Raw genomic sequence first — 115,343 nt, forward strand, 5'->3', positions numbered from 1 at the left:
CTGCTGCCTGATCACCTGCTCCTGCTATTACCTTTGTGGATGTTGAAAGCCCTGTTTCAGATGATGCTTTTTCAGATACACTTCCTACAACTTCATAGGATTCATATACATAAGGCAATATATCACTTCTTATCTTAAGCATATCTATAATTTCTTGAGACCATTTCCTGTTTTTTACATCAAACATTATAGTGCCTGATGCATCGGAAGTATCAGATGCAAACTTTCCCGTGAGCTTAAAACTTATATAATCTTTTGGAAGCATTATGTGCGCTATTTTTGAGTACACTTCAGGTTCATTTTCCTTAACCCACAACAGCTTTGGCAGTGTAAAACCCGTCAGAGCCATATTGCCTGTATAGCTTGAAAGCCTTTCCTGACCATATTTCTTGTTTAAATAGTCACATTGACTCTGAGTTCTCTGATCACACCACAATATAGCTGGTATTAAAACCTTTTCGTCTTTGTCGAGTACAACAAGTCCATGCATTTGTCCGCTGAAACTTATTCCTCCTATACTTTCGGGAGTTATATTACAGGTATCTATTATTTCACTTATTCCAGATTTTGTACTGTTCCACCAGTCCTCAGGATTTTGTTCCGCCCATCCAGGGTTTGGATAGCTTATATCATAACTTTTTGATGTAGTTGCTTTAATTTCACCAGTTTCATCCATTATTATAAGTTTTACTGCAGAAGTTCCAAGATCTATTCCTAAAAAATTCATTAATATGCCCCCTTATCATAATTTTTATCTTATCGTTTTCATATTTACAATGATAGTATACCACGCAGTTCAAACTTTGTAAACACATTTTATAAAGTCATTTTAATATGTGAATTTTTAACTGATTTATGTAAAAAGAAGGATGATTTTTATATTCAATCATCCTTCCTTTTGTTGCATATTATGCTATTTTGAACTATTGCTTGATTTAATACTTTCTATTTTTTGATTGCTCGATTTTATTCTAAATTTCTCCAGTAATGAATTGTTTTTAAATATTTGCCTGAAAACAAAATAACCTATAATCATAACTATAAGTTCACCGACCGCCTGAGTAAAAAATGTATAGAAAAAAGGCACTTTATACAGCACATGAAGTTCTTCTGCAATAAATGCACTTCCAAGTACAGGCCATATAATAGACACAATCATGCTTTTGGTCTTCCACATGGCATAAGTTGCAACAAGTGTTGCAAAACTTCCTACAAATACATCGACTATGCTGAAACTGTAAAAATTAGCCACAGCACATCCTACGGTCAACGATATGATATAAAAAGGATCTATAAATGTTAAAAAATTAAGTACCTCACTTATTCTAAGTCCTATAGGACCCCAGTATGACAACTGCCCAAGTGCTATCGTAGCTACAATGTATATTGCAGCCACAATTGATACTTTCACAAGTTTGTTAGTTTTACTCATAAGCTACCTCCAACTCCATCCAAGTCAGCTCCACATCTTGTGTCTATATCATCCAGTACTTCAACTCTTTTATAATACTTGTCTTGAATCATATTAAAAAATTCACTGTTGTAAAATTCCTCTACAAGTTTATTGTCCCTCTTTATTTCCTTGCTGTTTTCACAAAAAACATTTATGGTGACTCTTTCAAAATATTTCACAGCCAAACTGAAATCACAAAGAAGCATATCCATATTTTGTCCTTTTATACCAAATAGAAGGTTTACCCAGTCAAATTTTTTAAATTCCCATGCTTTTCTTTTTCCTATTCCTTTTTTCAAAATTTCTTCCCTATATTGTATATCAAAGCTTTCAGCCCCAACTATAAACTTTAGTTCAACTGGCCTGAACTGCTCCCTGAAAAGATCTATGTCATTTTCATATTTTACATGGCTTTCAAGAATAAGCTGTTTTATTTTTTTCTCTCTGCAGAGTTTTAAAAGTTCAAACACAGTAGCTGTATCAAGTTCACTTGCACTTCCTGAATTCATAACTTGAAGCACTCCATATTTTCCTGTAACTTTTTCAAGCACCTCATGATTAAGTTTATGATTTTTAAAGGCATCTCTTTCCTGGTCAAGATGATAATCACAAAATGAACAATTTCCCCAGGTACATCCACTTCCCCTTAAAAGTACTACCTCCCTAGGCAGCCTTTTAGTAACTTGTCCATATCTTTTCAAATGTTGCAAATACATTTTATCCTCCCCGTATATACAGCCTATTTAAGAATAAGTTTGCATGAAAATTTAAAAAGGTGGAGAAGTCTCCACCTTTGATTACAAAATAAACTATAAAAATAGCTAAATCCCTAGTTTTATTTATAGACAGGATGGTTACGAACTGTCTTATGTAATTTTACAAATATTATTATATGCTATAGAGTCTGTAAAATCAAGGGAATCAAATAAAAAAACAGCAAAAAATATCAAGTTCAGGACACAAAATAGATTTATACTGTTTTCGAAAGGAAGGTTGTCATAAATGGAAGAAACAAAAGTACATTTAAAAAATTTAATAGGAACAAACTATGAAATAGGAGTACAAATAGGAAAATGGATTTTGTCCACGCCTGATTTATTGCAGAAAGTACTACTGTCTAAAAATGCCTACCCTCATGAAAAGTTTATTGAAATTTTTAACTTACTAGATTGTTATTGTCAGGGTGTCAATGAGGAAATCAGAGGTTTTTCAGATACAATTGGAGTTTCAAAAGAGCAAGTAGTTTTTTATGCAATGACATACTTGGAACGAGGATGCAGCTTAATGGCGGCACTGCCTGAAAAAACCGAAAGCGTTCATACTGTTATGGCAAGGAATTATGACTTTAATGATAAAATGGAAGAAATGTGTTTTGCATTCACCGACATCAATGGTAAATACCGGCATATTGGATCTACCTTGAATTTATTTGGCAGATGTGATGGAATGAATGAACATGGTCTTGCAGTATGCAAAGCATCAAACGGTTTACCTGTAGGAAATTTCGAAGGCGGCCAAAAAGCAGGAGCAACAGGATTCAGCTTCTGGATAGTTGTTCGAAGCATACTTGAAAACTGCAAAAATGTGGATGAGGCAATTAAATGGACAATGGATGCCCCAATCGGTTATAATATTAACTTGATGCTGGCCGACAACCATAACAAAATAGCACTGCTCCAATGTGTTGATGGTCATAAGGCCTTCAAAATTCTAGATGAAAACAGTGATGAAACCTACCTCAGTTCCACAAATCATACACTTTTAGATGACATAAAACCTTATGAAAAAATGGTAATTGAGAATTCTGTAATACGCAATAAAAAGATCGTTTCCCTGTTTGAAACAAATAAACGGATTTCTAAAAACAACATGAAAAAACTTCTTTCAACATCATATCCGGATGGTCTTTGCTGTCACTATTATAGCGAGTTTTTTGGAACTCTACGCTCTATCATATTTGATACAACCGACAAAACAATAGAAATAGCCTTTGGATCTCCTCAAGCTAATAAATGGCACACTTTTTCCGTTGAGACATTAGACATAGAAGAAATCAAAGTGTTATTACCACAAGAAAAAGCAGATCCGGATTTTTACAAAATTAGATAGTATAAATATTTTATCACAGAGGAGGAACTGTCTTTGGATAAAAAACAAGTAATTGGCAAATCCATTGTATTTATAGAGAATAATTTATATTCTCCGATTACTGCACCTGATGTTGCCGAAGCAGTTTCCTATTCCTACTATCACTTTCACCGTTATTTTGAAGCTGTCATGGGAGAAACAATAGGAAGCTATATACGAAGCCGGCGTTTAACACAAGCAGCTTGGAATTTGATACACAGCAACAAAAAAGTGCTGGATATTGGACTTTCTCTTTATTTTGAAACAGCCGAAAGTTTCACAAGAGCCTTTAAGCAAAGATATTCCATGACACCATCGCAATACAGAAAAAATGGAATAGATGTTTTAATCGGAAGCAGAAAGTCTGCACAAAAATCTGATAAAACCATCATTACACACACCGACTTAACTCCAAAAATCCTTACAATATCTGAAACATGTATCATGGGAATTTCTTTTAAAACAACTGTTTGCGGAAACGAAACCTTTGCCATGTGGCAAAAATTCAATAGTAAAATTCCCCCTGAACTTCTTTCCAATAAACGATATGGAATTTTTGAGACCTGTAAAACCTGCTTTCCTTATATGTTCAACCAAAATAGCCAAAGTATGGCTTTTGTGGGAGTTGAAGTTTCAGAGAACTATCCTATTTTAAATGGTATGCAAATACAAAAACTACACAGTGGAAAATATGCACAGTTTATCCATAAAGGCACAATAGATACTTTAATACAAACATATCATTACATTTGGGGAGTTTGGTTTCCAAAGAGCGGTTTTGAACTTGCCAGCCGCAATGATTTTGAATGTTATACAGACCGATTTACCCAAGCAAATGACATGAATTCTGAAATTGATATTTATTTTCCCATTAACTAAAAAAATCATCTGGTTATGTTCATAAGTTTCCACCCCAACATAATGATATGTTATACAAATATTTATTTAGATAATAAAAAACTATCGACAACCTGAGTCAATAGTTTTTTTTATAAATGGCTATAATTATTTAGCTCTTATATAAGTTTATAATATTTCAACATTCTGTGGATTTTAATGGTTGTCTCATAATTTGGTTCCATTGTAGGAAATCGTGGAGGTCCTACAGGAATCCCCGATAGCTCAATTGACTTCTTAAGTATAGATGGAACTGTTCCCAATTTAAGAACTGAGCGAAGTACGTCTATTTCTTTTTGTAATTTTTCCGCCATCTCCATATTTCCCTCTAAAAAATTTTTATAAATTCCAACATCAATTTTTGCAATCAGATTTGATGTTGCGGCGATTGCTCCGGCAGCTCCTAATTTCAAAGCTTGAAGTATCAATGAGTCCGAACCCGACAGAACTGAAAAGTCACTGTTTTTTGTAAATTCAATATATTGTTTTATATTTTCTATATTTCCGCTGCTGTCTTTTATACCTACAATATTCTTTACTTCTGCAAGTATTTTTACAGTATCGGGTTCCAGATTTACTCCTGTATTCTTTGGAATATTGTATAATATTACTGGAATATCAACTGAACCGGCAACTGATTTATAATATTTTACGAGTTCCTCTTGAGTCGGTACTAGAAAAAATGGAGTAATTACAGAGATAGCATCTGCACCAAGACTCTCCACCTGTTTTGACAATTCCATAACTTCCCTTGTGCTGTTTCCACCTGTCCCAACATATACAGGCACTCGCTTGTCCACTTCGTCTATTACCAATTTTGCAAATTTAAGCTTTTCCTTCTGTGTCAATAAATGAAACTCTCCATTGGTACCCAAAATAAATATACCGTTGACACCCGAATCTATTAACTTGTTTATCAATTGTACCGCAGCTGAATCGTTAATTTCCTGATTTTCATCAAATGGTGTAACCATTGCCGTTATAATTCCCTTTAACTTCATAGTGCATTCCTCCTTTTTAATTAATTGATTTAAATTCTTCTTTTATAGATTTTCCCAAGCTTCCGCCTGGATGCCATTTCACATAGTCTTTCAAAGTCAACCTTCTTGTATTTTGAAGTAATATACTCAGGCTCTGGAGAAGTATTATTTCTGCAATTATAGAAGAACGTGGTGCTTTGTTTAAAATTCCACCTTCCTGTTTCACTCCTGCAAACAGGAAAACATCCCCCTTTGCTGCAAGCCATGAATCGGGATTTCCCGATACAGCTATAATCTTTGCACCATTTCTCTTCAGAGTTGTTACAGTTGATTTCAACTCATCTGTTTCTCCACTATTGGAAATTGCTATTACTACATCTCCCGGAAGTACCTGCCCTGATGATCCATGAACCGCCTCCGTGCCATGCAGTATATATGCAGGTGTTCCTGTAGAAGACAACAGTGATGCTATATAACCAGATACATAGCCGGGTTTCCCAATTCCAGTTACGTGAACTCTATTTTTATTGTTTTCTGCATTTAAAATTAAATTTTTAGCTTCATCAAGAGCCGTATACTCCATCCTTTTAATATATTTTTTTATTTGCTCTGATACAATTTCAAGGTATTCATCTAACGCTTTTTCTTGATTCATACCATATTCCATAATATTTATACTCCTTTACTCTTTTATTATAGAGACATTTACAAAACAATAGGATTTGTCATATATTTAAATTACTGATGTTATAAGGTGTCCTAAATAATATAAAATTGACCCTACAATGTTGTAGTCAACATTAGGGAAAGTTGTCCCTGATAATCCCATGCCGGAAAATACTGGGTACAAAGCCATTGGCAATACCGTCAATAATATTCCAGCTACAGCCGCACCGACTACGCAACCTTTCCACCCTCCTGTTGCATTTCCAAATATTCCAGCAGTACCACCAGAAAAGAAACATATATGTGCCGCCGGAATAATGACAATTGGGCTTCTAAATAAAATCATAAATGCCATACACACCAAACCTGAAATATAAGAGCTCAAAAATCCAAGTATTAATGCCGTTGGCGCAAATGGAAACACAGTAGGACAATCCAATGCAGGCCTTGAATTTGGTATAAACTTTTCCGATATAGATACAAATGCCGCCGTAATTTCAGACATAAATAAACGCACTCCCGTTATTAATGTATACATTCCTGCCGTAAACTGAAATGCCTGAAGCAATGGGAACACCAGCCAATGTGTTGTACCAGCCATTTTTTGGACTACAGAAGGTCCTGCTGCCACAGAGGATACATATAACAAAATTATCATGATAATAGACATGCCCATGAGATAATCCTTAAACACACTTAGCCATTTTGGAAACTTAAAATTTTCAGTTCCATGTTCAGGATTTCCTATTTTTGATCCTATAAATCCAGATAATGCATATGCAAACATATTATAATGTCCAATTGCAATATCATCGTTCCCTGTAATTTTTCTCATATACCTCTGACAAACATATGGAAGTCCAGCTGCACAAAATCCTAGAAGAATTCCTCCTCCAATTATCGTATATACATCAGTTGCACCTAATGATTTTAAAATCAATGCAATTACACATGCAAAATATAAACTATGCTGACCTGTCAAAAATATATTTTTTAATGGTGTGAATTTTGCAACAATAATATTTGCTATAAATCCTACAATCATAACCAGTGCAACCACTGTTCCATATTTTGTTTGCGCCAGAGCCGTAGCTGCTTCCGGTACCGGTAATACTCCCTGAATGTTAAAACCTTTTTGGAACAATACTCCAAAATTTTGAAGCACTCCCGTCATAGCAGTAGCTCCAACGCCAAATACCATAAACCCTATAATAGTTTTTAATGTTCCAGTAATAACATCATCAAAGGATTTTTTTTGAGCCAGTAAGCCTACAAAAGCTATTAATCCAACCAAAATACCGGCATTGCTAAACAAACTTATTAATAATTTCACTTGTTTTTCCCCCTTATATTAATCATTAAGATTCGTAAGCCTTTATAAATTTCATAACCTGCCTCGGATTCTCTGCCTTATCCAAAACATCAAAAAAATCCGCTTTGTCCAGCAGTTCCACCAGTTCCGCCATGGCTTTAACATGGCTTTCGGAATCAGTTGCACTCAAACAGAATATGTATTTGACAGGATCATTGTCTTTGTTGCCAAATTCCACAGGATATTTCAATGTTGCTATCCCAATTGCTATTTCCCTTGCTCCTGTTTCCGGTCTTGCATGTGGTAGAGCAACATTTTTTGTTATAACAATATAGGGACCTGCCTCTTTCGTCATTTTTATCATAGCATCAATATATGAATTTGATATTTTGTTGCTATGGAGCAATGGAGCCGCCGACTTTCTTATTGCATCCTCCCAATCACTTGCTTCCAATTTCAAACTTATAAGACTTTCATCTACAAAATCACTCAACATGATCTTCACCTCTCTTTCCAATCCTAAATATTTTTTACAATTGCAATTGTAGTTTATATTCTTACCGTTTTCAATCTCAATTAAGTGCATATTTTGTTATGGACTTTAACAAAACATGCACTTAATTTTTAGAATCTTTAAAGTTTATACTTTGTTGTTCTGTCATACAAAAGTTGGACTGAATTCTTATTGAAAACGATGTATCCATGGTCTAAAATTATGTGTATGAAATGGAGGTTAATCACTTATGGATAATAAGCTTGTATCAATTTTAGAGTTATTAATAAAGCGAACTTTAATAACCACTGGAGAGTTACAGGACAGGACAGGTTTATCTCAAAGACAAATTACTTACAGAATTAATAAGATAAACGATTTATTAAAATCAAAGAAAGTAGCTTCTATTTCTTTTTCACATGGTAAGGATATAATTTTGAAAGCTGAAACGCGAGATGCAATTTTCGATATAATATATCAATACAACTCAGAAAAAAAGTATTATCTTACTAAAGAAGAAAGACTTGCATATATGTATCTAATGCTTTTTATAAACTTGGACTACTTGTCCCTTAATCACTTTACCGATTCAATGAAAGTCAGTAGGTCAAGCGTTCTTTCAAATTTCAAACAATTAAGTCAAATTCTTAAAAAGAATGATGTGTTTCTCGATTATAATCGTACTAGAGGATATCATATCACCGGTTCTGAGATTAAAATAAGAAGAATAATGATAAAAATTGTAATTAATTCATTCTCGGATGACCATGACTGCAACATACTGGATATTTTTATAGACGAATATAAACTGGAAAGTTTTCAAAGATCTAAAGAGATAATTTCAAAACTCGCTTTAAAACACAATATTGTATTTGTAGAAGACAGATTATCTGAATTTATATACATATATATTTTCCTTAGGACTAGAATACTTTCCAATATAAAAAGCAACTTTAAAATGCCTGAAACTCCAGATATTTCAATAATAAAATCAGTCAAAGAATATAAGTTTACCAATGATTTATTAAACTGTGAAAATCACTTTACAGCAAACACCTTTGACTTAAACTACATAAGCGCATGGATTTTAGGTATATCAGTTGGGAATGTAAAAGATAAAACCGATGATATATCCATAATTTCCGACATTGTAATCAAGATAATGAAAAGATTTGAATTTTTAAGCGGTTTTCACTATATAAACCGTCAGGAAATATTTAAACAGCTCTATTCGCATCTTAGACCTGCTTACTATCGAATACTCTTTAAATTGCCAATTAATAATCCTCTCTCTGATAAAGTAAAGGATCAATATAAAGGACTGTACAAATTGGTCAGTGAAACCGTAAAACCTTTCAGCGATATATTTGGGCAAGAAATGTCAGAGGATGAATTGGCGTATTTGACAATTCATTTTGGAGCTATACTGCTTAATAAAAAAGACTACATATGCCCTCCCAAAAAAACTGCACTAATAATTTGTTCAAATGGAATAGGCAGTTCTGCAATTTTATATACAGAACTTAGGAATCTATTTCCCGAACTTAATTTTTTAACTCCAATAGCATTGTCAAATTTGGATAATATTCATGAGCCAGTAGATATCATATTCACATCAAGTTATAATGCTGAAATTTTAGAATTGGATGTACCACTTATAAAAGTCAGTCCTGTTATGAATTTGAAAGAAAGATGCCAAATCAAGAGGGAAGTATATATGCAATTAGGCAATACCCTTCTAAGACAACCAAATGTCGATGAAGTAATACATATAATAAAAAAACACGCTCAAGTTTCATCTGAATGTATATTGCATGATGAATTATTGTCATACTTCTCACGCATTGAAAGTGTAAATATTAAAGGAGGTGAAAGCCCAAGATTAATCGATGTAATAAACAAAAATCTTATACAAATCAATGTAAATGCCAATAACTGGGAAGATGCTATTAGAAAATCAGCTTCTGCTTTGCTCGAAAATAATAAAATTACAGCTCATTATGTCGACTCAATGATTAATGCTACTAAACAAGTTGGGCCATATATCGTTATATCAAAACACATAGCCCTTCCCCATGCTAGACCTGAAGAAGGTGCAAAAGAAATTTCAATTGGAATAACAACTTTAAAAAAGCCTATAAAATTTGGGAATATAAAAAATGATCCAGTTAAATATGTATTTTGCTTAAGCGCAATAGACAGTAAAAGCCATCTTCGTGCAATAGCAGAATTATTGGATTTACTTGAAAACAATAATTTTCTCAATATATTAAACAAAGCAGAAGCTTCAGACGAAATCATGAGTTTTTTAGAAACTTACAATTCAAAAATTAACGAAGAGGAATGGTGAAAAATCATGAAACAGGCATTAGTTGCATGCAGATCCGGCATGGGATCAAGCATGATGTTAAAAATCAAAGTAAATCAGGTTATAAAAGAAAATAATTATCCTATTAGTGTTGAACACAGTAATCTTGATGCACTTATGAGCTTTAAAGGTGACCTTGTAATTACAATGGCTGATATAGCTACTGAAATAAAAGATAAGGCACCTTATGTAATTGGTATACAGAACCTTATGGACAAAAATGAAATTAAAGAAAAGCTTGAAAAATTTATGGAAGATACAAAATAATGGAGGAAATTATGTTTAAAACAGATATAGTTAATAGAATATCATTAACAGGAGCCATGGCAATTGTAAGAGCCAAAACAGTTGAACGAAGTATAGAAATAGCAGAAGGCTGCTTGAAAGGTGGAATAGACGTCCTTGAAATAAGCTATACACTTCCAAATGCAGGCCATGTAATTAGTGCTCTTAATAATAAATTTGGAAATAAATTATTATTAGGCGCTGGAACTGTTTTGGATACTGAAACGGCAAGACTTGCTATACTATCCGGTGCCAAGTTTATAATTGCCCCAAACTTTAGCAGGGAGGTAGCAAAAACAAGCAATAGATATCAAATTCCCTATGCACCCGGCTGCACCACAGTCACCGAAATGATACAAGCTCTTGAAGCAGGTGCATCATTTATAAAAGCTTTTCCAATATCAAACTTTTACGGTCCTTCTCTGACCTTGGTACTTAAAACGCCAATTCCAAATATGCCCATATTGGCATCAGGCGGTGTTAACTTTGACAATTTGGAAGAATGGATAAAAAACGGAACTGATTGTATTGCCTTCGGTAGCCTTTTAACCAAAGGAAGCAAAGATGATATTGCAGCAAATGCACGAAAAATACGAGAGGCTATAGTAAATCACCGTAAAAATTGAATAAAGTTTTTACAAAGTATACAACTGAAAGCTTTAGTTTTCAGTTGTATATCTATCCTTAATTCTGAGTTTGAGATCTTCCTGTCACGTTCTTAACTTTACAAAACAAATATCATCTCTTTAAAATTTCCAACCATATTCTTGTACAAAATCATCATAAACGCTCTAATCTCAATATTTTATAGTTACTTTCTATATCTGTTGTAAAAATAAAACTTTCTTAAAAAATTTTTAAAAACCTCTTTATGGCGTTTTAGAGCAGTTCTATTAGGTTTCTGACTTCTAAAATTTTTCCAACCTCCGTAAAATTTTAAGGTGCTATGAGTCTATATATTTCAATGGTTTGTGGTGAATTTTTGCGTTATTCTATCAAAAATAAAAAACGGTTGGAAAAGTTTCAACTAAATCCTTTATTTATGCGCTCTACAGGTATATAATAAAAATAAAGAATGGCTATTTTACACAGGTTGAACCTTAACATGAGATGTATTTAAATCCTGAAGAGGTAGGCAAAGAAAATATTGAAGATAATGGTTGAACCTTAACATGAGATGTATTTAAATTTGGCATCTACTAATTCAAGTTGATTTTTAATCCGTTGAACCTTAACATGAGATGTATTTAAATAATATTCCACTTAATTTTCCAGTAGGAAGTGAAGGTTGAACCTTAACATGAGATGTATTTAAATGCAATTTTATTCCATACAACTATAGGTATAAAATGTTGAACCTTAACATGAGATGTATTTAAATTAAGCTGCATAGCCTCAGCTATACTATTCCAGTCCAAGTTGAACCTTAACATGAGATGTATTTAAATATCTGGAAGTGTTGGTGGGGCTATGCCACGATATTTGTTGAACCTTAACATGAGATGTATTTAAATATAGGCAAGGGTATGTAAAATGCCCCTTCCATAATGTTGAACCTTAACATGAGATGTATTTAAATTTTATAAACTTCTGTATAAAATTACAGCGCACCTTGTTGAACCTTAACATGAGATGTATTTAAATAGGCAATGCTTATATATTGAAGGATGTACAGACTTAGTTGAACCTTAACATGAGATGTATTTAAATATGCATTTCAAATTAACAAGGCAACAGGATGTGAAGGTTGAACCTTAACATGAGATGTATTTAAATATATTTAGACTAACTATTATTAAATTTATATTGCTTGTTGAACCTTAACATGAGATGTATTTAAATAAAACGAAGAATACAAAGATATATGGATAGAAGTAAAGTTGAACCTTAACATGAGATGTATTTAAATGAATTTGAGTTACAGCAAAACAAAGGTGGAATATACAGTTGAACCTTAACATGAGATGTATTTAAATTAAGTAAAAATAAAAAAAAGTATAAAGTCCAAAAAATGTTGAACCTTAACATGAGATGTATTTAAATGTCTTATCTGACTAATAGCGGCGGAGCTGTAAATTAGTTGAACCTTAACATGAGATGTATTTAAATTAAGTACTTGTTTTTATTCCACTAGGTAGAATTAGTTGAACCTTAACATGAGATGTATTTAAATTAAATATGAGGTGTGATATAGTAAAAAATAAATAATGTTGAACCTTAACATGAGATGTATTTAAATGTCAATTGGAGTATTTCATCTCCTTGGACTACTCGTTGAACCTTAACATGAGATGTATTTAAATATGAGTATAAGCAATATTTAAGGCTTAAAGAAAAGTAGTTGAACCTTAACATGAGATGTATTTAAATGAAAAAAGAAATGATGCTGCAAGGTGTATTACTTCCGTTGAACCTTAACATGAGATGTATTTAAATTATAGTATCCTTGCTTTATCTCTGCCGTTGTAAAGTTGAACCTTAACATGAGATGTATTTAAATTCAATAGCTTTTTTTCTTTTTAAAACATTTAACACTTGTTGAACCTTAACATGAGATGTATTTAAATTATTCCTTATTTTCTATCATAACCTTGTGTACATCGTTGAACCTTAACATGAGATGTATTTAAATGCCATTGGCACTAAAGCTTACAGATGCACAATTCCTGTTGAACCTTAACATGAGATGTATTTAAATGTTCATCTACCAGCGCATTGAAATTTTTTTCATTATGTTGAACCTTAACATGAGATGTATTTAAATAGTACGTTTGGAGCTATAATAGTGGATTGTCAAGGGTTGAACCTTAACATGAGATGTATTTAAATAATGTAATTGGAAATGTGATGGTAGGTTGCCAAGGAGTTGAACCTTAACATGAGATGTATTTAAATATGGATAAAGATAACCACGGATATGTTTGATGATGAGTTGAACCTTAACATGAGATGTATTTAAATTATCAGTTAGTGGTATAAGGTTATCTATCTCTAGTCGTTGAACCTTAACATGAGATGTATTTAAATTCGAAATCACTTGATTTAAAATATATCCTTTCATCTGTTGAACCTTAACATGAGATGTATTTAAATTACCGAAACAGGAGAAAAATTATTAATAGTGAAATTGTTGAACCTTAACATGAGATGTATTTAAATAGTAAACTTCTTATTTTGTCTAAATCACCCCGGACAGTTGAACCTTAACATGAGATGTATTTAAATTAACTTCTATGAGTTATGATAATATGATAGTCGAGTTGAACCTTAACATGAGATGTATTTAAATTTGCGTAGCACCACATGGGCGTCTGTTCTTGCGCATGTTGAACCTTAACATGAGATGTATTTAAATGAAATATAGAACCAACTATTAATTTATGTAAAAAAGTTGAACCTTAACATGAGATGTATTTAAATTATCTCTCTTACGTTTTAGTGCTACAGATATAGAGTTGAACCTTAACATGAGATGTACACCTTAATTCTGGGTTTGGGCTTTGCCCATTAAGTTCTTAACCTCGCAAAACAATCCTTAATGATTTAATATTTTTACAAAAGAGCACTGAACATGACTTACAACGTCCATGTCCAGTGCTCTTTGATTCATATAAACTTTCATTTATTCTGCTCACAGGAAGGATGGTATATCTTGAACACTAACCTGTTATCCTCAATACACGCTTTTACAAATCCTCCATGAATACGAGCTATATTTTTAACAATAGCTAATCCCAAACCACTACCATCTTTCTGTCGTGACGAATCCTTTTTATATAATCTTTCAAAAAAATTTTTCAAATCGTCTCGTTCTATATATTCATCTGTAATATTTGAAACCCAAAATACTGCATAAATTTTATTTTTGAAAGTTTCTTCGAAAACACCGAATCGAACGATGGTATTCTTCCTAGAATACTTGATTGCATTGCTTAAAATATTTCCTATTTCCCGTAAAAGCAGCTGTGGATCTGCATGAATATAAATAGACATCTCTGACAACTTAACCTCAAGCTTTAATTTATTTTGTATAAATTCGTTTTCCTCTTCCGAAGCTTCCTGACGAATGAATTCATTTGCCTCGAGTTTTTGTTTTTCAACAGATACATCACCAGAATACAGCTTTGAATAATCGAAAAAATCATCCAACATGTTTCTCAGATAATTCCCCTTTTTATCTATAATACTTATGTAACTTCCAAGCTGTTCTTTGGAATCATACCTGTTATTTTTAATCATGTTTATATACCCAATGATAGTAGTCAATGGTGTCCTCAAGTCATGTGATATATTTGTTAGAAATTGATTTCTGTTTTTTTCCTCATTTTCAATCTTGGATGCCATATAATTTACATCTCCCGCAAGCTCACCTAATTCATTTTTATACTTTAAGCGAATACGGCTTTTTAAATCCCCTTCTGCAATATTCCTAATTGATGACCTTATCTCTGATATATATGCTATTCGCTTCCATATAAGCATGAAGAAAACAATTGAAAAAATTATCACCATCATTATTCCTAAAATATTTCCATCATCCAATTTTCCATAACCTATATATATATAATACAAATAATAACTATTCTTTAAATACGCACACCTGGTGATTTTAAACAGGCTGTCTCTGCCTGTATTTAGAAATTTAAAACTTTTTTTGCCATCTGAAATTTCACGAGCATCCACTTTTTTAATTTCTTCATTGTTTGCAGCTATCACACTGCCATCTTTTTTTACTACGAAAATATAACACAGCATATTAAATTGTTTATCCATATACTTTTTCAGTTTATTCGAATCGTCAATATTCATATTTTTCAAGTCATTCTCAACTCTAGAAACTATATCTTTATGTACATACATTTCAGCATTTTTGTAACTGTTTAAAACTGAACCAAGAATATATTCCTTTAAAAAAACTACAATTACGAATGATATAAGCACAGAAATAATGGCAAAAAAGAGCAGTTCACTTCTAAGCTTGAATATTTTTTTTGACTTTGTCACTAGAATAATAGAAAATATCATTATTCCGACAAATCCAAATTCAAATATCACTTTCAACTTTATATCCAACTCCCCAAATAGTTTTTATATATCTGCTTCTTTTTACGGTATCACCAATCTTTTCTCTTAAATTTTTAACATGCATGGTTACAGTATTATCATTCTCCATAAATGTATCTTTCCACAGCATTTCATAAAGCATTTTAGTCGAGTATACCCTTCCTTTATTCGATGCTAGAGTATATAAAATTTCATATTCCTTTGGAGTCGGCATTATTTCCGTATTTTGTTTTTTTACTGTATGCTCCAAGGTATTGATTTCCACATCCTTGACTCTTAGTATACAGTATTGATCAAGTCTTCCTTCCTTACTTCTCCTCAGCACAGCCCTGATTCTCAGAGAAAGTTCCGTAAAATCAAAGGGCTTTACCATGTAATCATCGCACCCACTTATAAATCCCTTTATCTTGTCCATTTGCTGACCCTTTGCAGTAAGAAGTATTACAGGTATTTTCGAAAACTTTCTAAGCCTCTCAAGCATAGTATATCCATCCATTTCTGGCATCATTACATCCAAAAGCACCAGTGAAACAGGGCTTGACCTTGCAATATCAAGCCCATTTTCTCCATTGCATGCAGATTGAACAACGTAACCATCCCTGCTAAAATAGCTTACAAGCATTTCCCTTATATCACTGTCGTCATCTATTATCAATATGTTTTCTTTCATAAATCATCACCCATTTTTAATTATATCATTAATCAAAATCTCTCTTCTCAAAAGTACGAACACTAAAATAGGCCATTGCCAGTATCCATCCAATACATACGCTCAATACAAAGAGCACGTTTATACTGCTTTGAAGTTGATTTGATATATCTCCAGTCAAAGTTCCAACACTATCAATCATATATGGCACAGGTAAAAATTTTACGAACATTCCATACTTTGCTGATACAAGGTATCTTCCCATGAACCCCATTATATACCACACTGTTGTTCCCACAATTAAAATAAAACTGGAAATGGACGAAATAAGTAAATTTTTGCAAATGGTTGATATAAACAATAATATAGATACAATTGCAGCTGAAACAACTATTGCAATCAACACGAGATAGATAGTTGCCGTCCATAAAGGAAGTATTGTCCTGCTTCCACTTACGTATCTCATTTGCGACGTTATTGAAGTTAATGGAAGCGACTTATCCATTATATATTTTGCACCTACGTCAAAAGGCAGCCTGTAATCTGAAAATCCCAAATGCACTCCAGCTTCTAATAAAAAAATTGCTGCACCTGTTATTATGATACTTGTGCTTAAAATTATTGAAGCGATAAATTTATATATTATAATTTTTTTTCTTGAAATTGGTTTTACAATTAAAGCTTTAATTGTATTAGGTGAATATTCTCCCGACACCACATCAGATAATAACATAATAGCTAAAACAATAAAAAATGGTATAAAACTAACGAAAATTTCCAAAGCTACATACATTCCTTTTGGTGTCAGTTCCTTTTTTTGTATTCCATATTTTTTCTCATACTTTAGTTGAAGTAGTCTATACTCATTTTTTAAATTTTTTTCTTTTTCCAGTTTTTTAATCTCATCATCTAATTTTGATCTGTCATAACTATTTATTTGATTTAGCTGTTCTTGCTTATCTTTTATTTCTTTCTCTGTCTCCATTATATCTCTTGAAAAATCTGCTCTTCTTATCTTGCTGTCAGCTTTATCCCTTCCAAGTTTTTGATTGTTAAGAAGGCCCTTATCGTTTTTAATTTGTACATATAGGGGTTTTGTCTTTGAAATAATTCTTAATCCAAACACCGCCATGATAATAATAAATACAGCAAGCAAGATTTTCTTTTTAATTATAATCCTTTTAATCTCCTGATAAAGATATCTACTCATTTTTATTATCCCCCATCATTTCCACAAACCTGTGTTCTAGGTCCGGTTTTATTTCAAAGAAACCTTCTACACTTATCTTAGCTTCATGCAGAATTTTCAGCAAATTAAAAATATCATCTGACTTATCAGTCATAGAAATCAAAATACCGTCTTTTTTGATCTTAATTATTTTTGCACAATTTAAATCTCTGACAATCTTTGATGACTTTTTGGGTGAATTAGTTTTTATAAACATGTTTTTTATATTATTATTGAATTTATCATCTATCTTTTGAATATTGATAATTTTTCCACTATCTATAAAAACAACCATCGTACATATATTTTCAATTTCGCTTAAAATATGGGATGATATAAAAACACTCACATTTTTTTCTTTAACTAAAGTATTTATGGTATTATTAAGATCTATAACACCTATTGGATCCAATCCATTTGTAGGTTCATCCAATATAAGAAGAGATATATTTCCCATAAGTGCCTGTGCTAGGCCAAGTCTTTGTTTCATACCCAAAGAATATTTCTTTACTTTTTCATCAATCTTATCACCAAGCTTAGAACATTGTATTGCTTTTTCTATTTCATCCTCTGTTATATTGTCTAATAGACTAGCCGTATAATTCAAATTCTGCCTTCCCGTCATGTATTCATACATTATCGGCGTTTCTACTACCGATCCAATGTTTCTCAATGCTTCCTCTCTTTCTGTCCTTAAGTCTTTACCACAAACAATAATTTTTCCCTCATCCGGAGACAACATGCTTGTTATAACTTTAATCAAAGTTGTCTTTCCTGCACCATTTTTACCTACGAGACCAAAGATCTCACCTCTTAATATCGAAAAACTGACATTATCCAAAACTTGCTTAGTTCCACGCCTTTTTGAAATATTCTTTATTTCTAAAATCTTGTCATCCATTCAAACACCCTCTTCATATCCGTTTAATACTCATTATAGAATTTAAAAATATAATAAATATCAAACAGATATAAAGATTTTATAAAGATTTTTATTTACATAAATAACATACTAACCTTTACTTAAAACTCAGGTTGGCTCTAACTAATTTTTTTCGAATCTTAGGACCTATAAATGCAGCTACCGCCATTTTTAAAATATCTTCTGCTACAAAAGGAACCACCCCTACATAAATTGCAGATTTTATGGATATGTGCGCTTCATAGGATAGCCATAAGCTGCCTAACATATAACATGCTGCAGTTCCTACGATCATTCCAAATAGACAAAGATACCACTTTTCCGTATATTTATCTATAAAAAATCCAGCAATAAGCGCCATGAATATAAATCCAACAATATATCCGCCAGTAGGCCCAACTAACTTTGACAGTCCTCCTGTAAAACTGGAAAATACAGGTAATCCAACGGCACCTATGATTATGTATACTATACAGCTTATAGCTCCTCTTTTTGAACCAAGAACATAAAGTGCAAAATATATCACAAGATTTGTACAGGAAATTGGGACAGGCCCTATTGGAATTGCCAAAGGCCCAATAACACATATTATTGCAGTCATAACTCCAATAGATGCCATATTATACACATTTAATTTTTTTTTCATATTATAACCCCTCCATATCGAATAGATTATATCCCAGTCTATTGTTATTGTCAACTGTAATCAATTAATTAGTTGACAATAATAATTATAAAAAATATAGAGCTCCTTTATCGAACCTCCATATAACTTAAATCTTATCTGAATTAGCCTTTAGAATCTATAATATATTTGAAAAGCGCTTTATTTTGCCGGATTTTATCCCTTGAACCTTCAACAAAATATATGTTCTGTTTTAAAATTTTATCTAAAACAATGCCATAATTTCTTATATCCTCTGGCGTTGTTGAAAGTGCTTCTTTTTGATATTTCAAAAGATCATTTGAAGAAGAATTAGTAAAATAAAGTGTATCGCAAAGAGAACTCTCCACAAGAGGCCCTGATGTTTTCAAATTTACAAAACTCCTTACGGTTCCTATAATATAGTCATTCATCTCGCTGCTTTCAGCATTAAAATTTTTGAGATACTCAGAAATACCCTTGAAGGCTTGAAGAGTTTCTTTTATATTTGGATCGCTTATAGACTGAAATACAACCATTCCGTTAGGTGAAAATGATGACGCTGTACCGTATGCACCTCCATCGGTTCTAACTTTGCCCCAAAGATATCCCATATTGATAATATTTTCGAGCACCATCATTTTCCCACTGTAATTGTACCCATATTTTCTAAAGTCTCCTCCTTGCATTACAGTTTGAACCTTCACTGGAGAAGAAAAAGCTATATTTTTATCAGTATTTTTAAAGTTGTAGCTGCATTTATTTTGTTTACCATAAGGAATTTTTGAAATTTTGCTAAAAACTTCTTTTTTTAAAATATCTTGAGAATGCACATCTCCACTGCAACTTAACAGAAGATTATTTTTTGTAAATACAAGTTCTGATACGTCCCTTAAATTTCTCTGTATTTCTTCCCATCTTGAATCAAAGTTGTCCTCCAAAGTTCTTAAAAATTCATAATACGGAATGCCAGATATATCTTCCATATACTTACCACTCTGGCCCATATATGAATTCAATCCAATAAATGCAGCCACTCCAGAACCTGATGAAAGCATATACTCAAGTTGTTCTTTATCTTTTGCTATTATTTTCTTTATTCTACTCTTCTCATTAAACGTACTCTTATTAATAATGCTCAGTACTAAATCCATACTTTTTGATATATTCTCATCCGGCACAAGCAATGAACCCATAATTTTAGGCGAATAGCTGTTCAGATTGTCTTTATCCGGTATTACACAGGACGTAAACAAAATTTTTCCACCAGTATACCGGTTCATATTCTCTGAAAGAGTCTTAAAATCATATTTATCCGTTCTAACACTGCCAAGAATTGATGAAAGAAGTGTCAAGTATTTAATTTTATCCTGTGGAACTGACGATGTATCAAAATAGAACTTTACATGTGATAACCGATTCATATCAGTTTTGTGAAACAACATTTTTATTCCTGAAATATTTTCAATATTCCACTTCAAATTCGGAAGTTCCGCCTTCACATCTTCAAGTGATAATCTTGGAAGTTTATCAAGTTCTTCCTTTGAATCCTTTTTGTTCTGCCACGCCTTAAAATACTGTGTATCTTTAACAAGTTTATTCAAATCATCCTCATCTATCTTTTCTTTATAAATTTTAAGTTGTCTTTTAGTATCTTGAATATCTTTTTCCTCCAATCCACATTTGGGCATCATTATAACCATGGAATGATATTCATTTGATGCAAGACATTTATTCAGAATACTTTTTAAATACATGTTTTTCGATTCCACACCCATGTTTTGCATTTTGCTTCCCAACTCAAAGTACATCGTAGGATCCTTTCCATATATCCATGTTGAAAGGGCAGCCTGTGACATTACAAGTCCTCTGCCTCCAATAGCTGGAAGTGAAAGTGCAGATGTCCTGTTTTTTATGTCATATGACTTCAAGGTCGTTTCGAGAAAGTTCTTCTCAAATCCTTTTTCGGATAAATGTTTTAATGTATCAAATGTAATTTTTTTAAAAGACTCCTTTGAATTAATTGAAGAATTGTTCAAGATTATCGAAAACACCGGCTGAATTCCCTCAAATTTAAAACTGTATCCCACATCTCCCACAATTTTCTTATCCTTTAATTCTTTTTTTAAAGGTGAATTCTCAGAACCCATAAGAAGATATCCAATAAGTTCAAGTGCTTCATTTTCATCTTTGTCCCATGCATTTCCTGTAACGAAATTCAGTGAAAAACACACGCCATCTTTTCCTGAATCTTTAGCTGAAGGATAATAAACTTTCTTATCAGGTATGTTCTTCATATCTTTCTCTATCAGAACAGGTTCAGAATTGTGTGTTTTTTTTAATTTTCCAAGATAGTTTGTATCAATAAATTCAAGGTATTTTCCAATATTCAATTTACCATATATATATATATAACTGTTTGAAGGATTGTAATTTTTCCGGTATACTTCAACAAGTCTTTCCTGTGTGAGCTTAGGTATTTGATCCGGATTGCCCCCTGAATCCCATTTATACGGCGTATTTGGAAAAAGCGACTGGCTTACAGCCCTGCTTAGAATCCATCCAGGGTTAGAATAGTTTCCTTTCATTTCATTGTAAACAACGCCATTTATTGAAAGATCTTCCTCTTTGGAAGGTAACTCATATCTCCATCCTTCCTGTTTGAATATATTCGGATTTTCAATCACTTTTGGGTTGAAAACTGCATCAAGATACACTTTTACCAAATTTTTAAGATCTGCTTCATTTGTACTTGCCACCGGAAATGTTGTGTAGTCATTTCCAGTCATTGCATTTATAAAAGTTCCGAGAGATCTCTTCACCATTTCCTTAAAAGGTGATCTCATGGGATATTTTTTTGAACCGTCAAGCAGAGAATGTTCAATTATATGATTAACCCCAGTATCATCTTCTGCCAATGTTTTAAAACTTATATCAAACACTCTTTGTGTATCGTTGTTTTTTACATACATAAGTTTTGCACCTGTTTTAAGATGTTCAAACTGCATTACTGTTGATTTAATACCCTGCATATTTTTTTTAGATACAAGCTTGAATCCGTGATGAACGCTTCCTGCAGTATAAACTTCAGGTAAATTCACAGATGCCGCATAAACAGTTTTGTAATCAATTCCAACAGTCTGTGAAGATAAAAGTATTAAAACAGATAATATTATACCAACAGCTCTTTTAAAAATATTCTTCATTTAACATCTCCCCCCTTCATACTGGATTTTTTAATTTTTATAATATTTCTATAGTAGTTTTTCTCCGCAAAGCTTTTTTATACTTTATTATTCAAGACCTTTACCTGGTAATATTTCACACAAATAAACAGGCAGTTGTTTCATATATAAGATTAGAAACAACTGCCTATTGTAATGAGAAAAATTACTATTGTCTATATTGTGGCTCCTGATCCTGAATATATTTGAGCCTTCCATTTAGTACATTTAAAGCATCCTCAAAAGTTTTGGATAATTTCTGAAAATCCTGTTTTGCAGTTTGATCCTCTGTCTCAAGTGCAAAAGTTTTCATGGTAGCTGCTGCTGTTTGAACGCCAGCTATAGCCTGCTGCATCTGGGTTCCAACTGTCATATTATCACCTCCCTTCAATTTAATAAATATGCTTCCAACTTATTCATAACCCTTTTTATCGTATTTGCATTGTTTGAATACATTTTCTTTGCATCTATATTTTCTGTTTCCAGAGAATACGAAAAAAGATCTGCATATGCTTTTGATATATTTGCATATAAAAGTTCTTTGACTTTTGGCTCCTTGACTTCCACAGAATCATCAAAAGTGTCAATAAACAAATCACCTGAAGAATCAACTTGAGCTATAAATACATTTTGCATGGAAACACCTGATTTTGAAAGTTCGGCATTCAACCACTGCCGGTTAAGTCCTCTCCGCGCGAGAGCTCCATCCAATATATTCCCATCCATTATTACAGTTTCAGGTTCACATATAGGTGCTTTATCTATTTTAAGATCTCTTGGAGTAACTGACTTTTTATCAGATTTTAAAAGTAAATTTACATCACCATTGGATTCCATAACTGCAAATTGAACATCTGAAAGATTAAATACCCCCTTGGATCGCAATACCTCCAAGAAATCTTCTCCTGTATAAAAAACCTTTCCTAGATTTTTTTCCATAACTTTTCCGTCTTTTATAAGTACAGTCTGTTTTCCCGTTAAAAAATCATGTATCCACTTGACTTTAAGTGAAAAATAGTTAAGAGATACAAACATCGCCATCCATATTAAAATTACTGCTGCAGCAAAAACTACATTTTGTATAATTCCAAATAAAAATAAAACCATTACAGTGGAAATCAATATATAACTTACTATCTTAAAAGGTATAATTCTAGACATTCTGCCTTTTTCAATAATTTTTGCTGCAAATAAAGATATAAAGAATAAAATAACAGTCTTTAAAATCAGTACGCCTAAATCAACCATACAATCTCTCCTATTTTTGTTTGTATTGAGGTTCTTCAAGTTCTATTTTTTTCAATCTTTTCTCTATATTCTTTGATACTTTTTCTACAGTTTCAAAAGCTTCCTTGAACACTCTTGATTCTTCCTTGCTGCTGCTTTTTAAAGAGTAAACATTAAGTGTATTTTCAATACCTTTCAAATCCGCCAATGTTTGCTTAACCCTTGAACCTACTGTCATAAATAATCACCTCTTAAATATCACCTAAAATATTATTTGCAAAAAACATTAAATTATTATTAGTAAATTCAACTTTATATGAAAATATAGAACTATTTTTCCATAACTTTCTGAAAATTTTTTAAAATGTTTTTACTCAGTTCATGCTTTTGAGATACTTTGTTCATATATCTCTTTTATACTTTAAAATAAGTTTTTCAATCTTAATAATTGGAAAACAAAAATTCAAGTATCTTAGGGGGATCAATTAATGAACAAAAAACTGAAAACTATATCAACTGCACTGATTACCGCAGTTGCACTAACCGCAGTTACTCCTACCTTTGCAAGTGCAGCCGAACTAAACTGCAGTAAAAACGGGACTACTGATTCAAAGAAGATTATAATAAATTACTCAAATACCTGTGAAAACACAGCACAGTACACTAAAAACAGCAATGGACAAGCTCCTGAAAACAAAACACCAACGACGACAAAAACTACAGACAACAAGAAAACAAATGATACCAACAATACTTCAAACAACACAAATTCAGAAGCATCCCAGGTTATAAAACTTGTAAATGATGAAAGAAGTAAAAATGGACTTTCTCCATTAAAAGAAAATAAAGAACTTTCAAAAGTTGCCAATATAAAAGCGCAGGATATGATTGACAAAAACTATTTTGATCATGTTTCACCTACATATGGTACTCCATTTGATATGATGAAAAAATTTGGTATAAATTATACTTTTGCAGGGGAAAACATAGCTTATGGTCAAAAAACTCCTTCGGAAGTAATGAATTCTTGGATGAATTCAGAAGGTCATAGAGCAAATATACTAAATTCAAATTATACAGAGATTGGAATAGGTATCGCACGAAATAACGATGGTACTCCATACTGGGTTCAGATGTTTATAAATCCAGGTAAATAACTTCAATTAAGAGGCTAGAGAGGCTAGGATATTTTTTACCCTAGCCTCTTTCTTTATACATCTTTTCAAATTGGAATTTACAATTGACAATATTGTCACCTGTTTGACACATTAATGCTGTATATTTGACACTATTGAAATTAATTACACATTAATATATCAAATACTTGGTTTTATATAAAAAGGGGTGCTTTTTAATTTGTCTTTCAATTCAGTGCAATTTTTATTTTTCTTTCCTATCGTGACTATTTTTTATTTTATAGTACCACATAGATACAGATGGATATGGCTTCTTGCATCAAGCTATTTCTTTTACATGAGCTACAACCCCAAATATGCAGTTTTGCTTATTACATGTACCTTGATTACTTACACAGGTGGAATTCTGATATCAAAATCCAGAAAGACACAAACTAAAAAATTATTCGTATTTTTGAGCATATCAATAAATATCGGAATTCTATTCATGTTCAAATATTATAACTTTTTCGACCAAATTTTCAAAAAAATTTTTTTAATCTTTGGAATAAGCTTAAATATACCTTCTTTCGATTTTCTGCTACCTGTAGGAATCTCCTTCTATACTTTTCAATCCATAAGTTACATAGTGGATGTGTATAGAGCTGATGTTGAAGTCCAAAAAAATTTTGGAAAATACGCCCTTTTCATATCGTTTTTTCCTCAGATTTTATCCGGCCCCATTCAAAAATCAAAGAATTTCATGCACCAGTTTGATGAAAAACACTATTTTGACTACAATAGAGTGAAAAACGGCCTTCTCCTCATGCTTTGGGGATATTTTCAAAAAATGATGGCCGCAGACAGATTAGGCGATTTTGTGAATACAGTGTACAACCATCCTTCCAATTATAAAGGGTTCGAAATTGTGATAGCAACAATTATGTTTGCCTTCCAATTGTATTTTGATTTTTCATCCTACTCAGATATAGCATTAGGTGCAAGTGAGGTTATGGGATTCAAACTATCTAAAAACTTTGAAAGGCCTTACTTTGCAAAATCAATAAGCGAATTCTGGCGAAGATGGCATATGTCTTTAACAAGCTGGCTTACTGATTATGTATATTTTCCTCTTGGAGGAAGTCGATACGGCAAAATTAAATCTTATAGAAATATACTGATTGTATTCCTTGTAAGCGGGATATGGCATGGCGTTGGTACAACTTTTATAATATGGGGACTTCTCCATGGCATCTACAGCATTTTTGAAAAAGCTCTAAAACCTAAGTTGGCGGAAATCACAGAAAAACTTCGTATTAATACAAATTCCTTTAACTACAGGCTTGTACAAATTGTTGTAAATTTTGTCCTTGTTGATTTTGCATGGCTTTTTTTCAGGGCAAACTGTCTCAAGGATTCAGCAATACTTATAAAAAATTCATTTTATTTCAATCCCGAAATTTTTACAAACGGCTCCATATATAATCTGGGACTTGATCAGATAAATTTTTTCATTGCCCTGGCTTCTTCTATTTTTATTTTATGTGTAAATTTTATTCAACGTAAATACAATATAAGAGATAAACTTTCAAAACAAAATATAAATATGAGATGGTCCCTTTATGTAGCTTCGGTGATAATCATACTTGTATTTGGCATATACGGTGATGAATACAATGTTCAGAAGTTCATTTATTCTCAATTTTAGGAGGAATACTCGTGATAAAAAAGGCATTTTTTAAATTTCTATTTTTTTCAATTATTTTAGTTGTACTAATAAATATTATAACTCCAATACTAATACTAAAAACAAATCACCGTGGTAAATTAATAGAAGGTTTATACAATCACACAGGAAACTCCTACGACGTAGTATTAATGGGTGGAAGTCATATGAACAGCGGTATTGACCCAAACATTCTCTGGAAATCATACGGTATAACAAGTTTCAACTATGCAACTGGAGGGCAATCCATAGATGTAACCTATTATATGCTTAAAGAAGTTCTAAAAAACCATAAAGTTAAAATTGCAGTAGTCGATGCCTATTATCTTGCAAGAAGTGCAAAATACGGGACTAAACAATACATAAGCAATGCTCTTGACAACATGAAATTTTCATTAAACAAGCTTGACGCGATTAACAACTGTGTTCCTTTGAAAGACAGGTTTAGTTATTTATTTCCAATTTTAAAATATCACTATAGATGGAATGAAATTACAAAGAGGGATTTCACTTATAAAAGCAATGAAGAATACTATCAAAAGGATTTGATGCTGGTACCAAAGTCTACGGAAAAAGCGACTCAACATTAAATCAAACATCCTCTACTGTTTCAAGAAGCACAAAGCTTCCTGAAAAATCATATATCTATTTAAAAAAAATCATAGATCTTTGTAATAAAAACGGTGTCAAATTGATTTTATTCAATACACCATTTGATTATAATTCAGATTCTGCTTCAGACGAATGGGTTCATGACCAGGCCCCACTTTTCAATACTGTTTCAAAAATTGCGCATAACAATAATATACCTTTTATAAACTACAACGACAAAATAAAGCAAATAGGGTTCGATTTTAAAAACGAAATGTATAATTCCGGTCATTTAAATATCAAAGGTTCAATAAAAGTAAGTACCGACTTCTCAAAATACCTGAATCAAAATTATAATCTTAAAGATCATAGAGGTGATCCTTCCTATAAGAACTGGTACTCCGAATACAAACGCTCTCAAACAGCAAAATATCTTTCTTCAAATTGACTTGTTTTGATACATAGATTAAAACAGACACTCTATTTTAATTTTAGAAAATAGGGTGTCTGTTTTAAATTTAATATTTTCATTCACATCTTAAAGATTCAACAGGATCAAGCTTTGCTGCCTTTCGAGCAGGTAAAAATGCTGATATTACAGATACGGCAATTGTGAACAATACTGCGAATACAACAACTGAAACTCTTATATCTATTATTTTCATACCAGATTCTATTTCAGCTATATTGTACATTACAACTACCTTGTTTATTATAAGCTCCAAAATTATAGAAATTACAGCTCCAAAAATTCCACCTATAAATCCAATACTACCGGACTCAACGGTAAAAATTCTCCTTATGTCTTTCTTGGATGCCCCTTCAGCTTTCATTATGCCTATTGATTTTTTCTTTTCATAAACAGACATTGTCATAGTATTTATAACTCCTATTGATGCTACAAGAAGAACTATAACCCCTGCTGCCATAAAAATTGCCTTCAATATTTCAAGCATATTATCCATTTGTTTTGCATATTGAATTTGTGAGTCTTGGGAATACCCCATTTTCTTTATTGAATTTGACACATTTTCAATAGAAGAAATTGAATCAGCTTCTACTTCCACACCGTCATAACCCTTTTTTGAAATATATCCACTGTCATTCATATAATACTCCTGTATCTTGGCAGCCGTGGCATCGGATACAATTATATCATTTTTCCCATTTCTATAAACCTTGTTTACAATTCCACTTATCTTTACATTTATAGCAAGAGGTTGTTTTTGCTCAATTCCAGCTACATTTGGAAGTGAAATTATTATCTTCATGTTTTTGCCTATGATACCTGCATAGTCTTTTATTTTCATCTTTTCAAGAAGTCTTTCATTTACAAGAACTGAAGCACTTTCATCCCTGTAAATTGTATTTCCTTCGATTATAGGTTTGTACCCATATTTTTTTGACTTTTTCTTGTCTGACTTTACATCGCTTTGTTCTGCATCTGTAAAAATAGAGTAATCAAGATTGTTACCCTGCACATTTACTTCCTCTGCAGATTTATCTCCTATTTCAACTTTTCCTGCTGAAGTATTTATGAATGCAGTAATCATTGATACATCCTTTGCTTTACTCAGTGTGTCTAGTGTTGATGAATCTATTTTTTTAAATTTTTGATTTTTGGAATTAGTTTTAGGACTGACTTTTATTATTTTCATGCTGTCAAATTGTCTCATTTTGTCATAACTTATCTTTTGAATTCCCTGCCCAAATCCCGCCATAAATATTATTAGCATTGTGCCAATCGATATTCCAAGTGCTGTAAGTATTGTACGCAATCTTCTTTTTTTCAAGTCACTGAAAGACATATGCAAACAGTCTGAAATTTTCATTTTAATATCTCCTCCTACGAATTCAATGCTTTTATCGGATCCATCTTCGAAGCTTTTCGTGATGGATATATACCAGCAATTATGGAAATTCCAATTGAAAATGCAAGTGTTCCGATTGCAAGTGAAAATGGCATGTTAAAAACTATTGTCTCATCTATCTTTTGATTTTCCATATACATTTTAAGTCCAAATTGAATTATTTTTAAATTGGCCATACTGAAAATTATTCCCATTATTCCACCCATAAAGCCTATGAGAGCTGATTGAACTATAAATATGCTATGTATATCCCTTCTATTAGCACCTACAGATTTCATAATTCCTATGGATTTTGTTCTTTCATATATCACCATGACCATCGTATTTACAATTCCAAAGCTTGCAACTATAAGAACAATAATTCCAAGTATGGAAAGTGCAACTTCCACTATCTTGAAGGAACTTTTTATCTTTTCAACTATTTGCTGATAACTTGAATAATAATAATCCATTTTCTTTATACTTTTGTTTATAGATTCTACGTAGTTTATATCCTTGGCCTGAATTTCCACATAATCATATCCATGGGCTTTCAAATAATTATTTTGAAGATAATAATAATCGTCTACTTTTGACACAATATCAATAGATGCCCACATTGAATTCCCATATCCAAGCTTTTCATTAATTATTCCTACTACCTTTGCATTTATCTTAATAGGTTTAAGATTTATATTCTTATTTTGGGTCTGGTTCTGGGTAATAGTAATATTTTTACCGACAATACTTTTACAATCTTTTATTCCAAGAGACTTCAAATACTTTTCTCCCAGGACAACTGAATTTTTGTCAGAAGCATTTAAATTTCTTCCCGAAATCAAAGTTTTTACACCTTTTTTTTCATTATATACTACTTTGTTGTCCTTTGAAGCCGTTAATAAAATTGAGTCTTTTTTTGTCTTTCCATTCACAATTACATTGTCTACACTTTGTCCAGAAAATGCAGTAGCCTTCTCAACACCATATATGCCGCTTAATTTTTTCACTGTATTATCATCAATCTTTTTTATCATGTCATTGTCTATATCGTCTGAATCCGTACTTTCGTCATCAAAATACTTATAGTTGTAAACTTCAGTTGTTTTAAGCTGTGAAATTTCAACCTCACTTAAAATAAGTTTCTCACCCGATATTCCTATACTTACCATGGTTACAACAAGCATTGTTCCTATTGCAACTGCAAGTGCAGTAAGAAAAGTCCTTCCTTTCCTTCTTTTGAGACCTTGACATGCTAATTTGAATCCATCTCCAAATCTCATTTTCTACACCTCCACAGAGCCATCTTTTATTTTAATAATCCTTTTAGCTTTTTTTGCTTCTTCCATATTGTGGGTAACCATAATTATAGTATATCCCTTATTATTCAAATCAATTAGGAGATTCATTATCATATCTCCATTTTTCGAATCCAGGTTTCCTGTAGGCTCATCTGCAAAAATTATCTTTGGTTGGTTTACAAGTGCCCTTGCAATACTTACTCTCTGTCTTTGTCCACCTGACATTTCATTTGGTTTATGCTTTAACTTGTCACCAAGTCCAACCATTTCAAGTGCTGTTGATGCCTTTATCCTTCTTTCCCGTTTTGAAATTCCTCCAAATATAAGAGGCATCATTACATTTTCAAGTGCAGTCTGGGTATTTTCAAGGTTAAAAGACTGAAATACAAATCCTATAGTCTGGTTTCTGTATTTGGACATATCCTTGTCTTTCAGTTTACTTATATCACCGCCATCTACAAATATACTTCCCGATGTCGGAGTATCAAGTCCTCCTACAAGATGCATGAGTGTAGACTTTCCCGATCCTGAAGGGCCTACTATGGCTACAAACTCACTATCTTCTATTTTTAAATTCACATCCCTGAGTGCCACCACATTTTCCTTGCCCATTGTATAAACTTTTGACACATTTTTAACTTCTATCATCTTAGTACCTCCATATACTTCTAGTGTGTTATGTATATAGTACACTAGAAGTATATGCTTGTCAATCGTTAAAATAAAATTATTTATCCATTAATGATATAATTATATATAACAAAATTGAATTGGAGGGGTGGTTATGACCTTTAATAAAATAAACATAGATACCTGGCCCAGGAGAGAACATTTCAAATATTATATGGAAAACATAAAATGCAAATACAACATGAATGCCGAAATAGACATTACACGTTTGTTGGAAATCTATAAAAAACATGGTCTCAAATTTTACCCGTGCTTCATATACGTGGTATCTATAGCAATAAGTAAAAACATTGAATTTAAAATGTCCTATAATGAAAAAGGTGAGCTTGGATACTTTGAGAATTTAAATCCAGTTTACACTATATTCCATGAAGATGATAAAACCTTTTCGGACATATGGACAGAATTTTCACCTGACTTCTCAAAATTTTATTCTTCAGTTATACATGATATGGACCACTATAAAAACACAAAGGGAATAAAAGCAAAACCGAATCAGCCTAAAAATTTTTACCCAATTTCTGCAGTACCCTGGATTAGCTTTACAGGATACAGCAATATATCTTTTGATGATTCAAAAACACTGTTTCCCATAGTAACCTTCGGCAAATACTTTAAAAGGCATAAAAAAACTCTCATTCCCTTTTCAATTCTTGTAAATCATGCAGCTGCAGATGGCTACCATACATCAAAACTCATAAATGATATACAGTACTATGCAGCACATCCTGAAAAATGGATTTCAACTTGATAAAATAAAAAATCTGCTCCAGCACGTCTTTTTATTCAAATGACTGCTGGAGCATTTATATTTCTTATTTTACACAGGCATTTTTCCAATGTTCATTTTACAGGTAGCCTGCTTTATATCATCCATATTCTTTCCAAGACTGCTGTAAACAGCTGCAGTTATGGCACCTTCTACAAAAGCACAATCCAGTATCTCCACTTTCTGAGAATCTTTTTTCATAAATTCTACCGCAATCTGTGCATTCATGTATGCACTTCCAAGGTCAAACAAAATTAACACACCATCATCAGAATATACCTTGTTTATTCCTTCAAGTATTTTATTTACATCCGTTCCAAGCCTTCCATCTTCCGTTCCTCCCGCCGCAGTTATTTTAGCACCTTCTGCCATTTGAAGCGAAAGTTCCTTCAATCCTTCCGCCACTTTTTCGCTATGAGATACAAGAACTATTCCTACCACGATCACACTCTCTCCCTATTTAATTATTTTAGAAATTCATATATTGTATTCAATATAACTGCTGTAGATGCCGCTCCCGGATCTCTGTGTCCTATGCTTCTGTCTCCAAGATAACTTGCTCTTCCTTTTGTTGCAGCTATTTTTTCTGTATGGGCTGCTCCTTCTTCGGCTGCATCTGCCGCAGCCCTCAATACTTCTACTGCCTCTACTCCCTTTTCTCCTGCCGATTTTGCAGCTTCATAAGCCGGTATCAGCGAGTCAAGCATTGTTTTTTCTCCAAGTTCTGCCTTTCCCCTCATTTTTATGCCATCTACGCAGGCCTTGAGTATGTTTATAAAATCATCTATATTCAAATTCTCTTTTCCAGATACAACGCCTGATGATTTCATAAACGCAGTACCATATAGTGCCCCCGAGGCACCTCCAACATGGGATACAAGAGCAATTCCTGTTTTTTTAAGTACATCCGCTGCATTTTTATTTTTTCCATTTTGTAGGGCTTTCTTGACATATTTAAAGCCCTTGCTCATATTTATTCCATGATCTCCATCTCCTATTTTAGCATCTAAATCTGTAAGATACTTCTTGTTTTCTTCTATTTTATCTGCAATAGATTCTATTATATTCTCTGTCTTTTCAGTAGTTATCATATAAATTCCCCCTCAAATTACTTTTAATGCCGGAGTATCAGCCCTGTAATCCAAAAGTCCTTCAAGTTCATCATCGAGTTTCAATACAGTAATTGAAAATCCGGCCATCTCCAGTGAAGTCATATACTCTCCAACAAAAGTCCTGTGAATTTGTATGCCGTTTTCATGCAATATCCTGTTTACCCTTCCATTTGCAATATAAAGTTCCATAAGCGGCGTGGAACCAAGTCCGTTTATCATTACTGAAACCTTGTCCTCTGCCTTTATATCAATATCATCAAGTACTTTTTCAAGAAGCACGTCTACAATTTCATCTGCACTCTTAATCTTTTCCCTGTGAGTTCCAGGTTCACCGTGTATTCCTATACCAACCTCAATTTCATCTTCTGCAAGTGTAAAATTGGGGTTTCCAACTGCAGGTACAACGCATGGACTAAGAGCCATTCCCATACTTCTGACATTTTTAACTACCTTCACGGCTATTCTCTTAACTTCTGTAAGTTCAAGCCCCTTCTCCGCTGCTGCACCTGCAATTTTATGCACAAAAACAGTACCTGCAATTCCTCTTCTGCCTGTTGTAAATGTACTGTTTTCAACTGCAACATCATCATTTGCAATTACATAATCTACCTTTATACCATCCATTTCCGCCATATCTTTAGCCATTTCAAAATTCATTACATCACCACTGTAGTTTTTTATTACAAGAAGAACTCCTCTTCCCCTGTCAACAGCTTTTATAGCCTCGTATATTTGATCCGGTGCAGGCGATGTAAAAACATCCCCTGGGACTGCAGCATCAAGCATTCCATACCCAACATATCCTCCATGTGCAGGTTCATGACCGCTTCCGCCACCACTTACAATAGCAACTTTTCTCTTGCTTAAATCTTTTCTTACAAGTACATTAAAATTATCAAGCTTTTTCAGATATTCCGGGTGAGCACAGCAAATTCCTTTAAGCATTTCTTCTACTACATTTTCCGGATTATTTATTATTTTTTTCATTTCCACTCCTCCTTGAATTTAAAATTTTTTCACTTGCCTTTATATAGAAAATATATTCTTAATATTATTAAGATATGTCTTTAATAATATTAACTTTATTCAATCGCAAAATGAATTTTTTTAATTTAGATATTGATTTTTTTAATAAAAGGTAGTATATTAATCTCATAAGGGAGGAGGATTTTATTTTGTCATATAAAACAGTAAGCAAATGTCCTGTTTGTTCTTCAAGACTTTTTATATCAAAACTTAAATGTAAAAAGTGCGGCACAATAATTGAGAATGACTTTGAAATGTCAAAGTTTGAATATCTGTCTCAAAACCAACTTAAGTTTATAGAAGTCTTCTTGAAAAACAGGGGCAATATAAAAGATGTTGAAAAGGAACTTGGTATATCATATCCAACAGTAAGATCAAAACTTGATGAAGTAATAAACGCTCTCGGGTACACTTCCGAGGAGCCAGCTAAAGACAAAGAAAAAATAATTTCAATGCTTGAAAATGGTAAAATATCTGCCGACCAGGCAATTGAAATGCTCAAAAAATAATAACATAAAAAGGAGATTTGTAAGATGGATAATGAAATTATGAAAATATTAAAAATGGTTGAAGAAGGTAAAATATCTTCAGATAAGGCGGAAGAACTTATATCGGCACTAAAAAACAACTCGTTGGAAGTCTATAATTCTAAAAACGAAGATTTGGATTACATAAACAAAATGTTGAAAATAAAGGTCATCTCTAAAGATGGAGATAATGTAAATGTAAAACTTCCTATAAAATTTATAAAAGCCGTACTTAAAACTGCAGGCAAAATTCCAATTCCAAACAATGTAAAAGGTATGGAAAATATAGATCTTAATGTAATTTCAGATGCAATCGGCAGTGAACTAACAGGAAATATAATTGATGTAACAAGTAAAGACGGCGATATAGTAAATATTTGTATTGAATAGGTGATATAAATGAGAATACATATTAAGACTGGTAAAATGAGGTTTATCGTACCACTTCCAAACTTCCTTTTAAAGTTTGGAATATCAATTATGAATACTCAAATTGTACAGAGACAAATTCCACCGGAAAGCAGGAAATATATAACTCCAGAAATTCTTATGAGTTTGTCAAACTGTATAGAACTTTTAAAAAAATATAAAGGTCTTGAAATTATAAACGTAAGTTCAAAAGATGGGACTTTTGTAAGAATAATTTTATAGGAGATAAAAGCATGAAACTTGGAAAAAATCTATCATTATATATGTTTGGAAGATTCATATCATATATAGGCACCGGCATACAGCAAATAGCAATGCCTCTGTATATACTGGACGTTACAAACTCTTCCATGGCAATGGGGATATTCTCTGCTATAAACATTGTGCCCAACATTATAACATTGCCTTTTGCAGGCATTCTCGGTGACAAAAAAAACAGAAAGAACATCATAATTGCATCCGACTTTTTAAGAGCGCTATTTATATTGTTTCTGTCATATCTTGCTATCTGCAGTACTTTAACTATTTACACCCTATTTTTAGTACAAGCCTTGGTGTCTGTAATGGACAGCATCTTCCTTGCATCATCTACAGCAATACTTCCAGAACTTATACCACCGGATAGTATTGAAGGTGCAACTTCCCTTAGAGCTTCTAGTGATGCAGTATCCATGATTATAGGTCCATGCATAGGCGGAATTTTATATGGAATATTCGGAATAAAGGCAATTTTCCTTTTAAACGGACTTTCCTTTATGATATCAGGTATATCATCATTTTTTATAAATTATAAAAACAACAGTATACTCGATTCCAAAATAACCATAAAATCTTTCTTTAAAGAATCAAATGAATCGATAAAATTCATTCGACAAAATTCCGCCCTGTCAAACTTATTCATATTTTTCATGATTACAAATTTAATTGTTGCACCCTTTATAGATGTGGTATTTCCATATATACTCAAAGGCTTTCTGGAATTTGATTTCACTTTTCACTGTAGGCATACTTTTCGGAAATATAGCCTTGAGTATATTTTTCAAAAAATTCAGTAATAAGTATCTCATACAGGGCTCTCTAATCCTCGAAACTGCTGCACTAATTATAACTGCAGTTTTTGTAAGTCCTTCTATGTCCTCATATACAAATGGCGCAAGCTTGAAATTGTTTTTGTTTCTCGGAATCTCAATACTTCTATGTGGATTATTTACCTCAGGAATAAATACACCTATAACTGTAAATTTTCAAAAGATGGTTCCCAATCAAATGCGCTCAAGATTTTTCGCAGTACTAGGAATTGCATGTCAGATATCCATCCCAGTAGGCTCGCTTTTCTATGGTTTTGTACTTGCACGTTTTTTCTACGAGTATGTACTTGCCTTTGCCCTTGCAATTTTTCTTGTGTCTGTAATAGTTTTTATTTTAAAAGCACCACCTGACGCATATGATTCAAGCATCTAATATTGCTTACTAAAAAAATACTGCCGGAAATCCTCCGGCAGTATTTTTTTAGTTATTCCAAACGCTCTCTGCTATATCTTTTACAAGTTTTATCTTGTCCCATTGCTGCTTTTCGCTTAAAGAATTTCCTTCTTCCGTAGATGCAAATCCACACTGCGGACTTAATCTAAGTCTTTCGATTGGTATATATTTTGATGCTTCAAGTATTCTCTTCTTTATAAACCCTTCATCCTCAAGCTCAGGTTTTTTTGTAGTTACAAGACCGAGAACAACCTTTTTGTCCCCTGATACATGCTTTAATGGTTCAAAATCTCCTGAACGTTCATCATCAAATTCAAGATAGTAACCATCTACATTTTCTTTGTCAAAAAGTATTTTTGCAACCGGAGCATATCCCCCTTCCGAAGCCCATGTTGAATGATAATTTCCCCTGCACACATGTGTTGTAAGAACCAAATCTTCAGGCTTTCCTGAAATAGCCTTGTTATTCACCATAAGATAAAGATTCATAAGTTCATCAATATCTACGGATTTTCCCTGTCTTGCCTCCCAGTATTTCCTGTCACAAAACATTCCCCAAGTACAATCATCAAACTGTATATTTCTGCATCCTGCAGAATAAAGATCTTTTATAACAGTCCTGTATGCAGCTGCAATATCATCCACAAGTTCTTCCTGGCTTTTATAATAAAAGCTTACCGGCTTCTCTCCGGTATTCCTCTGGATTTCAGCAAGAAGCTGTGCTGGCGCTGGAATAGTCTGTCTTGCTGTAACTCCCTCTGTTTCAAGAGATTTTACAAACTTAAAATGCTGTACAAAAGGATGATTCTCTCCGCTTATCTTTCCTGTAACTGCAGCGGATTCGGCTCTTGTTTGCTCACCATTGAAAGAGTAGCCTTGCTTTGGACTTACCTTTTCTATTCCATTCAATCCCCACATAAAATCGAGATGCCACCAGCTTCTTCTAAATTCTCCATCTGTAATTGTTACAAGACCTGCTTTTTTCTGTTTTTCCACAAGTTCTCTTATGCATTTATCTTCCACTAACTTCAGTTCTTCACTGCCTATAACATTTTTCTCATACTTTTTTCTTGCTTCTTTTAATTCTTCAGGTCTTAAAAAACTTCCTACTATATCATATTTATATGGTATCTTACTCATTTTATATTCCTCCTCATAATTGCACTTAACTAAAATCCTGTTTAAATTATACAATAATTCCGAGGTATAGTGAAATACATAAAACAAATAGTTTGATATAGCTTAAAACTATACCAAACTATTTAAAATGATTTTACATGAAGATTAGATTTAATCTCCTCTGTATACAATACACTTTTCGCTACATATACTATAAATCCAGATTCGTATTCTCCTATTACTTCAACATCCAGTAACGCATTTATCTTGACTACACTGTGAGTTCCCATGACCATAACTATAAACGGACATGCCCCTTGCCTCCCTTAGAGAATCAATAACTGCTTTTGTTATTTGGGCTAATCGGAAACTCCTCTGATTCCGATCCCAACAGCTATTTTTTTTCCTTTTAAATCCATACTATATATAACATTTTTTACTTTACTCGATACTTCATATGTCACATTTTCAATTTTAGTATCATCAAAATACTGTAAGTACCATCTCTTTTCCACATAAAAATTTACTTAGCTAAAATATTTTCCTTGACTTCTATACGTTCAACCTTTCCAAGCAAAAATGCATAATTGAGAATAGCAAGTATTATCAAAAATGCAGAAAACAAAAGTGCAGGTACAAATGATCCTGTTGCACCAACTATAAACCCTGTAACTATAGGTCCTACAACTCCCCCCATATTCGAAACAGTGTTTTGCATTCCTGCTACAACAGATGTCATATTCTTAGGTGCAACATCACCCGGAAGGCTCCATACTTGAGACGCCGCAATAGTAGTTCCCGACTTGGCCACGCATAGTAAGATTATTGCTAAAGTAACTGACTTTGTAAATGCTGCAATTCCTATGAACGATGCCATGACAAGTCCTGAAATCATAAAAACTTTTCTAGTTGCAGTCAATGACAATATCTTCTTATTGTAAATCTTGTCGGACAACCATCCTGCTGCAACCTCCGCGAGCATGGCACATAAAAGTGGAAGAGATGCAGCGAATCCCATCTTTAGCAAACTCATACCTCTCTCTTTGACCAAGTACGTAGGAAGCCAGGTTATAAAAAAATATGAATTGTAGTTTATCATGAAAAACCCTATGCACATAGCCCATATATTTCTATATTTCAACAATTCATACCATTTCATCGGCTGATTTTTATCAGAATTTTTATTTTCTTCAGACTTATCTTGATAAATGTACTCCAGTTCCTGTTTATTTACACCTTTATGCTGCTCTGGACTATCCTTGTAATAAATCATCCATATTATAGTCCACATTATTCCTAAAACCCCTATTATAGTAAAAGTCCATTTCCAGTCCACAACAACAATAAGCCATGCTATTAAAGGCATTGCAACTGCCCCTCCAAACTTTGATCCACTGTCAAACAATCCAGAAACTGTGGCACGCTCTCTCTTTGGAAACCACTTTGACGTTATCCCTGCATTACTAGGATATGCGCCTGCTTCTCCCAGCCCAAGTCCTATTCGGAATCCCAAAAGTGACTTGAATCCTGTAGCCAAACCCGTGATTGATGTAATTAAAGACCACCATCCAACAGCAAAGCCAAGCGTCTTTTTTTGTCCTATTCTATCGGCTACCCATCCAGCAGGAATCTGCAGTAATGCGTATGACCAAAAAAACGCAGACATCAAGATTCCCATTTCTCCAGAAGTGAGTTTAAATTCACTTGAAATGTGAGGTGCAGCTGTTGAAAGCACAGTGCGATCAATATAGTTGATTGCTATTGCAGCCCACATCATAGCTGCAATAACCCATCTAACTTTTGTCATTTTATTGTCATTCAAAGAATATACCCCCCTAATTATACTTTTTCAAATCATTTACAACAAACTTAGGCATATTTCCACTTATTAACACCTCCACGATATTCTCAGCACATGTCATTCCGAGTATGTTTGTAGCGCCTGCAGTATATCCTGCAATATGCGGCGTAGTTATAACATTTGACAATTCAAACAAGCCACTTGACTTTAACGGTTCAGATTCAAACACATCCAAGGCAGCACCTGAAATCACTTTTTCTTTTAAAGCTTTATGAAGGTCTTCTTCAATCACAATCCCTCCTCTTGAAGCATTAATTAAATATGAACTTTTTTTCATAAGCTTTATCTTGCTGTAGTCGATTAAGTTTTTTGTTTTTTCTGAAAGTGGTATATGAATTGACACAAAATCACTTTTCTTTAAAAGTTCATCAATTGACACCAATTTAATTTGATTTTTCTGTACAAACTCCTTGTCCGGGAAAGGATCATATGCAAGTATATTCATATTAAATCCACTTGACCTAACAGATAGCTCTTTCCCAATATTGCCGAGTCCTATGATTCCTAGAGTTTTTCCATAAACATCATTCCCAAAAATTCTAGGCCACTCACCTTTTTTCGTAAGAAAATCTGCTCTTGGAATCTGTCTTGACAAAGAAAGCAGCAATCCAAATGTAAAATCTGCTACTGCATGTTTATTTGCATTTGGAACATTTGTAACATATACATTTCTTCTTCGGGCTGCATTTAGATCAATATTATCAACCCCTACACCGTGCTTACATACGATTTTCAACTTTGGAGCATTCTTTAATACGTTTTCATTGATATCCGTAAATGCAACTATAAGTGCATCTACGTCATCTATTTTTTTTATAAATTCAGCTTCACAAATATCAGCAGGAAGATATTCAACCTCTATTCCATTCTTATTCAAATACTCAACCGGCTCCTTAGAATATTTTGCAAATGACGGAGACGTAGATATAACTTTCATACTTTCACATCCTTTTTATTTTTTATCAAGCCAGTAAAACATAATTTTTCCTGAAACACTGACTTGATTTATTTACGATAATTTATTTTTTGGAAGTAATTCAACTGCAGCATTAATTGCAGACAGAATGCTCTTTTCACTTGCCACGTTTTTCCCTGCTATATCAAAAGCAGTTCCATGATCAACAGAGGTCCGTATGACTCCCCCATTTAATCCTACTGTTACGTTTATTCCGTCTTCCATTCCAAGTACCTTTATTGGAATATGCCCCTGATCATGGTAGCACGCCACAACAATGTCGAACTCTCCGTTCAAAGCCCTCAAAAATACTGTATCCGGCGGATATGGTCCTGTTGCATTTATGCCCTCTTTTTGTGCTTTTCTTATCCCCGGCAAAAGTTTTTCCTCTTCCTCGCCATTTCCAAACAATCCATTTTCACCTGCATGCGGATTTATTCCAGCAACAGCTATTCTCGGATTTTCATATCCTGCCCTGCTTAAAACCTCGTGTGCAAGTTTAATTACCTTATACGTTCTATCTGGATTTATCATCTCAACCGCCTTTACAAGGCCAACATGTGTTGTAAGGTGAATAACCTTCAATTTAGGCGAAGAAAGCATCATCGAATAATCTTTCGTATTTGTCAAATGGGCGAGAATCTCCGTATGTCCTGCAAATGCATGACCTCCTTTTTGCAGTGCTTCTTTATTTAAGGGAGCCGTACATATGGCCTGTATTTTTTTATTCTTGGCAAGTTCAACCGCCTTTTTTACAAATTGAAATGCTGCATTTCCTGCATCCGGTGACATTTTCCCAAGTTGTAACTTTTCCGGTAGAATATCAATATCAATGCAGTCTATAACGCCATGCAAATACTTGGCAGACTTTATATTATCAATTGCATTTATCTTTACATTCAAGCCGGAAGTTTCAACAGCCTTCTTTAGAAATTTTGCATCTCCTATAACAACAGGTGAACAAATATCATATACATTTTTATGATCAAGTGCCTTTACAATTATCTCAGGGCCTACACCTGCTGCATCTCCCATTGTAATTCCAATTACAGGTTTTGATTTCATATTTAGTGCATTCCTTTCTTCTTGTTTTCTTCAAGTACTTTCTTTAACGCATTTATACCCTGTTCCGGAAGTTTATTAAATGGTGCCCTGCATTTTCCTACATTGTATCCGAGCAGTGAAACTGCAGTTTTTACGACTGTATTCGGATTTCCATATTTAAAGCAGGCTCGGAAGCTTGCTATGCTGTCCTGATATTTCCTTGCCTCTTCCCACTCGCCTTCAACATAACAATTATATATCTCTGCCATTGTATGAGGATAGACATTTGCACAGCCTGCAATTCCGCCTACTCCGCCTGCCTTGAGAGTCCATAAAATCAACTGGTCATTTCCGCAAAGCAGATCAAAATTTGGGTTCTGTGATGAAGACTGCAAATATCCAAGTATATTTGTAAAACTTCCGGAAGAATCTTTTATTCCTATAATGTTGGGTATTTTACCAAGCTTTCCAACGATTTCAGCTGACAAAGCATTTCCTGTACGTGCAGGAATGTTATATAAAACTATTGGTATGTCTACCGCTTTTGCAACAGAAGCATAATGATCATAAAGTTCATCCTGGCTTGCTGCAGCAAAGCTTGGGGTAATAACGCTTAAAACATCAGCACCAGCATCCATTGCCATTTTAGACTGGGAAATTGTCTCTTTTGTAGAAACGCATCCTGTTCCTGCATAAACAGGTACACGGCCATTCACCTCATCAATTACAGTTTCAAGAACAAGTTGTTTTTCTTTCCCATCTAAAATATAACCTTCGCCATTTGTTCCAAAACAGAATATTGCATGGACACCATTTTTTATCTGGCGGTTTACCTGTTCTCTGAGAACAGAAACGTTTATAGACTCATCATCATTCATAGGGGTAATTATCGGAGGAATTATTCCTTTCAATTCAACTTTTTTCATCTTAAAAACTTCCCTTCTATAAAATATATTAGTTACATTATTTGTCTGTAAATTTTTCTGGCATCTTCATGGGTGACTTTTTTCATATTGTTGTCAAGCAGGCGTGTAACCTGCATTCCCGAATCTACCAAAGACTCAAGATCACTCGATGGTACTCCAAAACTTGAAAGTGATTTAGGAATGTCCAAGTGTTCTACAATTCTATCAAGCTCGCTTATCATAAAATCACTTTTTTCATCAACTGTACTGCAATTTTTACTTGGATGAACACATCTATCGTATGCTGCGGCAAGCCTATCTGTACATAGATCTTTATTGAAATTCATTACCGGTACAAGTAAAATTGCATTAGAAACTCCATGTGGAATATGATATTTGCCTCCCAATGGATAACTAAGTGCATGTACCGCAGTTGTACCTGAGGTTGTAATGGCAATTCCTGCATAAAAGCTTGCAATCTGCATCTTGTTTTTTGCATCCATGGCGCATTGATCATCGCAAGCCCTTACTATATTGTTCAAAATCATATCCAATGCTTCAAGTGCAAATATGTCACTAAAATGATTGGCCTTGTTTCCTGTAAAACACTCAATGGCATGAGCCAGTGCATCAATTCCAGTAGCAGATGCAATTTTCCTTGGAAGATTTTTTATCATAACAGCATCCAATATTACATAATCCGAAATCATACTATCATTTACAATCCCAACCTTTAGTTCCTTTTCAGGTACTGCCACTATTGCATTAGGCGTAGCTTCAGCTCCAGTTCCTGCTGTTGTTGGTATCATCAATGTTTTTACACACTTTTTTGCCATCTTTGGATTTTCAAGCAACTCATACACGCCATACTCTTCTGTAACAAGAACACTTGAAAGCTTGGCTGTATCCATTACGCTTCCACCACCTACAGCCATAATAAAATCCGCGCTGCTTTCCTTAAACTTATCTACAAGCTTTTGAACCTGTCCATATGTAGGCTCAGCAGGCAAATCATCAAGTATCAATGTCTCAACACCGATTTCATTCACAAACTTCATCGGATAATCTAAAAGTCCGGCTTTTTCTATACCTTTATCTGTAAAAACAGCAAGCTTCTTTACCTTGTTCTCATTAAGAATTGATTTTATATTTTCAAGTGAATTCTCACCACTATACACTGCATTGGGCAATTTTAAATTGTATTGTTTAATCATCTGAAATATTCTTCCTCTCATTTAATTTAGACAACATGCCTGGTAAATCATTAAATAATGTTTTCTTACCGAATCCGCCGGATTTTGAAATAACATTCAGCATTCTGTCTTTATATTTGAACCTTGAAAGTACAACACCTCGTTCTATCTCACATACAGGAAACACCTCTTTGATTTCAAAATAATATACAAAGCTTACAAGTGAATCACCCCCCATAATAAAAACTGTTTCGTTGAATCCAATGTCAATCAACTTCTTAAGTACCGCCGACATGACAGTGCTTATAGTTGTTCTCATCCTACCTTGAGACATTCCAATCCTTGCTGCATGCTTTACAGTACTTTCGAAATCTTCTCTATCACTTGTATCAAGAATTACCATATTGCTTTTTTTGCACAGATCATATAGTTTTTCTACAAAACTATCCATCTCATTACTTTTAATCCAGTTCAAGTCCAATTTTTGATCGGACGTAAATCCAATACGCACTATACCTTCTTTTTCTGCATAATCACACTGGGCAATAGAAACTGGATTTACACTACCGCAAGCTATAAGCATTTTTCCACCTATCACTGGAATTTTGCTTTTATTCCCTGCCCACTTCATCTTTTTAGCCAGTACCCCTGCAAATCCTGCACATCCTGCTAAAATACCAAGCTCATTGTTTTCCACAAGCGACTTCACTATGTTATCTATATCTTCTGTTGATTTGGAATCATATACTAAAATTCCACTTAAATCACAGTTGTTGTTTATTACTTTGTTTCCAAGTGTATTTACATGAATGTCAGTTTGTAAATTTATAATATTCTTTATATTCGAGCATTGAACAGGTTCAAAAGGATCATGTCCAAAAACACTTTCAGAAACAGGAATACCATCTATGTAATGTATGCCATTAACAGTTGTACGTCCCATTTCCGGATACGCAGGTATGAAGTGAAGTCTTTCCTGTTTGCTTGCCTTAAGCGCTGCCTCAAGCTCAGCTCCCACATTACCCCGCAGTGCAGAATCAGTCTTTATATACACACCTGGTATTCCCTTAGCTTTTGCATTTTTTACAATCGAAAACACTATTTTACCGGCTTCATTTCCACTGAGATGACGTACTTCTGCATCCACTACAAGTACCTCTACACCAGGAGCAATTTCATCATAATCAATTGTAGTTCCAATCATCATATGTGTCTTGGCCCCACAATTTGTAAATTGCACTCCTGTATCCAATGCCCCTGTAAAGTCATCTGCTATTATCAATAATTTAATCATAAGTGCCCCCTAAAATCAGCAAATTAATTTCTCATATCTGTTAAATTTATTATACTAAAGGGATTTTTTCTGTGAAATGAAAACATTTAATTTTTTCGTTTAAATATGAAACGTTTTTGTATTTATTGCATTTTATTTCTTTATAATTATAATTATTATATATAGTGTTTCATTTTTAAACCAAATTTGTCAGGAGGATATTTAAAATGCCATCCAAAGTAAGGATTTTAGCCATTGCACCATATAAAAGCATGAAATCTTCACTCTTAAAAGTCTCTGAAGGTTATAAAAATATAGAATTAACGATTACAATAGGTGATTTGAGAAGGGGCCTTGAAGTTGCTCAAAGCAATTTTCACGGCAACTATGACGTTATAATTTCAAGAGGCGGTACTGCCAGACTAATACAAAAATTCGTATCGCTTCCTGTAATAGAGATAACGACTTCTGCATACGACATTTTAAGGGCTCTCAAACTTGCCTGTGCAGATACCAAAAAAGTTGCTGTCGTAGGTTTTTCAAATATTATAGAAAATTTACTGTCTTTAAGAAAACTTCTTCCATATAAAGTGGATGTATTTTCAATAAGTTCAAAAAATGAAACTTCATCAGTACTCAAAAAACTAAACTCCGAAATGTATGATTCAGTTCTCTGTGACATGATAACTTACACTACTGCCAGAGAGTTTGACATGAATGCATTTTTAATAACATCTGGAATTGAAAGTCTTAAAACTGCAATCGATACATCAATATCATACTGCACAAACTACAATCACTTACGATCAGAAAATCATTTTTTGAGACAGCTTATTCATGGAAAGGATTCAAATACCATAGTATTTGCAGCAAACGGGAAATTATTATATTCTACACTTTCTGATAATACTACGGCGGTCCTGGATATTCTAAGAGAAAAAATAAACAAGATACCTTCAAATGGTAAAAGATACTTTGTACATCGTAAAGGAAAAACACTTTATTCGATTCACTCAAAAAAATTTCTGTCTGAGAAAACACAATACACTGTATTTTACATAAGAACAAGCACTTCTCCAAATACTGGTAACAGGTGCGGAGTGAGCTACAGCAACTTTGAAGATGTCAGGAAGAATTATTTCGACAGCACGTACAGCGTAATAGGTTCCTTTCCCGGACTTACCGATACAATTTCAAAAATAAATCAAAACCTTTATCCTGTAATCATATCAGGCGAAAGCGGAACCGGCAAAAAACAAATCGCCAAAATCATATATCTCAAAAGCTCCATAAAGGATCATCCTTTTGTGGAAATAAACTGTTCTCTGGTTGATTTCAAAATATGGAAATACCTTTTAAATCATCACAACTCCCCTCTTTGTGACTCAGGCAATACTATCTTTTTCAAGGATATAGATATTTTATCCGAAGACTATAAGAGACAGCTCTTAAATGCCTTGGTTGACATGGAAATTTCAAAAAGAAACAGAATAATACTGTCATGCACAAACTCCTCTGAAAAACCACTTGATTCAAATATAATGGAATTTGTAAATGAACTCCGCTGCTTCATACTTAATTTACCTACACTCAGATCCAATAAATCCCGAATAGACTCAATAGTAAATTTATATCTAAACAAAATAAACATAGACATGTCAAAACAATTCCTTGGCGTTTCCGAAGAAGCCATGAAGATGCTCCGTGAATTCGATTGGCCATACAATTACACTCAATTTAGCAGAGTTGTGCAAGACTTGGCCATAATGAGCAGCAACACATATATATCTTCCGAAGAAGTAACAGAGGTCTTGGAAAAAGAAAAAAATATATCGCCAACTTCCTTTTATCCAAAATCCCATGGAAAGCCCATAGACATATCACTTCCACTTTCAAAAATAAACAAAAATATTGCACTTGAAGTTTTGAATATATTCAGCGGCAACCAGACAAAAGCCGCTAAAAGTCTTGGAATAAGCAGAACTACACTGTGGCGCATGATAAAATCGAAATAAACCTCAGATGCAACAATTTACATATATTAATTAGTCAGATATTATACAAAATGCTATAATTATTTGTGACTTTTAAAATCTGTAGGTGGAGGACTTTATGAAGGATATAAATATAATAAAAAATGCATTAAAGAAAGGTTTTGTACAAATATTCAGTGCAACTTTCATAAACAAGATTATACAATTTGGGATATTAATTTTTTTAACAAGGATACTTGGCAAACAATTATATGGAAAATTCTCCTATGCACAGAACATATTGAACATGTTTCTGTTTCTGGAAGGCCTTGGAATGGTACCTGGAGCGCTACAATACTGCAGTATGGAAAAATCGGAGGATAGAAAACTCTCATTTTTCAAGTACGCACTTAAAATAGGGAGTCTTTTCAATCTTTTGATTGCAGCATGCATCTTGATATACACAAGCTTTTTTACACTTCCTGTAGAAGGAAGCACTGAAATACTATTTTACTTTTCCCTGATACCACTACTTACTATATTTTTTAACGAAATTCAAACACTCCTGAGAGTAGATTTTAAAAATACTGAGTATTCATCAGTATCTGTCATAAACACAGTTTTGTACTTTTTAGGCAACATGGTTCTCGGGAAATATTTCAGTGTAAAAGGTATAATAGCAGGACGATATATATCTTATATAATATCCATTGCAATCGGAATATATCTTGTACGCGGGCAGATAAAAAAATTAAGATATATAGAATATCCTGAAATAGGAGAACGCAGGGAGTTTTTCAAATATTCGTTTGTATGCTGCTTTACAAATGCCATGTCACAGTTTCTTCTTGTCATGGATACATTTTTTGTAGGCCTTATATTGAAGGACAGTTCAATTGTGGCATCATATACTGCAGCTTCACTTATTCCACTAAATCTAACTTTTATTCCTGCATCCATAATAACTTTCGTGTATCCTTATTTCGCAAGACACTGGAATGATAGAAGATGGATAAAAGACAAATACAGCATATTTATAAAATATCTGTTTATATTCAACGCCTGCATAACTGCGGTTCTTGTAATCTTCGCACCATTAATTGTAAATATAGTATTTACAAAACAGTATTCGGATTCTGTTACTAACTTTAGAATACTGTCTATCGGATATCTTATAGCAGGCACATTTAGAATACCCGCCGGCAACATACTCGCCAGCATGAAAAAAGTAAAGGTGAATTTTATAAATTCTCTTGTAACAGGACTCGCAACTATACCACTTGACATACTACTTATAAGCAAACTAGGTTCGACCGGTGCATCATTTGCGACAGTTTTAGCATATATTTTGTCATCTTTGATATCAAATATATATATTGCCAAATACTTAAAAGACTGCTAGAGGCTTTGACTGTCTACGAGTCAATTGATTTATAAATTGTATTTTAATTTTAACTATGCTATTATTTTTTTGTGTAATATACTTATACATATTGGGGGGGACAATCTATTTATGGAAGAAAAATTAACTTTTAAGAAGAATCTATTGATAGGTTCTTTATTGTTTGGGCTATTTTTTGGTGCAGGAAACTTGATATTTCCTGTTCAAATGGGTCAGGAATCTGGAAGCAACACATTAGCATCAACAATTGGATTTTTAATTACAGGTGTGGGACTGCCTATTTTAGGGATAGTAGCTTCAGTACTTTCAAAAAGCGAAAGTCTGATTGACATGGCAAATCCAGTAGGTAAAAATTATTCAAAAATTTTCACCTGCCTATTGTATCTTACCATAGGACCGTTATTTGCTATTCCACGTACCGCTACAGTTGCATTTGAAATAGGTATTCATCCTTTTATATCCAACAACTATTTAAAAATTGGATTATTTATTTTCTCTCTTATTTTTTTCATTTTTACAATTTACTTTTCTCTAAAACCGGGACGGATTCTTGATTGGATTGGCAAATATCTTACTCCTATTTTTCTGGTGCTTTTATCAATACTTTTAATTGTAACCTTTATAAAACCAATGGGACAAGTTAGTCAATATGCTGCCCGTGGTCAATATGCCACCCAGCCATTTTTTACTGGGGTTTTAGATGGTTATAACACCATGGACGCTCTGGCATCTTTGGCTTTTGCCATTATAATTATTTCCAATATAAGAAAACTTGGTATAAAAAATTCTAAATCAATTGCTTTGGAAACATGTAAGTCCAGCCTTGTAAGTGTTATAGCCATGACATTTATCTATGCATCCCTGGCTTATATGGGTGCCACTAGTTTAGGAAGTATATCCCGTGCTGACAATGGCGGAAGTATTTTATCCATGGTAAGCAGTCATTATTTTGGAGTTACAGGCCAAATATTACTGGCTGCAATAGTAACAGTCGCCTGTGTAAAAACAGCCATAGGGCTTATAACTTCCTGTGCTCAGATGTTTAAGGAAATGTTCAAGGAAACTATCTCGTATAAAAAATACGCAGTTCTGTTTACAATATGCTCATTTATACTCGCCAACTTCGGACTAAATACAATTATAAAGCTTTCACTGCCAATTCTAATGTTTCTGTATCCACTGGCAATCACTTTGATTTTATTATCCATTTTGACTCCAGTAATACACAGGCAGAGCACTATCTATAAATGGACAACTGTTTTAACAGTCATAGCTGCATTTTTCGATTTATGCAAAGCACTTCCTGATCCTTTGTCAAAAAACGCGGTGATATTAGATCTTATTAATTTTGCACATTTATATTTACCTGGCTTTGATTATGGTTTCGGGTGGATATTGCCTGCATTCTTCGGATTATTAATAGGCTTTTTAATTACAATTTTCAACAAAAGTTAAACTAATTCTCTATACGGTTTTGACCGCCTTAAGTAAATTTAAAGCGGTCAAAATTTTTTGTATTAAAAATTTAAAATTTGTCTGGCTCACTGTATTCTTCTCCAAATGTATCCACAGTAACACTTTCCATTATATGGTCCTCGATCGGCCTATCATTGTAATCTCTTTTACCAGAAGCTATTTTAAGAACTTCTTCAATTCCAAAAATCACCTTTCCAAATGCCGCATACTGACCGTCAAGATGTGGTGCTTCCTCTGTCATTATAAAGAACTGAGAACCCGCCGAATCAGGATCCATGGTCCTTGCCATTGAAATCACTCCTTTTTCGTGCTTTAAATCATTCTTAAAATTGTTGTATGAAAACTCTCCCTTAATTGAATACCCAGGGCCTCCCATACCAGTACCTTCCGGATCTCCTCCCTGAATCATGAATCCAGGTATTACCCTGTGAAAAATAGTTCCATCATAGAAACCTTTCTTTGCAAGTGATATAAAATTATTTACTGTATTCGGTGCAACTTCAGGATACAATTCTATTTTTATTTTTCCACCATTTTTCATCTCGATTGTTACTACAGGATTTTTCATAAAGCACCCTTCTTTCTATAATATAATATTACATCCTATTATTTTAAAACATACTGGATATAAAGTCTACCTTATAGATATAATAAAAAGGAGACCGTGGAAATTTACACAGTCCTCCTTTTATTTTTTCATAACCCCATCGATTGAAAACCAATCTATAATTTTGCCTTTCCAGCAGAACCAAAGAGCTTCATTTTACTTTCTACAACCATTTTCATTGCTTCAAGCGGCTTTGCATAAGCACTTGACGGCCATATGGCCATATGTTCTTCTGAATTTAAAAGTTCCTTCAGTGAAGTAAAAAATCCAGTTAGCATCTCTGAAAAAATATTTATTTTACATATTCCAAGCTGTATTGATTTTTTTAATGCATCATCCGGTGTTCCTGAACCACCATGCATTACCATAGGAACCTTTGATTTCTTATTCAATACATCAAGCCTGTCGAAATGAAGTTTTGGTTCATGAACATATACCCCATGTGCAGTACCTATTGCAACTGCAAGAGCATCGACTCCAGTATTTTCTATAAAATGTTCCATTTCATTTGGATCTGTCAAAAAATCATCAGGATTATCATACTCTCCTTTTTTCTTTTTTTGACCTGTTTCTGAATTTCCAACAATTCCGTCCCCAACATGTCCAAGCTCTGCCTCTACAGAAACATTAAACTTATGAGCATAATCTGTAACTTGTTTGGTAAATTTCATATTTTCTTCAATTGGAAGTACAGATCCATCAAACATTACAGATGTAAAGCCACTATCAACACACTTTTTTATAAATTCCACATCTGTTGCATGATCGAGGTGGAGGCATACTGGAACACTTGCTTTCTCAGCCATATCTCTCAAGCAGTCAGTCCAATACTTAAGCTTGTTTCCTTGAAGATCCACAGCAAGGCCCATAAGAATTACAGGTGACTTCAATTCCTCAGCAGCCTCTATAACCGTCATCGCCATATCATTATTGCTTACGTCAAACGCACCAACTGCATATTTTCCCTTTCGTGCATCATCCAATATACTTTTCAAATTTACAAGTGACATTTTTATTCCTCCCTAAATATTTAATAAAAAAATTCAGCCAAAAGCCACTATCATGACCTCCAGCTGAATTCAATTTCCTATTCAACTCATACTATTTTGTTTTAATGTCCCAGAGACTCATACAACTCGTAGTTATTCCTGCAAAACCTCTTTCCCTGGCCTTCAAAGCCATATTGATTTCATCTATAAATCCACCAAGAAAAATTGGAACATTCCTTGCTTTTTTTATTTCATCGCTGAACTTAAGTCCGTATAAATATGGTCTGATCTCTATTGCATCACACTTTGAAGTTGAAATAAGTTTCAATGAAGTATCAAGTGATTTCGAATCCATCAGTGTAACCCTCTGAATTGTGAAAAGTCCAATATCCTTCATCATGTTTGCTTTTGGAGTATTTGCACTTATAACACCGTCCACCTTATACATCTTCTTCAACATATTTATGCCTGTCTTATCAAGATTCAGCCCGCCTATAAGCTCCGCATTCACTATAACTTTTTTACCGTTTTTATGACATTTTGATACCATAGGTCCCAAATTTCCTATATGAGCTTCACTTAAAAGTACATATTCATTATCAAGAGAAAGCGCATAAGCTATGTTTTTATTGATTCTAACAGACGGAATTACATAAAATTTATTTTCTCCAATTTCCACCAAACATTCTCCAATCTTTTGATTTTCAATCATAATACAACTACATGCTAACCATATACGCGGGTTTTGTCAATATGTCAATTTCGAACGTTGTTCATAGGAAGCCCCTGAAGATAATTTTTAATATCATCAAATCCTATTTCAACTGAATTTTTCATGGTATCGCAAGAAGTACCTGCAAGATGTGATGTAAGTGTAATATTGTCAAGTTCAAGAAAAGGACTATCTGATGGAAGTGGTTCCTGGTCAAATACATCTATTGCGGCTCCACCTATCCTTTTATTCTTCAGGGCATCGACAAGTGCATCTGTATCTACCAGTCCTGAACGTGCCGTATTTATAAGATATGCTGTAGATTTCATCTTTTCAAGTTCCTTCTTTCCAATAAACTTTTCAGTTTTCTCAGAAAGTCTAAGATGAACTGTTACAAAATCCGATTGTTTCAAAAGTTGATCAAGACTTACAGGAATGCAGCCGTGATTTTTTATTATTTCAGGATCGATAAAAGGATCATATACTACAACTTTTGATCCAAAACCTTTCAGCCTTTCAACAACTCTTTGTCCTATATATCCAAATCCAATTATACCGACTGTGCACTCACGCATGTCATGAATATATTTTTGATTTACAAATTTTTTGCACCATTTTCCTTCAAAAATCATCTTGTGACTTCTGGCGATATTCTTGTTTTCTGCAATCATCATACCAACGGTAAAATCAGCTACGGCATTTGCACTTCTCCATGGTGCATTTATAAGCTTTATGCCTTTTTTAGTAAGCTCATTTACATCCGCATTTTCATATCCGCCTCTCAGAACTGCAACTAATTTCAATTTCTCACATGCATTTATTATTTCCTTGTTTATTGATGCGACATGAACCACTATTATATCCTTGTCCCTACAATTTTCAAGAAGTGCTTCACACGTTGGAGCTGCATTGACACCACCTTTTTCAATTTGAAGCATACGATCTGTAATAGGTCCCATTGCATACATATCCTTGTCTTCTACCATGGTAACATCGGCACCATATTTCTCAAGTTCAAACATCTTCTTCATTAATTCAGGAGTAACCCCTCCATCAGCTACAAGCAACACTTTTGTTTTTTTCATAATAATTCATTCCTTTCTTAATATATTAAAAAATTCGACTTAAAACCGCATTTTTAAATACAACGGTTTTAAGCCGAATTCACTTTCACTATTCAACTAAAATCTATTTTGTTTTAAATCAATCACATTTCTCGATTATTTCCATAAATTCAACTGATGTTTTTGCCTTCATCAGCTGTTTAACTTTGTCACGCTGTTTTAATATTTTAAAAAGTTCCGTAACTGTATTTATATCGCTGTCACTTATTGCAAGCATACATATCAAATTTGCCATTCTTCCATCATTATCCCATTTTACAGGGCTTTTTAGTCTCATAAATACTATACATGATTTATTGACATATGCCGATAATCCGTGTGGAATTGCTATATCGCCCTTAAAATACGTAGTATTTACCTTCTCTCTTTCTAAAACAGAATTAATATATTCTTTTTTTACATAACCATTGTTGAACAGGACTTCACACATTGTTTCAAGTATTTGATGCTTGGTATTCATATCATAATCAAGCATTATAAATTTTTCATCAACTATTCCACTCAAGCCAATTCTACAATTCTGTTTTAAAATGTAATCCAAAAATACCTTCTCATTTCTTTCGAAATCCTGTTCAAAAGGTACAAATTTTATTCCTTCTATTCCAGGATTTATGGTTCCAACTATGGCAACAATATTGTAATCAACTTTAAGCTGTTCTATCCTGTCTTTCAAATTTTCATCAATAAGACTGAGAGTAAATATCTTTACATATTTATAATTTCTCTCCAAAGTGTTCTTTATATTTTGTGCTATTCCCCTACCGGTGAGACACATCGCTATAACAGCAGGAGGTTTCCTTGAATGATTTGCATAAATCATTTGAAACTTGTATTTTGAATTTATCAATTCATAGTATATATCATCAAGTCCCTTTTCTTCTTCAACATATACCTTTCTCACAGCCTCAAGCACAGTAAGAAGGTCTATCCTGTCTATGGTTCTCGTTTTTATCCCCGTCTTCTTATTTATTTCCTCGCCTATATTTACAAGCGAACCCATATCAACAAGAAAAAGTATGCCTTTATCATTGTTAAGTATTTTTGATATTTCTATTGTTTTCTCAAATATTTTGCTTGGATTTACTTCAAGCGGCATATCTATTGCAATAGGTGAATTTATATTCATGAGCTTATTGACAACAGCAACCATTTCAGTTGCTATTTTACCATGACATATCACAATTATTCCTATTTTTTTTCTTTTAATTTTTGTTTCAATTATTTTTTTTACGTATATTGCAATAAAACCTATTTCATCTTCTGGTATTCCTATTTTTTCACATTTTTCAATTTCCAGCGCAAGCTTTGCTGCAAGCTGGTACTCCTCTTTCATGTTTTCTTTGATATATGATATATTTGGATTTATTATTTCAAATTTATAACGTATTCTCTTTACTGCCTCATTTATATGAATTGCAAGGTATATTATAAAATTTTTATTTATACTCCGATTATTGTACTTGACTTTTAATTCTTGGATAAATTTTTTTAAGATGTTTAATATATTATCCTTTATAATGTACTTCAAACTGTCAAAATGAATTATGCCTTTTTTCTCTCCTTCAAAATCTATATTGTTGAAATTTTTTATAATAAAAGACCACATTATCTTTTCCATTTCTTTCTGAGACAAATCCATTCGCTTCAGTTGATTATATTTATTTTCTATTTTCTCATATATATCCCTCGGCAGAGAATACTTAGTTTCATCTGCAACATCAGTACCTCCAACACCCACAATACTCTTTGGAACAAAAAGTTTATCATTTATAATCATATTAAGCTCAGATATATCATAATTGTTTATTATAGCATCTTCACTGAAAAAATTGTTATAGAGCATCTCATTAAGACCTATATCTATTTCATCTTTTCCTGAATTTATCTTGTCTATATAGGCATTGGCACAAGTTACCTGAATTTCACTTTTTATCTGACCTATATTGCCCTGGTAACTTTTGAGTGCAAAAGACTTTATTATTTTGTCACTTACAAATATATTAGAATTTGTCCTGTCTGCTTCCATCTGAAAAAATGTATATATAAGTCTGACTTTTTCTCTTATAGATCTATCTTTTAGAGACGGTATTGAAATAAGCATTGGAATTCTTCTTCTAAAACTTGTAAGAAGCACTGATTCAATATCTTCTGTAGTCGCGCCTATAAAAAATACATTTGCCTTTCTGTCATTATATGTTTCACCAAGCCTTTTGAATGTTCCCTTGTCAAGAAGCGAAAATAATATTTCCTGGCCTTTTGGCGGGAGTCTGTGTATTTCATCTAAGAAAAGCATACCGTTGTTTGCCTTCTCAACAAGCCCTTCCTCGTCTTCATCTGCCCCTGTAAAAGAACCTTTTTTATAACCATATAATATTGAAAGAAGAAGTTGTGGATTGTCGCCATAATCAGCACAATTCAATGCTATAAAAGGTGCATTTTTGTCAATCACGCCTTTGGATACCGCATACTTATGCATATACTCTACAAAAAGAGTTTTTCCAGTACCACTTTCGCCGATTATAAGTGTTGAAAGACCGAATGGTGGATACAATACAGATGCTTTTGCTTGTTTTATACACTTTCTCAAGCTTCCATCATACCCTACAAGACTGCTGAAAATATCAATTTCTTTTTTTTGTTCCATATCCTTTTTTTCTATCAGCTTGAGATTTTCACTGTATTCATTCAATATCTTGTTTATATAGCTGGAAGATACATCAAATCCACTCTTCACAAGTTTAATCGTAATTTGCTTTGAATCTAACTTTGAATTTTTCTCCTTCTCCAATTTTATAAACTTTATTATAGCAATCTTTTTTCTCTGTCTTGAATTCGGAAATTTTAATTCATGCCTTAAGTTTGTAACAGTTTCCCTTAGTACTGAAAGCCTTTTTGATATTTCATCATCACTTAATGGATTTCTAACATCTTCATTTTCTATTATGTTTTTTACTTTTTTTAAATTATTCTCATTCATATACTTGCTAACCTCCAAATATGCTATTTGAAGTATGATCAATGCTATTTGTCCTGCAAATCCTAATTCACAAAACAAATAGCTCTTACATTATACTTTTTCAACTATCTAATTTTAATATAAATTTAGATTTTATGCACCTACAAGTTAATGTATATATGTCAAAACTACCCAATTCTTAGTATATCAGACATAAATATGTTGAAGGCTTCATCGTGTGTATTTGAATAATACAATTTTTTTATATTTTGTTGATTTTTGCAGTAATTGACTATATTTTTTAAATAATTCAAATGACTATCCTCACCTTTTAATGCAAGTAAAAAAACTATTCCAGCCTCCATGCTTGAACTACTGTCTTCCATTTTCATAAATTCAACTGGATTATCAAGTATACCCATTATAACAGCCGGTTTTATTACATTCTCCCGTTCTGAATGCGGAACAGCTATACCTATAGGCTTGGTTGGAAGTCCTGTTGGATATATATGTTCTCTATTTATGGTTGCATCAACATACTTGTCATTTACACATCCTCTATCCTTCAGGTAATCTGAAAGATATGTTATTACACCTTCTTTTGTATCTACAGAATTTATTCTAAGCACATCATAATATACTCCTTGAATTGTCTTGTCCATAAAGTTCCTCCTTCTAAACATTCAAACTAGAATCCAAATATAAGACTAAATATTTTATAAACTGCCGCAACAAGCGGTGTTCCTGTTGCATCCCATGCTGATATCGCCCCTTTTGCAACATCGTACTTCATGGTTCCTGCAAGTGCCGTCATAGGTTGAGACATATAACTTGCACCCCAGCAGAACAAACATATTATAATTGATTCTATAATTATATTATGGAATATATTTCCTTCAGTTATTGAATTTACAGCGGCACTTTCCCATAAAACTATTATCAAGCTCACAGATGCAATCATGGTATTTCCAGGTAATACAAGAGAAATAAACAATGCTATAGGATACATAATAAGTGTAGTCGGTGTAACTGCCGGATGCCCTATTACTGTTGAGCAGTCAAGTGCTATACGAACATCATTTCTATGCAATTTTGAAGTTAAAAGTTTCCTCGCAGCCTTAATAATCGGAAACCAACCTTCTACAAGAATTGATGCCATCCTCGGAAGAAGCAAGAATGCAGCCGACATCTCAACTCCCAAAAGCAGCGATGGCATAATACCAATCTGGCTTATAAGACCTATAAATATGCCAACAAGTGCCCCCATTACAGTGCTATCTCCTAGTACTCCAAATTTCTCCTCTATAGTTTCAGCTTTAATATTGATGTCTTTTACTACAGGTACCCTCTTCAAAACCCATTCTATTGGTATGGCAATACATGCCTGAAAGGAAAAGTGACTTCCATGCGGCCAGGAACCTCCCGGTGGGAAATTATTTACTTTCTCTATATGAGGTGCTGCAATATCTGCAGCCTTTGTGTCAATTAAAAGAAATACGATAACTGCCAAAGTAGCCATCCAGAAATTATTTGAAGCCACTCCCACAAGTCCGCCGAGAAGCATTGCCCTCCAAGTATTAAATATATCCACATACACGGTTTGCAAAAATCTTATATAAACAAGAAATACATTTAATATAAGAAATAGCAGTACTCCAAAATAACCGTATGTATTTCCAAAAGCATAAGTAAGACATCCCCATCCTATATCTACAACGCTTTTATTAAAGCCGTATATTTTCACTATATTGCTCACAGGCTGTGCCATTGCCTGCTGTATAAGATTTACTATAAGCATTATACCCTGAAGTCCTATAGAAACCTTTAGAGCTCCAAGTATACCCTTTTTAAGAGGTACCCTCACAAATAAAACAATTATTATGAAAAGTCCTACTATAGTCACATTAGAGCTAAAGCCGAAGAAAACATGCATTGCATTTGTTATCTTTTCTATTATTCCCATATTAATCCTCCATTCCATTCAATTTAAACTTCTAACACACCCACCTTATAATTTTAATAGCGCTATTAATTTGAAACTAAAGTGATTTTACAATTGATACAATTTCATCAAGTGCCTTTTGTGCTGCATCATCATCCAGCATTATTCCAAGTGCCCTTACCATAGGTACATCATAAGAATTTTTCATTTCTACTGTTGTAGCAATAAGGTCTGCATTTCCCACTTGTTCTTCAAGATCAGTGACCCTGCATATCTTAACTTTTACGTTTTTTATTTTTTCAGCTTTCATTCTGTCTTCTATTTCTTCTTTCAAATAGTTTGATGTAGCTATTCCTGCCCCACAGCAACATAATATGTTAATATTGTCTTTCATCATATTCACCTCCTTTACAGCATATTATACTAGCAAAATGCATACCAATTACAATCCTCATCTCCAAATTCCTCTAAAATACGGCATTCACATCCATCATAAAATTTCAAAATTACAAAACTTATTATATATACTTATATTATTACAATATAACCGAATGTTTGTAATCGTGTACAATTTTTTTAAATAAAATAAGGCTTAAATGATATAAAAATCACTCAAGCCTTTCAAACATAATCTAATCTCTAATACATTTTTTTCTCATCATCCAATTCATCGTCCGTTATTACACAAAAATTGGATTCCTTCTTTTCATATTCTTCTGTTCCAGCCACATGTATTTCCCTCACTGCACCAGGTTTAGCCGCCCCTGGTACTCTAAATGTGTTTTTATCCAGTTTTAGGATAGGCTTTTCATCAGGTTTCTCAAGCTGTGGAATATACTCATACGGTATTCTATATGACCTATACACCATATTCATCTTAGAAGTTCCATCTCCCTCATATGGGCTTATATATTCCCAAACTATCTCATGATCTTTCGTAACTTCTATAATACGTCCGTCAGATCCTTCGGTTATAATCGTATTGCCGTTTGGCAGACGCTGTGCATTGCTTATAAACGGACTGTAAAATCTTGCTGCATCAAGCGGGACTATAAAACCTGCCTCCTTAGGTGAATACTGCCATACAATTTTGAAGGCAACCGGATCAAATTCAATTACTCTTGAATAATCCCTCAAGGCATTTCTATTTCCAGTAGGTGATCCCGGATTAGGAGCTCCGTATCCTGCCCAGCCTCCATTATCAAAAACAAGTATATTTCCTTCGCCTGGAAGTCCTCTAGGTATCATATGCACATTGTGCTGCCCTATAATCCATCCAATTTCGCCGAGTCTGCTGTCTGTGTCATACCTCGGTCCCATTTTCCACACAATTTTTCCTGTTTTTTTGCTTATTATGCCAAGTATATTTGCCTCCCTGCTGTCAAATATGATATTATCCGGATTAAATCTCTCATCTCCATTGTCAAACCATCTGTTCGGTCCTAGTAGAGAAATGGAGTTTATATGAAGCCAGTCGCCTACTCCGCCACCTGCAGTTCTCATATTTGGATTTCGGTATAAAACATTTTTTGCCTCTTCATCAAATCCAAACTCATCAAAATGATTTGTGGCATTCCAGGTCCATACAATATTTCCTTTCCAGTCAACTTCAATAATTTTATCATCCAGCAGTACTTTATCTGATATTCTGCCATTTTTCACATTATCATGGCACAATATAATAGTATTTCCCCCATCTGTTTTAGGTTCCATACCAGGTACATAGTATCCTACAGGATTTCCCTCCCTCTGGTAGTCGTGATGCTGCCTAAGCATCCATCTCGGTTTTTCTCCAGGATCTTCTATATATTCATGTTTGTCAAACTTCCAAACCACATTTCCCTCCCAGTCAACTTGAATAAGATCGGTCATATCCTGAAATCCATATTTTGAATTTCTCTCTCCACTGCTTCCAACAACATATCCTCCCGGCAATATCTTGTTTGGAAAACCATGAACATTTTTCCATAACTGCACCTCTCTACCGCTCATATCAATGAGTAATGCTCCCAATTCCTTGGCCTGAAAAACTGTATACCCGCTCCATGCCTTTTCTGGATTGTAAATCGTAACTCCTGTCGGATAAATACTTGGATATCCCATAATCTATTACCTCCAATTTATTTTTTTAATGATTGCTTGTTTGCCTTTTCATAATATGAATTGTCCAGCCACTTTTCGGAATCAAATTTTTGTGTTATGAATTTCTGATCCAGCAAAAATTTCTGCGTTTGATCAAGTTTCTTTATTGAATCCTTGCTTGTCTCTACTGTAAAAATATCAAAGTTTGGTGCATTGCTGCTGTATTCCTGCTTTATTGCATTCAAACTCAAACCTGATTTTGTAAGCAGTTTGTAGCTTTCATCAGGATTTGTCTTAAAATACTCTTTTGCATCCATCAAAGCCCTAAAAATTGCTGTAGTTGCCTCGGGATTATTCTTTATATAACTATTTGAACCTACAAATATATTCTGTGCACTGAGCTCTGGATATTCTCTTGAGCTTATTACATTCCTTGCAACTTTTTCAGTTTCGGTAAGCAAGAGTGCCGAAGAATCAGTCAAAACAACTGCATCAAGATTTCCAGACAAAAGTGACGATTCAGCATCTGTAGTAACATTTACAAGTTGTACATCCTTCTCTGAAATATTATTTTTCTTCAGTATTTCAAATAGAAATTTTTGTGCATAGGTCCCTTTTGCAAAACCTACCTTTTTGCCTTTAAGATCTTTTACAGACTTTATACTGTTATTATCTTTCTTAACAACTATAGTCGAATGTATCTTATCCTCGGTTGTTCCAAGAAGACTTATATCAGCACCTTTTGACTTCAATATAATTCCTGGAAAATCAGCATACATTGCAAAATCAATTTTTTTACTTAATAAAGCTTCATTTACTGCAGGCCCCTGTGCCGAAAATGGAACATATTCTATAGTATAACCCACTTTTTTGAGCTCACTTTCAAAAAACTTTTTTTGCTGGGCTATACCTGTTATCCCGGTCATAGAATACTGAGTTCCAGGATATCCAAGTCTAACCACTTTTGTTTTTCCATCATTTTTTGAACTGTCCGCTCCATTGGAACAAGCAGTAATTCCGAAAACTAAAATTGCCATTAATATTACTGAAATAAATTTCTTTTTCATAATTATTCCGCCCCCCTATAATCAATTAAATACTATAATTGCTTCCAAAAAACTCTGTATATATTTTTTTTCTTATTTCAGAAAATTCATTGCTGTTTCTGTCTCTAGGCCTTTCAAGTTCTATATCAAGCTCTATCTTCACCTCTGAAGGTCTCGACGACATTATTAAAATTTTATCGCTTAAATATATTGCTTCATCTATATCATGGGTAACAAGCAGCATGGTAGTTTTTTCTTTTTGCCAGATTTTCAAAATTTCCTTTTGCATCTGAAGCCTTGTAAGAGCATCCAGTGCCCCGAAAGGTTCATCCAAAAGCAAAACCTTTGGTCTGTGAACCAATGCTCTTGCAATAGCCGCTCTCTGAGCCATACCTCCTGACAATTGTTTTGGATATGCGTTTTCAAATCCCTTTAGTCCAACAAGTTCAATATGATCCATCACAAGTTTTTCTTCTTCCTCCTTCGAAATTCCATATAAGCCAAATTTAATATTTTCCTTGACAGTAAGCCACGGCAATAACCTATGATCCTGAAATACCATTCCCACATCCGTACCATTTTGAACTACTTCTTTTATCTCCGATCCATTTAGAACAACGGAGCCTACATTGTATCCTACCAATCCTGCTATTATTTTGAGTAATGTACTCTTGCCGCATCCGCTGTGACCTATGATGCTGACAAACTCACCCTTCTTTGCAGAAAAATTTACATTATCCAATATCCTCATTTGTTTATTGTCAACAATATAACTTTTATCCAAATTACTCACTTTTAATTCTCCATTTTGGAAACTCACATCTACTCCTCCTTAAACTGTCTGCCACTTTGTTACTGCTTTAGATAACTTTCTAAGTCCTACATCCATTAGAAGTCCTATTATACCTATTACAAACATACCAACTATGACAACATCCGGCTGCATAAGGCTTCTTGCATCATTTATCCTGTAGCCAATTCCGGAACTTGAAGCTATCATTTCTGCTGCAACTACTGACATCCATGATGAACCAGCACCAAGTCTCAATCCAACAAATATACTAGGTACAGCTGAAGGCAGATAAACCTTTCTAAACAAGTCCAACTTTTTTATCTTGTACAATTTTGCAACTTCAATATACTCTTTAGGAACACTTACTATACCATTTATAGTATTTAACAAAACTGCAAAGAATGCTCCCATGGCAATCATGATAACCTTCGAAGTTTCTCCTATACCAAACCACAATATAAAAAGTGGTATCCATGCAAGTGGTGGTATTTGCCTTACGCTGTTAAATATTATTGTAAAAAAATTATTCGTTCTTCTTGATATTCCCATCGCAATTCCAAAAACTATTCCAAAAACAGCCCCACCTAAATACCCTTTTATTACTCTTGATAAACTCGAAATTAAATCATTTAACAGTTGTCCACTCTGTATTTGAGATACAAAGGACTTGACCACACTTGAAATTGGCGGCAGCAATATGGACGGTACTAGTCCAAATTTACTAACAAATTCCCATATTAAAATAATCAATATTGGCAGTATGATGTAATTTATTTTTTTTCCTACTGATCCACTCTTGCTAACATTAGATTTCATATTTATTTCCCCTTTATATAAAAATTACTTTTAACCAACATAGTCATAAGTTTTTCTATAAAATTATTGAATACTATGTATCCAATTCAATAAATTTGTATTTTTTATAATAAAAAAACTTCATCTCCATAATTTACAGAGACGAAGTTTCATTTTCGCTATTCCACTCTAATCGGATTGTTAAAATCCTATTTTTTGCTTTTAGACACAATCAATGTCCTTTCACTATAACGTGTGAATACGATGCAGTCTACTATTATTTCGAAACATAACTCAAGAGGGCACTTCATTTAAATAGAAATTTAGAAATTTTTCACCATTCATTTCTTCTCTTTAAATCCAACATTAAATTACTTTCCTCTTTCAATGTATTTTACATATTAAATTACTTATAAGCTACATTATACATACTTTAAAAGTTTTGTCAATGCCATTTAATTTTACCAAAATAAAAAAAAGTATATAATTCTTTACCTAAGACCTGTTTTTCAATATAAATTTATTTTTTATAAATTGGAAAATATAACTCTTTGGTATCCTTTGTAATTACTTTGAATTCGTAATTGTGATTTTTATAATATTTTATAATTTGCGGAAGTGCCTCGCAAGTATTTTTATTTGTATAATCACAGTGCATCAAAAGTATTATTCTACTTGGCTTTTCTTTTTTGCCAGTGGCTTGCCTGATAAGTTTCCCGACTGGTGTTCTTGGATTTATTCCATCAGAGGTTACCATATTCCAATCGTATATTCTATAATTGGCTTTATGAAGTTTTAAAAGATTTTCATGATTTAGGCGTTTCCAGCTTCCTCCAGGAAATCTCATTATATTCGGCCTTATTCCAACGACTCTTTGAATTTCATTTGCAGTCTCCTCCATTTCTTTTACAAAAGCCTGATAACTGGAATATATACACGATGTTTTATGAGTATATGTATGGAGGCCTATTCCATGTCCTTGAGTATATATTTTCCTCACTACATCTTCATTTGGTTTTATCTGATTTCCAATTAGAAAAAATGTGGCTTTTACATTTTCATTTTTTAATATTTCAAGTACCCTATTTGTAATCGTACTTGGACCATCATCAAAAGTAAGATATATTATTTTTTTATCATCTTTGAAGTTCTCTTCTGCTTCAACAAATTTAACTGTTATATTTTCAAATATGAAAATAAAAATTATAAAAATACAAATTGTCGGGATAAATCTACGTTTTATTTTCAAATTATATACCTCCAGCTATTAATAATATTGTATTCAAAAATATTATTTACAAAAAAATAAATTTGATAACTGTAAATATATTCATTAAATCAATGTCCTGTATTAGGTAACTGCTGAGTAAAATTATCTTCAGTTTTTTCTGCAGTGCAGCTATTTAAAATCATTCCAACAACAATAAATGTTATGCCTATAAGATCCAGCTTTGTGGGTATTTTATCATTGAAAAATAGAACTCCTCCAAGTAATGTAAATATTACTTCTCCAGACTGTGTACATTCAACTGCTGCAAGTTTTTTCTGACTACTGCTTACAATATCAGTTGCTCTAAAAAATAATACCGTTGCAACTACTCCCGAGCAAACTGCAACTATAAATGACTGGATTGCCTGACCTTTGCTTGGAAGACCTACATACCCAATTCCAAATACAGACAATACAACCCAAAAAGGCATACTGCATAATGTCATACCAAAAACTCTCTGAAAAGTATTAAACTTTCCTCCACAAGCTTCTATCATTTTCCTGTTTCCAAGAGGATATGAAAAAGCTGCAACAATTACAGGTATAATACCTATAACAGGTTTCATACTTGACAATTGACGTATCTGCTGAAACTGCATCAAAAATATTCCAGATAGAATTATAAGAGAGACAGAGATGACCTTTTTAGGTATCTTGTTTCTAACTTTTACAACTCTATTTTCTAAATTTACTTCTTTAAAAAAAACAGGTGACAGAAGTCCTCCTGCAATTATAGTTATTTGCCATGTTCCTGCAACAAGCCATGATGGTCCATATATAGATGCAAAACTAAGAGGTGCATAAAACATTCCAAATCCTACAGTGCTCCATATAGTCCATCTTGCAGGATGTTTAACTATGTCTTGAATTACTTCCTTAAGTTCACATTTTGCCACCATGATTAGAAACAAAATTGGAAGAGTAAAAATGTACCTTAGCGAAGCACTCCATATCCAGCTTCCTCCATGAAAATTCATTTGTTGGTTCAAGACAAACGTAAAAGCAAAAAAGAATGAAGCCATTATTCCAAGTAAAATTGCTTTTTTCATAAATATTACTTCCCATCTATAATTTTGTATAATATATTATACAAAATTATATTATATTATACAATAGATATATTTCGTTTATAGATTTTATCAAGGTTATTTGTTATTATAAAATTAATGCAAAATTCTTATACGAGGAGATATTTATGAAAAATTTAAATATTATAATAGGCAACAAATTAAAAGATGTGAGATTGAAAAAAAATTTAAGTCTTGATAATGTATCTAAATTAACCGGTGTAAGCAAAGGAATGCTGGGTCAAATAGAAAGAGGTCTGTCAAATCCTACTGTATCTACCTTGTGGAAAATATCAACAGGCCTTAAAGTGTCATTTTCTTCTTTTATTAACGAAGAAAATGACACTTTAAAAATAATACATAAATCAGATATCGTTCCTCTTAAAGAAGAAGGAAGCAAAATGAAGCTTTATCCTGTATTTCCTTTCGATGCAAATAGTGGATTTGAAATATTTACAATAGAACTTGAACCAGGATGCAACCATCTGTCTGAACCTCACAACGATGATATTGAAGAATATATACTGATTTCAGAGGGTTCAATGACTATGAATATAGATAATAAACAATTTATCATGAAAAGTGGTGATTGCCTCAAATTTAAAGGCAACACACAACATTCGTATATAAACAATACTTCCCGCAAAGTCGTATTTCAAAATATAATAATGTATTATAAATAAAACTTATTACTAACAATACACACAAAATAACTTTTTCAGAATACTTCAAAGATAAGATTCCATGTTGTTGTGATTTTTCTAATTCCACCTTTTATGTAAATAACTACTTATCCCAATTCTCATTTCTCCATAACTTAATATAAAATAATTTTTTAGAAATACTTGAAGTGTTTTTCTGTTTTAAATCGTTATATTATTGAGAGGTCGAAAGGTGGTGGTGATCATTGAAAATATACAATTCGAAAATTGCATGAGAAAATATGGACGATTAATCATTACCATTTGTACATCCTACACGGGAAATTACTTCGATGCAGAAGATATTTCACAGCAAGTATTTTTGACTGTATATAAAAATATGCACAAATTCCATGGAGGAAATTTAAAGGCCTGGCTTGTAAAAATTGCAATAAACAAGTGTAAGGATTATGTTAAAAGTCCTGCAAGGGATATACAAAATCTTGAGTTGGAAGACTACAACTCTATTAAAGATTCAAGTATCCTGCCATTAGAAACTCTTGAAATAAAATATAGTACAGAACAAGTATACAATCTCTGCAGAAAATTAAAAGACCCTTATAAAACAGTTGCCGTAAACTATTTCTGTAAAGACATGAAGCTTTCAGATATGGCAAAGCAAACAGGCGAAAATCTAAAAACACTTCAAACCAGGCTCTATAGGGCAAAAAAACTGCTTAAAGTTTTATGGAAGGAGGAATTTACTTGATTGATTATTTATTCGACAAAACAGGGCATATAAGTAAAACATCTATAGAAAAATTTAAAACCGGATCTCTGAACAGTGAAGAGCTGGAAAATTTCAGCCGGCATACTCAAGCTTGTGAAAAGTGTGCACAGCGTGTTGCGGAAAGCTTCTGTGAAAATGAGCTTTTAGATCTTCCCTATGGTTTTGAAGAAGAAGTAAAAAACAAAATACACAGCAGTTCGCAAAAGCACAGAGAACTTTTTGTTTATTCATTTAGAGTTATAACAGCAGCGTGCCTGGCTCTCATGATAGTTTTTTCAAGTAATTTTAAATTCATAGCCAATATTGAAACCAAAGCAACAAATTTTAGTCCGCCAAATGACAAGTATATACATTTAATTAATACAAAGCTATTGAATTTTACAAATAATATAATTAACATGGAGGTATTCCATCATGAAAAATAAAAAGGGTAACTTTTTAACAATTGTTTTTTCGTTTCTGCCGGGAGCAGGGCATATGTATATGGGTTTTATGAAGATGGGTGTGTCATTTATGTCTGCATTTTTCTTTATCATATTTCTTTCAACATGGCTTAATATATCACCTCTTTTATACAGTATACCTGTAGTGTGGTTCTATTCATTCTTTGACTGTATAAACAAGCAATTTTCATCTGAAGAACAATTTGAATCATTGGAAGACGGATATATGTTTTCAATCAATAAATTTCTCAAGCTGGATCAGGGATTATTCAAAAAGAGAAGACTTCTTTTAGGGATAATTGTTATTTTGATTGGAATATATCTCATATGGAATAATATTAAATATGTGATGCTGGAATATATTGGGCAATACGCATACGATTTTATAAATGCTATTGCTTCAGTTACACCTCAGGTAACAATTGGAATTATTATTATTGCAGCTGGAATAAAATTGATTATTGGAAAGAAAAAGGAGCTGGATATGGATCATGAGTAAAGGGAGACGAGTTGGCACTCTTACAGCAGGAATAATGCTTGTATCATTTGGAGTATTATTTTTAATTGATACATTCTTCAAAAACATAAATTATAATTTTATAATGAATTTCTGGCCCGTTGTCTTTATCCTGCTTGGTATTGAAATTCTCCGAGCATATGTAGTAAACAAAGACGAAAAGATAAATTATGATACCGGTGCCATATTCCTTGTTATAGTAATTTCCTGTTTTTCAATGGTCATGGCATGGGCCGAGTTTATGCTTAAAAATCATATAGTGTACTAAAAAACCTCATCCATACATTAAAAAGATGATCTCTGCAGCAATAGGGATCATCTTTTTAATATATGTAATATTCCTCATAAAGCTTGATTTTAAAACATAATAATATATAAATAAAATTATTACCAACTTGTAAACATTGGCTGTAGCTAACTCCAAAGGCTATTTTTAGTTTGACACAGCTTTATATGTAATTTATAATTTAGATACGCAAATTCAAAAACAAGGAAGGAATTTAAGATGCTAAGTATTATAAAAACTGCAATTATTACAATAATAATATCGTTCATATCTGGAATATTGTTAGATTATTATAAAAATTTGGCTCCAAGAATATTATGCAGCATAAAAAATATGATACCTATGAAAAAAGATGGTAAAAAAATATTCGCATATATGATTACCATACGCAGCTTATCAAAAAAAACAGTACACAATATTACTGTAAACATACAAAGTCCTAAAACTGAATTAAAGATGACAGACGCAAAAATAACGCGTGGTCTCAAGTTTGAGTCTTCACAAAACAACAGCTTTCTTGATGTTCATATTCCATTTTTAAGCAAGGGAGATACATTTTCAGCTACTGTATACACGGAAGATGAAAATTCAATGCACAGCAAACCTATTGTTGCTATCAGATCTCCAGAGAACTTCAAACAAATAGATTCTTCTGGAAAATACGGTTTATCATCTTCTTTTCAAGGCATGCTAAAAGGTTCTTCAAGAAAAAATAATGTTTTCAAAATAGACAGAACCTCGCTTATAAGCATGTTACTTATTTTTATCGTTATATTTGCCGGAACTCTTGGAGTACATTATTTGAAAAAGACACCTGCAAAAAGTACCGGGACTTCAACCAATACCTCTACTTACAAAGGTTCTGACACTCCTGTAAAATCAAAAAACAATACAAATCAGAACAGTCACTCTACAGGTAGTTTAAAGACGCAGGTTCCTCGGTCGTCGTCAAACAGCAACAATAAATCAAGTAGTTCATCTGAGAATAAGTCTGACAACAGTTCAGGTACAGGAAGTTCAGAAAACTCAACAGACAATCAATCAAGTACCTCTTCAAAAGATAACACGGAAAACAGCAGCTCAAATTCAGATGACTCCAAACAAAATTCAAACAAAAACCAGACCCCAAGTTCCGATGGATCATCAGGCAACAGTGATTCAAATTCTCAAAACAGCAATACCGATTCAACTTCACCTTCAAACCAAAATACAAAATCCGGTAATTGATTAAAATAAAAGGAGAATCTTTTAAGACTCTCCTTTTTTTATATTTTCTCGGTTTTCATAGCCCTCATTGAATTCAATACGGCAATTAAAGTAACCCCCACATCTCCAAATACAGCCTCCCACATTGTTCCAATACCAATGGCTACAAGTATAAGCAGTATAAGCTTGACACCAAGTGCAAATATTATATTCTCCATTACTATCTTTCTCGTCTTCTTGCCTATTTTTATGGCTGTTGCTATTTTCGAAGGTTCATCCGTCATTATTACAACATCTGCTGCCTCTATTGCAGCATCCGATCCGACACCTCCCATTGCTATACCTATATCAGCTCTTGCAAGTACCGGAGCATCATTTATTCCATCACCTACAAATACAAGTTTCCCCTTTGATGATTTTCTTCCGGCAATAGCTTCTATCTCCATAACTTTTTGATCCGGGAGTAATTCTGCATGTATCTCATCCATTCCAAGCTCCATACCTATTTTTGATGCAACCTTTTTGCTGTCACCTGTAAGCATTACTGTTTTTTTGATTCCAATTGATTTAATATCCTCTATTGCCTTTTTCGAGTCATTTTTAATCTCATCTGATATAACTATACTTCCTGCATAAATCTTGTTCACAACAACATACACAACAGTGCCCAAAGTCTCAATTTTATCAAAGGATACCTTCTCACTTTCCATAAGCTTGAAATTGCCTGCAAGAATCTCTTCCCCATTAAAATCAACTCTTATTCCCTTTCCTGCTATTTCCTCATAATTTTTCACTAGATTTTTTGGTATTTTTTTGCCATACTCTTTCAATATGGAAACTGCAATAGGGTGATTTGAATAACTTTCGGCATAGGCAGCATAAGTAAGAAGTTTATCTTCTGAAAAATCATTCTGCGCTTTTACCTCTGTAACTTTAAAAACACCTTTTGTAAGTGTTCCTGTCTTATCAAACACTACAGTCTCAACATTGTTCAATGCTTCAAGATAGTTGCCGCCTTTTACAAGTATTCCATTTTTGGAAGCTCCACCTATTCCACCAAAGAATCCAAGCGGAATTGATATTACAAGCGCACACGGACATGAAACAACGAGAAATGCAAGTGCCCTGTAGAGCCACTGTGAAAAGCTTGCTCCTATAAAAAAGGGAGGTATGACAGCCAGTGCAACTGCCGCAAAAACTACAATAGGGGTATAATATCTTGCAAATTTTGTTATGAAGTTTTCCGTTGGAGCCTTCTTGCTGCTTGCGTTTTCAACAAGATCAAGTATCTTTGCAATAGTTGAATCTCCAAATTCTTTTTTTACCTCCAGCGTAATAACTCCATTTTTATTTATAACTCCACCAAGAACATCGTCTTTAAAACCTACTTTTCTTGGAACAGACTCTCCTGTCAATGCAGATGTGTCAATCATTGAAGTTCCCTCAACAACCACTCCGTCTATTGGCACTCTTTCTCCCGGTTTAACAACTATTATGTCACCTATTGAAACTTCTTCCGGCGAAACTTTCTTGATCTCCCCGTTGGTTTTCAAATTCGCAAAGTCAGGTCTTATATCCATAAGCTTGGTAATAGATTTTCTGGATTTTTCCACAGCCATGTCCTGGAAAATTTCACCCAACTGGTAAAACAACATTACTGCAACGCCTTCTGGATACTGTCCTATTGAAAATGCACCAACCGTAGCCACTACCATCAAGAAATTTTCATCGAATATTTCACCTCTGACTATATTTTTTAATGCTTTAAGTATTACTTCACCACCTGCAAGCAAATAAGCTATAAAGTACAAAGCCGCGTTTAAATAACTTTCCGGTCTGAATATAAGTGCAGCTAAAAATATACCTGCACTTATTCCGAGCCTTATAAACTTTGTCTTTCCACTTTTTTCTTCATGCTCTTCTGCTTTGACTCCTCTTCCTTCAACTTCAAGCAATTCAACCTCGGGCTCGACTCTTTTTACAGTTTGCTTAACCTTCTCCATTTGCTGCACTTGTTCCAAGGTATCTCCCATATTTATAAAGAGTTTTGACGAAGCAAAGTCAACAATTGCTGAGTCTACACCAGAAATATGATTTAATTCCCGTTCAATTTTTGCTGCACAATTGGCACAATCAAGTCCTTTTAAAATAAACTCTTTTTTGACGCCTTTATAGTTGCAATCATGCTGTGCAAGTCTATTATGCCTGTTTTCACAAACTACCTTGACACCATTTTTACCAGGATTTTTCAACACCTTGTCCATTATATAACCATCCCTCTCAACTATATGATTAATGATTGCTTTTACGCTACATATGAATATCTGTTCATATGTTCATTATATGTCTATTGAATTCATATTGTCAATAGTTTATAAAAATATAATTCATATTATACATAGTAAGAAAGATATTAAAAAATAGTTGAATAGTAAAATAATGGGACCCCTTTTTAGGAGTTCCATTATTTTATGCTATATTATCAACACTGTTCGTTAACATAGCCTTTATTTAAAATTCTTCATAAACTGCCGGATCTTGATTTTTAATTCTACCACAATCACGCGTAATGGAATTCATTGCATTAATTTCGTCATTTGAAAGTTCAAAGTCAAATATATTGATATTTTCAATTTGATGCCCTGTAGAATTTGCTTTTGGTATTGGAACATTTCCAAGTTGAATCTGCCACCTCAATACTATTTGTGAAGCACTTTTATTGTATTTAAGTGCCAGTTTTTCTACTATTTTTTCTTTAAAAACACTTTTCCCTCTTCCAAGAGGACTCCATGATTCAGTAACTATATTGTGCTTTTTATTGTACTTTCGCTGAGCTTCCTGATTAAAATACGGATGGAGTTCTATTTGATTTATACTTGGCACAACTCCCGTCTCTTTGACAAGTCTTTCAATATGTTCTGGCAGAAAATTGCATACGCCTATTGACCTTACAATTCCTCTTTTCTTTGCCTCTATAAGAGCCTGCCATGCTTCCACATAAAGGTTTATCCTCGGATTCGGCCAATGTATCAAATAAATGTCATAATAATCGAGCCCGGCTCTAAAAAGAGATTCTTCAATTGTCTGAACCGCTTCCTTGTATGAATGATGCCTTCCTGGAAGTTTTGAAGTTATTATCAGTTTGTCTCTTGATACACTTACTTCTTTAACAGCCTTTCCAATCATTCCTTCATTTTCATAATTAAATGCAGAATCTATAAGATTATAGCCATTTTGCACTGCTCTTTTCAATATTTCCAATCCATATATTCCATTTAGGGTATACGTTCCAAAACCCAAAGCCGGAATTTTCAGTCCGTCATTCAACTGTATTTCAAACAAAATTAACACCATCCTTTTATAAATTAAATATAAATCAATTATATCATCATGCAGTATATTTATGTTAATTAATAAAAACCTTGTTAACTCAATCGTGAAAATTTTTTAAACATAAATCTATAAATATTCTCATATACTTTGTCAAATACTTGTTTTTGTGATAAATAATCTTGAACTGTCTTTTAAATTCTATATCTTTGACATCTATTTTACACAATAATCCATCATCCACTTCATGCATAACTGAAAGCTTTGAAATAACCGATAATCCTATTCCCTTGGAAACTGCCATTTTTATGGTATCGGCATTATTACAAACCCATATATTTTTCCAATTTAATTCTTTCGATTTCATTCCACTCTCAAAAGTTTTTCTAGTGCCGCTCCCTTCTTCACGCACTATGAAATCCTGTCCTTCAAGTTTTTTCGCTCCTACGCATTTAAATTTTGAAAACGGATGCATAGGACCGCATATAAGTACAAGCTCATCTTCAACGAAAGGGAAACTAAGCATGTCTGAGGATGTTATATCTCCTTCGACAAGTCCAATGTCAACTTTATCATTTAATATCAAATTTTCAATTTGAGAAGTATTATCCTCCACTACATTTATGTTTGTGTTGGAATCACAATTCTTAAATTTGCAAACCAATTCAGGAAGAACATAAGAGGCAACTGTAACACTCGCTCCAACTCTTATCAAATCATTATCTGATAAAATTTTCATGTCTTTTTCCACTTGATCATTTGTATTTACAATATGTCTGGCATATCCTAAAAGCTCACGTCCCGCCCGGGTTAAATATAATTTTCTGGACAGTCTTTCAAAAAGCCTCAATCCATAATGATTTTCCATTTCAGCTATTGCCTGACTTACCGCTGATTGCGAGATGAAAAGATTTTTTGAAGCTGCAGTCATATTCATGTTGTCACACACTGTAACAAATATTTTAAAATGCCTTAAAGTCATAATTTTTCTCCTTTTAATAAGTAAATACTTATTATAATAATAAAATAATAATATTTTACTTATTGTATGTCAAGAAGTACTATATAAATACACGAGGAGGAGATACTATGATTAAAATAAAAAACAAATTACCCGGTATAATACTTTCACTTTTAATTGCCGTCCCTGCATGGATACTCGGAAAACTTTTTCCAATCATTGGAGGCCCTGTTCTTGGAATCTTATTCGGTATGATTCTTGCATTCTTTAAAAGGCCTCATTTCCTAGACAGTGGAATAAACTACACCTCAAAAAAATTACTTCAATATTCAATAATTCTGCTTGGTTTCGACATGAACCTCTTTAACGTGTTCAAAGTTGGAAAACAAACTGTGCTACTTATGATATTCACACTTACAGCAGCATTTCTTACAGCATTCATTGCAGGTAAACTTCTAAAAATAGACGGAAAAACCACCACGCTTGTAGGCGTCGGATCTGCAATATGCGGTGGTTCTGCAATAGCTGCAACAGCCCCTGTAATCCATGCTGACGAAAAAGAAATTGCACGTTCAATTTCAACCATATTTTTCTTTAACGTAATTGCCGCATTTTTATTTCCGTTTTTAGGACATGTATTCAACATGAGTTCACAACATTTTGGTCTGTGGGCCGGAACTGCAATAAACGACACATCATCAGTTGTTGCAGCAGGATATTCTTTCAGCACCGCAGCAGGAAATCTTGCTGTAATAGTAAAACTTACAAGAACACTTGCTATCGTTCCAGTTACACTTTTTCTTGCGGTATACACATCACGCAAGCAGTCAGCCTTAAATGAAAAAAGTTACAGTATAAAAAAGGTGTTTCCATGGTTTGTGCTCGGATTTTTACTTACATCAGTCATAAATACTTCTATACCAAACTTTACATACATATATGGATTTATGTCTCAGCTCGGTAAATTCGTAATTATAATGGCCATGGCCGCAATAGGCTTAAACAGTAACCTATTTTCTCTCATAAAAAACGGCAAAAAACCAATCGTACTTGGATTTATATGCTGGGTGGTACTTGCAATTACCTCTCTCGCAGCACAAAAAATACTATTGAACATATAAAGTTAATCTAAAATAGGCTGTCACACTAATCTGATATGCTCCCCTTATGTAGACATATAAAATAATAAAATGTCTATCATATGGAGGAGTATTTTTTTATATCAAAAATAATTCCTTATGTTATTTGTGTTTATTAAAATTTCTTAACCTTACTTATCTTCAGACTTTATTGACTCAAGTAATCGATCTATGCTGAATTGAATGAAAGAATCCTTTTCATATCCAAAGTATTTAGGATAAGTATCACCGGTAAAAGAGACTAATTGGAAAAAACCAACTGCAATGTAGATAGTCGAAAAGGCAAATTGGTCGATATCAAGATCGGAGCGGATGCTGCCATCCTCTTGCCCTTGTACAAAAATCTTGCGAAGACTTTCAAATAAAAGTTTATCGATGTCTATAAATTTTTGATAATTGAGAGAAATTTGTTCTATATTTTCAGAATTTGAATATCTACGCTGATTTACAAGCTTCGCTAATTTAGGATACTTTAATATAAATTTATAATATGCAAGGTAAGAAAGACGAACCTTATCGAATCCGGTATTTCCTTGCTGGATTGCCTCAAAAAGCATTTCATAAAGATACTGATGTCCCTTGAATGCCGTTGCAAAGAATAAATCCTCCTTAGAGCTGAAATAAGGAAAAAACTCAGTTGGATATAAATCAATATGATCTGATTGGATTAGGAAGTCAGGTCATTGGATATGATATTCCTGTGGTAGTGCGCAATTTTGCAAGGATATTGCCGACAACGTCAAACAGCAAGAAGGTATTTATTTTCAGGACTGCGGGAGGTGTAGTTCCATCGAACTATAATGCTTCAAAAGAACTAATAAGAATATTAAAACATAAACACTATGATGTCTGTTACGAAGAGTTGTTCTCTATTGGAAGCAACTGGATCATGAAATATGATGACGCTATTATGAAGCAGCTATATATGGCAACAATACAGAAAATCTCCCGAATGTGTAAATTAATTGAACGGGGAGAGAGTCACTTATATAAAACAGGAATAGTACTTCGAATCAAAATGGGAGTCCTTTCAGCTTTATCTTCAAGAATATTGTTACTACTGGGGAAAGATGCTGTAATTGATAAATCCTGTACTAAGTGTGGCCTTTGTGCTAAGCAATGTCCTGCTGAGAACATCTCCATAGATAAAGGAAAAGTGAAATTTCATACCTCATGTTGCGCTTGCCTGAGGTGTGTTTATTCCTGCCCGAATCATGCGATTGATTTCCGGTTGCTTCACTTTGTAATAATCCCAGGTGGATATAATGTAAAGAAAAGTTTATTAGCAGACGACAATCCTGATGAGAAGCCAAATGGAAAAATCCCACCATTTTATCAAGGATATGCGGATGAGTTGCAATGATGAAGAAAACTTCGAGTAGAAATTTCAAGAAGAATTTCTTGCATGTATTAGTGACTGCTGCCCACCATGCGGCAGGCAGCAGAGTCAAATTATTTCCATACTGCATCCAACTTTTTTCTTGGAACTGTCCTGAAATACTGTACATCTGGATAACCAATTATCATACAGGTTGAAACTTTTTTTCTTCTGCCGACTTCAAGGAAATCACGCATTTCAGGATCAGCTGCAGCTCTTATAAAAAACCCGCTGAACAACACTCCGAGTCCAAGTGCCTCTGCTTCAAGTTCCATATTTGAAGATGCAAGTGCTGCATCTACATCATATTCGGACGTAACCGCTATTACAAGTGGTGCATTGAAAAATATACTGTCTTTTTTATTGTCTCTCTTATAATCTTCACACATTTTAAGCCACAGCTTTGCATATCTTTTATATAATTTCGCCTCAACAGTATTACTTTTTAAAACTTCATCCGCTATTTTTGCCATGCTCGAAAAAGTAAGATCTTTCAATTTATCAATATTATCTCTTATCACAGTGTATGATACATCCTGTGCATTGCTGGCAGTTTCTGTAAATCGTCCGGCTTCTAGTATTTTACGTATCTTGTCATCTTCGACTTTTTTATCTTTGAAATGTCTTATTGTTCTTCTGAATTTCACAAAGTTTAAAAGATTTTCAGCATTCAATGAAAATCTTTCTCTATCGTATTCCTTCACATCTGCCATATCATATTCTTCAATCGATACCGCAGATTTAGGACAGACCGCTATACAATGTCCGCACTTTATGCAGTGATTTTTATTTAAGTTGGCCTTTCCATCCACCATATCTATACATCCAGGAAAACAGTCCCTCACGCACATACCGCAGCCGATACATTTTTCATTGTCTATTTTTATCATAAATTACACTCCCTATCGGCAATAATATATTTGCCATTGTTTAAAAGTTCAAGCTTAAAATCAGCCTCTGAACTATTATCAAGTACTCTTTTTATATTTTTTTCATCACTTCTTTTATAAAAGCTTGCTGCATCTTTTTTAGACATACCTCCTTTTATTTTGCGTTGTACAAGCCTTGTCTCAAGCATCGAAACATCTGCCTTTATAAAAATACTGTAATCACAATATTTTCTGAGATCACTCCAGTCTTTTTCCTTTAGAAGCAACCAGTTCCCTTCAATAAGCACAATATGTTTTGAAACAAATATCTTATCCTCAATTATATCATGAAGTTTTCTATCATATATTGGCCATGTTATATCCCTACTCTTTAAACTCTCTATCCTAGATATCAATTTTCCACGATCAAATATCTCTGGGGAACCTTTTATTTCAGACATCGGCACTTGTCTTCCATTGATATCGACACTATGCTTTTTTATATAACTCTGACAATAATGGAACCCATCGATCCCTAAAGACTGTATATTTTCCATGCTTTCATCTTCAGCCGATAAGCACTCCAAAAATGAAGCCAGTGTGCTCTTGCCACATCCCGGTGGTGCTGATAAATATACTATAACTCTTTCATCTGTGTGTTCCGCTATTTTTGAAAGTCTTTTAAGCATAGGTATGAATATATTTTTTATATCACTTTCATAATATCCGGCATTTACTTCAAGGGAATTGATTAAAAATTTATAGTTTAAAATTCGCTCTGCCATACACACTCAACTGCCTTTCCTTAAAGTTGTCTCTATTATACCATACCCTTAAAATATCTGTATAAGTTTACAGAATTATCGTCATAATAAGCTACTACGCATAATAAGTTGCAATTTATTATGCATTGTTATATAATAAATATTATTAGTTACGTAGCAATAAATTATATTTGTTGATAACTATTATCTTCAAAATTCAAAAGGAGATGCTCTTATGAAATTTATTAACAATCTTAAAGTAAGAACGTTGTTTTTAACAAGCTTTCTTACTGTGGCTATTTTTATAGTAATCGTAGGTATAGTAGGTTCTGTAAACATAAGTCGTATCAATTCCGCATCAAATGAACTGGTAACTGACAATGTAGCTTCCATGAATCAGCTAAACACCTTCAACCAAAACGTACTACTTGCCAGGCTTGAGACAATGGATCTTGTAGAAAGCCGTGACAAAAGCAATGCTTCGAATATAAAATCCAAAGTAAATACATATCAAAATGCCAACAATACAATACTTAAAAAATATAGAAATAAAATCCTCAATACTACTCAAAGAGACTTAACAGATGAACTTCAAAACAATTTATCGGAATACAGAAAAAGTCTAAATAGTATTTTCGATCTTATGTCACAGGGAAAGTACGACAACGCGATGTCTGTAAACAAACAATCTGCTGAACTAAGAAGAAAATTAAGTTCAACGATTGATAAAATGATAAAATATGAATCACAAAGTTCCACAAGTAAAAATATAAAAAACAATTCCATATATAAATCTTCTATAATAGTTACAATTTTACTTTCAATAATAGGAGTAATTGCTGCAATATCACTGGGAATTATACTTTCTTCCTCAACAAGCAAAGTATTGAACAGGATTTCCAGATTTGCATCTTCAATTAAAAATGGTGATTTTACACATTCTCTCAAAGCTGAAGGCAAAAATGAATTTGGACAAATTGCAGAAGATTTAAATCAGGCAATTAATAGCACAAAAAAATTAATATCCGAACTTTCGAATACAATAAAAACTATAACTGAGTCCAGTCAAAATTTATCAGCTACCACAGAAGAAATATCTTCAATGATGTTATCTGTTGACGAATCAACTAGACAGATATCTGAAGGATCCCAGAACCTCAGTAGTATAACCGAAGAAATCAGTGCTTCATCACAGGAAATGGAAGCCACTACAAATGAACTTTCAATAAAAGCAAATAATTCTTCAGATGCATCTATAGAGATAAAAGAACACGCTTCTGACATAAAGGAAAAAGTATCAAAAAATATTGAAGAAAGCAATACTTTATATGAGGAAAAAAGAGGAAAAATTTTAAAAGCAATTGAAGACGGTAAAGTAGTCTCAGAAGTAAAGACCATGGCTGCATCAATAGGAAACATATCACAGCAAACAAACCTCCTGGCTTTAAATGCTGCAATTGAAGCTGCAAGAGCAGGCGAACACGGAAAAGGCTTTGCAGTAGTTGCAGATGAGGTCAGAGAACTCGCAGAAGAATCTTCAACTGCTGTCGACAATATAAGTAAGATGGTAGCTGCTGTGGAAAATGCTTTCAAAAATATGTCCGAAAGCAGTAAAGAAGTACTTGAATATATAGCAAACAATGTAAATCCAAATTACCAGTTTATAATGAAAACAGGCATGCAATATGAAAATGACGCCGATTCTATAAAAGAAATTGCAGAACAGGTTGACTCATCTGCAAAACAGATGCATGAGGCCGCATCACAGGTGAGTACAGCAATACAAAATGCAGCCTCAACAGCTGAAGAATCAGCTTCAAGTTCAGAAGAAATCACAGAAAGTATAAATGAAGTTACTAAAGCAATAGAAGATATTTCTTCTTCCTCCCAGGCGCAATATGAAATGGCAGAGAAACTGTCTGCAATGATAGAGAAATTTAAAATTGTTTAACTAAAAACACATCTGTAGAAATGAACTGCTCTCTGTCTACTCGACAGAGAGCAGTTCATTCTATCAGATCTCTTTTACTTCTTCTCTATTTAGAAAGTATGTCAATATATAAAACACTACTGTTGTTCCCAAAATAAAAACTATTGATATTATTTTTCCATTTTCTGTTTTCATCCACTGACTGCTTGATTCAATATTGGATAATATCCCGTATATACCCAAAGACCATACTGGCAGCAAAAATGGTCTAATCATATTCTTGTCTTCATGCCTTTTCAAAATAATAAAAGTTGATGCTATTATAAGTACAGAGATCATAGATATTTTCATGCTGTTCGGAATATACAAAGTGACTACATCCGGGGTGAAAATATCAATTACAACAAACAATGCTATAACTGCTGAAAATGATATCCAAATCAATATAAATGAAGTTATTTTATTTTTTATAATATTTTTATATATTCCTTTATGCATTATAAAAAATATAACATTAACCACAACGAGACTTAAAATTCCATCAAGTATTATTATAATTGGATTAATACCTTTATCGCCATTAAACATACTTAGGAGCGGAAAAAATATGCTTATACAAAAAATAATACCAGTAAACTTTAATATTTTTGTTTTGCTTTCATGCCCTAAATTTCTTATAAGTTCATCAGCCTCTTCCTGGGGTGACCTGCCAAAAAAATCTTCTATCGATTCTCCATTTTTCTGAGCTAATATAGAATCCTGCAAAATCTCAAGAAGCAAATTTTCAGTTTCATAATCATCGTAAAACATCCCCGCCGTACGTATATATACTAAAAGCTTCTCATAATATTTCTTGTTTTCATTATTCAACTGTTCACGAAGTTTATTATTTTCCAAAATTAATTTTTTAACTTTGTTTTTATCATTTCTCATTAAAGTTTCCTCCCATCAATTTTATAATATAATCAACTTTGTCTGTTATGTCTTTCCATTGATCTATAAATTCACTCAAATATTTTTCTCCAGAGGATGTTATTTTATAATATTTTCTATCAGGCCCTTCAGGTGACGGCTTCATAACACTTGACAAAACCCCTTGTTTTTCCAACTTTTGCAAAAGAGGATATACTGTTCCTCCAACTATATCCTTAAATCCATATTTCTTTAAAAGTTGTACAAGCTCGTAGCCATAGATTTCCCTGCTTCGTATAATTAAAACTACACAACCTTCAAGTACTCCTTTTAGAAGCTGAGTTTGCTTCAATTTGTCACCTCCTTACACTACTATGTATTACATAATAGTGTAATATAATTATAAGGTATTTCAACTAATATGTAAAGCATACTAGTTGAGATACCTTATAAAAATCATAAAATATCAAAAATATTATTCAGTTCTGCACTATTCTGAAATTATTTTTAAAATTTCATTTGGCTTGTCTACTATATAATCGGCATCCTCCGCCTTCAAAACATCTCTTCCTCTGAATCCCCAGGCCGCACCTATACACGGTATTCCTGCATTTTCAGCAGTTTTAACATCCACCTCCGAATCTCCAACGTATATGGAAGATGACTTAGTTGAACCGAGTTCTTCAATTGCTTTAAATACAGTATCCGGAGCAGGCTTTTTTAAAACCCCTTCCGATTCCCCAATTGCTATATCTATATATTTATCAAAATACATTCTATTGAGTTTTTTGACTGCACCGTCAAACTTGTTTGATACAATAGCCATCCTATAATCCTCATCGTGTAACTTTTTCAAAAGTTCCATAATACCTTCATAAGCTCCTGTTTTATTGTTCATATTATTCGAGTAATGCTGCTTGAAATCTTTAAGACACTCTTGATATTTTAAATTTTCAACTTCTTCTGGTATTGAAAGCTTGATTAAACGTGCAACCCCATTCCCGACAAAGCTTCTTATTTCTGAAATATCTCTCTTTGGAAAACCATGCATACAGAGTGCAAAGTTTACACTGTCTTTTAAATCTTCAAGAGTATTCAGAAGCGTTCCATCAAGATCAAATATAATAGTATCGTAATTTTTCATAGAATCCGCCTCCCCATATATTTTAAGTACATTATACCATATTTAAAACATATGTTATAATTTGGTATCATTTGTAGAATATATTCTATATTAAAGAAATTATTATAAATATTGTATTGATTTGTCTAACGATTATATATTATAATTGAAATTACTAATCATTATAAATAAGTAGCACAACAAACACAAAGAGGGTGATTTTACATTGCAATTTAAAAGCATTAAAACAAAGATATCTGTATTATTTGGAATCCTATTATTGATTATCTGTTTAGGAGTTGGTGGAATATCCTATTTTGAATCCTATAGATCTCTTCAAAGGTCAGCAACTCAGTCTCTTGAACACATGGCCCAGGAGACCGCCGAAGTCGTACAAGTTAAAGTCCATTCCCAATTGGACACAATGCTTGCTCTGGCAAACAACTATTACATAAGTAGCAATACGCTTACAATATCCCAGAAACTTGCTATACTCAAACCTGAAGTAAAAAGAAGCAATCTTATAAGCATGGGTATTGGCGATCTTAATGGAAATGTAACCTATACCGATGGTGTGAAAGTCAATCTTTCAGACAGAGAAAATTATAAAGCTGCACTTTCCGGAAATACTGGAATTACCGATCCTACCCCTGGAAAGTCAGGAAACATACTTGTAATGTCCTATGCAGTTCCAATAAAACAAAACGGGAAAGTTACAGGGGTTCTTATGGAAACAATAGACGGTAACGAACTTAGCAAACTCGTTAGTAATGTAAAATACAAAAAAACCGGTACAGTATTCATGCTCAGCAAAAATAGAAGAACCGTTGCAAATAAAGATAAGTCAGTTGTTGTAAAAAGAGAGGATATCATCAAAAAAAGTGAAAACAATCCATCTTTAAAAGGTCTCATGGAAATAGAAAAGAAAATGATAGCAGGAAAAAGCGGTTCAGCTGAATATACCTACAGAAACGGTGTGGTGAAGTACATAGGGTATACTCCTGTTAAAGGTACAAACTGGTCTCTCGCAATATCCGTTCCTAAGGAAGAAGTAATGGAAGAGCTTGTACATTACAGAGAAATTCAATTTGCAACAATAGTAATATTTATAATTTTAGGAGTACTTCTTTCACTATTGCTTTCATCTCATATATCAAAACCAATAGTTAAAATCACGTCATATATAAGGAAATTTTCAAAAGGTGATTTTACTGGAAATATACCAAAAAAGCTTCTGGATATAAAAGATGAATCAGGTATACTTGCAAACATGGTACATTCCATGCAAAAAACCCAAATAGAAGTAATCAAGAAAATTATAACTCAATCAAAAGATGTAATTTATGACATGAATAATGTGGCACTGGAGATGGATACTTTAAACAACAGCCTTGAAGATATCTCTTCAACTACGGAACAGCTGTCTCACGTTACAGAAGAAACTGCCGCTTCAACTGAAGAAATAAACTCGCTCTCGGGAAATATTGAAAATTCAGCCGGAAACATATCTGTAAAAGCTGAAAATGGAATCAAAACAGTTGAAAAGGCAAGTGCTGTTTCAAACGAGTTAAAAGATCGTGCCATAGACTCGAGAAAAGACACAATGGATATTTTCAAAAGGACAAAAGAAAGTCTTAAACTGGCCATAGAAAAATCAAAATCCGTAGAAAAAATTCATGAACTTTCAAATGCAATAATTGAAATCAACGAAAGTACAAATCTCATTGCTTTAAATGCATCAATTGAAGCTTCAAGGGCCGGTGAGGCAGGAAAAGGCTTTTCAGTTGTAGCTGATGAAATAAAGGAACTTTCTGAAGACTCTCGAAATACAGTAACTAAAATACAGGAAACTACAAAATTAATACTCGAAGCTGTGAATCATCTTTCTGCAAGCTCAAATGAACTTCTTGATTTCATAGACAACAGAGTATTAAATGAATATGATAAAATAGTTGATTCAAACGAAGAATACAGTAAAAACCTATCAAGTATAAACGGTATTGTTCTGGACTTTGGAAATACTTCAAAAAAGCTTTTGGATTCTACAAAAACAGTGTCAAGTCTCCTTGGAAAAATATCCGAAAGCAGCAGTGAGCAGGCAAGCGGCGCCGACAATATATCAAATGAGGCCGTAAAACTTGTTGAAATGTCTTCAAGAGTATCAAATCTTACTGAAAGTACAAAAAAGAAACTCGATGCTCTTATAAATACAGTTTCTACAAAATTTAAAATAGACTAGATGTTGAAAGTGAAGCCGCTTAACAGCACTTCACTTTCATATTTTATTCAGAAACAATTTTACCTTTTTTTATAAATTTTCCTTCATCAATTTCCCGAAATGCCGTGTTTAATTCTTCCCTTGTGTTCATGACAATAGGTCCTCCCCAGGCTATAGGTTCCTTAAGGGGTTTCCCTTTAAATACTACAACATCCATTCCTTCCATACCTGATTTTAATTTTATTTTATCCCCCGTTCCAAATAAAACAGCATTTTTTTCATTTATAAAGTCTCCGCCATCCTTTTCACTAAAGCATCCTTTTCCTCTAAAAATATATGCAAAAACAGTTTCATCTTGATTTGTCTTTATATCCAGACTGCTGGATTTCTCCATGCTTATGGAAAATATACCAGCTTTCACATACTCACCTTGAAAAGCTCCATCAGTACCTTCATATTTGCCTGATATTACCTTTATTGTAGCTCCATCCTTTTTTATTTCCGGAACATCTTCACTTTTTATATCATGGTATTTTGGATCACACATTTTTTCTCCCTTTGGAAGGTTAAGCCATAGTTGAAATCCCAACATTTTCTCTGAGGCAATCGGCATCTCCTGATGAATTATGCCACTTCCCGCAGTCATCCACTGACAGCATCCATCTTGAATTGCTCCCCGGTTTCCAAGATTGTCACTGTGTTCTATTTTCCCTTGGGAAAGATATGTTACAGTTTCAATTCCCCTGTGCGGATGCCACGGAAATCCCTTTACATAATCTCTAGGATTTGTCGAATCAAAAACATCCAGCATCAAAAACGGATCAAATTCCTTCACCGTATCAAGTGCGAGTACACGAACAAGCTTTACGCCTGCTCCATCTTCACCTTTTTTTCCCTTTGTAATTTTCTCTACATTCCTATACATATGACAATCCTCCTTGTATAAAATTTATTAATGCAATTAAATTATATCACTTTGGATCTATTCCAAGAATATCGAGCATTTTTTCAGGGTTATTCAGAAATGACTTGAATATTTGATATGTATCGGTTTCTCTGTAATCTACTTTTTCTATATTTTCACCCAGGTGATATATGATGGAATCAGGATAGGACATAACTATGGGAGAATGGGTTGCAATTATAAATTGTGACCCCTCCTCCACAAGATCATGTATTCTCGAAAGGAGTGCCATCTGTCTTGTCGGAGAAAGAGCTGCCTCAGGTTCATCAAGAATATACAGTCCATATCCACGAAATCTGTTCATTACAAGAGACATAAATGATTCTCCATGAGACTGGCAGTGAAGAGAGCTTCCGCCATACGATGCCTCCACCTTCAGTTCATCTATGTTTGATGCCAGATTATAAAAGCTTTCAGCTCTTAAAAAAAATCCATCTTCCGGTATCTTGACCCCTTTTACAATCTTGATTGCCTTCCAAAGCTCGGAGTGAGTATCACTTGTAGAAAAATTGAAGTTTTTGGAACCTCCTTCAGGATTAAACCCATAAGAACAGGCAATTGCCTCAAGTATAGTTGATTTTCCCATTCCATTTTCCCCTTCTATATATGTTACTTTTGGATGTAATTCCATTTTGGAAAGATTTTTTATTGCAGGTATGCAATACGGATACTCATCCTTTGACTCTATACCATTAAAATCCAGCCTAATTTCCCTTATAAAATAGTTTATGTCCACACAATACCCTCCTTTAATTCTAAAGCCGCTTTAAAAACTAGAGGCAATTACCCATATAAACACAAAGCTCAACATTATAGTTAAATTGCATGCTGTACCTATAAGTCTTTTATCATACCCAAATTCAACGGCATACGGTATGTCAGCCATTCCTATTGGGAGGATAAATGCCATAAGCAAAGTATACCTGAACAGCTTTCCAAAAGGCACTGTAAAGAAAAGAAAAAGTCCTACTGCAAGTCCAATTGAATACCTTATAAAAATCACTTTAAGTATTCCCTTTCTATAACATTTGTCTAAAGTAAAGTTAAGACAAATTCCAAGAAGTAGAAGTGAAAGCGGCATATTTGCCTTTCCAAGAATCCCTGTTATGTTTATTATGACTGCAGGATAATGAAACCCCGATAGATTTACAATCAAGGTAACTATATATGACATAAGCGGAATTGAAGTTAAAAGTTTTTTTCCTATTTTTAAAGCTCCAATCTTGGACTTTCCCGAAAAATAGCTTGCAATTATATAACATATTGCAAATATGGGTATCGAATTTCCCATGTCAAACATTCCAAAATATTTTACTCCGTCAGCTCCCCATATAGCTTCAACCACCGGATATGCAAAGAGTCCTACGTTAAACCCCGGAAGAAGCATCATATAGCTTCCCTTTAGTTTTTTATCCTCATTTTTAAAAACTATAAGTCCTACAATCCACATAAATACTCCAAAAAGTATTCCTGCTATACTCAAAAAAGAAAGAGACAACTCGAGTTTCATTGTACTGAACGTACTTATTATAAGACTCGGCAGGGTAATGTTGAATATTATTCTCGATATCCCGTCACCGTCACTTTCCTTTACAAGATTGAGTCTCTTGAAAATATATCCCAGTGCTATAATTAGTATGAATAAGATAAATTGATTATTTACGTTTTGTATTTTTATTCACATCCCCTCAACTAAACATAATTTTTATTTTACCATACTTTCATGCTGTTTTTTATTCAGAAACAATTTTAGTTGTACTCTTCGGCTTATAAATTATAAAATGGAACAAAATCGCCATAATTTGAAATATAATTCCTGCACTGCAAACACCCTTCCAGCCAAAATTCTGCCAGCACAGCGTACCAAAAAATGAACCTGCCGCACCACCTATAAAATATGAAAACATAAATACAGTATTATTACGGCTTCTTGTTTTGTCACCAAGCATCTGCACTCTCGCCTGATTTGATATCTGTCCACATTGATTCCCGAGGTCAAGAATAATCGCACCAATTATAAGTCCTGAAATGTGGTATCCAAAAATAAAAAAGCATATATATGCTGCAGCAGACAAAACTACCCCTATTCCGACTGCAAATCTCGGACACTTTTTGTCTGCAACTTTTCCAACCAAAGGCGCTGCAAGAGCTCCTGCCACACCAAACAGTCCAAACAATCCTGCTTCCCGTGTTCCCATATTATACACAGGAGTTTCAAGCAGAAAAACAAGAGAAGTCCAAAAAATACTGAATGAGCCAAACATAAAAAATCCATTTACCGCCGACTCACGAAGTGAAATCTGACTTTTTACAAGTCCCGGTATTGAACTCAAGAGAGTTTTATAATGAATTCTATTCACAGGTACATCTTTTGGGAAAAACTTAAAAATAGCCGTAAATAATATTATTATAAAAACTGAACCAAATATATAAACAACCCTCCAGTTGAAGATTGATCCTATAACTCCGCTGAAGGTACGTGAAAGCAGAATCCCTATAAGCAGACCGCTCATAACATCTCCTATCACCTTTCCCTCCTTTCCTTTCGGCGAAAGATGAGCCGCATATGGTACTATAAGCTGTGGGACAACAGTTGTAAGTCCTATAAACAACATAGATAAAATCATAATAATATAATTTGGAGAAAATGCCGTGACAACCAAAGATATTGTTACAAAAACCAACATTCGAAGTATAAGAGAACGCCTCTCACACATATCGCCAAGCGGCACTATCAAAAGAAGTCCAAATGCATATCCAACCTGGGTGACTGTAGCGGCTATACCTGCCATGTTCTGGGAAACTGAAAATGTATCTGCAACCTGGGATTCCAGCGGTTGAATGTAGTATAAATTCGCAACACAAACACCACAGGCAATAGCCATAAGCAGTATTAAAGACTTAGTTAAAACAAAATGATCATTTTTATTAGAATAATTCAACTTTAAAAATCTCCTTTTTAAAACAGTTTAAGCTTTGTATATATACTATACCTTAATACAATAGAGAAACTTCTCAAATAAGTTTCTCTATCTCATCAAGAAAATCATAAATACTCTTAATATCGCCTTCATCTCTTCCACGAATACACGATAAAATAACTTTATTTATGTTCTGATGATATCTTTTATGTTCGCAATAGGCCGTCCATCCTTTTTTCGTCAATGAAACAATTGTTTGAGTCTTATTTTCCGGGTTAAGCGACTTTACTATAAGTTTTTTGCCCTCCAATCTTATCAGAGTTTGTGAAACTGCTCCCTTGGTAATATTTTTTCTTCTAGCTATTTCAGAAACAGAAAGTTTATCATTGTCACCTATAAACTCAATAATGTGAATTTCACCCAAATGAAGAACAGTATTTGTTCCGAAATTTCTTGCTTTCTTGTCCATTTTGTTAAAATTATTTATGACATTTAAAAGTTTTCTTGGTAATTTTTCCTTATAAGAATTCATATATCAATTGTATATATACTATACCCTAATGTCAATTAAAATAGCAGTTTCCTTTTTAAAGTAAAACTGCTATTTTTAACAACTTCTATTTAATATTATATCTTGCCTTAACCGCATTTATAAGCTTTTGTTTTACTCTCCACTTTATTTTACCTGCAAATGAAATTTTATTTAGTTCCTCAATGAGCTTTTCTGCATCTATTCCATGAACCTTTGCAGCTTCTCCTATACTCTCATTTTGAGATGATGGACATGCAATACATCCCATACCTGATTTTCTCAATATATCAACTGCCATGGGACCTATATTTAAAATATCCTTTATCAAGGTTTTCTCATCGACTTTCACAATACTCACCCCCGTTACTTATATTATACACTCAATAAGCAACCTGATGTTACCTTCTAATGATTTGATTTGACCATATTTTTCACTCTTTTTGAAATTTGAATAAATCTCGTGTTCTTTCTTAAACCATCAAACTCCTGCCCTTCAATAATTTTCTCCATGTTCTCGTACATATCAACCTTAAAGGTATCTTTGTTTTCAGAGAGCATATTAAAACACCACATTTTTGAGATTTCTCTTTCATTATTCAAATTGTTTTTTTCAATATAGCAAATCCACTTTTCAAGCATGCCAAGTGCCTCTTCCTCCTTTCCCATCTTAAGATACATAACGGCAGAGAACATATAGTCTATGTGAAAACCAAGTTGTCCCCCTTTATCAGGTGAAAATACCTTCTTTACATTAATTGCAGCGTTCACATATTTTTTTACAAGATAAAAACTGTTTTTATCTTTAATGTAGGATTTTCCAAGACACGACAAAATCGAATCCATTAAAAAAATATGTCTCCAAAGTTCGCTCTGAAGAATTTGTCGTCCTTTGTTTAATGTTTCTTCCTTTTTCATATATATATTTGCAAGCATAAAATCAACATCATACTGGCTTTTGTTTATTTTCTTCAGAACACAAACTGCCCTTTCATCATTATCTTCTGAAGAATATATTGTACTTAATATGTAAAGCGCCTGCTGGGTTATCTCCATATTGCTGCAGTTTTTCTCTATATCTTCAAAAAATTCTTTTGAGGATTTTTCCATATCGCCTCTAATTTCATCATTACTGCTTCTCCATGAATACATATGATATAAAAATCCAATTCTTAATTTTAGATAATAGCTGGAATTGTATTTTTTTACATATTGTTTTCCAATTTCAACTCCCTTTTCTATATCCTCCTCATTTCCAACCAGAAGTTCTCCGCACTTTTTAACTATTTCCATAACTTCTTTATCCGACAAATCAACTTTGTAATTTAAAAGCTTATCTATGGAAACATCGAAAAGTCCTGCTATTTTTGGAAGAAGCTCAATGTCTGGATATGAATTTCCCATTTCCCATTTTGAAACAGCTGCCGTTGAAACTCCAAGATAACTTCCAAGCTCCTCCTGAGTCATTTTTTTCTTCTTTCTAAAACTAGATATGGTTTTGCCTACATCTGTTTTTTTCATATACATTCCTCCAAATGTTTAACATTATAGCGGTTTCTATATATAAATTATAACTCAGTCTTTTAATCGCTCCTATGGATTTCAAGTTAATCATTATTATTTAATTCAACTGATGGTTGAATTTGTGATAATACTCAAAATCATACTTGCGATTTTTAAACTAAAAGTTTAACATTATTAAATAAACAACACTATGAAAACTGGAGGGAAAAATAAACATGGATGAAATTTTAAAATATTTAAAAGATGCAGGAACCTATTATCTTGCAACGACAGACGGTAATCAGCCAAGAGTAAGGCCTTTCGGAACAGCTTCCATATTTGAAGGAAAACTTTATATTCAAACTGGAAATGTAAAAGATGTTTTTTCTCAGATGAGAAAAAATCCCAAAATAGAAATATGCACTATGGGAAAAGACAATACCTGGATTCGTATTTCAGCAACAGCTGTTTGTGATGACAGAATTGATGCAAGGCAGCATATGCTCGATGAATATCCCGACCTCCAAAAAATGTACGCAGCAGATGACGGAAATTGTGAAGTACTCTATTTAAAAGACGCCACTGCAAACATATATTCATTTACCGGTAAAACCAAAACAATCAAATTTTAAAACAGTCACGCCCAAGGAGGCGTGACATAAATTTATCTGTATATAGCTTTTATAGGATCCAGCTTTGCAGCCCTATATGCCGGAATCATTCCAAAAAGTATCCCAACAACAACTGATGTAATAGAGGATCCTAAAAATATACCTATGGTTATAACCGGCTTAAATGGCATAAAATTGCCTAAAATCAACGATAAAATATAACCAAAAGCAATTCCAAGGATTCCTCCCATTCCGGTAATAAATACTGCCTCTATCAAAAACTGCCATAATATTTCAGATGGTTTCGCACCTATGGCTCTTCTGATACCTATTTCACGCCGTCTTTCAGTTACAGATACATACATTATGTTCATTACACCAATTCCACCTACAAACAATGATATTGCTGAAACAACGGCTATAAAGCCGGTTATTCCGCTTATTATTTTCTCAAAAGCTTTTGAAACAGCATTTGGATCCTCTTTAATATAACTTCCTTTGACATCGGGATGAAGAATTTCAAGCTCATTTTTTACTTTTTTAAACACGTAATCAGAGCTGAATCCCTGCTTTACCCTAACGTCAATTGACGAAATCGCCGTATAATCTTCTAGAAGCTTCGTTGCAAACTCAGGTACGTAATCATATTCCATGGACAATACTCCTGAACCGCCGTCTGTAATACCAATTACTTCAAAATATTCGTTTTTTATCATAACTCCCCTGCCAATACCTTCATTTATATTGTTTCCAAACAATTCTTTTGCATGATCCTTTGTAAGTACGATAACATAATGTTTAAAATCATTATCCTCCCTGGTAATATTTCTACCGGAGATAATAGATATATTTTTATCATAATCTTTTACAGTAAGATAAGACCTTTTATTAAAAAACACGGCATTTTCTACAACCCCGGTCAATCCTTCCAATCCAGTACTGCTTTTTTCTATTCCATCCACACCATCAATGGTTTTCAAATCCTGAAAATCTTTGTAATCAAAAGCTTCGGAGGATACAGTAGAATTTACATCCTGCGGTTGAAAACTTACAGTTACAGCATTGGCACCTGTATCCTGAGTTGACTGACTTACCTGAACTTTGAGACCTTCTCCAATGGAAAGTATAATTACTACAGAGCTTATTCCTATAATTATTCCTATCATAGTCAAAAATACTCTAAGTTTATGTGTGCGTAAACTTAAAATCGCACTATATACAAGTTCTAAAAACTTCATAAACTTTCCTCCCCCAAAACACCATCTTTTAGAAAAACACAATGGGTTGCGTATTTTTTCAAGTCACCATCATGAGTCACCATCACAATGGTTTTACCCTGATTATTGAGTTTCGCAAGTAGATCGACAATCTTAAGTCCGGTATTCCAGTCAAGTGCACCAGTAGGTTCATCTGCAAGTATAACATCAGATTCATTGGCAAGCGCTCTTGCAATTGAAATACGCTGCTGCTGTCCCCCTGAAAGTTCTCCAGGATAGCTATTAAACTTATCTTCCAGTTCTACATTCTGGAGACTCTGTTTTACTATGTCAATCCTTTGGCTTTTACTATATCCACCATGATATAACAATGGAAGTTCTATGTTTTGCGCTATTGTCAAAGATTCAATCAAATAAAACTGTTGAAATATAAAACCTACGTGTCTGTTTCTAAAAGAACACCTCTGATTTTCCTTCATCTTTGACACATCGCATCCATCAAAAACATAACTTCCTTCATTAAAATCATCCAAAAGCCCCATAATATTCAGTAAAGTAGTCTTTCCACTGCCTGACTTTCCCATTATAACTACAAATGAACCTTTTTCAACTTTAAAGTTAAGATCTTTTAATATTCTGTGTTTATTTTTATCATTTCCATACCATTTTGACAGTCCCTTAACTTCCAGAAGTTGCTGTGTCAATACTGTCCCCTTCTTTCATTTCACCAGATGGATTTTTAATAATTTTATCGCCAAAGTTCAAACCACTTCTTATCTTGACATACGTACTATTGTACTTTTCAACTTGAACAAGAACCTTCTTCAATTTTTTATTTTCTACAAGCCATACAAATTTGTCGCCATCTTTTTTAAAAATTGCAGTTGAAGGGATTTTCGGGAGTTCAGTTTCATCAACAGCAGTGGCCTGCACATGAAATCCTTCGTAAACTTTCTGATCTCCATCTATATCGATATAAACGGGGTAATATGATATGCTTGTACCAGTACCTTGTAAATTTGACGCAGCACTTGCATCACCCTGAAGCATTTGATTTTGAGTCGGTTGTGTGGAAATAGATTTTATGCTTCCTGTGATTTCCTGACTCGTACCATATATGCTTATCTTTACTCTTTGATTTTTTTTAAGTTTCAATATATCCTTCTCACTTGCATTTGCAACTACCTGCATTTTAGGGTCAACAAGTGTCAGTATTGATTTTCCATCGCTGTTTTCAGTATTTTTATCAATCATTACAATTCCGTCAAAAGGTGCTGAAACACTCGTATACCTCTTGTCTTTAACACTGTCAAGCTGCTGTTCAATATCAGACCTTTGAGCAGCAGGGTGTAATTGTTGTGTTCCCGTACTGGATAGCTGGCTTTTCAGTGTTTCATATTGATCAACTGCCTGCTCGTTCTTGTATTCAAATAATGTTTGTCCTTTTTTTACCTTGTCTTTATCCTCGACATCTATATTTTCAAGAGTTCCCTTAGTTGCATCTTCAGTGAAATTTACTTTCTTGGAATATTTCACTTCCCCATCCAAAAATATATTCTGCTGTGACGGAACAGTATATACGTCATACTTCGTATTATTTTTATTTGTATTTTGCCTGTTTTTATTCAAAAAAAACGTCACTGCAAATAATAAGATTATAATTAAAATACCGGAGGTGATAATTAATACATTTTTTTTATCCTTCATATATAAGTACATTCCTTTCCTATCGCATAGTACAATATAACAGATTAATAAGAATTAAAGATAAGAATGCAAAGTTACAACAAGATTTATAGCAAATAAGATCAATACAATAGCAGCACTTTTTTTCTTCGATATCTTTGTAATTACCGATATTCCTATTATAAGCAATGCTATCTGCCATATATTGAATATGTCAAAACTATTCAAAAATTTATTTATTGCTGTAGGTTTTACAAGTGAACTTACGCCAACTGCTTTTCCTGTTACAGCCATATATATCCATTTTAAGATTTTATCTATAACAAGTGGCATAGAACCTAAGCAATAAAGAGCCATAGACTGCTTGTACTTTATTTTTGAGCCAAAAATTCTAATAAAAATTTTGTAAATCAGTGACACTACATATATGCTTACCACCGTAGTCACAATAGTAATTACTGTTTGTACAGGTGCTGACATGGTGTATTTCAACATCTTTTCTGCGATTTGCTTTGAGGCATCTGGCATTGATCCTGTAACTGACTTTTTTACGATATCCATCGAAAGCGATGTCTGCATAATTGCATACACTACATTTATTGCAGTAATTACACACATCATCAAAAAATATCTCGGCTTTTCTATAAAATCACTAAAAATCACCGAAGGTTTCTTAAAAAAGTAAATAATCTCCTTGTCAATACTTAGATTTTCATTGTCTTTGTTGGTTTCCATAATTTTCACTTAGCAGATTTGCCTTTGCTTCATCAAATCAAAACCTGCTAAATACTCACTTCCTTTCGCTTTATATTTATTTTGACGTAAAATTCCGCGTCAATTTTTACACATAATAATATTTTACAATATCTTTCTGTCTTTAAATATTTTTTCAGCTATTTTTTCAGCTATTTTTATCATTTTACGTTTTTTATCAATTTCCTTTTTTAAAAATTCAAGTCCAATATCCATGTTTTGGCTCTATTAAGGAAAGTAATATATAATAATAAGTGTTCGTCATTTCTATTATCTGACTTAGTGAACATATCCCACCCACAAGGGGAATGGGGCTTCCTGTTTCTTAGACCTCGCAACCTACTATCTTCAACTGAAAACAAAGCATAGTATTTACAATATTAACTATCACATTGTCTTTTGTCCTAAAACGTCAGAAATTTGGGGGTAGTGGATTATGGAGCAAAGGTTATTATATTGGTACAGCAGGTTCAGTATCGGCTGAAACAATCTCGACCACAAGGGTGCGAGGTTTTACGGGCAGAATTATAAAACTATATTATTTCTTCGATAATTTCAGTAAAATTAAGTTTACAAAACTTCCAAAAATTCTTTCGCAAGTGTAGAATATTCACGAGCATTAGACATTAATGCCGGATGATTTCCAGTTTGAAATACATGACTTCTCCCACACACTACTTTCTCTGCCAAATTTTCAGCAATATCTCCGGCATTTTCAATCAAATTATCCTCGACACTTGCAGTAAACAATATCGGGACTTTAATTTCTGATACATCCTTGTGAAAGTAGCTTTGTATATTCAATGCGTGCCTCTCAAGCATATCCGTATCATTATCAATGACTTGTTCCCAATCTTCTCCATGTTCAAGTTTCCAAAATGCCACGGCATCCTGAGATTTTTTCGCCAAATTCCTACCATATTTGATGCTTGAAACTGCTTTTTTATCGGCCATCTCTCCTTGGAAACTGTCTGCCATCACTCCTTTTATAAGCTCCGGATACTCAAGTGCAAGATTGATTGCAGCAATTGCACCTCCACTTGTCCCAATAATTGATGGTTTTTCATACTTTCTGTATTCAATTAATTTCTTTACCTGTTTAGCTTCATCATACCAAAAATCAGATTCAAAAACATTAACTCTATCTGAATTTCCGTGTCCTAAAAAGTCAATAAGAACAACCTTGTAGTCATTTTTATATAAATCCAAAACAGGCAAAAACATCTTCGAAGACATAGTGTTTCCATGTAAAAGTATAAGTGTATCTCCCGTTCCAATTTCCTCATAGTAAATATTCTTTTTATTATAATCAAAATACGACATTCATCTACTCCTTTTCATTAGTACTCGTAATTTTATAAAATTCGCATTTGTCTCACCTCCACATTTAAATCAATTTTTCTGGAATAAACCTTGAGGAAATCATTTTTATCAATACATAATCAAGCGCAAATAAAACCATTCCACATAAAATCATTACAGGAACATTTAAAAAAATAAGACCTGACACCTGTCCTATTAAAATCATAATTACAGGAATTAAAAGAAAGCCGCTTACCTGCTGTGCTTCCTGAAAAGTTTTAGATTTTGCCGATACCAAAACAGTAAATGTAAGTGACAACAAACTCACTCCAGGTACAACCCAAAACATGATTATAATCCATTTTAGATCTGGGAAGATAAAGCCTTTAAAATAAATAAATCCACAAACATTCATTATGATTCCAAAAGCTATAAATGAAAGCAGTGTCACTACATAAGACGGTACAAACACTCCAAGTATCTTTGAACGAAGAAGCTGTTCCATCGTAAGCGGCGTATACAAAATAGATTCCATTGTCTTATGTTCCCTCTCTCCAACAAAACTGCTTGCTCCCATTACTCCAGAACACATTATTGGAATTATAAGAAAATATGACGGGAACATAAAATCAAGAGATATTTTTATTAGAAGCTGAGAAGATGTATATACGCTGCTGTATTGCTCAGGAAGTTTTTTTAAAATCGGTCCTATCTTTTCAAGGGCGCTTGAATAATCCGATGTAAAATTAATACCTATAATCATTGCAAAAGGTATAATCACAACCATAACTAAAGGTACAATAATCATGGGAAGAAAGACCTGTTTTGAACTCATTATATCATTTATATCTTTGTGCATCAAAGTCTTTTCCAGCTTATTCATGATACTCCACCTCACTCATATATTTAAAATACAGATCCTCCAAGGACCATCTTCTTTGAACAGCTTCGTATATTTCACCGCCTTCTTGAATAATTTTTTTTATTATTTTACCTGCATCTTTATCTTCTGAAATATTCCTTGTGTACATTCCTTTTTTGTCATATTGAAATCCAAGACCGTCTGGAATATTCATTCCCCTTATTTGAAGTTTCAAATCAGCTCCTTTTTTTGCTGCAAGTTCGTCAAAGCTTCCAACTCCAAGTATATGTCCTTTATTTATAAAACCATACTTTGTACAAATTTCCTTTGCATACTTCAACTGATGGGTGCAAATAAAAACTGTTACGTTGTTTTCAGCTGAAAGTTCTTTTATAATATGTGTAACATTCAATGCATTTTCAGGATCAAGTCCTGAGGTAGGTTCATCCAAGAACAAAATCTCCGGATTGTGAATCAAGGCTACTGCAAGAGAAACCCTCTTTTTCATTCCAGTACTGAAATCTTTTACTTTCTTGTTTTTCACATTCCAAAGATTAAGTCTTTTCAATATAAGTTCCATGCGCTTTTCAATAATATGTTCTTCCATTTCATGCATTCTTCCAAAAAACCTTATATTCTCCTCAGCAGTAAAATTTCCATATAAGGCTGAACTTTCAGTCATCACTCCACATAATCTGTGAATTTTAATATTGTTTTCTTCCAGCGGAATTCCACAAATTTCAGCATACCCTGATGTTTTTTTAAGAATTCCATTTAATATTCTGATTGTAGTTGTCTTTCCAGAACCATTCGGTCCCAAAAAACCAAACACTTCTCCCTGTTCTATAGAAAAACTTACATCGTCAAGCACTTTAGTTTTTCCATCATAGGACTTGGCAAGCTTTTTAATTTTTATAGATTTCATCTTTTCCACCTAACTTCTCTTCCAGTCTTTTGACAAGCAAACTGTACCTTTCATATTTTTTAAGCGGCTCAAGCATCGTATTTTTGAGAAGTATATCCATAAAGTTTTTCTTTATTGTAGCCTCATCTAAAGGAGTATTTGTTCCAATACAATTATTATTTTCAAACCACCCTTCAATCTTGTCGAAATATTTGTTTCCTTTAAAGGCAATAGGAAATCTTATTTTGCATACAGTGTCAACATATCGCGAAACTGCATCAAGTGCCTTTTCATCTTTCTTGTGAAAAATATAACCTCCTGCAGCAGTTATGTGAATCGAAAAAACATCATTTGTAAATATGTCATAGAGTCCAAACTGTTTTATAATATTCAATCCCTGAAGATATATCTTTTCAAACAAAGCTTCTTCTCTCAAATTAAGTGAAAGGTAACTATTTACAAGTGTCAGCATGTTTACAGACTTATTAAAAATCAATATCTGATTGACCTTCCTTGCCTTTTCATCCTGTCCCTTCATATTGTAGGCTCCAACCAGCATCACGTCATCTCCACTGTATGGCTCCATTTCATTGTCCAAAAGTTGTATGACTCTATCACTATTCCCACGAATCATCTCAGCAATAGCTTCTTTTGTGTTTGCATCTTTTATATGAGAAACATTTCTTGATTCTTTTTTCACTCTTTTGCATAAAAGTATACACTTATCAAAAACTTCATTTTTTTGGGAATCACTATCAGCTTTAGATGAATAATTTAGCAAAAGTTGAACCATGGAGAGCAAAAATGGAAAGCACGAGTAGTATTTTTTTATCATTTTGCTGCATTTACCAATCATTTCTTCAAAAGGCCTCACTGTAAATTCTCTGGATAATTCATTGTAAATTTTCTTTATATCATTTTTCCCAAGCTGTGGAGAATAGCCAAGTAAATAATCTATTGAAACATTAAAATAAGTTGCAATTTCTGGAAGAAGCATTATATCCGGACAGCTGAGCCCAGTTTCCCATTTTGATACGGATGCCTTGGAAACTCCAATATAACTTGCAAGCTGCTCTTGTGTTATTCCGCTCTTCTTCCTCATGTTGAAAATACATTTTCCTATATCAAGTTTCTTCATATGTAACACCTCTAAGCAACATTTTATATTGTAATCCACCCTATGTAAATGGATTGTAAGTTTACAAAATTAAAAAAAGTCAACTACCAGTAAACATTTTTATTAGTATTGACATATAAACTGATATTAATTATAATTAAACTCACAGTTTAATTATAAGGATGATGTTTAGATGGGTCGAAGAAAAAAACAGCCTTCAGCAGTGCACCGTAAGAATATAGCTTCAAAAGCCCAGGAATTGTTTATGAAAAACGGAATAGCATCCACATCAATGGATGCTATTGCAAAAAATGCCGGATACAGCAAAGCCACCTTGTATGTTTACTTTAAAAACAAGGAAGAGATCATAAATATGCTTGTACTGGAAAGTATGAAAAAGCTGTACCAATACATATCCATGGCACTTCAAAATGCCAGTACCACCAAAGTACGATACAACATGATCTGCCGTGCACTTTTGAAATACAAGGAGGAGTTTCCTTATTATTTTAAAATGACACTTGATAAAATAAACATTGATTTTAAAGACGAAACTTTCGAAGTTGGTGAGAAAATAAACAATGAAATAAAATGCTTCCTAATTAAAGGAATTGAAGAGGGGCAAATTCGCAGCGATATAGACATCATGCCAACCATCTTTTCGTTTTGGGGTATGCTGTCCGGTCTCATACTTACAGCTGAAAACAAACAATTATATATCTCAAAGCAATTCAATTTATCGAAAGAAAAATTTTTAGAATATGGATTTGACATGCTTTATGAGTCCATTTCCACAAAACAGGAGGTTACTACTGCGTAAAAAAATACTTGCTATTTTGGGAAGTCCCCATGTAAATGGAGCTACCGCATCCATGCTTGACTTTTCAATCAAAGTTGCAAAAGAAAATGGATACACTGTAGACAAGATAGATCTTTATAAAACGCATCTTAGCTTTTGCACCGGATGCCTTGCCTGCCAGCGCACCGGTTCCTGCATTCAATCAGATGATATTCATGAAATTACTGTGCTTTTGAAAAACTGCGATCTTGTAATTGTTGCAGCTCCAGTCTACTGGGCGAACATACCTGCTGTACTTAAAAATTTGTTTGATCGTCTGTTCGGTATCGTTATAGAAGAAACATCCACATTTCCAAAGCCCCTTCTGAAAAAGGGTAAAAGATACATTTTCCTGACAGCTTGTAATACACCTTCACCGTTTTCATGGATTTTTGGACAGACAAGGGGTGCAGTTCGTGCCGTTGACGAATTTTTCAAAACGGCTGGCATCAAGCGTACTGGAGTATTTGCATATACAAACACAAAAAAGAATAAAAAACTTCCCAAAAACTTTCAAAATAACATTTTTAAATATTTGAAACAAGTTTAAGGAGGCTTTAAATGAATATTATTTCGGGATTCTTATGCATTCTTTGTTTTTGTCTGATGGCTTTGAAATCATTAACAAGAAAATTAAATCTAAAAAGAGCAGACAGATTTCTCATGAAGATTCACAAACCGGTTTCAGCTACATTCATATTTTTTTGCATCCTGCACATAATTCTTGTAAGTTCTGTATTTAAATCGCGAAATATATTTGTATATATTACAGGTATAGTCTGCATATTAGTGCTTTTTTCAATTATAATTTTATATCATATGCTACAGAAAAGTCATAAATTAAATTTTAAATGGCATCGTATTTTGTTTTTCATACTGTTTTCAGCCATAATATGCCATATTGCAGTTTATTATGCCGGAATCAATGATTACAAGTCAAAAATCCACAGCATTCACATAAACAACATCAATACGTCAAAATTGCCCGACGGTACATACATGGGCGAATATGATGCAGGCTATATTTATGCCAAGGTTGAAGTTAGCGTAAAGCATGGTATGATTTCAAATATAAACATTTTAAAACATAGAAATGAACGCGGCGGAAAAGCTGAAAAAATCATTTATAAAATAATAGATAGGCAAAAAATTGATGTAGATTCTGTATCGGGAGCCACAAATTCGAGCATGGTTATTAAAAAAGCTGTTGAAAATGCTCTGGAAAATCCCAAGCTTACATAACATCCAGTTTATTGAATTTAGCTATTCCCACAATCGTTGTAACTACAATAATCATTGTATATAGGAAAAAAACAGTGAATTTTATTAAAAACTTTGTGGATGTCCTCACAGGTATCATATGAAATATAACATCTTTTTCTACATAAAAATCATCGTATAAATTGATAAAAATAACAATTCAGGCAAATCAGCTTAACTGCATATCAACATCTATATATTTATTATAATCAACAAGCTCAGAAGTTGAACATCTTCATGTATTAGAATCTTCCCTGAATTTATAAAAACAACTTCATTAAAGAGTTTTTCCACATCATTTATAATGTGGGTGCTTATAATAATTGAACTGTTGTGATCAAAATTATCAAGTATTATTTTTTATTATCTTCTTTGTTTTAACTCCCGTATGTTTTCCATTGATTAAAATGCTTCCACTATCACAGCTTAAAATTGAGGCGGCTATTTTTATAAGTGTAGTTTTACCCGCCCCATTAGTTCCTAAAAGTCCCACTATCTTCCTCTTTTTATTTTCAAGTTCAAATTATCAAAAGCTACTTTACTTCCGTATACTTTGGTTAAATTGCTGCACTTTAGTATATAATCCATTTTCAAATATCATTCTCTACACTCTTCTCAGCTGCATCTTAGCCATATGTCTATATATTCCATCTTTCTCGAAAAGTTCAGAGAGCATGCCCTCCTCGGCAACAGTGCCACCTTCCAGTACTACAATTTTGCCGGCATCAGCTATAGACCTCATCCTGTGTGCAATAACGAGCACTGTTTTATTTTTAATAAGCTTTGACAGTGATTCCTGTATCATGGTTTCATTCTCAACATCAAGTGAAGATGTTGCCTCATCAAGAAGTATGATTGGTGCGTTTTTCAAAAATGCCCTAGCAATAGATATTCTCTGACGCTCTCCTCCTGAAAGTTCTGCACCATTTTCTCCAATTACAGTATTCCACCTGTCCTGCAATTTTTCTACGAACTCTCCGCAGTGTGCAATCTTTGCAGCCTGCATAACTTCTTCATCCGAAGCATCTTTTCTTCCTATACGAATGTTTTCCTTAATAGAGTTGTTAAACAGCGTAACATCTTGAAATACAACAGAATATAAAGACATTAAGGTTTCAGGATCAATTTTTGATATATCCATTCCTCCAACGGTAATTTTCCCTCTATTTATATCCCAAAATCGCATGGCTAGCCTGGATACAGTTGTTTTTCCTCCTCCAGACGGACCTATAAGTGCAGTTACTTCACCTTGTTTTGCAGTAAATGACACATCGGAAAGAATAGTTTCATCATCGTTGTAAGAAAATCCAACACCATCAAATATAATATCAAATCCTTTGTTTGTAAGCTTTTCCGATCCTGTTTGGATTTCATGACTCAAAATTTCATCCATACGCTGGCATTGGATGTCAGCTGAAATAATTGCCGCCAGATTCTGCAGAGACATCTGCATAGGATCATACAATCTTGAAACAAGAAGCAAAAACATAAAGAATGTCAAAACATCAAGGCTTCCATCTACAAGAAGCAATCCGCCAACTAAAGCCACCGTTGCAATTCCAAGCTTCAATATCATCTGTGCAGATACAACTACAACAGCTGTTCTAAGTTCTGTAATAATTGCCCGTTTTTCAACATCCTTGATTTTTACATCAAGCCCTTCCATATATTGATCTTCTGCATTGTTTGACTTAAGGTCTCTCAGTGATTCAAGTCCTTCCTGAATTCCATCTGCACAGGACATTTTCACTTTCATCTGTTTCTTTCCCAAGCTGTGATGGATCTTTGATGAAAACAGTAGGATAAGGAATGAAACAGGCAATACCCAAAGGGCTGCAAGAGCCATACGCCAATCGAAGAAAAACAAGCTTACGGCAATAATGAAAGTTGACACAACCGATCCGACAAGTTCAGGTATCCAATGTGATGATGCCGTCTCAAGCGTAGAACAATCCGCCATAATAGTGCTTGTAAGATCCGACAAATCCTTTTTACCGAAAAATGACAAAGGGAGTTTTCGAAGTTTCTCTGCAAGAAATATTCTACGTACACCACTTTCCACATAGGTTGCAAAAAAGGTTGCGTTGTATTGAATATAAGTTGACACAAATATAAGTACAAGGCATACTGAAATTCCAAATATATAAACTTTAAAATTTCCTTCGTAAATATTCTTATCCATCAAATCAGAAACAAGATAATAAAGCAAGGCAACAGGCAGCATTAGTACAATATTTGAAAACGTGCATGCAGCAAATGCTTTTATCATATCACTTGCGCCCTTTTCGGAAAGCGCATATTTATGTTGCAGCTTCTCACTTAATCCCATTTTGCACACCGACCTTCCATTTTACAGCATTCTTATATTCACTCCACATATGTGTATACAAACCTCCATGCCGTATTAATTCAAAATGGTTTCCCTCTTCGCGTATTTTTCCATTCTCCATGACATAAATACGATCTGATTTTGTTACTGTAGACAATCTATGTGCTATCATAATAACAGTCTTTCCCTTTGACATCGTGGAAAATGCTTGCTGAACCTTGTACTCATTATCAGGATCAGCAAATGCCGTTGCTTCATCAAGTATAAGAACTGGTGCATCTTTCAGCATTGCCCTTGCAATTGAAATACGCTGTTTTTCGCCTCCTGAAAGGTAAGTGCCCTCTGATCCGATTACAGTATCTACTCCATTTTGAAGTTTTTCTATAATATCACCGCACCTTGCATCATAAAGGGCTTTAATAACTTCGCTTCTTGATGCATCAGGTTTTGCAATACGAACATTTTCAAGTATCGACGTCTTTAAAAGCCTGCTGTTTTGGAAAACAAAAGAAACAGTGTCCATAAGCTTCTCTTTAGATATGTTTTTTACATCAACACCCCCTATTGTTATTTTCCCGCTACGAGTATCGAAGAAACGTGGAATCAAGCTTACCAAAGTCGTTTTTCCGCTTCCAGACGGTCCCACAAAAGCAACATGCTCACCGGAAGCAATATGAATAGAAATATTATCAAGGGCATTTTTCTTTGAACCCTTATAGGAAAACGATACATTAAAAAATTCAACTGAATTGTCACGGGGTGCCTGACATTTTTGTGACTCAGGAAGAGGTCTCATTTCCATTATGCTGTCAATTCTCCCAAGTGCATCCTGAACAATCATCATATTTTCACTTGAGTACATAATTTTATTTAAAGTAACTGTTATTACAGGTGTGATTATTATATAAAAAATTAGATTCAGCAAAAATTCGCCGCTTATACCTTTTGCTGAGAAAAAAAGAGCTGCGCATACAAGTACTGCAAAGACAGAGTTAATGATTGTAGTATAAAACGTCATTGGAAGTCTCAAATCTTTTGTATAGGAAATTACCCATTTTTGATAATTATCAATAGATGCTTTAAATCGCTTAAAGGAAAAAATCGACTGTCCAAAGGTTTTTAAAACTGATATTCCTCTCACATATTCAACTGCCTCATTTGACATATCTTCAAGAGAATTTTGATATTCCTTCATCTTATTTTTCATCTTGTTTCCAGTCATCAAGGACATAATTACGAAAGCAATCAAAACAGGTATCAAACTTAAAATTCCAAGATGCCAGTCAAATGTAAACAACATCACAATCAAACCAAAAGGTGTAGCTATGGCACCTGCACGATCCGGAAGCTGATGTGCCATGTATGTTTCTGTAGCTGCAGTTGACTCATTTACAATTCTTCGTACTTTTCCACTTCCTATGTCATCCATAAATCCTAAAGGAAGCGTGCTTATGTGATGCATTATTTGCGACCTCATATTTGCCTGAACACGAAACGCCGAAATATGGGAACACATCAAAGCTCCAACATAAATAAGCATTGACAGTACAGAAAAAATCACTGCCATCCATCCATAGTGAACAATCTCTTTGGAGTAAGTTATATTGGGATAATATTTGATAACATCCCTTATTATTTTCCATATATACACAAATGGTATCAACGCCACAAGAGCACTTGCAGAAGACAGTATCCATGAAATTATTGTCAAGTATTTGAATTTTCCTGCATATTCAAATAAAATTGACATAGTAGATTTCTTATCCATTTAATATTCTCCTTTCCCAGTACACAATTCATTCTAATTTATTATGGACATCTTCTCTACTCTATTCAGACTTCAATACTCCATTTAGACATTTTTTCGATATGAACTAGGATTTACTCCAAGAACCTTTTTAAATGCCGTGGAAAACTTACTCGCATTACTATATCCCAGACATGACGCAATATCATTGATTTCTTTTGTTGTACTCTTAAGCAATTGGGCCGCCTTCTGCATTTTATACTTTCTTATAAAAGAATATATACTGTCTCCATATATCTCCTTGAATACAAGTTTCATAGTTGTAAGCGGAATTTCAAATTGCATTGATAAATCATCAAGGCTGGTTCTTTCAGAAAGGTCTGATATCAAGTATTTTTTTATACTTTTTACCGTATTGACTTGTTTTTTTAAATAGTACCGCTTGCTCTGTTTTAACTCTTCTTCTTCAAGGGTGCTCAAAAAAAGAAGTATTTCCAAAACCTTGACTTTAAAGTATCCCTTGCGTATCTTTGCAGATACTGAATACAGCTCTGAAAAAATATGTCTTATACTTTTGTTTTCTCTTATTATTAGGAATTCTCCATTACTTCTGCAAAATTTGTTTTTTAGTTCTAACAAATCCACTGAAACTTCATCCAAAATACACGACAAACATTCAGGCACTTTGTTAAAATCAATGGCAATAGTAATTCCATGAAAATAATTAAGTGGAAAATAAGACATGTTGTTTGTACTGTTTTTTTGATTTATGGCAAGATTTCCTCTGGAAAGGTACAAATACTCTCCTCTTCTGCTATCAAACTCAATTATTCCTTCCCTGCAGTGATTAATCTCAAGAATGTTTTTAGGAGGATCCATATCCACACTCACAAGTTGAGTATGAATATCATTATAAATTAATTCAATACCCGGAAATACCGAATAACTAGTCATAACAGCACTTCCTCCTGAATTGGAAATTGTGTAAATAGTACAATCTTCATCTTTTCTTGTAACACATACTCCGCTTCCATATAGTTGCCTGTCTCTATCTCCTGCAAACATATTATCACCTCATATACTTTCACAATTCTTTTACATTGATAATAGTTGTCATTATCAGTATATTCTCTCTTCTTTAAGCAGTCAACAATAATGTGAAAATACAATTATACTCGCATTATTATTGTTTACTAGAAAACGAAATAGCTATTATACTATGATTAAGCGACAACACATGGGAGAACAGGCAATGAAAGCTTATTCTTTCGTTTAATCATGGAAATCCAGATGCTAACCTGTTCAAACCGTACATTGACTATACTAGGCAAACCAGAAATAGTAATAAAGATTCATGACCAACGCATAAAAAAATACTGCCGTAAAATAACTCTACAGCAGCATTTTTATCGTTATAACTTGAATTTCTGTACCATTTCGTTTAATTTTTGTGCATTTTCAGCTTGTGCCTGTGCTGTTTTCGCTACTTGTTCAACTCCCTGCGTCGATTCATCTATACTTGCTTTTATTACAGAAGTATGTTCAGAGGATTTCTGTGCTGCCTCAGCCATACCCTGAGTAGCTTCACTAACTTGATTTATAGTTGCAGTCAGTTCTTCCGACATGGCAGCAATTTCTTCCGACATTGTACTTACAAATTCAGCTTCATTGTAGTATTGGTCTCCCATACTTCCAAAAGATTTAAATTCCTTGCCAATATCCTTATGAACAAAATCAAGTATATCCGATCCATTGGAAGACATATTTTTAAATGCATCCTGAACTTTTGAAATAGTATCCTGAATCCCTGTTACTGCCTCTGAAGACTGTTCCGCAAGTTTTCTTACCTCATCTGCAACTACTGCAAATCCTTTTCCTTTTTCTCCAGCCCTCGCAGCTTCTATTGCAGCATTCAAAGCAAGCAAATTTGTTTGTTCTGCTATACCTGATATTGTATCAGCCATAACCTTTATGTCTTCCACTACTTTTCCATCATTAATTGCTCTTAACATTTTTTCTTTCTTTTCACTATATACCTGCTGTGTTTGTTTGATTGCTCTGTCACCATTTTGCTGTACAGTCAAAGCATGTTCTTTGGACTTGTTTGCACTGTTGCTTCCATTTAATGATTTCTGTGAAAGTTCACCTATACTAGAATTTACCTCTTCAATAGATGCAGTAATTTCTTCTGTAGATGCACTTGTTTCCTGAACTCCCGATGCAATATTATCTACCGCATTTTTTATATTTTCCATTTTAGAGGAAAGCTCCTCGGAAGTAGCCGACAATTCTTCAGTGGCTGAACTCATATCCTGCGAATTTTCAATTATTGTTTCAACAAGATTTCTTATATTATCCTTGGCATTCATAAGGGCTTCTCCAGTTTGTCCAAATTCATCTTTTCTAGTTACTTTATAACCATAAGATAAATCATAATTTTCAAGTTTATTTGCATAAGTCAACATATGACCAAGTACTTTATGTATGTCATTTGAAATTATTATACCTATAAGTATAGCAATAACAACTCCTAAAAATACTATTATATACATTATTACATTTGACCTGCTGTATAATTTTGAGTTGGTTTCATTACTATTTTTTGCATATTTCAAGTTCAAACTTATCAATGTATTCAAACTTTTAGAAACACTTTCTCTGGCAACTGCAGCTTCGCCCATAAGTTCCTTTTCGGCAGATTTATAATCTTTCTTAGCTAAAAAATTATTTATTTTTTCAATTATATCCTCATAAGTCTGCAATTGGTTTTTAAATGTCATCCATATATCTTTTTCATCTTTATCCATTTCATACTTTTCAATATCTTTAATATGCTTGGCACTATTGCTTTCTTTCTCCTTTATATCATTTTCAGCATCCTTTCTTCTTGAATCATCTTTCTGATATACAAATTTAAGCGCATCTGCTCTTACCTCGGATAAATCCTTATTCATGTCAGATAATTTGTAAACGATTTGCATGTTTTTGTCATACATAGTTGTTGAATTCGTCGAAATTTTCTTTAGCGAAATGGTACCTATTATTCCAACAATCAAAATCAAAGCCGCTATAATAAGATACGATACAAGTAATTTTACCCTTACTCGTATGTTTTCCAAAAAGTTCATTAAAACTCCTCCTTGTATAATTGTTTTTTGATACTATCTAATATTTAAAAATATTTGTTAAATAACGGAAAATATTCTCATATTTAATATAATTATATTAAAATAAATATTAAAAAATATTACAGTACTTATATTCGTCATCTTTTTAACAAATTTAATATGTATCTACAAATTAATTTAGTTTTTTTGTACAAATGAACATATAAAAATACGCAGATGCCTTCTTGTAACACTTTTCAAATCACACAAATGAATAGCAGTCTCAAACTTATCATTTAAGACTGCTATTTCTTATAATGTCATCTATTGAATGTATTAATTTGATTTTGCCCCATCATTTTTCAATAAAATTACTTTATATATTCAGTAACAAAGTCAGTAAAAAGAATACCATTCAAATGGTCTATTTCATGACAAAAACATTTTGCCAAATCTTTTGTACCTGTTAATATAATTTTTTCTCCATTTTCATTTAATGCCTGCACGATTACTTTTGCAGGTCTCTTTAACTTTCCCCATTTGTTTGGAATGCTCAAACAACCCTCTACAACATTTTGTATTCCCTCTTTGTGAGTTATAATTGGATTTACTAATTTTATAAGGCCCTGTCCCATGTCAATTACAACCAATCGCTTTAATATACCTACCTGGGGAGCAGCTAATCCTGCACCATTCTTTGAATTATACATAGTATCAGCCATATCATTTAAAATTTGCCTTATTTTATCATTCACAACTTCAACTCTTCTGCTCTTTTTCCTTAATATTTCATCACCATAAACTCTAATTTCCCTTAATGCCATCAAAATGCACCTCGGCTTCTAAGAGCTCTCGATTTTCTTTCACTTTCCTCAAAAATAAAAACATCTTCTATAGACTTATTGAAAACTTTTGAAATATCATAAGCAAGCCATATTGAAGGTTCAAATTTTTCTGTTTCTATAGCATTAACCGCTTGTCTTGATACACCTATAAGTTTTCCAAGCTGCTCTTGAGTAAGACCGATAGCTGATCTAAATTCTTTTAATCTATTTTTCACGAATCACCACTCCTGTAAGGTCAAATTTACATTAACAATATAACATGTCTAAATTTTGATGTCAACTTAACCTTACAAATTGTATTTTCATTACCATATAAATAACAATAGAGACTATGAATGTGTGCAATAATTAGAGCAAATATGCTTCTTAGTGAAAATGCAACACCGAGTAAACTTATTACACTTCCAAGATAATACGGAAGTAGTGACGATCCAATCATGTTTTGAAAATTATTACTTCTAAATAAGGGCTTATCCAAATACTTCCTATAAATGCCATACTAACAAACCATATTGGTCCTTTGTCAGATTTCTTGACTTTTTCTTTTGTTATAGATTGACTTGCATTATACGCCATATAATGCACTCTGAAAAAATCGAAATACATACTTAAATCCAGCCTTTAAAGTCCAGGATTTTTGCAGTTAAGAATATTAAACAGAGTTATATAGTTAATTCTGCTTTCATATTTTTTTATTTCACTTATTGTATATTCTTTAGATACTTCTCTATTAACATGATTTATCATACTTTCATCTACATCTATTCCAATTACACTACCTGATACAAACTTCGAGGCAGGTATTAAAAATGTTCCATATCCACAACCTGTATCTATTAAATTATTAACTTCTTTATTTACTTTAAATTTTCCAAGAACCTTATCCGGTGTAAAAAAGTATTCTACATATCCTCTGATAGCATATTTCATAGTTACCACCTCTTTTTACCGACTATACATTAATCTTTTCTACCTTTCCATGATATAATAAATATCGGATGATTTTTTACATAAGGGAAGTGATTTTTTGGATAATAAATATACAGTAAACAATAAGAACTCTTTTAGAGAAACTATAAATCCAAAATCCATTGACAATACTCCATCAAAAATTGGCAATAATATAATAGAAGCCAGCAAAACCGGACTTATAAATAATTTAATAGATTCAAACCTTGCTCTACGACCAAGACTCATAATAAATGATTATAAAAAAGGCGAAAAAGTTTTAAGTGAAATAATTTCAGGACTTGAAAAATGCAGTGAATTTATGTTGTCTGTAGCTTTCATTACAAACAGTGGTATTCTTCCCCTACTTGAAACTTTAAAGGTCCTTATGAATAAAGGAATCAAAGGAAAAATACTTACTACTGACTATCTTAACTTTAGTGAACCTAGTGCCTTGAAAAGACTTTTAAGCTTTCCAAATATAACTTTAAAAATGTACAATAAAGATAATTTTCACACTAAAGGCTATATCTTCAAATATTCCGATCATTTTAAGGTAATTGTAGGCAGTTCAAATCTCACTCAAACAGCCCTTACAAAAAACAAAGAATGGAATATAAAAATATCCTCTCTTGAAGAAGGAGGACTTACTATGTCTCTCCTTGAAGAATTTAATAGCATGTGGCATGATTCAGATAACTTAACTATTGATTGGCTTAAAACTTATGAAAGTATATACAAAAGCCAACGCCGATCTTTTAGAGACAGTCTTGTTCCAAGTATATCTCAATACAAGCTTAAACCAAACAAGATGCAAGTATCTGCTATTGAATCTTTAAATAAGCTAAGAAAAAAAGGTGCTAGAAAAGCTCTCTTGATTTCTGCTACAGGAACTGGAAAGACTTATTTATCTGCATTTGATGTTAGAAACTTTCATTCAAGAAAAACTCTTTTCGTAGTACATAGACAGCAAATAGCAAAGCAGGCTTTTAATAGTTATAAGAATGTATTTGGAGACACAAAAACCATGGGAATTCTATCTGGAACTTCCAGAGATCTACATAGTGATATTATATTTTCAACAATTCAGACCCTTTCAAAAGACAATACTCTTAAGTCATTTTCTAAAACTGAATTTGACTATATATTAATTGATGAAGTTCATAAAGCCGGCGCAATTACTTATCAAAAAATTGTAAATTATTTTGAACCAAAGTTCTTCCTTGGCATAACTGCAACACCTGAAAGAACTGATGATTTTGATATATTCAAACTGTTTGACCACAATATCGCTTATGAAATACGTCTTCAAGATGCTCTAAAAGAAAATTTATTATGTCCATTTCATTACTTTGGAATTACAGATATAATTGTAGATGGAAAGTACCTTAATGATACTTCGGATTTTAAATATCTTGTATGTGACGACAGAGTTAATCACATAGTAAAAGCCATTGATTTCTATGGGTTTTCTGGTGACAAAGTAAGAGGGCTTGTATTTTGTAGCAGCCAAAAAGAGGCCTTTGAACTTTCAATAAAATTCAACAATCTGGATTTTAGAACTACAGCACTAACAGGAAATAACAGCGAAGAAGAACGTGAAGATGCAATCAAGCGTTTAGAAATGCCAGAGTGTAACCAGTGCCTTGACTATATCTTCACCGTTGACATATTTAACGAAGGTGTTGATATTCCTTCTGTAAACCAAGTTGTAATGCTAAGACCCACAAAATCTTCAATAATATTTATTCAACAGCTTGGCAGAGGTCTTAGATTGTTTAATAACAAAGAGTATGTTGTGATAATAGATTTTGTTGGAAACTATAATAATAATTTTTTAATTCCTATAGCCCTGTCAGGAGACAAGAGTTACAACAAAGACAACATTCGGCGATATGTACTTGAAGGAAATAGAATAATTCCGGGATGTTCCACTGTAAATTTTGATCTCATATCAAAGAAAAGAATATTTGAATCTATTGATAAAACTAACTTCAACGACATAAAGCTTTTAAAAGAGAGCTATAGATTATTAAAACAGAAACTTGGAAGAATTCCAAATCTTGAAGATTTCGATTACTATGATTCTATAGATCCTTTAAAGATATTCTACAACAAGAATTTAGGATCTTATCATAAATTCTTAAAAAAATACGAAAAAGAATATAAAGTTGAATTGTCAAAGGATGAGGAACTATTCATAGAATTTATTTCTACAAAACTTGCCTGTGGTAAAAGAATTCATGAGCTGGAACTTATAAAATGCTGTATAGAGTTTAAAATAAATCTCATATATTCACTCAAAAGAATTTTAAAGTTAAATTATAACATTTTCTTTAAAAACAACACCGAAAAATCTGTAATAAACGTGATGACAAATAAATTCCAAAGTGGTTCTACCAAAAAAACTTATTCAAAGTGCATTTTTATTGAAAAATACAACGATGATTATAAAATATCCCATAAGTTTTCTTCTGCATTGAAGAATCCACAATTTAAGAATATGGTTCTAAGTTTAGTTGAATTTGGGATATCAAGATACAAGAAATATTACAGCACACCTTATATGAATACAAACTTTCAGCTATATGAAAAGTATACATATGAAGATGTATGCAGACTCCTTGAGTGGGAAAAGTGCCAGGTTCCATTAAACATCGGAGGATATAAATTTGACAGGGAAACAAAAACCTATCCTGTTTTCATAAATTATGATAAATCAGATTCTATAAGTGACTCTATAAAATATCAGGACAGATTTATATCTTCCTCACAAATTATAGGAATATCAAAAGCAGGCAGAACTTCTAAATCAGAAGATATTATCCAGGCTTACAGTGCTGAAAAAAATGGTGTTTTCATGAGTTTATTTGTTAGAAAAAACAAGGATGACAAAATGTCTAAAGAATTTTATTTTCTCGGGAAAATAAGAACACTTGGAAATCCAAAAGATTTTATTATGAAAAACACAAATAAAACAGCAGTAGAAATACATTATCAACTTTTAAACCCTGTTAGAGAAGATATATATAATTACATAATCTCATAATAAAAGAAATATAAAAGCGGCATTAAAACGCCCTTTTATATTTCTTTTAATTTTTCAACTACATTTATATCTGCAGGTACCCAGGTAAGCTCGTCTAAGTTATCAAGTGAAAGCCACTTCATGGCATCATGAACATTAAGCTTGATTTCACCTCTTATAATTTCGCATAAAAAACATTCCATTTTAAGATGAAAATTCGTATAATCATAATCAACAGTTGTTATGTATTTTTCCACCTTTACATCAAGTTCAAGTTCCTCTTTTATTTCACGAACTACTGCTTCTTCTGCAGTTTCTAATGGCTCAAGCTTTCCCCCTGGAAATTCCCACATATTTTTTAATTCCCCATTCATCCTCCGTGTTGTAAGTACTTTATTGCCTTTTTTTATAACTGCCGCAGCCACATTTACTGTCTTCATGCATATCATTTCCTTCCTATATTTAATAACTAATACTAAATGATACTTTATTTAGTATTAGTTGTAAATACTACATTTTAAATAATAGACTCGCAATGTGCTTTGCATTTTTTCCTCCAAGTTTAAGTCCCTTTACACAATAATGGCAATATGCCACAACTTCGTCTGTTTTAATATTTCTGCAGTGACTTATCATAATACTCTTTTGTTCTTCAGCTGTATGGGCTTGAAATTTCCCCTCAGAATTTTCTACAAATCTTTTCGGTGCAAGCTTAAGATTCCTTTTAGGAGAAGGTGCATACAAAGATGTTCCACAAAATTGAGTCTTTTCGTAATTCTGTTCCTGTTCAACTATATCTACATTCATCTTTTGAAGCAACTTTCGTACAGCTTCCTGCTCACGTCTATTGTCAAAAGATCGCCAACAATCTTGAATTGTCATTTTCTTATGCCCATACTCCGGAAATTTAAACTCTGAATCATTTAAAATAAACTCCCAAAGAGACATTCTAGGTACCTCCGGCATAGTTTCCTCAAAAATCCCAGCACAGTTATGACATACATATATCATTGTAGTATTTCTCCCAAACTCTTTAAAATCCGGAGTTCTTCTCCATCTCTCTTTAAGCCACTCCGGCATCTCACACGTAAACTCCTCAAGCTTGTATTTTGGAACACAACATCTTATTATATCCATATCAAACCTGTTTTTTAGATAATCCTGAATTTTTACACTTAGTAAAGGATTTTCTCTTGTAAACACACAACTTGCAACATATATATAATTTTTAAACTTCTCCACTTTAAAATCCTCCTTGTATTCTAAAAAATTTCTTTTACTTATTATAACATCTACCCTGCCATATGATATAATATGAAAAACAGATGTTTGCCATCACTTATACTGATTGCAAATTTTGAAATGAGGTTATTATTTCATGAAGAATTTAATTGATATTCAATCTTTGGTTATGTTTAAACTCACAGCACAAAATGGAAGCATCTTAATGACTGCACGTGAACTTAACTACGCTCAGTCCAACGTTTCTACAAAGATTCAAGAACTTGAAGACTATTTAGAAACAACCTTATTTTACAGAAATAATCGGGGAGTAACACTTACTCCAAAAGGTGAGATATTATTAAAATACACTGAAAAAATACTAAATTTAATAAATGAAACCACAAACATTATAAAAGATGGCAGTTCTCCAAAGGGTATTCTTCGCATAGGCTCCATGGAAACAACTGCAGCCGTTTATCTTCCAGAACTTCTCTCAAAATATCATAAAAAACACCCAAATGTAAATTTAATTTTAAAGACTGGAACCACCGAGAAAAACATTGACGAATTGCTCCAGCATACTATTGATGGCGCCTTTGTAGCCGGTAAAATAGACATACCCGGTATAATTCAGAAAAAATTTAAAGAAGAAATTCTAGTACTTGTCACAGCTTCATCATACCCCGATATACACTCTGCAGAAGACATCAAAAATAAGACTATAGTTGTATTTCCATCTGGCTGTTTTTACCGAAAGACACTTGAAAAGTTGTTTCAAGACAAGAAAATATTGCCAAATAAAACAGTAGAGTGCAATAACTTGGAAACTATAATAAACTGTATATGCTCGGGTCTTGGAATCAGTCTTCTTCCTCTTTCCATAGCAAAGAAATATATAAAAGAAGGCATATTAAAATGCCATAAAATTGAGGAACGTTATTCAAAAATACAAATTTCATTCATTTACAAAAGTTTTAACTATATCCCTAGGTCTCTATTAGAATTTATAAAAATGTTCTCCTTTAAAAGTTAAAAAATCTAAATTCTGCTTGACATTAAAATCGTAAATTCAAATTATCGCTTCTAAATGAAGAAACACTTATGCTGTTTCATGATATATCTGAAACATTCTACGAGGATATGATCAAATTTTTTCTGATTTTGACAGACTCACGGATAAAAAGCTAGAAGAAAAATAAACTGCCTTGAAGCAGCATTTCTTTTTGCTTTATTCGTTAAGATACTTTACAGTAAACAAGCTTTAATCAGGGAGGAAATATTATGGATAAACGGAATACTTAGGAAAGGGTGAACTTCCAGAAACCCTTGAAAAATTGCCAATTGAATATTTTATAAATGAAATTTCTTTTATTACACAAAAGTACAAAATTGATAATATTAATTTGACAATCCAAATGGGCGGAAGCTGCTTTACTGCTTACAAATTACATGAAATCAACCGTTACAGTAGCTCTTGTTCCATCATGTTATGTATTTCAAGGATTACTTTACACCTTCACTCCTGAGAATTTTTCGCATGGCACTTCTTAGTGGAAAGTAAATAACTTCCGTACATAAAATTTTATTTTGACCAAAATACCATGAATAACATAACAGAAAATAACTATTGAAAATGCTATCAACTATACAGGCAAAATACTTTTCATTTCAGAAGAAAATGACATTAATTGGCCAAGCAAGGAAATGACTGATCTGTTAATTGAACACAGCAAAAATAAAAGCAACATTCAACATATTACCATGAACCTTGAAGATCACTATCTCATGAATTATGCGCTGAAAAATATAAAGTTCACACCTTCTTTGGATATTTAAGCTTTTTAACATGATTCTTTCTTACATTGTAAACTACTAATGTTAATATGGGAATTATAACCTGAACAGGAAAATGAATGTACCTCATTATAAAATTATGCCCTATATACATCTGCTGGGTGAAGCTTTTTGATATGATAAAAGATGCTATAAACATTATGATTCCAAGTACAATAGATACTGGTTTTGTATTTTTCAATTTAAGTATCCCAGAAGCTCCGACTGCAGCAACATACATAAAAACAGAAATTCTAAAAAATCCGTCCACTAAAAATGAAAGTACAAATATTATATCCAGTCTTGTAAGAAAATCTCCAGCATCAATAATCCTATAAGTTTCAAGTAATGGGAAGTTACATCTTGTAGCAAAGTTAACTCCAAGTGTACCAATAAACAAAATACTGTTTATTGATAAAACGACTCCTTCTGTTATTACAGCCAATGATGCAAATTTTTTTATCTTCTTACTCTCAGATATTATGGGGTATATCATCGTAAAAACTACATTTCCACCATAAGGTACTATAGCAAGTTTCCACGAATTTTTTAAAAGATATATTACACCATT

The 115,343-nt window shown here is 33.2% G+C and carries 114 protein-coding genes, 1 CRISPR repeat array and 1 other annotated feature (2 of these 116 cut by a window edge); of the genes, 34 read left to right on the forward strand and 80 right to left on the reverse strand.

What is annotated here, in order from left to right; translation table 11 throughout:
* From xylB to AC4CVH_RS03575, 3 genes are all read right to left on the reverse strand, one after another.
* Positions 1 to 727 carry the 5' portion of a xylulokinase gene (gene xylB, locus AC4CVH_RS03565; RefSeq protein ID WP_490786362.1) on the reverse strand. It extends 776 nt beyond the left edge of the window, so only the first 727 of its 1,503 coding nucleotides appear in the window; its start codon is at positions 725 to 727; the stop codon falls past the left edge of the window.
* Between the two features lie 186 nt (positions 728 to 913).
* Positions 914 to 1,432, reverse strand: a complete 519-nt coding sequence (locus AC4CVH_RS03570) for a QueT transporter family protein (RefSeq protein WP_490786363.1) — start codon at positions 1,430 to 1,432, stop codon at positions 914 to 916.
* A complete protein-coding gene (locus AC4CVH_RS03575) occupies positions 1,429 to 2,169 on the reverse strand; it encodes a hypothetical protein (RefSeq protein WP_490786364.1) in 741 nt (246 codons plus the stop codon). The genes AC4CVH_RS03570 and AC4CVH_RS03575 overlap by 4 nt, the downstream gene beginning before the upstream one ends.
* 286 nt (positions 2,170 to 2,455) lie before the next feature.
* Between AC4CVH_RS03575 and AC4CVH_RS03580 the strand changes: the two genes are divergently transcribed.
* A complete protein-coding gene (locus AC4CVH_RS03580) occupies positions 2,456 to 3,562 on the forward strand; it encodes a C45 family autoproteolytic acyltransferase/hydrolase (RefSeq protein WP_490786365.1) in 1,107 nt (368 codons plus the stop codon).
* Positions 3,563 to 3,595: 33 nt separating this feature from the next.
* Complete coding sequence (locus AC4CVH_RS03585; protein WP_490786366.1) at positions 3,596 to 4,459, forward strand: AraC family transcriptional regulator; 864 nt, start codon at positions 3,596 to 3,598, stop codon at positions 4,457 to 4,459.
* A gap of 137 nt (positions 4,460 to 4,596) precedes the next feature.
* On the opposite strand, the gene dapA (AC4CVH_RS03590) is transcribed toward AC4CVH_RS03585, so the two are convergent.
* The 4 genes from dapA (AC4CVH_RS03590) to AC4CVH_RS03605 all read right to left on the reverse strand — a co-directional run bounded on the left by dapA (AC4CVH_RS03590) (position 4,597) and on the right by AC4CVH_RS03605 (position 7,931).
* Positions 4,597 to 5,478, reverse strand: a complete 882-nt coding sequence (dapA, locus tag AC4CVH_RS03590) for a 4-hydroxy-tetrahydrodipicolinate synthase (protein ID WP_490786367.1) — start codon at positions 5,476 to 5,478, stop codon at positions 4,597 to 4,599.
* A gap of 16 nt (positions 5,479 to 5,494) precedes the next feature.
* Positions 5,495 to 6,124 (reverse strand): SIS domain-containing protein, encoded by a 630-nt coding sequence (locus AC4CVH_RS03595; RefSeq protein ID WP_490786368.1) that lies wholly within the window; start codon positions 6,122 to 6,124, stop codon positions 5,495 to 5,497.
* 66 nt (positions 6,125 to 6,190) lie between these two features.
* Positions 6,191 to 7,456 carry a PTS ascorbate transporter subunit IIC gene (gene ulaA / locus AC4CVH_RS03600; RefSeq protein WP_490786369.1) on the reverse strand — a complete coding sequence of 422 codons (1,266 nt, stop codon included), beginning with the start codon at positions 7,454 to 7,456 and terminating at the stop codon, positions 6,191 to 6,193.
* Between the two features lie 25 nt (positions 7,457 to 7,481).
* Positions 7,482 to 7,931 carry a PTS sugar transporter subunit IIA gene (locus AC4CVH_RS03605; protein ID WP_490786370.1) on the reverse strand — a complete coding sequence of 150 codons (450 nt, stop codon included), beginning with the start codon at positions 7,929 to 7,931 and terminating at the stop codon, positions 7,482 to 7,484.
* Positions 7,932 to 8,178: 247 nt separating this feature from the next.
* Here AC4CVH_RS03605 and AC4CVH_RS03610 point away from each other — a divergent pair, with 247 nt between their 5' ends.
* The 3 genes from AC4CVH_RS03610 to AC4CVH_RS03620 are packed head-to-tail and all read left to right on the forward strand — an operon-like array spanning position 8,179 to position 11,207.
* The gene (locus AC4CVH_RS03610; RefSeq protein WP_490786371.1) at positions 8,179 to 10,278 is read left to right on the forward strand and encodes a BglG family transcription antiterminator; all 2,100 of its coding nucleotides are present in this window, start codon (positions 8,179 to 8,181) and stop codon (positions 10,276 to 10,278) included.
* A 6-nt stretch (positions 10,279 to 10,284) separates the two neighbouring features.
* Complete coding sequence (locus AC4CVH_RS03615; protein WP_490786372.1) at positions 10,285 to 10,563, forward strand: PTS sugar transporter subunit IIB; 279 nt, start codon at positions 10,285 to 10,287, stop codon at positions 10,561 to 10,563.
* Positions 10,564 to 10,574: 11 nt separating this feature from the next.
* A complete protein-coding gene (locus AC4CVH_RS03620; protein WP_490786373.1) occupies positions 10,575 to 11,207 on the forward strand; it encodes a beta/alpha barrel domain-containing protein in 633 nt (210 codons plus the stop codon).
* Between the two features lie 466 nt (positions 11,208 to 11,673).
* A CRISPR array of direct repeats spans positions 11,674 to 14,001; the repeat unit is 30 nt; unit sequence GTTGAACCTTAACATGAGATGTATTTAAAT.
* A 198-nt stretch (positions 14,002 to 14,199) separates the two neighbouring features.
* Here the strand turns inward: AC4CVH_RS03620 and AC4CVH_RS03625 are convergent.
* From AC4CVH_RS03625 to AC4CVH_RS03665, 9 genes are all read right to left on the reverse strand, one after another.
* Positions 14,200 to 15,636 carry a histidine kinase dimerization/phospho-acceptor domain-containing protein gene (locus tag AC4CVH_RS03625; RefSeq protein ID WP_490786668.1) on the reverse strand — a complete coding sequence of 479 codons (1,437 nt, stop codon included), beginning with the start codon at positions 15,634 to 15,636 and terminating at the stop codon, positions 14,200 to 14,202.
* Complete coding sequence (locus AC4CVH_RS03630; protein ID WP_490786374.1) at positions 15,626 to 16,315, reverse strand: response regulator transcription factor; 690 nt, start codon at positions 16,313 to 16,315, stop codon at positions 15,626 to 15,628. Before AC4CVH_RS03630 ends, AC4CVH_RS03625 begins: the two co-directional genes overlap by 11 nt.
* 28 nt (positions 16,316 to 16,343) lie before the next feature.
* On the reverse strand, positions 16,344 to 17,504 hold the full coding sequence (locus tag AC4CVH_RS03635) for a DUF2705 family protein (protein ID WP_490786375.1): 1,161 nt from the start codon (positions 17,502 to 17,504) through the stop codon (positions 16,344 to 16,346).
* Complete coding sequence (locus AC4CVH_RS03640) at positions 17,497 to 18,423, reverse strand: ABC transporter ATP-binding protein (protein ID WP_490786376.1); 927 nt, start codon at positions 18,421 to 18,423, stop codon at positions 17,497 to 17,499. Before AC4CVH_RS03640 ends, AC4CVH_RS03635 begins: the two co-directional genes overlap by 8 nt.
* A 118-nt stretch (positions 18,424 to 18,541) precedes the next feature.
* Positions 18,542 to 19,090 (reverse strand): biotin transporter BioY, encoded by a 549-nt coding sequence (locus tag AC4CVH_RS03645; RefSeq protein ID WP_490786377.1) that lies wholly within the window; start codon positions 19,088 to 19,090, stop codon positions 18,542 to 18,544.
* A gap of 143 nt (positions 19,091 to 19,233) precedes the next feature.
* The gene (locus tag AC4CVH_RS03650) at positions 19,234 to 22,293 is read right to left on the reverse strand and encodes an insulinase family protein (protein ID WP_490786378.1); all 3,060 of its coding nucleotides are present in this window, start codon (positions 22,291 to 22,293) and stop codon (positions 19,234 to 19,236) included.
* A gap of 187 nt (positions 22,294 to 22,480) precedes the next feature.
* On the reverse strand, positions 22,481 to 22,684 hold the full coding sequence (locus AC4CVH_RS03655; protein ID WP_490786379.1) for a DUF1657 domain-containing protein: 204 nt from the start codon (positions 22,682 to 22,684) through the stop codon (positions 22,481 to 22,483).
* Positions 22,685 to 22,698: 14 nt separating this feature from the next.
* On the reverse strand, positions 22,699 to 23,559 hold the full coding sequence (locus AC4CVH_RS03660) for a DUF421 domain-containing protein (protein ID WP_490786380.1): 861 nt from the start codon (positions 23,557 to 23,559) through the stop codon (positions 22,699 to 22,701).
* Positions 23,560 to 23,569: 10 nt separating this feature from the next.
* Positions 23,570 to 23,776 (reverse strand): DUF1657 domain-containing protein, encoded by a 207-nt coding sequence (locus AC4CVH_RS03665; RefSeq protein WP_490786381.1) that lies wholly within the window; start codon positions 23,774 to 23,776, stop codon positions 23,570 to 23,572.
* A gap of 250 nt (positions 23,777 to 24,026) precedes the next feature.
* Here AC4CVH_RS03665 and AC4CVH_RS03670 point away from each other — a divergent pair, with 250 nt between their 5' ends.
* The 4 genes from AC4CVH_RS03670 to AC4CVH_RS03685 all read left to right on the forward strand — a co-directional run bounded on the left by AC4CVH_RS03670 (position 24,027) and on the right by AC4CVH_RS03685 (position 27,418).
* The gene (locus tag AC4CVH_RS03670) at positions 24,027 to 24,695 is read left to right on the forward strand and encodes a CAP domain-containing protein (RefSeq protein WP_490786382.1); all 669 of its coding nucleotides are present in this window, start codon (positions 24,027 to 24,029) and stop codon (positions 24,693 to 24,695) included.
* A 199-nt stretch (positions 24,696 to 24,894) separates the two neighbouring features.
* Complete coding sequence (locus AC4CVH_RS03675) at positions 24,895 to 26,361, forward strand: MBOAT family O-acyltransferase (RefSeq protein ID WP_490786383.1); 1,467 nt, start codon at positions 24,895 to 24,897, stop codon at positions 26,359 to 26,361.
* A 185-nt stretch (positions 26,362 to 26,546) separates the two neighbouring features.
* The gene (locus tag AC4CVH_RS03680; protein ID WP_490786384.1) at positions 26,547 to 26,969 is read left to right on the forward strand and encodes a hypothetical protein; all 423 of its coding nucleotides are present in this window, start codon (positions 26,547 to 26,549) and stop codon (positions 26,967 to 26,969) included.
* A gap of 101 nt (positions 26,970 to 27,070) precedes the next feature.
* Complete coding sequence (locus tag AC4CVH_RS03685; RefSeq protein WP_490786385.1) at positions 27,071 to 27,418, forward strand: hypothetical protein; 348 nt, start codon at positions 27,071 to 27,073, stop codon at positions 27,416 to 27,418.
* Between the two features lie 79 nt (positions 27,419 to 27,497).
* Here AC4CVH_RS03685 and AC4CVH_RS03690 read toward each other — a convergent pair whose 3' ends face one another.
* From AC4CVH_RS03690 to AC4CVH_RS03700, 3 genes are read right to left on the reverse strand one after another with little or no spacing between them, the layout of a single operon-like run.
* Positions 27,498 to 28,802, reverse strand: a complete 1,305-nt coding sequence (locus tag AC4CVH_RS03690; RefSeq protein ID WP_490786386.1) for an ABC transporter permease — start codon at positions 28,800 to 28,802, stop codon at positions 27,498 to 27,500.
* A gap of 14 nt (positions 28,803 to 28,816) precedes the next feature.
* Complete coding sequence (locus tag AC4CVH_RS03695) at positions 28,817 to 30,100, reverse strand: ABC transporter permease (RefSeq protein WP_490786387.1); 1,284 nt, start codon at positions 30,098 to 30,100, stop codon at positions 28,817 to 28,819.
* Between the two features lie 3 nt (positions 30,101 to 30,103).
* Positions 30,104 to 30,766 carry an ABC transporter ATP-binding protein gene (locus AC4CVH_RS03700; RefSeq protein WP_490786388.1) on the reverse strand — a complete coding sequence of 221 codons (663 nt, stop codon included), beginning with the start codon at positions 30,764 to 30,766 and terminating at the stop codon, positions 30,104 to 30,106.
* A 136-nt stretch (positions 30,767 to 30,902) separates the two neighbouring features.
* Here AC4CVH_RS03700 and AC4CVH_RS03705 point away from each other — a divergent pair, with 136 nt between their 5' ends.
* Positions 30,903 to 31,559, forward strand: a complete 657-nt coding sequence (locus tag AC4CVH_RS03705) for a CatA-like O-acetyltransferase (RefSeq protein WP_490786389.1) — start codon at positions 30,903 to 30,905, stop codon at positions 31,557 to 31,559.
* Positions 31,560 to 31,628: 69 nt separating this feature from the next.
* Here the strand turns inward: AC4CVH_RS03705 and dhaM are convergent, their stop codons facing one another.
* Genes dhaM through dhaK form a run of 3 tightly spaced genes read right to left on the reverse strand, consistent with a single transcriptional unit; the run spans position 31,629 to position 33,676 of the window.
* Positions 31,629 to 32,018, reverse strand: a complete 390-nt coding sequence (dhaM, locus tag AC4CVH_RS03710; protein WP_490786390.1) for a dihydroxyacetone kinase phosphoryl donor subunit DhaM — start codon at positions 32,016 to 32,018, stop codon at positions 31,629 to 31,631.
* A 23-nt stretch (positions 32,019 to 32,041) separates the two neighbouring features.
* Positions 32,042 to 32,668: a dihydroxyacetone kinase subunit DhaL gene (gene dhaL, locus AC4CVH_RS03715; RefSeq protein WP_490786391.1), complete on the reverse strand. Its 627-nt coding sequence runs from the start codon at positions 32,666 to 32,668 to the stop codon at positions 32,042 to 32,044.
* 12 nt (positions 32,669 to 32,680) lie between these two features.
* Positions 32,681 to 33,676, reverse strand: a complete 996-nt coding sequence (gene dhaK, locus AC4CVH_RS03720; RefSeq protein WP_490786392.1) for a dihydroxyacetone kinase subunit DhaK — start codon at positions 33,674 to 33,676, stop codon at positions 32,681 to 32,683.
* 188 nt (positions 33,677 to 33,864) lie between these two features.
* Here dhaK and AC4CVH_RS03725 point away from each other — a divergent pair, with 188 nt between their 5' ends.
* From AC4CVH_RS03725 to AC4CVH_RS03745, 5 genes are read left to right on the forward strand one after another with little or no spacing between them, the layout of a single operon-like run.
* The gene (locus AC4CVH_RS03725) at positions 33,865 to 34,224 is read left to right on the forward strand and encodes a DUF2089 domain-containing protein (RefSeq protein WP_490786393.1); all 360 of its coding nucleotides are present in this window, start codon (positions 33,865 to 33,867) and stop codon (positions 34,222 to 34,224) included.
* A 24-nt stretch (positions 34,225 to 34,248) separates the two neighbouring features.
* The gene (locus AC4CVH_RS03730) at positions 34,249 to 34,632 is read left to right on the forward strand and encodes an SHOCT-like domain-containing protein (protein WP_490786394.1); all 384 of its coding nucleotides are present in this window, start codon (positions 34,249 to 34,251) and stop codon (positions 34,630 to 34,632) included.
* Positions 34,633 to 34,641: 9 nt separating this feature from the next.
* Positions 34,642 to 34,893 carry a hypothetical protein gene (locus AC4CVH_RS03735; protein ID WP_490786395.1) on the forward strand — a complete coding sequence of 84 codons (252 nt, stop codon included), beginning with the start codon at positions 34,642 to 34,644 and terminating at the stop codon, positions 34,891 to 34,893.
* Between the two features lie 11 nt (positions 34,894 to 34,904).
* Positions 34,905 to 35,726: an MFS transporter gene (locus AC4CVH_RS03740; RefSeq protein ID WP_490786396.1), complete on the forward strand. Its 822-nt coding sequence runs from the start codon at positions 34,905 to 34,907 to the stop codon at positions 35,724 to 35,726.
* Positions 35,698 to 36,132, forward strand: coding sequence for an MFS transporter (locus AC4CVH_RS03745; protein ID WP_490786397.1), 435 nt, complete (start codon positions 35,698 to 35,700; stop codon positions 36,130 to 36,132). The genes AC4CVH_RS03740 and AC4CVH_RS03745 overlap by 29 nt, the downstream gene beginning before the upstream one ends.
* A 48-nt stretch (positions 36,133 to 36,180) precedes the next feature.
* Here the strand turns inward: AC4CVH_RS03745 and AC4CVH_RS03750 are convergent, their stop codons facing one another.
* The 8 genes from AC4CVH_RS03750 to AC4CVH_RS03785 form a co-directional block, all read right to left on the reverse strand.
* Positions 36,181 to 37,293 (reverse strand): 5-methyltetrahydropteroyltriglutamate--homocysteine S-methyltransferase, encoded by a 1,113-nt coding sequence (locus tag AC4CVH_RS03750; RefSeq protein ID WP_490786398.1) that lies wholly within the window; start codon positions 37,291 to 37,293, stop codon positions 36,181 to 36,183.
* Between the two features lie 122 nt (positions 37,294 to 37,415).
* On the reverse strand, positions 37,416 to 37,568 hold the full coding sequence (locus AC4CVH_RS03755; RefSeq protein ID WP_490786399.1) for a hypothetical protein: 153 nt from the start codon (positions 37,566 to 37,568) through the stop codon (positions 37,416 to 37,418).
* A gap of 227 nt (positions 37,569 to 37,795) precedes the next feature.
* Positions 37,796 to 39,094 (reverse strand): MFS transporter, encoded by a 1,299-nt coding sequence (locus AC4CVH_RS03760; protein WP_490786400.1) that lies wholly within the window; start codon positions 39,092 to 39,094, stop codon positions 37,796 to 37,798.
* A 13-nt stretch (positions 39,095 to 39,107) separates the two neighbouring features.
* Entirely contained in the window at positions 39,108 to 40,070 is a 963-nt protein-coding gene (locus AC4CVH_RS03765) for a phosphoglycerate dehydrogenase (RefSeq protein WP_490786401.1), read from the reverse strand.
* A 72-nt stretch (positions 40,071 to 40,142) separates the two neighbouring features.
* Positions 40,143 to 41,153 (reverse strand): 4-hydroxythreonine-4-phosphate dehydrogenase PdxA, encoded by a 1,011-nt coding sequence (pdxA, locus tag AC4CVH_RS03770; protein ID WP_490786402.1) that lies wholly within the window; start codon positions 41,151 to 41,153, stop codon positions 40,143 to 40,145.
* Between the two features lie 2 nt (positions 41,154 to 41,155).
* Positions 41,156 to 42,058, reverse strand: a complete 903-nt coding sequence (dapA, locus tag AC4CVH_RS03775; protein ID WP_490786403.1) for a 4-hydroxy-tetrahydrodipicolinate synthase — start codon at positions 42,056 to 42,058, stop codon at positions 41,156 to 41,158.
* A 32-nt stretch (positions 42,059 to 42,090) separates the two neighbouring features.
* Positions 42,091 to 43,251: an iron-containing alcohol dehydrogenase gene (locus tag AC4CVH_RS03780; protein WP_490786404.1), complete on the reverse strand. Its 1,161-nt coding sequence runs from the start codon at positions 43,249 to 43,251 to the stop codon at positions 42,091 to 42,093.
* The gene (locus AC4CVH_RS03785; protein WP_490786405.1) at positions 43,244 to 44,524 is read right to left on the reverse strand and encodes a four-carbon acid sugar kinase family protein; all 1,281 of its coding nucleotides are present in this window, start codon (positions 44,522 to 44,524) and stop codon (positions 43,244 to 43,246) included. Before AC4CVH_RS03785 ends, AC4CVH_RS03780 begins: the two co-directional genes overlap by 8 nt.
* Positions 44,525 to 44,730: 206 nt before the next feature.
* Here AC4CVH_RS03785 and AC4CVH_RS03790 point away from each other — a divergent pair, with 206 nt between their 5' ends.
* From AC4CVH_RS03790 to brnQ, 3 genes are all read left to right on the forward strand, one after another.
* Positions 44,731 to 46,518 (forward strand): sigma-54-dependent transcriptional regulator, encoded by a 1,788-nt coding sequence (locus AC4CVH_RS03790; RefSeq protein WP_490786406.1) that lies wholly within the window; start codon positions 44,731 to 44,733, stop codon positions 46,516 to 46,518.
* A 97-nt stretch (positions 46,519 to 46,615) separates the two neighbouring features.
* Positions 46,616 to 47,878, forward strand: coding sequence for an oligosaccharide flippase family protein (locus AC4CVH_RS03795; RefSeq protein WP_490786407.1), 1,263 nt, complete (start codon positions 46,616 to 46,618; stop codon positions 47,876 to 47,878).
* Positions 47,879 to 47,989: 111 nt separating this feature from the next.
* A complete protein-coding gene (gene brnQ / locus AC4CVH_RS03800; RefSeq protein WP_490786408.1) occupies positions 47,990 to 49,333 on the forward strand; it encodes a branched-chain amino acid transport system II carrier protein in 1,344 nt (447 codons plus the stop codon).
* Between the two features lie 70 nt (positions 49,334 to 49,403).
* Here the strand turns inward: brnQ and AC4CVH_RS03805 are convergent, their stop codons facing one another.
* From AC4CVH_RS03805 to AC4CVH_RS03870, 14 genes are all read right to left on the reverse strand, one after another.
* Entirely contained in the window at positions 49,404 to 49,922 is a 519-nt protein-coding gene (locus AC4CVH_RS03805) for a peptidylprolyl isomerase (RefSeq protein WP_490786409.1), read from the reverse strand.
* Positions 49,923 to 50,077: 155 nt separating this feature from the next.
* The gene (locus AC4CVH_RS03810; protein WP_490786410.1) at positions 50,078 to 50,971 is read right to left on the reverse strand and encodes a class II fructose-bisphosphate aldolase; all 894 of its coding nucleotides are present in this window, start codon (positions 50,969 to 50,971) and stop codon (positions 50,078 to 50,080) included.
* 91 nt (positions 50,972 to 51,062) lie between these two features.
* Positions 51,063 to 51,662: a glycerol-3-phosphate responsive antiterminator gene (locus AC4CVH_RS03815; protein WP_490786411.1), complete on the reverse strand. Its 600-nt coding sequence runs from the start codon at positions 51,660 to 51,662 to the stop codon at positions 51,063 to 51,065.
* Between the two features lie 44 nt (positions 51,663 to 51,706).
* Complete coding sequence (locus AC4CVH_RS03820; RefSeq protein ID WP_490786412.1) at positions 51,707 to 52,747, reverse strand: 2-hydroxyacid dehydrogenase; 1,041 nt, start codon at positions 52,745 to 52,747, stop codon at positions 51,707 to 51,709.
* A 118-nt stretch (positions 52,748 to 52,865) separates the two neighbouring features.
* Positions 52,866 to 55,763, reverse strand: coding sequence for a sigma 54-interacting transcriptional regulator (locus AC4CVH_RS03825; protein WP_490786413.1), 2,898 nt, complete (start codon positions 55,761 to 55,763; stop codon positions 52,866 to 52,868).
* 167 nt (positions 55,764 to 55,930) lie between these two features.
* Positions 55,931 to 56,404 (reverse strand): PTS sugar transporter subunit IIA, encoded by a 474-nt coding sequence (locus AC4CVH_RS03830; protein WP_490786414.1) that lies wholly within the window; start codon positions 56,402 to 56,404, stop codon positions 55,931 to 55,933.
* 26 nt (positions 56,405 to 56,430) lie between these two features.
* Positions 56,431 to 57,705: a PTS transporter subunit IIC gene (locus tag AC4CVH_RS03835; protein ID WP_490786415.1), complete on the reverse strand. Its 1,275-nt coding sequence runs from the start codon at positions 57,703 to 57,705 to the stop codon at positions 56,431 to 56,433.
* A 76-nt stretch (positions 57,706 to 57,781) separates the two neighbouring features.
* Positions 57,782 to 58,078, reverse strand: a complete 297-nt coding sequence (locus AC4CVH_RS03840; protein ID WP_490786416.1) for a PTS sugar transporter subunit IIB — start codon at positions 58,076 to 58,078, stop codon at positions 57,782 to 57,784.
* Between the two features lie 245 nt (positions 58,079 to 58,323).
* On the reverse strand, positions 58,324 to 59,787 hold the full coding sequence (locus AC4CVH_RS03845; RefSeq protein ID WP_490786417.1) for an aryl-sulfate sulfotransferase: 1,464 nt from the start codon (positions 59,785 to 59,787) through the stop codon (positions 58,324 to 58,326).
* Between the two features lie 17 nt (positions 59,788 to 59,804).
* Positions 59,805 to 60,833 (reverse strand): aliphatic sulfonate ABC transporter substrate-binding protein, encoded by a 1,029-nt coding sequence (locus AC4CVH_RS03850; RefSeq protein ID WP_490786418.1) that lies wholly within the window; start codon positions 60,831 to 60,833, stop codon positions 59,805 to 59,807.
* 25 nt (positions 60,834 to 60,858) lie between these two features.
* A complete protein-coding gene (locus tag AC4CVH_RS03855) occupies positions 60,859 to 61,632 on the reverse strand; it encodes an ABC transporter ATP-binding protein (protein WP_490786419.1) in 774 nt (257 codons plus the stop codon).
* A gap of 12 nt (positions 61,633 to 61,644) precedes the next feature.
* Complete coding sequence (locus tag AC4CVH_RS03860; protein ID WP_490786420.1) at positions 61,645 to 62,421, reverse strand: ABC transporter permease; 777 nt, start codon at positions 62,419 to 62,421, stop codon at positions 61,645 to 61,647.
* Positions 62,422 to 62,555: 134 nt separating this feature from the next.
* Positions 62,556 to 62,797, reverse strand: a binding site (T-box leader).
* 123 nt (positions 62,798 to 62,920) lie between these two features.
* A complete protein-coding gene (locus AC4CVH_RS03865; RefSeq protein WP_490786421.1) occupies positions 62,921 to 63,649 on the reverse strand; it encodes a polysaccharide deacetylase family protein in 729 nt (242 codons plus the stop codon).
* Between the two features lie 89 nt (positions 63,650 to 63,738).
* Entirely contained in the window at positions 63,739 to 64,719 is a 981-nt protein-coding gene (locus AC4CVH_RS03870) for a DMT family transporter (protein ID WP_490786422.1), read from the reverse strand.
* 146 nt (positions 64,720 to 64,865) lie between these two features.
* On the opposite strand from AC4CVH_RS03870, the gene AC4CVH_RS03875 reads away from it, so the two are divergent.
* The 6 genes from AC4CVH_RS03875 to AC4CVH_RS03900 all read left to right on the forward strand — a co-directional run bounded on the left by AC4CVH_RS03875 (position 64,866) and on the right by AC4CVH_RS03900 (position 68,641).
* Positions 64,866 to 65,420, forward strand: coding sequence for a helix-turn-helix domain-containing protein (locus AC4CVH_RS03875; RefSeq protein WP_490786423.1), 555 nt, complete (start codon positions 64,866 to 64,868; stop codon positions 65,418 to 65,420).
* Positions 65,421 to 65,634: 214 nt separating this feature from the next.
* Positions 65,635 to 66,147: a sigma-70 family RNA polymerase sigma factor gene (locus tag AC4CVH_RS03880; protein WP_490786669.1), complete on the forward strand. Its 513-nt coding sequence runs from the start codon at positions 65,635 to 65,637 to the stop codon at positions 66,145 to 66,147.
* Positions 66,144 to 66,593, forward strand: coding sequence for a hypothetical protein (locus AC4CVH_RS03885; protein WP_490786424.1), 450 nt, complete (start codon positions 66,144 to 66,146; stop codon positions 66,591 to 66,593). Before AC4CVH_RS03880 ends, AC4CVH_RS03885 begins: the two co-directional genes overlap by 4 nt.
* A complete protein-coding gene (locus AC4CVH_RS03890; protein WP_490786425.1) occupies positions 66,583 to 67,110 on the forward strand; it encodes a hypothetical protein in 528 nt (175 codons plus the stop codon). Before AC4CVH_RS03885 ends, AC4CVH_RS03890 begins: the two co-directional genes overlap by 11 nt.
* Positions 67,103 to 67,396, forward strand: a complete 294-nt coding sequence (locus AC4CVH_RS03895) for a LiaI-LiaF-like domain-containing protein (protein WP_490786426.1) — start codon at positions 67,103 to 67,105, stop codon at positions 67,394 to 67,396. The genes AC4CVH_RS03890 and AC4CVH_RS03895 overlap by 8 nt, the downstream gene beginning before the upstream one ends.
* Before the next feature lie 237 nt (positions 67,397 to 67,633).
* Positions 67,634 to 68,641 (forward strand): hypothetical protein, encoded by a 1,008-nt coding sequence (locus AC4CVH_RS03900; RefSeq protein WP_490786427.1) that lies wholly within the window; start codon positions 67,634 to 67,636, stop codon positions 68,639 to 68,641.
* A gap of 38 nt (positions 68,642 to 68,679) precedes the next feature.
* Here the strand turns inward: AC4CVH_RS03900 and AC4CVH_RS03905 are convergent, their stop codons facing one another.
* The 3 genes from AC4CVH_RS03905 to AC4CVH_RS03915 all read right to left on the reverse strand — a co-directional run bounded on the left by AC4CVH_RS03905 (position 68,680) and on the right by AC4CVH_RS03915 (position 72,932).
* Complete coding sequence (locus AC4CVH_RS03905; protein ID WP_490786428.1) at positions 68,680 to 70,884, reverse strand: heavy metal translocating P-type ATPase; 2,205 nt, start codon at positions 70,882 to 70,884, stop codon at positions 68,680 to 68,682.
* A gap of 247 nt (positions 70,885 to 71,131) precedes the next feature.
* Positions 71,132 to 71,974, reverse strand: a complete 843-nt coding sequence (locus AC4CVH_RS03910) for an aldo/keto reductase (protein WP_490786429.1) — start codon at positions 71,972 to 71,974, stop codon at positions 71,132 to 71,134.
* A 76-nt stretch (positions 71,975 to 72,050) separates the two neighbouring features.
* Positions 72,051 to 72,932, reverse strand: a complete 882-nt coding sequence (locus tag AC4CVH_RS03915) for a LysR family transcriptional regulator (RefSeq protein WP_490786430.1) — start codon at positions 72,930 to 72,932, stop codon at positions 72,051 to 72,053.
* A gap of 107 nt (positions 72,933 to 73,039) precedes the next feature.
* On the opposite strand from AC4CVH_RS03915, the gene AC4CVH_RS03920 reads away from it, so the two are divergent.
* Positions 73,040 to 74,032 (forward strand): YeiH family protein, encoded by a 993-nt coding sequence (locus tag AC4CVH_RS03920; protein WP_490786431.1) that lies wholly within the window; start codon positions 73,040 to 73,042, stop codon positions 74,030 to 74,032.
* Between the two features lie 149 nt (positions 74,033 to 74,181).
* On the opposite strand, the gene AC4CVH_RS03925 is transcribed toward AC4CVH_RS03920, so the two are convergent.
* Entirely contained in the window at positions 74,182 to 74,607 is a 426-nt protein-coding gene (locus AC4CVH_RS03925) for a hypothetical protein (RefSeq protein ID WP_490786432.1), read from the reverse strand.
* Between the two features lie 80 nt (positions 74,608 to 74,687).
* On the opposite strand from AC4CVH_RS03925, the gene AC4CVH_RS03930 reads away from it, so the two are divergent.
* A complete protein-coding gene (locus AC4CVH_RS03930; RefSeq protein WP_490786433.1) occupies positions 74,688 to 75,413 on the forward strand; it encodes an EFR1 family ferrodoxin in 726 nt (241 codons plus the stop codon).
* Positions 75,414 to 75,502: 89 nt separating this feature from the next.
* Here the strand turns inward: AC4CVH_RS03930 and AC4CVH_RS03935 are convergent, their stop codons facing one another.
* Both AC4CVH_RS03935 and AC4CVH_RS03940 read right to left on the reverse strand, forming a co-directional pair.
* The gene (locus AC4CVH_RS03935) at positions 75,503 to 76,318 is read right to left on the reverse strand and encodes a nitroreductase family protein (protein WP_490786434.1); all 816 of its coding nucleotides are present in this window, start codon (positions 76,316 to 76,318) and stop codon (positions 75,503 to 75,505) included.
* On the reverse strand, positions 76,315 to 77,082 hold the full coding sequence (locus AC4CVH_RS03940) for a nucleoside/nucleotide kinase family protein (RefSeq protein WP_490786435.1): 768 nt from the start codon (positions 77,080 to 77,082) through the stop codon (positions 76,315 to 76,317). Before AC4CVH_RS03940 ends, AC4CVH_RS03935 begins: the two co-directional genes overlap by 4 nt.
* Before the next feature lie 214 nt (positions 77,083 to 77,296).
* Here AC4CVH_RS03940 and AC4CVH_RS03945 point away from each other — a divergent pair, with 214 nt between their 5' ends.
* The gene (locus AC4CVH_RS03945) at positions 77,297 to 79,012 is read left to right on the forward strand and encodes a methyl-accepting chemotaxis protein (protein ID WP_490786436.1); all 1,716 of its coding nucleotides are present in this window, start codon (positions 77,297 to 77,299) and stop codon (positions 79,010 to 79,012) included.
* A gap of 63 nt (positions 79,013 to 79,075) precedes the next feature.
* Here the strand turns inward: AC4CVH_RS03945 and AC4CVH_RS03950 are convergent, their stop codons facing one another.
* From AC4CVH_RS03950 to AC4CVH_RS03960, 3 genes are all read right to left on the reverse strand, one after another.
* Positions 79,076 to 79,924 carry a DUF1129 domain-containing protein gene (locus AC4CVH_RS03950; protein WP_490786437.1) on the reverse strand — a complete coding sequence of 283 codons (849 nt, stop codon included), beginning with the start codon at positions 79,922 to 79,924 and terminating at the stop codon, positions 79,076 to 79,078.
* Positions 79,914 to 80,255: a PadR family transcriptional regulator gene (locus AC4CVH_RS03955; RefSeq protein WP_490786438.1), complete on the reverse strand. Its 342-nt coding sequence runs from the start codon at positions 80,253 to 80,255 to the stop codon at positions 79,914 to 79,916. Before AC4CVH_RS03955 ends, AC4CVH_RS03950 begins: the two co-directional genes overlap by 11 nt.
* A gap of 138 nt (positions 80,256 to 80,393) precedes the next feature.
* On the reverse strand, positions 80,394 to 81,047 hold the full coding sequence (locus AC4CVH_RS03960) for an HAD family hydrolase (RefSeq protein ID WP_490786439.1): 654 nt from the start codon (positions 81,045 to 81,047) through the stop codon (positions 80,394 to 80,396).
* 259 nt (positions 81,048 to 81,306) lie between these two features.
* On the opposite strand from AC4CVH_RS03960, the gene AC4CVH_RS03965 reads away from it, so the two are divergent.
* Entirely contained in the window at positions 81,307 to 83,265 is a 1,959-nt protein-coding gene (locus AC4CVH_RS03965; protein WP_490786440.1) for a methyl-accepting chemotaxis protein, read from the forward strand.
* A gap of 43 nt (positions 83,266 to 83,308) precedes the next feature.
* On the opposite strand, the gene AC4CVH_RS03970 is transcribed toward AC4CVH_RS03965, so the two are convergent.
* From AC4CVH_RS03970 to AC4CVH_RS04000, 7 genes are all read right to left on the reverse strand, one after another.
* Complete coding sequence (locus AC4CVH_RS03970; RefSeq protein WP_490786441.1) at positions 83,309 to 84,169, reverse strand: pirin family protein; 861 nt, start codon at positions 84,167 to 84,169, stop codon at positions 83,309 to 83,311.
* A 46-nt stretch (positions 84,170 to 84,215) separates the two neighbouring features.
* The gene (locus tag AC4CVH_RS03975) at positions 84,216 to 84,944 is read right to left on the reverse strand and encodes an AAA family ATPase (RefSeq protein WP_490786442.1); all 729 of its coding nucleotides are present in this window, start codon (positions 84,942 to 84,944) and stop codon (positions 84,216 to 84,218) included.
* Positions 84,945 to 84,974: 30 nt separating this feature from the next.
* A complete protein-coding gene (locus tag AC4CVH_RS03980; RefSeq protein ID WP_490786670.1) occupies positions 84,975 to 85,886 on the reverse strand; it encodes an AEC family transporter in 912 nt (303 codons plus the stop codon).
* A gap of 55 nt (positions 85,887 to 85,941) precedes the next feature.
* Positions 85,942 to 87,093, reverse strand: coding sequence for an MFS transporter (locus AC4CVH_RS03985; protein ID WP_490786671.1), 1,152 nt, complete (start codon positions 87,091 to 87,093; stop codon positions 85,942 to 85,944).
* A gap of 130 nt (positions 87,094 to 87,223) precedes the next feature.
* Positions 87,224 to 87,661 carry a MarR family winged helix-turn-helix transcriptional regulator gene (locus tag AC4CVH_RS03990; protein ID WP_490786443.1) on the reverse strand — a complete coding sequence of 146 codons (438 nt, stop codon included), beginning with the start codon at positions 87,659 to 87,661 and terminating at the stop codon, positions 87,224 to 87,226.
* An 85-nt stretch (positions 87,662 to 87,746) separates the two neighbouring features.
* Positions 87,747 to 88,010: a DUF1858 domain-containing protein gene (locus tag AC4CVH_RS03995; RefSeq protein WP_490786444.1), complete on the reverse strand. Its 264-nt coding sequence runs from the start codon at positions 88,008 to 88,010 to the stop codon at positions 87,747 to 87,749.
* A gap of 56 nt (positions 88,011 to 88,066) precedes the next feature.
* Positions 88,067 to 89,179: a helix-turn-helix domain-containing protein gene (locus AC4CVH_RS04000; RefSeq protein ID WP_490786445.1), complete on the reverse strand. Its 1,113-nt coding sequence runs from the start codon at positions 89,177 to 89,179 to the stop codon at positions 88,067 to 88,069.
* Positions 89,180 to 89,397: 218 nt separating this feature from the next.
* Here AC4CVH_RS04000 and AC4CVH_RS04005 point away from each other — a divergent pair, with 218 nt between their 5' ends.
* Positions 89,398 to 89,793 carry a pyridoxamine 5'-phosphate oxidase family protein gene (locus AC4CVH_RS04005; protein ID WP_490786446.1) on the forward strand — a complete coding sequence of 132 codons (396 nt, stop codon included), beginning with the start codon at positions 89,398 to 89,400 and terminating at the stop codon, positions 89,791 to 89,793.
* Between the two features lie 32 nt (positions 89,794 to 89,825).
* Here AC4CVH_RS04005 and AC4CVH_RS04010 read toward each other — a convergent pair whose 3' ends face one another.
* The 8 genes from AC4CVH_RS04010 to AC4CVH_RS04045 all read right to left on the reverse strand — a co-directional run bounded on the left by AC4CVH_RS04010 (position 89,826) and on the right by AC4CVH_RS04045 (position 97,634).
* A complete protein-coding gene (locus AC4CVH_RS04010) occupies positions 89,826 to 91,010 on the reverse strand; it encodes an ABC transporter permease (RefSeq protein WP_490786447.1) in 1,185 nt (394 codons plus the stop codon).
* The gene (locus AC4CVH_RS04015) at positions 91,007 to 91,693 is read right to left on the reverse strand and encodes an ABC transporter ATP-binding protein (RefSeq protein ID WP_490786448.1); all 687 of its coding nucleotides are present in this window, start codon (positions 91,691 to 91,693) and stop codon (positions 91,007 to 91,009) included. The genes AC4CVH_RS04010 and AC4CVH_RS04015 overlap by 4 nt, the downstream gene beginning before the upstream one ends.
* Positions 91,668 to 92,696 (reverse strand): efflux RND transporter periplasmic adaptor subunit, encoded by a 1,029-nt coding sequence (locus AC4CVH_RS04020; RefSeq protein WP_490786449.1) that lies wholly within the window; start codon positions 92,694 to 92,696, stop codon positions 91,668 to 91,670. Before AC4CVH_RS04020 ends, AC4CVH_RS04015 begins: the two co-directional genes overlap by 26 nt.
* 54 nt (positions 92,697 to 92,750) lie before the next feature.
* Positions 92,751 to 93,410, reverse strand: coding sequence for a Yip1 family protein (locus tag AC4CVH_RS04025; protein WP_490786450.1), 660 nt, complete (start codon positions 93,408 to 93,410; stop codon positions 92,751 to 92,753).
* Positions 93,411 to 93,998: 588 nt separating this feature from the next.
* The gene (locus AC4CVH_RS04030) at positions 93,999 to 94,751 is read right to left on the reverse strand and encodes an alpha/beta fold hydrolase (RefSeq protein WP_490786451.1); all 753 of its coding nucleotides are present in this window, start codon (positions 94,749 to 94,751) and stop codon (positions 93,999 to 94,001) included.
* Positions 94,752 to 94,815: 64 nt separating this feature from the next.
* Positions 94,816 to 95,613 (reverse strand): ABC transporter permease subunit, encoded by a 798-nt coding sequence (locus AC4CVH_RS04035; RefSeq protein WP_490786452.1) that lies wholly within the window; start codon positions 95,611 to 95,613, stop codon positions 94,816 to 94,818.
* Positions 95,606 to 96,517 (reverse strand): ABC transporter ATP-binding protein, encoded by a 912-nt coding sequence (locus AC4CVH_RS04040; RefSeq protein ID WP_490786453.1) that lies wholly within the window; start codon positions 96,515 to 96,517, stop codon positions 95,606 to 95,608. Before AC4CVH_RS04040 ends, AC4CVH_RS04035 begins: the two co-directional genes overlap by 8 nt.
* Complete coding sequence (locus AC4CVH_RS04045; protein WP_490786454.1) at positions 96,498 to 97,634, reverse strand: helix-turn-helix domain-containing protein; 1,137 nt, start codon at positions 97,632 to 97,634, stop codon at positions 96,498 to 96,500. Before AC4CVH_RS04045 ends, AC4CVH_RS04040 begins: the two co-directional genes overlap by 20 nt.
* A 172-nt stretch (positions 97,635 to 97,806) precedes the next feature.
* On the opposite strand from AC4CVH_RS04045, the gene AC4CVH_RS04050 reads away from it, so the two are divergent.
* From AC4CVH_RS04050 to AC4CVH_RS04060, 3 genes are read left to right on the forward strand one after another with little or no spacing between them, the layout of a single operon-like run.
* Positions 97,807 to 98,433, forward strand: coding sequence for a TetR/AcrR family transcriptional regulator (locus AC4CVH_RS04050; protein ID WP_490786455.1), 627 nt, complete (start codon positions 97,807 to 97,809; stop codon positions 98,431 to 98,433).
* A complete protein-coding gene (locus AC4CVH_RS04055) occupies positions 98,393 to 99,001 on the forward strand; it encodes a flavodoxin family protein (protein WP_490786456.1) in 609 nt (202 codons plus the stop codon). Before AC4CVH_RS04050 ends, AC4CVH_RS04055 begins: the two co-directional genes overlap by 41 nt.
* A gap of 11 nt (positions 99,002 to 99,012) precedes the next feature.
* Complete coding sequence (locus AC4CVH_RS04060) at positions 99,013 to 99,693, forward strand: FMN-binding protein (protein WP_490786457.1); 681 nt, start codon at positions 99,013 to 99,015, stop codon at positions 99,691 to 99,693.
* A 364-nt stretch (positions 99,694 to 100,057) separates the two neighbouring features.
* Here the strand turns inward: AC4CVH_RS04060 and AC4CVH_RS04065 are convergent, their stop codons facing one another.
* The 9 genes from AC4CVH_RS04065 to AC4CVH_RS04105 form a co-directional block, all read right to left on the reverse strand.
* Complete coding sequence (locus tag AC4CVH_RS04065) at positions 100,058 to 100,204, reverse strand: ATP-binding cassette domain-containing protein (protein WP_490786458.1); 147 nt, start codon at positions 100,202 to 100,204, stop codon at positions 100,058 to 100,060.
* A gap of 111 nt (positions 100,205 to 100,315) precedes the next feature.
* The gene (locus tag AC4CVH_RS04070) at positions 100,316 to 102,040 is read right to left on the reverse strand and encodes an ABC transporter ATP-binding protein (RefSeq protein ID WP_490786459.1); all 1,725 of its coding nucleotides are present in this window, start codon (positions 102,038 to 102,040) and stop codon (positions 100,316 to 100,318) included.
* Positions 102,027 to 103,808: an ABC transporter ATP-binding protein gene (locus AC4CVH_RS04075; protein ID WP_490786460.1), complete on the reverse strand. Its 1,782-nt coding sequence runs from the start codon at positions 103,806 to 103,808 to the stop codon at positions 102,027 to 102,029. Before AC4CVH_RS04075 ends, AC4CVH_RS04070 begins: the two co-directional genes overlap by 14 nt.
* An 84-nt stretch (positions 103,809 to 103,892) precedes the next feature.
* Positions 103,893 to 104,852, reverse strand: a complete 960-nt coding sequence (locus tag AC4CVH_RS04080) for a helix-turn-helix domain-containing protein (RefSeq protein ID WP_490786461.1) — start codon at positions 104,850 to 104,852, stop codon at positions 103,893 to 103,895.
* A gap of 347 nt (positions 104,853 to 105,199) precedes the next feature.
* Positions 105,200 to 106,915 (reverse strand): methyl-accepting chemotaxis protein, encoded by a 1,716-nt coding sequence (locus tag AC4CVH_RS04085; protein WP_490786462.1) that lies wholly within the window; start codon positions 106,913 to 106,915, stop codon positions 105,200 to 105,202.
* A 350-nt stretch (positions 106,916 to 107,265) separates the two neighbouring features.
* Positions 107,266 to 107,718, reverse strand: coding sequence for a peptide deformylase (gene def / locus AC4CVH_RS04090; RefSeq protein WP_490786463.1), 453 nt, complete (start codon positions 107,716 to 107,718; stop codon positions 107,266 to 107,268).
* Positions 107,718 to 107,954, reverse strand: coding sequence for a helix-turn-helix transcriptional regulator (locus AC4CVH_RS04095; RefSeq protein ID WP_490786464.1), 237 nt, complete (start codon positions 107,952 to 107,954; stop codon positions 107,718 to 107,720). The genes def and AC4CVH_RS04095 overlap by 1 nt, the downstream gene beginning before the upstream one ends.
* Before the next feature lie 220 nt (positions 107,955 to 108,174).
* Positions 108,175 to 108,345: a hypothetical protein gene (locus AC4CVH_RS04100; protein WP_490786465.1), complete on the reverse strand. Its 171-nt coding sequence runs from the start codon at positions 108,343 to 108,345 to the stop codon at positions 108,175 to 108,177.
* 15 nt (positions 108,346 to 108,360) lie between these two features.
* The gene (locus AC4CVH_RS04105) at positions 108,361 to 108,669 is read right to left on the reverse strand and encodes a methyltransferase domain-containing protein (RefSeq protein WP_490786466.1); all 309 of its coding nucleotides are present in this window, start codon (positions 108,667 to 108,669) and stop codon (positions 108,361 to 108,363) included.
* A gap of 97 nt (positions 108,670 to 108,766) precedes the next feature.
* Here AC4CVH_RS04105 and AC4CVH_RS04110 point away from each other — a divergent pair, with 97 nt between their 5' ends.
* A complete protein-coding gene (locus tag AC4CVH_RS04110) occupies positions 108,767 to 111,736 on the forward strand; it encodes a DEAD/DEAH box helicase (RefSeq protein ID WP_490786467.1) in 2,970 nt (989 codons plus the stop codon).
* A 35-nt stretch (positions 111,737 to 111,771) separates the two neighbouring features.
* On the opposite strand, the gene AC4CVH_RS04115 is transcribed toward AC4CVH_RS04110, so the two are convergent.
* A complete protein-coding gene (locus tag AC4CVH_RS04115) occupies positions 111,772 to 112,155 on the reverse strand; it encodes a (deoxy)nucleoside triphosphate pyrophosphohydrolase (protein ID WP_490786468.1) in 384 nt (127 codons plus the stop codon).
* A gap of 70 nt (positions 112,156 to 112,225) precedes the next feature.
* The gene (locus AC4CVH_RS04120; protein ID WP_490786469.1) at positions 112,226 to 112,957 is read right to left on the reverse strand and encodes a hypothetical protein; all 732 of its coding nucleotides are present in this window, start codon (positions 112,955 to 112,957) and stop codon (positions 112,226 to 112,228) included.
* A 136-nt stretch (positions 112,958 to 113,093) separates the two neighbouring features.
* On the opposite strand from AC4CVH_RS04120, the gene AC4CVH_RS04125 reads away from it, so the two are divergent.
* A complete protein-coding gene (locus AC4CVH_RS04125; protein ID WP_490786470.1) occupies positions 113,094 to 113,972 on the forward strand; it encodes a LysR family transcriptional regulator in 879 nt (292 codons plus the stop codon).
* A 780-nt stretch (positions 113,973 to 114,752) separates the two neighbouring features.
* Here AC4CVH_RS04125 and AC4CVH_RS04130 read toward each other — a convergent pair.
* Positions 114,753 to 115,343, reverse strand: the 3' portion of a protein-coding gene (locus AC4CVH_RS04130; protein ID WP_490786471.1) for a GerAB/ArcD/ProY family transporter. 525 nt of this gene lie beyond the right edge of the window; 591 of the gene's 1,116 nt are visible here — the last part of the coding sequence; its start codon lies off the right edge, out of view; it ends in the stop codon at positions 114,753 to 114,755.

The sequence above is a fragment of the Clostridium pabulibutyricum genome, from assembly GCF_058242705.1.

Coding starts and splice junctions, on each gene's coding strand:
- AC4CVH_RS03570 (WP_490786363.1), bottom strand. CDS start 1,432: ATGAGTAAAACTAACAAACTTGTGAAAGTATCAATTGTGGCTGCAATA.
- AC4CVH_RS03575 (WP_490786364.1), bottom strand. CDS start 2,169: ATGTATTTGCAACATTTGAAAAGATATGGACAAGTTACTAAAAGGCTG.
- AC4CVH_RS03580 (WP_490786365.1), top strand. CDS start 2,456: ATGGAAGAAACAAAAGTACATTTAAAAAATTTAATAGGAACAAACTAT.
- dapA (WP_490786367.1), bottom strand. CDS start 5,478: ATGAAGTTAAAGGGAATTATAACGGCAATGGTTACACCATTTGATGAA.
- AC4CVH_RS03595 (WP_490786368.1), bottom strand. CDS start 6,124: ATGGAATATGGTATGAATCAAGAAAAAGCGTTAGATGAATACCTTGAA.
- AC4CVH_RS03605 (WP_490786370.1), bottom strand. CDS start 7,931: ATGTTGAGTGATTTTGTAGATGAAAGTCTTATAAGTTTGAAATTGGAA.
- AC4CVH_RS03610 (WP_490786371.1), top strand. CDS start 8,179: ATGGATAATAAGCTTGTATCAATTTTAGAGTTATTAATAAAGCGAACT.
- AC4CVH_RS03615 (WP_490786372.1), top strand. CDS start 10,285: ATGAAACAGGCATTAGTTGCATGCAGATCCGGCATGGGATCAAGCATG.
- AC4CVH_RS03620 (WP_490786373.1), top strand. CDS start 10,575: ATGTTTAAAACAGATATAGTTAATAGAATATCATTAACAGGAGCCATG.
- AC4CVH_RS03630 (WP_490786374.1), bottom strand. CDS start 16,315: ATGAAAGAAAACATATTGATAATAGATGACGACAGTGATATAAGGGAA.
- AC4CVH_RS03635 (WP_490786375.1), bottom strand. CDS start 17,504: ATGAGTAGATATCTTTATCAGGAGATTAAAAGGATTATAATTAAAAAG.
- AC4CVH_RS03640 (WP_490786376.1), bottom strand. CDS start 18,423: ATGGATGACAAGATTTTAGAAATAAAGAATATTTCAAAAAGGCGTGGA.
- AC4CVH_RS03645 (WP_490786377.1), bottom strand. CDS start 19,090: ATGAAAAAAAAATTAAATGTGTATAATATGGCATCTATTGGAGTTATG.
- AC4CVH_RS03650 (WP_490786378.1), bottom strand. CDS start 22,293: ATGAAGAATATTTTTAAAAGAGCTGTTGGTATAATATTATCTGTTTTA.
- AC4CVH_RS03655 (WP_490786379.1), bottom strand. CDS start 22,684: ATGACAGTTGGAACCCAGATGCAGCAGGCTATAGCTGGCGTTCAAACA.
- AC4CVH_RS03660 (WP_490786380.1), bottom strand. CDS start 23,559: ATGGTTGATTTAGGCGTACTGATTTTAAAGACTGTTATTTTATTCTTT.
- AC4CVH_RS03665 (WP_490786381.1), bottom strand. CDS start 23,776: ATGACAGTAGGTTCAAGGGTTAAGCAAACATTGGCGGATTTGAAAGGT.
- AC4CVH_RS03670 (WP_490786382.1), top strand. CDS start 24,027: ATGAACAAAAAACTGAAAACTATATCAACTGCACTGATTACCGCAGTT.
- AC4CVH_RS03680 (WP_490786384.1), top strand. CDS start 26,547: ATGAACAGCGGTATTGACCCAAACATTCTCTGGAAATCATACGGTATA.
- AC4CVH_RS03690 (WP_490786386.1), bottom strand. CDS start 28,802: ATGAAAATTTCAGACTGTTTGCATATGTCTTTCAGTGACTTGAAAAAA.
- AC4CVH_RS03695 (WP_490786387.1), bottom strand. CDS start 30,100: ATGAGATTTGGAGATGGATTCAAATTAGCATGTCAAGGTCTCAAAAGA.
- AC4CVH_RS03700 (WP_490786388.1), bottom strand. CDS start 30,766: ATGATAGAAGTTAAAAATGTGTCAAAAGTTTATACAATGGGCAAGGAA.
- AC4CVH_RS03705 (WP_490786389.1), top strand. CDS start 30,903: ATGACCTTTAATAAAATAAACATAGATACCTGGCCCAGGAGAGAACAT.
- dhaL (WP_490786391.1), bottom strand. CDS start 32,668: ATGATAACTACTGAAAAGACAGAGAATATAATAGAATCTATTGCAGAT.
- dhaK (WP_490786392.1), bottom strand. CDS start 33,676: ATGAAAAAAATAATAAATAATCCGGAAAATGTAGTAGAAGAAATGCTT.
- AC4CVH_RS03730 (WP_490786394.1), top strand. CDS start 34,249: ATGGATAATGAAATTATGAAAATATTAAAAATGGTTGAAGAAGGTAAA.
- AC4CVH_RS03735 (WP_490786395.1), top strand. CDS start 34,642: ATGAGAATACATATTAAGACTGGTAAAATGAGGTTTATCGTACCACTT.
- AC4CVH_RS03740 (WP_490786396.1), top strand. CDS start 34,905: ATGAAACTTGGAAAAAATCTATCATTATATATGTTTGGAAGATTCATA.
- AC4CVH_RS03750 (WP_490786398.1), bottom strand. CDS start 37,293: ATGAGTAAGATACCATATAAATATGATATAGTAGGAAGTTTTTTAAGA.
- AC4CVH_RS03755 (WP_490786399.1), bottom strand. CDS start 37,568: ATGGTCATGGGAACTCACAGTGTAGTCAAGATAAATGCGTTACTGGAT.
- AC4CVH_RS03765 (WP_490786401.1), bottom strand. CDS start 40,070: ATGAAAGTTATATCTACGTCTCCGTCATTTGCAAAATATTCTAAGGAG.
- pdxA (WP_490786402.1), bottom strand. CDS start 41,153: ATGAAATCAAAACCTGTAATTGGAATTACAATGGGAGATGCAGCAGGT.
- dapA (WP_490786403.1), bottom strand. CDS start 42,058: ATGAAAAAAGTTGAATTGAAAGGAATAATTCCTCCGATAATTACCCCT.
- AC4CVH_RS03780 (WP_490786404.1), bottom strand. CDS start 43,251: ATGATTAAACAATACAATTTAAAATTGCCCAATGCAGTGTATAGTGGT.
- AC4CVH_RS03785 (WP_490786405.1), bottom strand. CDS start 44,524: ATGATTAAATTATTGATAATAGCAGATGACTTTACAGGGGCATTGGAT.
- AC4CVH_RS03790 (WP_490786406.1), top strand. CDS start 44,731: ATGCCATCCAAAGTAAGGATTTTAGCCATTGCACCATATAAAAGCATG.
- AC4CVH_RS03795 (WP_490786407.1), top strand. CDS start 46,616: ATGAAGGATATAAATATAATAAAAAATGCATTAAAGAAAGGTTTTGTA.
- brnQ (WP_490786408.1), top strand. CDS start 47,990: ATGGAAGAAAAATTAACTTTTAAGAAGAATCTATTGATAGGTTCTTTA.
- AC4CVH_RS03805 (WP_490786409.1), bottom strand. CDS start 49,922: ATGAAAAATCCTGTAGTAACAATCGAGATGAAAAATGGTGGAAAAATA.
- AC4CVH_RS03810 (WP_490786410.1), bottom strand. CDS start 50,971: ATGTCACTTGTAAATTTGAAAAGTATATTGGATGATGCACGAAAGGGA.
- AC4CVH_RS03815 (WP_490786411.1), bottom strand. CDS start 51,662: ATGATTGAAAATCAAAAGATTGGAGAATGTTTGGTGGAAATTGGAGAA.
- AC4CVH_RS03820 (WP_490786412.1), bottom strand. CDS start 52,747: ATGAAAAAAACAAAAGTGTTGCTTGTAGCTGATGGAGGGGTTACTCCT.
- AC4CVH_RS03825 (WP_490786413.1), bottom strand. CDS start 55,763: ATGAATGAGAATAATTTAAAAAAAGTAAAAAACATAATAGAAAATGAA.
- AC4CVH_RS03830 (WP_490786414.1), bottom strand. CDS start 56,404: ATGGACAAGACAATTCAAGGAGTATATTATGATGTGCTTAGAATAAAT.
- AC4CVH_RS03835 (WP_490786415.1), bottom strand. CDS start 57,705: ATGGGAATAATAGAAAAGATAACAAATGCAATGCATGTTTTCTTCGGC.
- AC4CVH_RS03840 (WP_490786416.1), bottom strand. CDS start 58,078: ATGAAAGACAATATTAACATATTATGTTGCTGTGGGGCAGGAATAGCT.
- AC4CVH_RS03845 (WP_490786417.1), bottom strand. CDS start 59,787: ATGGGATATCCAAGTATTTATCCGACAGGAGTTACGATTTACAATCCA.
- AC4CVH_RS03850 (WP_490786418.1), bottom strand. CDS start 60,833: ATGAAAAAGAAATTTATTTCAGTAATATTAATGGCAATTTTAGTTTTC.
- AC4CVH_RS03860 (WP_490786420.1), bottom strand. CDS start 62,421: ATGAAATCTAATGTTAGCAAGAGTGGATCAGTAGGAAAAAAAATAAAT.
- AC4CVH_RS03870 (WP_490786422.1), bottom strand. CDS start 64,719: ATGAAAAAAGCAATTTTACTTGGAATAATGGCTTCATTCTTTTTTGCT.
- AC4CVH_RS03875 (WP_490786423.1), top strand. CDS start 64,866: ATGAAAAATTTAAATATTATAATAGGCAACAAATTAAAAGATGTGAGA.
- AC4CVH_RS03890 (WP_490786425.1), top strand. CDS start 66,583: ATGAAAAATAAAAAGGGTAACTTTTTAACAATTGTTTTTTCGTTTCTG.
- AC4CVH_RS03895 (WP_490786426.1), top strand. CDS start 67,103: ATGAGTAAAGGGAGACGAGTTGGCACTCTTACAGCAGGAATAATGCTT.
- AC4CVH_RS03900 (WP_490786427.1), top strand. CDS start 67,634: ATGCTAAGTATTATAAAAACTGCAATTATTACAATAATAATATCGTTC.
- AC4CVH_RS03905 (WP_490786428.1), bottom strand. CDS start 70,884: ATGGACAAGGTGTTGAAAAATCCTGGTAAAAATGGTGTCAAGGTAGTT.
- AC4CVH_RS03910 (WP_490786429.1), bottom strand. CDS start 71,974: ATGGTGTTAATTTTGTTTGAAATACAGTTGAATGACGGACTGAAAATT.
- AC4CVH_RS03915 (WP_490786430.1), bottom strand. CDS start 72,932: ATGACTTTAAGGCATTTTAAAATATTTGTTACAGTGTGTGACAACATG.
- AC4CVH_RS03920 (WP_490786431.1), top strand. CDS start 73,040: ATGATTAAAATAAAAAACAAATTACCCGGTATAATACTTTCACTTTTA.
- AC4CVH_RS03925 (WP_490786432.1), bottom strand. CDS start 74,607: ATGCTTTTTGAGGCAATCCAGCAAGGAAATACCGGATTCGATAAGGTT.
- AC4CVH_RS03935 (WP_490786434.1), bottom strand. CDS start 76,318: ATGATAAAAATAGACAATGAAAAATGTATCGGCTGCGGTATGTGCGTG.
- AC4CVH_RS03940 (WP_490786435.1), bottom strand. CDS start 77,082: ATGGCAGAGCGAATTTTAAACTATAAATTTTTAATCAATTCCCTTGAA.
- AC4CVH_RS03945 (WP_490786436.1), top strand. CDS start 77,297: ATGAAATTTATTAACAATCTTAAAGTAAGAACGTTGTTTTTAACAAGC.
- AC4CVH_RS03950 (WP_490786437.1), bottom strand. CDS start 79,924: ATGAGAAATGATAAAAACAAAGTTAAAAAATTAATTTTGGAAAATAAT.
- AC4CVH_RS03960 (WP_490786439.1), bottom strand. CDS start 81,047: ATGAAAAATTACGATACTATTATATTTGATCTTGATGGAACGCTTCTG.
- AC4CVH_RS03970 (WP_490786441.1), bottom strand. CDS start 84,169: ATGTATAGGAATGTAGAGAAAATTACAAAGGGAAAAAAAGGTGAAGAT.
- AC4CVH_RS03985 (WP_490786671.1), bottom strand. CDS start 87,093: ATGGCTATTGCCTGTGGTGTTTGTGTTGCGAATTTATACTACATTCAA.
- AC4CVH_RS03990 (WP_490786443.1), bottom strand. CDS start 87,661: ATGAATTCTTATAAGGAAAAATTACCAAGAAAACTTTTAAATGTCATA.
- AC4CVH_RS04000 (WP_490786445.1), bottom strand. CDS start 89,179: ATGAAAAAAACAGATGTAGGCAAAACCATATCTAGTTTTAGAAAGAAG.
- AC4CVH_RS04005 (WP_490786446.1), top strand. CDS start 89,398: ATGGATGAAATTTTAAAATATTTAAAAGATGCAGGAACCTATTATCTT.
- AC4CVH_RS04010 (WP_490786447.1), bottom strand. CDS start 91,010: ATGAAGTTTTTAGAACTTGTATATAGTGCGATTTTAAGTTTACGCACA.
- AC4CVH_RS04020 (WP_490786449.1), bottom strand. CDS start 92,696: ATGAAGGATAAAAAAAATGTATTAATTATCACCTCCGGTATTTTAATT.
- AC4CVH_RS04025 (WP_490786450.1), bottom strand. CDS start 93,410: ATGGAAACCAACAAAGACAATGAAAATCTAAGTATTGACAAGGAGATT.
- AC4CVH_RS04030 (WP_490786451.1), bottom strand. CDS start 94,751: ATGTCGTATTTTGATTATAATAAAAAGAATATTTACTATGAGGAAATT.
- AC4CVH_RS04035 (WP_490786452.1), bottom strand. CDS start 95,613: ATGAATAAGCTGGAAAAGACTTTGATGCACAAAGATATAAATGATATA.
- AC4CVH_RS04040 (WP_490786453.1), bottom strand. CDS start 96,517: ATGAAATCTATAAAAATTAAAAAGCTTGCCAAGTCCTATGATGGAAAA.
- AC4CVH_RS04045 (WP_490786454.1), bottom strand. CDS start 97,634: ATGAAGAAACTTGATATAGGAAAATGTATTTTCAACATGAGGAAGAAG.
- AC4CVH_RS04050 (WP_490786455.1), top strand. CDS start 97,807: ATGGGTCGAAGAAAAAAACAGCCTTCAGCAGTGCACCGTAAGAATATA.
- AC4CVH_RS04055 (WP_490786456.1), top strand. CDS start 98,393: ATGAGTCCATTTCCACAAAACAGGAGGTTACTACTGCGTAAAAAAATA.
- AC4CVH_RS04060 (WP_490786457.1), top strand. CDS start 99,013: ATGAATATTATTTCGGGATTCTTATGCATTCTTTGTTTTTGTCTGATG.
- AC4CVH_RS04070 (WP_490786459.1), bottom strand. CDS start 102,040: ATGGGATTAAGTGAGAAGCTGCAACATAAATATGCGCTTTCCGAAAAG.
- AC4CVH_RS04075 (WP_490786460.1), bottom strand. CDS start 103,808: ATGGATAAGAAATCTACTATGTCAATTTTATTTGAATATGCAGGAAAA.
- AC4CVH_RS04080 (WP_490786461.1), bottom strand. CDS start 104,852: ATGTTTGCAGGAGATAGAGACAGGCAACTATATGGAAGCGGAGTATGT.
- AC4CVH_RS04085 (WP_490786462.1), bottom strand. CDS start 106,915: ATGAACTTTTTGGAAAACATACGAGTAAGGGTAAAATTACTTGTATCG.
- def (WP_490786463.1), bottom strand. CDS start 107,718: ATGGCATTAAGGGAAATTAGAGTTTATGGTGATGAAATATTAAGGAAA.
- AC4CVH_RS04100 (WP_490786465.1), bottom strand. CDS start 108,345: ATGTATTTCGATTTTTTCAGAGTGCATTATATGGCGTATAATGCAAGT.
- AC4CVH_RS04105 (WP_490786466.1), bottom strand. CDS start 108,669: ATGAAATATGCTATCAGAGGATATGTAGAATACTTTTTTACACCGGAT.
- AC4CVH_RS04115 (WP_490786468.1), bottom strand. CDS start 112,155: ATGAAGACAGTAAATGTGGCTGCGGCAGTTATAAAAAAAGGCAATAAA.
- AC4CVH_RS04125 (WP_490786470.1), top strand. CDS start 113,094: ATGAAGAATTTAATTGATATTCAATCTTTGGTTATGTTTAAACTCACA.